General features: G+C 66.2%; 102 protein-coding genes and 1 tRNA gene (2 of these 103 cut by a window edge). 53 read left to right on the plus strand and 50 right to left on the minus strand.

What is annotated here, in order from left to right; all coding sequences use genetic code 11:
* Positions 1-371: the 3' portion of a PAS domain-containing sensor histidine kinase gene (locus RHOSA_RS24040; RefSeq protein WP_027287921.1), read on the plus strand. 1612 nt of this gene lie to the left of the window's left edge; 371 of the gene's 1983 nt are visible here — the last part of the coding sequence; its start codon lies beyond the left edge, outside the window; its stop codon occupies positions 369-371.
* Here RHOSA_RS24040 and RHOSA_RS20740 read toward each other — a convergent pair.
* Positions 368-1954: a gamma-glutamyltransferase gene (locus RHOSA_RS20740; protein WP_037255762.1), complete on the minus strand. Its 1587-nt coding sequence runs from the start codon at positions 1952-1954 to the stop codon at positions 368-370. The two genes, RHOSA_RS24040 and RHOSA_RS20740, sit on opposite strands and share 4 nt — an antisense overlap.
* A gap of 119 nt (positions 1955-2073) precedes the next feature.
* On the opposite strand from RHOSA_RS20740, the gene RHOSA_RS20745 reads away from it, so the two are divergent.
* The 5 genes from RHOSA_RS20745 (at position 2074) to can (ending at position 6929) form a co-directional block, all read left to right on the plus strand.
* On the plus strand, positions 2074-3237 hold the full coding sequence (locus RHOSA_RS20745) for an MFS transporter (RefSeq protein ID WP_037255764.1): 1164 nt from the start codon (positions 2074-2076) through the stop codon (positions 3235-3237).
* A gap of 142 nt (positions 3238-3379) precedes the next feature.
* The gene (locus RHOSA_RS0105735) at positions 3380-3691 is read left to right on the plus strand and encodes a hypothetical protein (protein WP_027287922.1); all 312 of its coding nucleotides are present in this window, start codon (positions 3380-3382) and stop codon (positions 3689-3691) included.
* A gap of 175 nt (positions 3692-3866) precedes the next feature.
* Positions 3867-5087 carry an amidase gene (locus tag RHOSA_RS20750; protein ID WP_051431846.1) on the plus strand — a complete coding sequence of 407 codons (1221 nt, stop codon included), beginning with the start codon at positions 3867-3869 and terminating at the stop codon, positions 5085-5087.
* 149 nt (positions 5088-5236) lie between these two features.
* Positions 5237-6088, plus strand: a complete 852-nt coding sequence (gene speE, locus RHOSA_RS0105745; RefSeq protein WP_027287923.1) for a polyamine aminopropyltransferase — start codon at positions 5237-5239, stop codon at positions 6086-6088.
* 208 nt (positions 6089-6296) lie between these two features.
* On the plus strand, positions 6297-6929 hold the full coding sequence (gene can, locus RHOSA_RS0105750; protein ID WP_037255766.1) for a carbonate dehydratase: 633 nt from the start codon (positions 6297-6299) through the stop codon (positions 6927-6929).
* 61 nt (positions 6930-6990) lie between these two features.
* On the opposite strand, the gene RHOSA_RS0105755 is transcribed toward can, so the two are convergent.
* Complete coding sequence (locus tag RHOSA_RS0105755) at positions 6991-7929, minus strand: homoserine O-succinyltransferase (protein WP_027287925.1); 939 nt, start codon at positions 7927-7929, stop codon at positions 6991-6993.
* Between the two features lie 333 nt (positions 7930-8262).
* Between RHOSA_RS0105755 and RHOSA_RS24045 the strand changes: the two genes are divergently transcribed.
* The 6 genes from RHOSA_RS24045 to RHOSA_RS0105790 all read left to right on the plus strand — a co-directional run bounded on the left by RHOSA_RS24045 (position 8263) and on the right by RHOSA_RS0105790 (position 14775).
* Positions 8263-8703 carry a DUF4168 domain-containing protein gene (locus RHOSA_RS24045; protein ID WP_051431847.1) on the plus strand — a complete coding sequence of 147 codons (441 nt, stop codon included), beginning with the start codon at positions 8263-8265 and terminating at the stop codon, positions 8701-8703.
* Positions 8704-8891: 188 nt separating this feature from the next.
* Positions 8892-9137, plus strand: coding sequence for an ATP-dependent Clp protease adaptor ClpS (locus tag RHOSA_RS0105770; RefSeq protein ID WP_200372007.1), 246 nt, complete (start codon positions 8892-8894; stop codon positions 9135-9137).
* A gap of 224 nt (positions 9138-9361) precedes the next feature.
* Positions 9362-10894 carry a protein adenylyltransferase SelO gene (locus RHOSA_RS20760; RefSeq protein ID WP_081728510.1) on the plus strand — a complete coding sequence of 511 codons (1533 nt, stop codon included), beginning with the start codon at positions 9362-9364 and terminating at the stop codon, positions 10892-10894.
* Between the two features lie 359 nt (positions 10895-11253).
* Positions 11254-12477 carry a multidrug effflux MFS transporter gene (locus RHOSA_RS0105780; protein WP_027287927.1) on the plus strand — a complete coding sequence of 408 codons (1224 nt, stop codon included), beginning with the start codon at positions 11254-11256 and terminating at the stop codon, positions 12475-12477.
* Positions 12478-12566: 89 nt separating this feature from the next.
* A complete protein-coding gene (locus tag RHOSA_RS20765) occupies positions 12567-14387 on the plus strand; it encodes a monovalent cation:proton antiporter-2 (CPA2) family protein (protein ID WP_081728511.1) in 1821 nt (606 codons plus the stop codon).
* 160 nt (positions 14388-14547) lie between these two features.
* Positions 14548-14775, plus strand: a complete 228-nt coding sequence (locus RHOSA_RS0105790; RefSeq protein WP_027287928.1) for a hypothetical protein — start codon at positions 14548-14550, stop codon at positions 14773-14775.
* Between the two features lie 75 nt (positions 14776-14850).
* Here RHOSA_RS0105790 and RHOSA_RS20770 read toward each other — a convergent pair whose 3' ends face one another.
* Together RHOSA_RS20770 and RHOSA_RS0105800 are read right to left on the minus strand one after the other, a co-directional pair.
* Positions 14851-15855 (minus strand): glucosaminidase domain-containing protein, encoded by a 1005-nt coding sequence (locus RHOSA_RS20770; protein ID WP_051431848.1) that lies wholly within the window; start codon positions 15853-15855, stop codon positions 14851-14853.
* A gap of 52 nt (positions 15856-15907) precedes the next feature.
* Positions 15908-16669 (minus strand): MlaC/ttg2D family ABC transporter substrate-binding protein, encoded by a 762-nt coding sequence (locus RHOSA_RS0105800; protein ID WP_027287929.1) that lies wholly within the window; start codon positions 16667-16669, stop codon positions 15908-15910.
* A gap of 359 nt (positions 16670-17028) precedes the next feature.
* Here RHOSA_RS0105800 and RHOSA_RS20775 point away from each other — a divergent pair, with 359 nt between their 5' ends.
* The 5 genes from RHOSA_RS20775 to RHOSA_RS0105825 all read left to right on the plus strand — a co-directional run bounded on the left by RHOSA_RS20775 (position 17029) and on the right by RHOSA_RS0105825 (position 22893).
* Positions 17029-17751 carry a type 1 glutamine amidotransferase domain-containing protein gene (locus tag RHOSA_RS20775; RefSeq protein ID WP_037255770.1) on the plus strand — a complete coding sequence of 241 codons (723 nt, stop codon included), beginning with the start codon at positions 17029-17031 and terminating at the stop codon, positions 17749-17751.
* A gap of 264 nt (positions 17752-18015) precedes the next feature.
* Positions 18016-19470 (plus strand): Re/Si-specific NAD(P)(+) transhydrogenase subunit alpha, encoded by a 1455-nt coding sequence (locus RHOSA_RS20780; protein ID WP_081728513.1) that lies wholly within the window; start codon positions 18016-18018, stop codon positions 19468-19470.
* A gap of 3 nt (positions 19471-19473) precedes the next feature.
* Positions 19474-19908 (plus strand): NAD(P) transhydrogenase subunit alpha part 2, encoded by a 435-nt coding sequence (locus RHOSA_RS0105815; protein ID WP_037255772.1) that lies wholly within the window; start codon positions 19474-19476, stop codon positions 19906-19908.
* 18 nt (positions 19909-19926) lie between these two features.
* The gene (locus tag RHOSA_RS0105820) at positions 19927-21321 is read left to right on the plus strand and encodes an NAD(P)(+) transhydrogenase (Re/Si-specific) subunit beta (protein WP_027287931.1); all 1395 of its coding nucleotides are present in this window, start codon (positions 19927-19929) and stop codon (positions 21319-21321) included.
* A 264-nt stretch (positions 21322-21585) separates the two neighbouring features.
* Positions 21586-22893: an adenylate/guanylate cyclase domain-containing protein gene (locus tag RHOSA_RS0105825; protein ID WP_051431849.1), complete on the plus strand. Its 1308-nt coding sequence runs from the start codon at positions 21586-21588 to the stop codon at positions 22891-22893.
* Positions 22894-23006: 113 nt separating this feature from the next.
* Here RHOSA_RS0105825 and rpsU read toward each other — a convergent pair whose 3' ends face one another.
* Complete coding sequence (rpsU, locus tag RHOSA_RS0105830) at positions 23007-23210, minus strand: 30S ribosomal protein S21 (RefSeq protein ID WP_027287933.1); 204 nt, start codon at positions 23208-23210, stop codon at positions 23007-23009.
* A gap of 344 nt (positions 23211-23554) precedes the next feature.
* On the opposite strand from rpsU, the gene RHOSA_RS20785 reads away from it, so the two are divergent.
* The gene (locus tag RHOSA_RS20785; protein ID WP_037255774.1) at positions 23555-24136 is read left to right on the plus strand and encodes a peptide deformylase; all 582 of its coding nucleotides are present in this window, start codon (positions 23555-23557) and stop codon (positions 24134-24136) included.
* 34 nt (positions 24137-24170) lie between these two features.
* Positions 24171-24833, plus strand: coding sequence for a COQ9 family protein (locus RHOSA_RS20790; RefSeq protein ID WP_051431850.1), 663 nt, complete (start codon positions 24171-24173; stop codon positions 24831-24833).
* A 56-nt stretch (positions 24834-24889) separates the two neighbouring features.
* Here the strand turns inward: RHOSA_RS20790 and RHOSA_RS0105845 are convergent, their stop codons facing one another.
* Both RHOSA_RS0105845 and RHOSA_RS0105850 read right to left on the minus strand, forming a co-directional pair.
* On the minus strand, positions 24890-25696 hold the full coding sequence (locus RHOSA_RS0105845; protein ID WP_051431851.1) for a DsbA family protein: 807 nt from the start codon (positions 25694-25696) through the stop codon (positions 24890-24892).
* Positions 25697-25794: 98 nt separating this feature from the next.
* Positions 25795-27216, minus strand: coding sequence for a M48 family metalloprotease (locus RHOSA_RS0105850; protein ID WP_051431852.1), 1422 nt, complete (start codon positions 27214-27216; stop codon positions 25795-25797).
* Between the two features lie 35 nt (positions 27217-27251).
* On the opposite strand from RHOSA_RS0105850, the gene RHOSA_RS0105855 reads away from it, so the two are divergent.
* The 4 genes from RHOSA_RS0105855 (at position 27252) to RHOSA_RS20795 (ending at position 31752) form a co-directional block, all read left to right on the plus strand.
* Positions 27252-28913: a gamma-glutamyltransferase gene (locus RHOSA_RS0105855; protein WP_027287936.1), complete on the plus strand. Its 1662-nt coding sequence runs from the start codon at positions 27252-27254 to the stop codon at positions 28911-28913.
* A 57-nt stretch (positions 28914-28970) separates the two neighbouring features.
* Positions 28971-30122, plus strand: coding sequence for a pyridoxal phosphate-dependent aminotransferase (locus tag RHOSA_RS0105860; RefSeq protein ID WP_027287937.1), 1152 nt, complete (start codon positions 28971-28973; stop codon positions 30120-30122).
* 76 nt (positions 30123-30198) lie between these two features.
* Complete coding sequence (gene mntR, locus RHOSA_RS0105865; protein ID WP_027287938.1) at positions 30199-30669, plus strand: manganese-binding transcriptional regulator MntR; 471 nt, start codon at positions 30199-30201, stop codon at positions 30667-30669.
* A 189-nt stretch (positions 30670-30858) separates the two neighbouring features.
* Complete coding sequence (locus RHOSA_RS20795; protein ID WP_169816601.1) at positions 30859-31752, plus strand: OmpA family protein; 894 nt, start codon at positions 30859-30861, stop codon at positions 31750-31752.
* Between the two features lie 86 nt (positions 31753-31838).
* Here the strand turns inward: RHOSA_RS20795 and RHOSA_RS0105875 are convergent, their stop codons facing one another.
* The 3 genes from RHOSA_RS0105875 to uvrB all read right to left on the minus strand — a co-directional run bounded on the left by RHOSA_RS0105875 (position 31839) and on the right by uvrB (position 35491).
* Complete coding sequence (locus tag RHOSA_RS0105875) at positions 31839-32447, minus strand: hypothetical protein (protein WP_027287939.1); 609 nt, start codon at positions 32445-32447, stop codon at positions 31839-31841.
* Between the two features lie 171 nt (positions 32448-32618).
* On the minus strand, positions 32619-33056 hold the full coding sequence (locus tag RHOSA_RS24050; protein ID WP_169816602.1) for a PAS domain-containing protein: 438 nt from the start codon (positions 33054-33056) through the stop codon (positions 32619-32621).
* Between the two features lie 260 nt (positions 33057-33316).
* A complete protein-coding gene (uvrB, locus tag RHOSA_RS20805; RefSeq protein ID WP_156092880.1) occupies positions 33317-35491 on the minus strand; it encodes an excinuclease ABC subunit UvrB in 2175 nt (724 codons plus the stop codon).
* Between the two features lie 223 nt (positions 35492-35714).
* Here uvrB and RHOSA_RS0105890 point away from each other — a divergent pair, with 223 nt between their 5' ends.
* Positions 35715-36923, plus strand: coding sequence for a pyridoxal phosphate-dependent aminotransferase (locus RHOSA_RS0105890; RefSeq protein ID WP_037255777.1), 1209 nt, complete (start codon positions 35715-35717; stop codon positions 36921-36923).
* A 150-nt stretch (positions 36924-37073) separates the two neighbouring features.
* Here RHOSA_RS0105890 and RHOSA_RS0105895 read toward each other — a convergent pair whose 3' ends face one another.
* Together RHOSA_RS0105895 and RHOSA_RS0105900 are read right to left on the minus strand one after the other, a co-directional pair.
* Complete coding sequence (locus RHOSA_RS0105895; protein WP_051431856.1) at positions 37074-37844, minus strand: DUF4336 domain-containing protein; 771 nt, start codon at positions 37842-37844, stop codon at positions 37074-37076.
* 170 nt (positions 37845-38014) lie between these two features.
* A complete protein-coding gene (locus tag RHOSA_RS0105900; protein WP_027287943.1) occupies positions 38015-39079 on the minus strand; it encodes a cobalamin-independent methionine synthase II family protein in 1065 nt (354 codons plus the stop codon).
* A gap of 161 nt (positions 39080-39240) precedes the next feature.
* Between RHOSA_RS0105900 and RHOSA_RS0105905 the strand changes: the two genes are divergently transcribed.
* Both RHOSA_RS0105905 and RHOSA_RS0105910 read left to right on the plus strand, forming a co-directional pair.
* The gene (locus RHOSA_RS0105905) at positions 39241-39681 is read left to right on the plus strand and encodes an acyl-CoA thioesterase (protein WP_037255790.1); all 441 of its coding nucleotides are present in this window, start codon (positions 39241-39243) and stop codon (positions 39679-39681) included.
* 43 nt (positions 39682-39724) lie between these two features.
* Positions 39725-40363, plus strand: a complete 639-nt coding sequence (locus RHOSA_RS0105910; protein WP_027287945.1) for a cation efflux transmembrane domain-containing protein — start codon at positions 39725-39727, stop codon at positions 40361-40363.
* A 118-nt stretch (positions 40364-40481) separates the two neighbouring features.
* Here RHOSA_RS0105910 and RHOSA_RS0105915 read toward each other — a convergent pair whose 3' ends face one another.
* Positions 40482-42020: a peroxidase family protein gene (locus RHOSA_RS0105915; protein ID WP_027287946.1), complete on the minus strand. Its 1539-nt coding sequence runs from the start codon at positions 42018-42020 to the stop codon at positions 40482-40484.
* 455 nt (positions 42021-42475) lie between these two features.
* Positions 42476-42934: an Hsp20 family protein gene (locus RHOSA_RS0105920; RefSeq protein ID WP_027287947.1), complete on the minus strand. Its 459-nt coding sequence runs from the start codon at positions 42932-42934 to the stop codon at positions 42476-42478.
* Between the two features lie 300 nt (positions 42935-43234).
* Here RHOSA_RS0105920 and RHOSA_RS0105925 point away from each other — a divergent pair, with 300 nt between their 5' ends.
* Complete coding sequence (locus tag RHOSA_RS0105925; RefSeq protein ID WP_169816603.1) at positions 43235-43729, plus strand: DUF1465 family protein; 495 nt, start codon at positions 43235-43237, stop codon at positions 43727-43729.
* A gap of 172 nt (positions 43730-43901) precedes the next feature.
* On the opposite strand, the gene rpmE is transcribed toward RHOSA_RS0105925, so the two are convergent.
* On the minus strand, positions 43902-44141 hold the full coding sequence (rpmE, locus tag RHOSA_RS0105930; protein ID WP_027287949.1) for a 50S ribosomal protein L31: 240 nt from the start codon (positions 44139-44141) through the stop codon (positions 43902-43904).
* Positions 44142-44360: 219 nt separating this feature from the next.
* Here rpmE and RHOSA_RS20810 point away from each other — a divergent pair, with 219 nt between their 5' ends.
* Positions 44361-46199: an ABC transporter transmembrane domain-containing protein gene (locus RHOSA_RS20810; protein WP_156092573.1), complete on the plus strand. Its 1839-nt coding sequence runs from the start codon at positions 44361-44363 to the stop codon at positions 46197-46199.
* 67 nt (positions 46200-46266) lie between these two features.
* Here the strand turns inward: RHOSA_RS20810 and RHOSA_RS20815 are convergent, their stop codons facing one another.
* Entirely contained in the window at positions 46267-47130 is an 864-nt protein-coding gene (locus RHOSA_RS20815) for an MBL fold metallo-hydrolase (RefSeq protein WP_081728520.1), read from the minus strand.
* Positions 47131-47444: 314 nt separating this feature from the next.
* Between RHOSA_RS20815 and RHOSA_RS0105945 the strand changes: the two genes are divergently transcribed.
* The gene (locus tag RHOSA_RS0105945; RefSeq protein ID WP_027287950.1) at positions 47445-47690 is read left to right on the plus strand and encodes a hypothetical protein; all 246 of its coding nucleotides are present in this window, start codon (positions 47445-47447) and stop codon (positions 47688-47690) included.
* Positions 47691-47748: 58 nt separating this feature from the next.
* Here the strand turns inward: RHOSA_RS0105945 and mgtE are convergent, their stop codons facing one another.
* Both mgtE and RHOSA_RS0105955 read right to left on the minus strand, forming a co-directional pair.
* The gene (gene mgtE / locus RHOSA_RS0105950) at positions 47749-49152 is read right to left on the minus strand and encodes a magnesium transporter (protein WP_027287951.1); all 1404 of its coding nucleotides are present in this window, start codon (positions 49150-49152) and stop codon (positions 47749-47751) included.
* Positions 49153-49233: 81 nt separating this feature from the next.
* Complete coding sequence (locus RHOSA_RS0105955; RefSeq protein WP_081728913.1) at positions 49234-51642, minus strand: NADP-dependent malic enzyme; 2409 nt, start codon at positions 51640-51642, stop codon at positions 49234-49236.
* Positions 51643-51857: 215 nt separating this feature from the next.
* On the opposite strand from RHOSA_RS0105955, the gene lipB reads away from it, so the two are divergent.
* Entirely contained in the window at positions 51858-52553 is a 696-nt protein-coding gene (gene lipB, locus RHOSA_RS0105960; protein WP_081728521.1) for a lipoyl(octanoyl) transferase LipB, read from the plus strand.
* Positions 52554-52577: 24 nt separating this feature from the next.
* Here the strand turns inward: lipB and RHOSA_RS0105965 are convergent, their stop codons facing one another.
* The 5 genes from RHOSA_RS0105965 to RHOSA_RS25045 all read right to left on the minus strand — a co-directional run bounded on the left by RHOSA_RS0105965 (position 52578) and on the right by RHOSA_RS25045 (position 56152).
* Positions 52578-52853, minus strand: a complete 276-nt coding sequence (locus RHOSA_RS0105965) for an acylphosphatase (protein ID WP_027287954.1) — start codon at positions 52851-52853, stop codon at positions 52578-52580.
* 46 nt (positions 52854-52899) lie between these two features.
* On the minus strand, positions 52900-53403 hold the full coding sequence (locus RHOSA_RS20820; protein WP_027287955.1) for a hypothetical protein: 504 nt from the start codon (positions 53401-53403) through the stop codon (positions 52900-52902).
* Positions 53404-53523: 120 nt separating this feature from the next.
* Positions 53524-54543, minus strand: a complete 1020-nt coding sequence (locus RHOSA_RS0105975; RefSeq protein ID WP_027287956.1) for a cobalamin B12-binding domain-containing protein — start codon at positions 54541-54543, stop codon at positions 53524-53526.
* 390 nt (positions 54544-54933) lie between these two features.
* Positions 54934-55785: a DUF3108 domain-containing protein gene (locus RHOSA_RS0105980; protein ID WP_027287957.1), complete on the minus strand. Its 852-nt coding sequence runs from the start codon at positions 55783-55785 to the stop codon at positions 54934-54936.
* 205 nt (positions 55786-55990) lie between these two features.
* Positions 55991-56152: a hypothetical protein gene (locus RHOSA_RS25045; RefSeq protein WP_156092577.1), complete on the minus strand. Its 162-nt coding sequence runs from the start codon at positions 56150-56152 to the stop codon at positions 55991-55993.
* 163 nt (positions 56153-56315) lie between these two features.
* Between RHOSA_RS25045 and RHOSA_RS0105990 the strand changes: the two genes are divergently transcribed.
* Positions 56316-56390: transfer RNA gene (locus tag RHOSA_RS0105990), tRNA-Val, on the plus strand.
* A 187-nt stretch (positions 56391-56577) separates the two neighbouring features.
* Here the strand turns inward: RHOSA_RS0105990 and RHOSA_RS0105995 are convergent.
* Positions 56578-57483 carry a LysR family transcriptional regulator gene (locus RHOSA_RS0105995; protein WP_037255794.1) on the minus strand — a complete coding sequence of 302 codons (906 nt, stop codon included), beginning with the start codon at positions 57481-57483 and terminating at the stop codon, positions 56578-56580.
* 97 nt (positions 57484-57580) lie between these two features.
* Between RHOSA_RS0105995 and RHOSA_RS0106000 the strand changes: the two genes are divergently transcribed.
* Positions 57581-58411 carry an SDR family oxidoreductase gene (locus RHOSA_RS0106000; protein ID WP_027287959.1) on the plus strand — a complete coding sequence of 277 codons (831 nt, stop codon included), beginning with the start codon at positions 57581-57583 and terminating at the stop codon, positions 58409-58411.
* Positions 58412-58568: 157 nt separating this feature from the next.
* Here RHOSA_RS0106000 and RHOSA_RS0106005 read toward each other — a convergent pair whose 3' ends face one another.
* Entirely contained in the window at positions 58569-59363 is a 795-nt protein-coding gene (locus tag RHOSA_RS0106005) for an SDR family NAD(P)-dependent oxidoreductase (RefSeq protein ID WP_027287960.1), read from the minus strand.
* A gap of 490 nt (positions 59364-59853) precedes the next feature.
* Positions 59854-60642 (minus strand): SOS response-associated peptidase, encoded by a 789-nt coding sequence (locus RHOSA_RS20825; RefSeq protein ID WP_081728524.1) that lies wholly within the window; start codon positions 60640-60642, stop codon positions 59854-59856.
* A gap of 172 nt (positions 60643-60814) precedes the next feature.
* Here RHOSA_RS20825 and RHOSA_RS0106015 point away from each other — a divergent pair, with 172 nt between their 5' ends.
* Together RHOSA_RS0106015 and cysQ are read left to right on the plus strand one after the other, a co-directional pair.
* Positions 60815-63160, plus strand: a complete 2346-nt coding sequence (locus RHOSA_RS0106015; RefSeq protein WP_027287961.1) for a xanthine dehydrogenase family protein molybdopterin-binding subunit — start codon at positions 60815-60817, stop codon at positions 63158-63160.
* Positions 63161-63191: 31 nt separating this feature from the next.
* Positions 63192-63998, plus strand: coding sequence for a 3'(2'),5'-bisphosphate nucleotidase CysQ (cysQ, locus tag RHOSA_RS0106020; protein WP_051431859.1), 807 nt, complete (start codon positions 63192-63194; stop codon positions 63996-63998).
* 118 nt (positions 63999-64116) lie between these two features.
* Here the strand turns inward: cysQ and RHOSA_RS0106025 are convergent, their stop codons facing one another.
* Positions 64117-65106, minus strand: coding sequence for a TRAP transporter substrate-binding protein (locus tag RHOSA_RS0106025; RefSeq protein WP_027287963.1), 990 nt, complete (start codon positions 65104-65106; stop codon positions 64117-64119).
* 245 nt (positions 65107-65351) lie between these two features.
* Here RHOSA_RS0106025 and RHOSA_RS0106030 point away from each other — a divergent pair, with 245 nt between their 5' ends.
* Positions 65352-66038, plus strand: a complete 687-nt coding sequence (locus tag RHOSA_RS0106030) for an MBL fold metallo-hydrolase (RefSeq protein WP_027287964.1) — start codon at positions 65352-65354, stop codon at positions 66036-66038.
* On the opposite strand, the gene RHOSA_RS0106035 is transcribed toward RHOSA_RS0106030, so the two are convergent.
* Complete coding sequence (locus RHOSA_RS0106035) at positions 66035-67258, minus strand: glycosyltransferase family 4 protein (RefSeq protein ID WP_215904991.1); 1224 nt, start codon at positions 67256-67258, stop codon at positions 66035-66037. The two genes, RHOSA_RS0106030 and RHOSA_RS0106035, sit on opposite strands and share 4 nt — an antisense overlap.
* A gap of 152 nt (positions 67259-67410) precedes the next feature.
* Here RHOSA_RS0106035 and RHOSA_RS0106040 point away from each other — a divergent pair, with 152 nt between their 5' ends.
* Entirely contained in the window at positions 67411-68178 is a 768-nt protein-coding gene (locus tag RHOSA_RS0106040) for an alpha/beta hydrolase (protein ID WP_027287966.1), read from the plus strand.
* A 12-nt stretch (positions 68179-68190) separates the two neighbouring features.
* On the opposite strand, the gene RHOSA_RS0106045 is transcribed toward RHOSA_RS0106040, so the two are convergent.
* From RHOSA_RS0106045 to RHOSA_RS0106065, 5 genes are all read right to left on the minus strand, one after another.
* Positions 68191-68985: a ferredoxin--NADP reductase gene (locus tag RHOSA_RS0106045; protein ID WP_051431861.1), complete on the minus strand. Its 795-nt coding sequence runs from the start codon at positions 68983-68985 to the stop codon at positions 68191-68193.
* A gap of 200 nt (positions 68986-69185) precedes the next feature.
* The gene (locus RHOSA_RS0106050) at positions 69186-70409 is read right to left on the minus strand and encodes a branched-chain amino acid ABC transporter permease (RefSeq protein WP_051431862.1); all 1224 of its coding nucleotides are present in this window, start codon (positions 70407-70409) and stop codon (positions 69186-69188) included.
* Between the two features lie 3 nt (positions 70410-70412).
* On the minus strand, positions 70413-71471 hold the full coding sequence (locus RHOSA_RS0106055) for a branched-chain amino acid ABC transporter permease (RefSeq protein ID WP_051431863.1): 1059 nt from the start codon (positions 71469-71471) through the stop codon (positions 70413-70415).
* A 7-nt stretch (positions 71472-71478) separates the two neighbouring features.
* Positions 71479-72189 (minus strand): ABC transporter ATP-binding protein, encoded by a 711-nt coding sequence (locus tag RHOSA_RS0106060; protein WP_200372078.1) that lies wholly within the window; start codon positions 72187-72189, stop codon positions 71479-71481.
* Entirely contained in the window at positions 72170-72991 is an 822-nt protein-coding gene (locus tag RHOSA_RS0106065) for an ABC transporter ATP-binding protein (protein ID WP_437123663.1), read from the minus strand. Before RHOSA_RS0106065 ends, RHOSA_RS0106060 begins: the two co-directional genes overlap by 20 nt.
* Positions 72992-73265: 274 nt before the next feature.
* Between RHOSA_RS0106065 and RHOSA_RS0106070 the strand changes: the two genes are divergently transcribed.
* From RHOSA_RS0106070 to RHOSA_RS0106095, 6 genes are all read left to right on the plus strand, one after another.
* A complete protein-coding gene (locus RHOSA_RS0106070; protein WP_200372077.1) occupies positions 73266-73850 on the plus strand; it encodes a GNAT family N-acetyltransferase in 585 nt (194 codons plus the stop codon).
* Positions 73851-74023: 173 nt separating this feature from the next.
* Entirely contained in the window at positions 74024-75154 is a 1131-nt protein-coding gene (locus tag RHOSA_RS0106075) for an ABC transporter permease (protein ID WP_027287973.1), read from the plus strand.
* A gap of 7 nt (positions 75155-75161) precedes the next feature.
* Positions 75162-76001 (plus strand): ABC transporter ATP-binding protein, encoded by an 840-nt coding sequence (locus RHOSA_RS20830; protein WP_081728525.1) that lies wholly within the window; start codon positions 75162-75164, stop codon positions 75999-76001.
* Between the two features lie 39 nt (positions 76002-76040).
* Positions 76041-77081, plus strand: coding sequence for an MlaD family protein (locus RHOSA_RS24055; RefSeq protein WP_051431864.1), 1041 nt, complete (start codon positions 76041-76043; stop codon positions 77079-77081).
* Positions 77081-77689 (plus strand): PqiC family protein, encoded by a 609-nt coding sequence (locus RHOSA_RS0106090; RefSeq protein ID WP_027287974.1) that lies wholly within the window; start codon positions 77081-77083, stop codon positions 77687-77689. Before RHOSA_RS24055 ends, RHOSA_RS0106090 begins: the two co-directional genes overlap by 1 nt.
* A 170-nt stretch (positions 77690-77859) precedes the next feature.
* The gene (locus RHOSA_RS0106095; protein ID WP_027287975.1) at positions 77860-78774 is read left to right on the plus strand and encodes a hypothetical protein; all 915 of its coding nucleotides are present in this window, start codon (positions 77860-77862) and stop codon (positions 78772-78774) included.
* Positions 78775-78813: 39 nt separating this feature from the next.
* Here the strand turns inward: RHOSA_RS0106095 and RHOSA_RS0106100 are convergent, their stop codons facing one another.
* Positions 78814-81156 carry a xanthine dehydrogenase family protein molybdopterin-binding subunit gene (locus RHOSA_RS0106100; protein WP_027287976.1) on the minus strand — a complete coding sequence of 781 codons (2343 nt, stop codon included), beginning with the start codon at positions 81154-81156 and terminating at the stop codon, positions 78814-78816.
* A gap of 259 nt (positions 81157-81415) precedes the next feature.
* Here RHOSA_RS0106100 and RHOSA_RS20840 point away from each other — a divergent pair, with 259 nt between their 5' ends.
* Positions 81416-81955 (plus strand): Hsp20 family protein, encoded by a 540-nt coding sequence (locus RHOSA_RS20840; protein ID WP_081728526.1) that lies wholly within the window; start codon positions 81416-81418, stop codon positions 81953-81955.
* A gap of 128 nt (positions 81956-82083) precedes the next feature.
* Complete coding sequence (locus RHOSA_RS0106110) at positions 82084-82299, plus strand: DUF1150 family protein (protein WP_027287977.1); 216 nt, start codon at positions 82084-82086, stop codon at positions 82297-82299.
* Between the two features lie 150 nt (positions 82300-82449).
* Here RHOSA_RS0106110 and ptsN read toward each other — a convergent pair whose 3' ends face one another.
* From ptsN to RHOSA_RS0106145, 7 genes are all read right to left on the minus strand, one after another.
* Positions 82450-82914 (minus strand): PTS IIA-like nitrogen regulatory protein PtsN, encoded by a 465-nt coding sequence (gene ptsN, locus RHOSA_RS0106115; protein ID WP_027287978.1) that lies wholly within the window; start codon positions 82912-82914, stop codon positions 82450-82452.
* A gap of 54 nt (positions 82915-82968) precedes the next feature.
* Positions 82969-83634, minus strand: a complete 666-nt coding sequence (hpf, locus tag RHOSA_RS0106120; RefSeq protein ID WP_027287979.1) for a ribosome hibernation-promoting factor, HPF/YfiA family — start codon at positions 83632-83634, stop codon at positions 82969-82971.
* A 248-nt stretch (positions 83635-83882) separates the two neighbouring features.
* A complete protein-coding gene (gene rpoN, locus RHOSA_RS0106125; RefSeq protein WP_027287980.1) occupies positions 83883-85334 on the minus strand; it encodes an RNA polymerase factor sigma-54 in 1452 nt (483 codons plus the stop codon).
* 147 nt (positions 85335-85481) lie between these two features.
* Positions 85482-86378 carry an LPS export ABC transporter ATP-binding protein gene (lptB, locus tag RHOSA_RS20845; RefSeq protein ID WP_081728527.1) on the minus strand — a complete coding sequence of 299 codons (897 nt, stop codon included), beginning with the start codon at positions 86376-86378 and terminating at the stop codon, positions 85482-85484.
* Positions 86375-87394 carry an LptA/OstA family protein gene (locus RHOSA_RS20850; protein ID WP_051431865.1) on the minus strand — a complete coding sequence of 340 codons (1020 nt, stop codon included), beginning with the start codon at positions 87392-87394 and terminating at the stop codon, positions 86375-86377. Before RHOSA_RS20850 ends, lptB begins: the two co-directional genes overlap by 4 nt.
* A complete protein-coding gene (lptC, locus tag RHOSA_RS20855) occupies positions 87391-88053 on the minus strand; it encodes an LPS export ABC transporter periplasmic protein LptC (RefSeq protein WP_051431866.1) in 663 nt (220 codons plus the stop codon). The genes RHOSA_RS20850 and lptC overlap by 4 nt, the downstream gene beginning before the upstream one ends.
* Before the next feature lie 233 nt (positions 88054-88286).
* Positions 88287-88916: a ribonuclease D gene (locus RHOSA_RS0106145; RefSeq protein ID WP_207140332.1), complete on the minus strand. Its 630-nt coding sequence runs from the start codon at positions 88914-88916 to the stop codon at positions 88287-88289.
* A gap of 219 nt (positions 88917-89135) precedes the next feature.
* Here RHOSA_RS0106145 and RHOSA_RS0106150 point away from each other — a divergent pair, with 219 nt between their 5' ends.
* Positions 89136-90098 (plus strand): complex I NDUFA9 subunit family protein, encoded by a 963-nt coding sequence (locus RHOSA_RS0106150; protein WP_027287982.1) that lies wholly within the window; start codon positions 89136-89138, stop codon positions 90096-90098.
* 79 nt (positions 90099-90177) lie between these two features.
* On the opposite strand, the gene RHOSA_RS0106155 is transcribed toward RHOSA_RS0106150, so the two are convergent.
* A complete protein-coding gene (locus tag RHOSA_RS0106155; protein ID WP_027287983.1) occupies positions 90178-90993 on the minus strand; it encodes an undecaprenyl-diphosphate phosphatase in 816 nt (271 codons plus the stop codon).
* Positions 90994-91429: 436 nt separating this feature from the next.
* Here RHOSA_RS0106155 and RHOSA_RS0106160 point away from each other — a divergent pair, with 436 nt between their 5' ends.
* The 4 genes from RHOSA_RS0106160 (at position 91430) to RHOSA_RS0106175 (ending at position 99949) form a co-directional block, all read left to right on the plus strand.
* Positions 91430-92896, plus strand: a complete 1467-nt coding sequence (locus RHOSA_RS0106160; RefSeq protein ID WP_027287984.1) for an NAD(P)-dependent oxidoreductase — start codon at positions 91430-91432, stop codon at positions 92894-92896.
* Between the two features lie 11 nt (positions 92897-92907).
* A complete protein-coding gene (locus tag RHOSA_RS20860; RefSeq protein ID WP_051431867.1) occupies positions 92908-93561 on the plus strand; it encodes a glutathione S-transferase family protein in 654 nt (217 codons plus the stop codon).
* A 52-nt stretch (positions 93562-93613) separates the two neighbouring features.
* Entirely contained in the window at positions 93614-98170 is a 4557-nt protein-coding gene (gltB, locus tag RHOSA_RS0106170) for a glutamate synthase large subunit (RefSeq protein ID WP_027287985.1), read from the plus strand.
* 306 nt (positions 98171-98476) lie between these two features.
* Positions 98477-99949 (plus strand): catalase, encoded by a 1473-nt coding sequence (locus RHOSA_RS0106175; protein WP_027287986.1) that lies wholly within the window; start codon positions 98477-98479, stop codon positions 99947-99949.
* Positions 99950-100192: 243 nt separating this feature from the next.
* On the opposite strand, the gene ftsH is transcribed toward RHOSA_RS0106175, so the two are convergent.
* Entirely contained in the window at positions 100193-102124 is a 1932-nt protein-coding gene (ftsH, locus tag RHOSA_RS0106180; protein ID WP_027287987.1) for an ATP-dependent zinc metalloprotease FtsH, read from the minus strand.
* A 445-nt stretch (positions 102125-102569) separates the two neighbouring features.
* Here ftsH and RHOSA_RS0106185 point away from each other — a divergent pair, with 445 nt between their 5' ends.
* On the plus strand, positions 102570-103385 hold the full coding sequence (locus RHOSA_RS0106185) for an SDR family NAD(P)-dependent oxidoreductase (protein ID WP_051431868.1): 816 nt from the start codon (positions 102570-102572) through the stop codon (positions 103383-103385).
* A 19-nt stretch (positions 103386-103404) separates the two neighbouring features.
* On the opposite strand, the gene RHOSA_RS0106190 is transcribed toward RHOSA_RS0106185, so the two are convergent.
* The 5 genes from RHOSA_RS0106190 to RHOSA_RS0106210 are packed head-to-tail and all read right to left on the minus strand — an operon-like array spanning position 103405 to position 108149.
* On the minus strand, positions 103405-104028 hold the full coding sequence (locus RHOSA_RS0106190; RefSeq protein ID WP_027287989.1) for an ATP-binding cassette domain-containing protein: 624 nt from the start codon (positions 104026-104028) through the stop codon (positions 103405-103407).
* Positions 104022-104747: an ATP-binding cassette domain-containing protein gene (locus RHOSA_RS0106195; RefSeq protein WP_027287990.1), complete on the minus strand. Its 726-nt coding sequence runs from the start codon at positions 104745-104747 to the stop codon at positions 104022-104024. Before RHOSA_RS0106195 ends, RHOSA_RS0106190 begins: the two co-directional genes overlap by 7 nt.
* Positions 104744-105595 (minus strand): ABC transporter permease, encoded by an 852-nt coding sequence (locus tag RHOSA_RS20865; RefSeq protein ID WP_051431869.1) that lies wholly within the window; start codon positions 105593-105595, stop codon positions 104744-104746. Before RHOSA_RS20865 ends, RHOSA_RS0106195 begins: the two co-directional genes overlap by 4 nt.
* Positions 105592-106575, minus strand: a complete 984-nt coding sequence (locus RHOSA_RS0106205) for an ABC transporter permease (RefSeq protein ID WP_037255797.1) — start codon at positions 106573-106575, stop codon at positions 105592-105594. The genes RHOSA_RS20865 and RHOSA_RS0106205 overlap by 4 nt, the downstream gene beginning before the upstream one ends.
* Positions 106572-108149, minus strand: coding sequence for an ABC transporter substrate-binding protein (locus tag RHOSA_RS0106210; RefSeq protein ID WP_037255798.1), 1578 nt, complete (start codon positions 108147-108149; stop codon positions 106572-106574). Before RHOSA_RS0106210 ends, RHOSA_RS0106205 begins: the two co-directional genes overlap by 4 nt.
* 119 nt (positions 108150-108268) lie before the next feature.
* On the opposite strand from RHOSA_RS0106210, the gene nikR reads away from it, so the two are divergent.
* A complete protein-coding gene (gene nikR / locus RHOSA_RS0106215) occupies positions 108269-108736 on the plus strand; it encodes a nickel-responsive transcriptional regulator NikR (RefSeq protein WP_027287993.1) in 468 nt (155 codons plus the stop codon).
* Positions 108737-109253: 517 nt separating this feature from the next.
* Here nikR and RHOSA_RS20870 read toward each other — a convergent pair.
* Positions 109254-110342 carry an AbrB family transcriptional regulator gene (locus RHOSA_RS20870; protein WP_051431870.1) on the minus strand — a complete coding sequence of 363 codons (1089 nt, stop codon included), beginning with the start codon at positions 110340-110342 and terminating at the stop codon, positions 109254-109256.
* 6 nt (positions 110343-110348) lie between these two features.
* Positions 110349-111524: an acetylornithine deacetylase gene (gene argE / locus RHOSA_RS0106225; RefSeq protein ID WP_027287994.1), complete on the minus strand. Its 1176-nt coding sequence runs from the start codon at positions 111522-111524 to the stop codon at positions 110349-110351.
* Positions 111525-111741: 217 nt separating this feature from the next.
* On the opposite strand from argE, the gene RHOSA_RS25705 reads away from it, so the two are divergent.
* Both RHOSA_RS25705 and RHOSA_RS20875 read left to right on the plus strand, forming a co-directional pair.
* On the plus strand, positions 111742-112521 hold the full coding sequence (locus RHOSA_RS25705; RefSeq protein ID WP_027287995.1) for a glycoside hydrolase family 19 protein: 780 nt from the start codon (positions 111742-111744) through the stop codon (positions 112519-112521).
* Between the two features lie 156 nt (positions 112522-112677).
* Positions 112678-112819: the beginning of a metallophosphoesterase family protein gene (locus RHOSA_RS20875; protein ID WP_051431871.1), read on the plus strand. The gene runs 1127 nt beyond the window's last position; the window shows 142 of its 1269 coding nt (coding positions 1-142); its start codon is at positions 112678-112680; the stop codon falls past the right edge of the window.

Here is a 112819-nt window from a genome sequence, read left to right on the forward strand (position 1 = left end):
TCAGTCCAGCCGGAGGGCGGGTCGTGATCGCCCACAAGTTATGTGTCGACGGCAGCCTACAGATCGTGGTGAGCGACGAGGGGCCCGGGATTCCACCGGAATACGTCAACGAGGTTACCGAGCCGTTTGTCCAGGTCGATACCCGGTTGGAGCGTAAGTACGACGGGCTGGGGCTTGGTCTGCACTTGGTACAGTCGTTCATGCGGCTGCATGACGGTCGGTTGGATATCGATAGCGCGGCTGGCGTGGGGACCAGAGTGACGGCGGTGCTGCCACCCGAACGGGTCATGGAGATGGAAGACCTTAACTGCGCGTTGGATCCAGACGTTGCGGTCGGGACGGACGCGGCGTTGGTCTCGAAATCGGCCTAACTGCCACGCTGCGCAGACATCGCCAGCACGTCTGTCACCCCACCGCGTCGGGGGTCACCCGCAGCCGTAACCGTGCCGTCGCCGGCGCGGTCAACCGCATGCACCCCGCCGAAGAACATATTCCGTTCCGGCCAACGATTGACCCGCTCGCCTTCCATCGCGGCGGCGGTCATGGCCGCTTCCGTGAACCCTGGCTCCAGACTGACCAGTCCGCGTTCGACGTGTAGGCGCGGTGCGTCCACGGCCTCGGCCACGCTCATGTCGTGATCGACCAGGTTGCTTGCGACCTGAAGGAGCGCGGTGCGAATGCGGTTCGAGCCGCCGGAGCCGAACGCGATCCAGCGCCCATTTGCCAGTTCCAAGACACTCGGGGCCATCATCGAGGCGATCCGCGTGTCCGGCGGCCAGGCGTCGAAGCCGTCGGGGTGCAGGTCCTCTTCGCCCAGCATGTTGTTCAGGTGGATGCCGGTGCCAGGCCACGTGTGGCCGCAGCCCTCGCCGTTCGACAGGGTCACGGCGGCCAGATTGCCGTCAGCGTCGGCGATCGAGATGTGCGTGGTGCCGCGTGTGCATTGCGGCCGCTTCGCCATCGCGGTGCGGTAGCGGTCCAGCAGCTCGGGCGCAAACAGCGCGCGTTCGGGCGTTTCGGCGCCGCCCAGCCGCCCGGCTTCCGCCCGCGCTTCGGAGGTCAGGCGCATCGCACGGGCGAGGGTGCGCAACAGGTCGGCACTTCCGGCCGGTTCGGCCGGCCCCGCCGCCTGTAAAAGATCGAGCGCGAAGGCGACCAGCATGCCACCGCTGGATGGTGCCGGATTGGTCAGGAGCCGCGCGTCCCGGTAGGTGCACGCCAGCGGCTCTCGGCGGGCGACTTGGTAGGTCGCGAGATCTTCCGCGCTGAGATGACCGCCGTACGCCTTGCACTGCGCGGCGAGTGCGTGGGCCAGTGGTCCTTCATGGAACGGCCGGTCGCCTTCCGCGCCCAACTGCTCGAGCGTGTCGGCAAGGGCGGGTTGGACCAGTCGGTCGCCGGACGCGCGTGGCGTGCCGTCAGGTGTCTGGAAGACCTGCGCCAGCGCCGGCGTGGTGCGCAGGATCGGAGCCAGGATGCGCCCGGCATAGGCGTCGAAATCGCGCAGCGGCACGCCCGCCCGCGCCAGTTGCGCAGCTGGCGCCATCAGTGCGCTCAGCGGCCGGCTGGCCAGATCCGCGTGCACCGCCGCGATACCGCGGATCGTACCAGGCACCGCCGCCGCCCCCAGACCGATGTGGAACCCCTGCGTTGTCGGGCCGAAGTCGACCTCGACCGCGCGGAAGTCGGTCTGGCTGCCCCGATGCGCGCGGCCCGGTGTCTGGGCGAAGAAGTCGTACAGGACCGCAGGCCCATCCGCCGGATGGGCGAGCAGGAAGCCGCCGCCGCCCAGCGAGCCGAGCAGCGGCTCCGCCACACTTGCCGCGGCGATCGCTGCGAGTGCCGCGTCGAACGCGTTGCCGCCGTCCGCCAGCACGTCGCGCGCCGCTTGCGCCGTCGCCGGATGTCCGGCCGCGACCGCTGCCCGGCCGGTGCTGTCCTGCGCGTGCGTCATAGTGCTGGGGTCTAGCACTGCGTGTGCTGGCGGGCTAGTGGGGTGGTGCTCCCAGATCGTCCGGAGTAAGGGAGGGGATGGATGCTCCGTCTTCTACCGCCCAAAAAGGATCTTCTCGTATGACTACCGCCCAACTTACCGCACATCAGCGCGCGCTCGGCCTCGGGGCAGTGGTCGCGGCCAGTGTCGGCGTGGGTGGGACGATCGGGATGCTGATGCCCTTGGCGAACCTGACGCTGGAGCGTTGGGAGCTGTCAGCGACCCTGATCGGGCTGAACAGCTCGGTGCAGGCGCTGGCGATGCTGGTTGTCGGGCCGTTTCTGGCGGGCTGGGTCCGTCGGCTGGGCGCGGTACCGGCGTTGATCCTGGGCACCGCGCTCGGCGTGGCGGCGATCCTGGCATTGCCGTTGTTCCCGGCGCTCGGGCCCTGGTTCGTGCTGCGTTTCCTGATCGGCACGGGGATGGCGTTACCTTGGTTGGTGGCGGAAACCTGGGTCAACGCGATCGCGCGGGAAAGCAGCCGGGCGCGGGTGATTGCGGTCTATTCGATCGCGCTGTTTGCCGGGCTGGCGTTGGGGCCGCAGCTGCTACAGGCGATCGGACGTGAGGGTGTGCTGCCGTTTGTAGTCTGTGCGGGTTTGCTTGGACTGTCGGCCCTGCCAATGGTGGCCGCGCGCGGCCTGCTGCCGGACCTGGAGGTTCCGCCAGGCCTGCGCATCCACCAGGTGCTGGCGCGTGCGCCCACGGTTGCCGGCGCGGCCCTGATCGCGGGCGTGAGCGAGAGCGCGTGCTACATGCTGTTGCCGGTCTACGGCGTGCGTGCCGGCGTCGGGGAGACAGTAGCGCTGACATGGCTGACCGTGCTGATCCTAGGCGCGGTCGCCTGGCAGTTTCCGATGGGCTGGCTGGCCGACCGGATGGATCGCCAGCGCCTGTTGGGTCTGGCCGGGATCGCGGGGGCGCTGGTCCCGCTGGCGCTGCTGACCTTCGGGTCCGGTAGCTGGGTGGTCTGGCCGCTGTTGTTCGTCTACGGCGGGATTGCGCTTGGCTACTATACGGTCGGTTTGGCGCATTTGGGCGCGCGCTTCGGCCCGGGCGAACTGGCGGTGGCCAACGCCGGCTTCATGGTGCTGTACGAAACCGGCACGACCGTCGGTCCCGCGCTCGCCGGAACGGGAATGGAGTTGTGGGCGCCGCACGGCTATCTGGTGGTGTTGAGCGCGTTCGGCGCCGCTTTCGCCGTGCTGGTTGGTTGGCGCCGGCGCCCCATGCGCAGAGGGTAAAGCAAGCTCGCAAAAACGGGTGGCCAGCTTTTGGAAGCATGTTCCGACAGGCTCGGGCGCGCCCTCAAGCGGTCACATTGCGCATGTGTCATGGATGCTGCAAAAGACCGTCTAGACGACGTTTGTCAGGAGACCTGCCGTCATGGCCATCCGCGCTCTCACCCTCGCCGCGGCGCTTACGCTTGTTGCCGGCGCAGCCACCGTCGCCGCCCAGGAAGACGACCAGCAGAATAGCCCGGGCGAGATGGCGCGCGAGGGCGTCGAGCAGTTGATGAACGCGATCGAGACGTTCGTGCACTCCCTGCCGATGTATGGCGCGCCGCGGATCGACGACGAGGGCAATATCATTATTCCGCGCATCGACAACGACGAGGCCCCCCAGCGCAAGCCCGAACGCAAGCCGGAGCGACGCGACCGGTCACCTGGTGGCGAGGGCGACGTGACGGAGATTTAGCTGGGCGCAGATCTGCCGGGCAGCTTCAACCGGCGCGGTTCGGCGGAGTGGAGACGCCGTATCCACCGCGTGGCCTTGAGGGCGCGCGGTCTGCTGCTATGTTCCGCGCCACGTCAGATGTTCCGTCCCAGACGGCCCGTTAAGGCCCCGCCAAGATAAAGGACATTCGCGCGACATGGACGATCCGCTCGGCGTCTACGTGCCCGGCGGCCGGCTCGACCGGCAGGACAACGAGATCGGCGCGCTTGCCGGTCTGACCTTCGCGGTCAAGGATCTGTTCGACCTCGAAGGCGTTGCCAAGACTTGCGGCAGCCCGGCTTACGCTGCCCGGTTCACTGAGCCGGCCACGGCCAATGCGCCGGCCGTGGCAACGCTGCTGACCGCAGGCGCGCGTCTGACCGGGCGCACGGTGATGGACGAGCTCGCCTACAGCCTGACGGGCGCGAACCCACACCAGGGTACGCCCACGAATGTGGATGCCCCCGGGCGCGCGCCGGGCGGCTCCTCCAGCGGTTCGGCTGCCGCGGTGGCTGGCGGGCTGTGTGATTTCGCGCTTGGCACCGATACCGGCGGCTCCGTCCGCGTGCCGGCCAGCTACTGCGGTATCCCCGGTCTGCGGCCCAGCCACGGCGCGGTTCCTTCGGCGGGCGCGATGGCGCTCGCGCCCAGCTTCGACACGGTCGGCTGGTTTGCCCGCGACACCGAGGTTCTGGAGGCCGTGGGCGAGCATCTGCTGCCGCTCGACAGCGATGGCGCGGAGATCGGTCGGCTGACGATCGCCGAGGATGCCTGGGATCTGGCCGAACCCGAGACCGCGCGGGCGCTCGCGTCCTGGCAGGATCGGCTGCGGCAGCGTCTGACTGGCGGCGAGGCGATGCGGCTGGCTGGTGACAGCGGCGGCCTTGAGACCTGGCAGCAGGCGTTCCGCATCGTTCAGGCGCGTGAGGCATGCGACCAGCATGGTGCCTGGATCGCGGAAAGTGCGACCGCGCTTGGCTCTGAGTTGGCGCAGCGCTGGGATTGGGCGCGTAGCGTGAGCGATGCCGATGCAAAGGCCGCGTGGGAGACCGTGCGGAGCGCAGCGGCGCGCGTTCAGGCGCTTACCGAGGGCGGCGGCGTCATCGCGCTGCCGAGCGCCCCTGGCGTGGCACCGCCGGTCACGGCCGACGAGGAGGCTTGGTCCGACCACCGCACGCGCGTCCTGACCCTTTCCTGCATCGCGAGCCTGAGTGGCTGCCCGCAGGTCTCGCTTCCGGTCACCAAGCTAGGTGGTCTGCCGCTTGGCCTCGGTTTGATCGGGCCCAGGGGCGGTGATCGCGCCCTGCTCGCCTTCGCCAGCCGGCTGCTGCCTGCCAATCAGGAACGCGATCCGGGGGCGGTGTTCGACGAGGCGTAAGGGCGGATTCACCGTCGCGTTCCGCAGGTCGTCCAGGCCGTTGCCATCGCCAGAACCTTGACCCCCAATGAGGCGTGATCTACGCCGATCCTTGGCCCGGCGCCGCCCGATACATCCCAGTTGCGCCTTTTAACGGGAGCCTGCTTGCCATGCGCACCTTCCGGGAGACTCTACACACCGGTTATGAGCAGACGCTGCACCTCGAGGGCGACCCGCTGGTCGACCGGGAGAGCGCGTTCCAGCACCTACAGGTGTTCGACAGCGTGGCCAACGGCCGCGTTCTGGTGCTCGACGGTATCCTGCAGCTGACCGATCGCGACGAAAGCGCATACTCGGAGATGCTGGTCCATCCGCCGCTGATCGAGCACGGCAACGTTAAGCGCGTGCTGATTGTAGGCGGTGGTGACGGAGCGGTCGCGGAAGAGGTGCTGAAGCACCCGGAGGTCGCGCAGGTCGATCTGGTCGATATCGATGCCGAGGTGGTCGACGTCTCCAAGGAGTTCTTCGCCCACGTCAATAAGGGGGCGTTCGACGACCCGCGCCTGACCTTCTACCCCGAGGACGCCTTCGAGTTCCTGGGGCGTACGGAGCCCGGCACCTACGACTTGGCGATCGCTGATCGGCCCGATCCCGTCGGCCCGGCGCAGAGCCTGTTCGCCAACGACTTCTACGCCCGCCTGCAGCGCGCGCTCGCCAAGCGGGGCATCGGCGTATTCCAGACCGGGTGCCCGTTCTACCAGGCCGACGAGCTTGCCGAGACGCACAAACTGCTCAAGGGCGTGTTCGACGAGGCCGGCGTCTACCTCACGGTCGTGCCGACCTATACCGGCGGCTTCATGGCGCTCACCTGGGGATCGAACGGCCTTCAGCTCGGCACCGCCGACGCGGGCGCGGTGCGCCAGACGATCGCTGCTAGCGGTGTCGAGACCGACTATTACAACGCCGACATCCACGCGGCTGCGTTCGCCCTGCCTGAGTGGATGCGGCGGCTGGTGAGGTAAGGCAGTGCAGACCTCCATTGGGACCTGTGTTCCCAGGAGGGTGCCTTTCTGTGCCGCGCGATCCGCGGATAATAGTCGCACGCGGAGTCGCAACGACCTGGACGGCAACCGGAATATGTTGCAAGTCGAAGGGCTGTAACCGCAGCCGTCCCCGCCGCATTGCGGGGGCATCGTGCGCGCGATCGACCACCACGGAAGGAGTTGGGCTATGTCGCTCAAGGACCTGCTCGACAACAACGCCCGCTGGGCTGCCCAGATTGATGCGGAGGATCCGCAGTATTTCCGCATGCTCAGCCAGCAGCAGAGTCCTGAGTATCTCTGGATCGGCTGCTCGGACAGCCGCGTGCCGGCGAACCAGATCGTCGATTTGCATCCTGGCGAACTGTTCGTCCACCGCAACGTCGCCAACCTGGTGGTCGCGTCCGACCTCAACATGCTGGCGGTTCTGCAGTTTGCGGTGGAGACCCTGCGCGTGCGCCACGTGATCGTAACCGGGCATTACGGCTGCGGCGGCGTGCGGGCGGCGCTGCGTCGGGTGGAGCTTGGCCTGATCGACAACTGGTTGGAGCCGTTGCGGCGTCTTGGCGCCCAGCACGCCGAAGAGCTCGCATCGCTTGGCGACGAGGCGGCGCAGACCGACCGCCTGTGCGAGATCAACGTGGTACAGCAAGCGACCAACGTGGCGCAGACGCCGATCATCCAGGGCGCGTGGCGGCGCGGGCAGAAGGTTTCCGTGCACGGCTGGATCTACGGGCTCGCGGATGGGCGGTTGCGCGACCTGGGCTGCACGTTGCGCGGGCCCGATGATCTGGACCCGGCGACCCGTTTGCGCGTCGAGTAGCCTCGGGTCCTGACGGCGTTCTCCGCCAGCCTCCCCGCGCAGGGGGAGGCTGGCCCCGCGCTCATTCCGTGGCGAGGGCCGGGACGAAAGCCAGTTCTTGCAGGTCGAACGGCGTGTCCTCGTACAGCTTGTACATCCAGTTGCTGAAGAACAGGTAGGCGAACGGCCGCCAGGAATTGATCGGCGGCTGGTTGGGATCGTCGTTCGGGAAATAGTTCTTGGGCACGCCGGTCGCGCGTCCGGCGTTGCGGTCGCGGTGGTATTCCATGCCCAGGGTCTCGGTATCGTATTCCAGATGGTTGAGCATGTAGACGTCGCGGCCTTGCCGGTCGGCGACCAGGCACACGCCGGACTCCTCGGAATCGGCCAGGATATCCAGGTCCGGACTGGCCAGGATATCCTCCCGCGCGACGTCGGCATAGCGCGAGACGGGGCACCAGAAGCGGTCGGGAAAGCCGCGCAGCAACAGCTCCCGGTTGGCCAATACCTGTTGCGGGAACACACCGAACAGCTTTTCGGGGAACACCCGCTTGTCGATGCCGTGCTGTAGGTACAGGCCAGCCTGGGCAGCCCAGCAAAGGTGCAGGCGCCGGAAGACATTGCTGCTGGACCATTCCAGGATTTCCCGCAGCTCGCTCCAATAGTCGACGTTCTCGAACGGCAACTGCTCGACGGGGGAACCGGTGATCACGAGCGCGTCGAAATACTGGTCCGCGACGTCCTTGTGGACGTTGTAGAACTGCTTCAGGTGTTCGGGTTTGGTGTGTTTCGGGGCGTAGCTGGCGGTCGTCAGCAGGGTCAACTCCACCTGCAGCGGCGTGTGGCTCAGCAGCCGCGCCAGTTGGACCTCCGTGCTGATCTTCGACGGCATGAGGTTGAGCAGGAGGACGCGCATGGGTCGGATGTCCTGGCGCAGGGCCAGGTTGGTCCGGATCAGTTCGATCCCTTCGTCTTCCAGGATCCGCTCGGCTGGCGAGTTGTCCGGGATCTTGATCGGCACAGCCGTACACCTCCTGTTTTGCGCGATGCGGGCCTGCGGACGCATGCGTGCCACCGCATACCTCGTGTCAGCGGGGCAGTTTACCGCACGCATCCCGGCATCCCAACCCAGGTGACGCGAGGTCCGGAGATGTTGGTCGGCCTGTGACAGCCCGGGGCCCGCATAGGGATGAAACGGGATTTTCACACACGGGCGGTTGCGAACGCGTGTTTGGACCCAATGTCCGAAGGCAGTCCAGAACGGGCACACCCGCTCGGGCGGTTCACGTCGGCCAACGCCGTGCGGCGCCGGATCGCCCCAACCTCGATCGATTGAGACGCAAGGAGAGTCCGCATGAACCGCCGTACCTCGTTTGGCACCGCCGTGATCGCGCTGGCGACCGCCGCCGGCCTTGCCGTCGCTGGCCTGTCCGTGCCGGCAAGCGCCCAGAACGCCGACAACCAGCAATCCGAGCCGTCGTCGGAACAACAGCAGGCCCCGAGCTATTCCGAGGCCAAGCTGGAGTCCTTCGCCGCCGCTGCGGTCGAGGTGTCCTCGGTGATGCAGGAGTATCGCCCACAGCTACGCGAGGCGCAGCAGAACGAGGATCGCGAGCAGTTCGAGAAGCTGCGTATGCAGGCCAAGAACGCGATGGACGAAAAGATTGCGGCCACCGACGGCATCACCACGGGTGAGTATCAGGAGATTGCCAAGGCCGCGCAGCAGGACAAGCAACTGCGCCAGAAGGTTCTGGGCCTGATGCAGGCCCAGCAGAAGCAGGAGCAGGGTCAGTAAGAGGCCTGCTCGTTTGGAGATCCCCTCGGCGGGTCGCAAATCGGCCCGCCAGGGGATGTTCATGGCGCGGGCGATGGGGCCGGAAAGCGGTTTGTCCGCGCATGCGGTGGGCGATGTGGGCATGCAGCATGAATGAAGACATCGTTACCCCGAAAACTGATGCCAGTAGCAAGACGGCGCGTCCGCGCATGTATAAGGTGCTGTTGCACAACGACGACTACACCCCGCGGGAGTTTGTCGTTGCGGTGCTCTACAGTGTTTTCGGGATGCACGAGTCGAAGGCCTACAGCGTCATGATGACGGCGCACCAGCAGGGGACCGCCCTGGTCGCTGTCTATGCCAAGGATATCGCCGAGACCAAGGCGCAGGAAGCTTGCGATATGGCGCGTCAGGAAGGGCATCCGCTGATGCTCTCGACCGAGCCGGATACCTAGGCCTCGTTGCGCTTGGAGTTGGTGGGCCACCTCTTCACAGGCGTGCAGCCCCAATCTTTGTCGATGGCGTTTGATGGTCGGTGGCTTGTTCAAACGCAGCCGCCCGACGTCCCTGTTACATGACGATGATCTCAAGGGGACGCCGGGTTTGTTTTCGGATCGTTTAGCCTACCTTTCTGCTCAGGTATTCGTCCAAGCGACATCGATAGAGAGGCTTTGACGCCATGGCGCTCAGCGATGCGCAGTCCGCAGAGACTGCTGCGACCCCGCAGCCGACGGCAGAAGATCCCTTTGGCTTCGAGACCAGTTACGCCCGCCTGCCGGAGCGTTTCTACGCCCGTGTGCAGCCGGCCCAGGTACGCGATCCGAAGTTCCTGCGTCTGAACACGCCGTTGGCCCGGGAGCTGGGGCTTGATCCATCGAAGCTGGAAACCGATGCGGGGCTACAGGTCTTCGCGGGCAACCGCGTGCCGGCCAGTGCCGATCCGATCGCGCAGGCTTACGCCGGGCACCAGTTCGGTAATTGGGTGCCGCAGTTGGGCGACGGCCGCGCGGTGTTGCTGGGCGAGGTGACCGACCGCATCGGAACCAAACGCGACGTTCAGCTGAAGGGCGCCGGCAAGACGCCGTTCTCGCGGATGGGGGACGGGCGCGCGGCGCTGTTCCCTGTGGTGGCGGAGTATCTGGGCAGTGAAGCGATGGCGGCACTCGGCGTGCCGACCACGCGCGCGCTGGCCATGGTCACCACCGGCGAGCGGGTGCTCCGCGAGGACGTCCGTCCGGGGGGCGTAATCACGCGCGTCGCGACCAGCCACGTCCGTGTTGGCACGTTCGAGTACTTCGCGCGCCAGGGCGACCAGGAGGGCGTCAAGCTGCTGGCCGACTACGTGCTCGACCGCCATTACCCGGACCTTAAGCAGGCGGAAAACCCCTATGCCGCGCTGCTGCAGGAGGTCACCCGGCGGACCGGCGACCTGATCGCGCAGTGGATGCTGGTCGGGTTTATCCACGGCGTGATGAACACCGACAACGTCTCGATCGTGGGCGAGACGATCGACTACGGGCCGTTCGCCTGGATGGACAGCTATCATCCGGCGGCCTGCTTTTCGGCTGTCGACATGGGCGGACGCTACGCCTTCAACCAGCAGCCGCAGATGGCGCACTGGAACCTGTGCCGCTTTGCCGAGACGCTGCTGCCGCTCCTGGCCGATGACCCGGAGCAGGGGAAGCAGGCGGCCTACGACGCACTGGCAGCGTTCGAGCCTGCGTTCGACGCCCGCTTCAACGCCGGCCTGCGCGCCAAGATCGGCCTAGCAGAGGAGCTAGACGGCGACGTCGATCTCGCACTCGATCTGCTGCAGCGGATGGGCGAGCAGAACGCCGACTTCACGCTCACCTTTCGCAGGTTGTCGGAAGCCAACGGCGCGGACGACGGCAAGGACGGGCCTCTCCGGGCGTTGTTCCGCGATTCCGCGGCGTTTGACGCCTGGGCGGCGCAGTGGCGCACCCGTCTGGCCCAGGAGGCGCGGTCCGACGCTGAACGGCAGAACGCGATGCGGGCGGTCAATCCGGCATTCGTGCTCCGCAAGCACCATGTCTACCGTGCTTACGATGGGGTCCTGGCGGGCGACCACAACACGCTGGACGCATTGCTGAGCGTGTTGGCCGATCCGTTCGGCGATCACCCTGAGCACGCCGATCTCGCCCAACCGCCGCAACAGCATGAGGTGGTCCGCAACACCTTCTGCGGCACCTGAGGCTGGTTGCTGTTCGTCGTGACACAGCCGTGTGGCGGATGAACCCGCGTTAACTGGAAAATGCGGGCAGGGTGAGGTAAGCCTGTACCAACCTGCCCAACGTTGCGGGCCGCACGGGCCTATCTGAAGACGCCAACCTCGCTTTTTCTTGCCCGACGTAACAGTGCGGGGTTCCGCAATCTCGCCCGGCAGGGTCTAACAACGCACACGTACACCCGTACGTCTATCGTCAAAGCGCAAATACACCCTCCTACTGGCTGGATGCAGGGTTGCGCGAGGCGATTTGGGCGCGGGCGCGGTTTGTGCGAAAAGCTCCCGGTAAGCGCGTTCGCGCCGCCAAACGGAAACCAGACGTCTTCATGACCCAGGCTAAAGAGACGCCGCCACCGGCCGAAAGCCGGATCGGATTTCCCGAGTTTGTCATGCTGATCGCCGGCATGATGGCAATGACTGCGCTGTCACTGGACATGATGCTGCCAGCGTTGCCTGGGATCGCAGGCGCGTTCCAGCTGTCCGACCCGAACGCGGCGCAACTCGTCATCATCATCTATCTGTTCGGGTTTTCAGCGGGCCATCTGTACGCCGGTCCGCTGTCCGATCGGCTGGGCCGCAAGCCGGTGCTGATGGGCGGGCTCGTGGTGTATGCCGTGGGCAGCCTGATGGCGGCGGCGGCGCCATCTTTCGAGGTTCTGCTGGTCGGCCGGGTGATCCAGGGGCTCGGGGCTGCGGCCCCGCGGGTCGTCGCCATCGCGGTGGTGCGCGACCGCTACGCCGGGCGGGGCATGTCGCGGGTCATGTCGTTCGTCATGATGGTGTTCATCATCGTGCCGGTGTTGGCGCCCACGCTCGGGAGCGGGATGATGCTGCTGGGGCCGTGGCGCTGGATCTTCGCCTTTCTGGTGACGTTCGGCGCCGCGCTTTCGCTGTGGGCGGCCCTGCGCCTGGAAGAAACCTGCCCACCCGGCCCGCCGGTTCGCCTGCTGACAGCCGTGCGCACGATGGCGACCACGCGCCAGAGCGTGGGCTACACGCTGGCGCTTGGCTTCATGTTCGGCAGCTTGATGACCTACGTCTCGACGGCCGAGCAGGTGTTCACGCAGGTCTATGGCATGGGCCAGGAATTCACGCTGTTGTTCGGCGCGATCGCCTTGGCGATCGTCGCGGCCTCCTTCTCGAACTCGCGGATCGTCGAACGGCTTGGCATGCGCCGCGTGTCGCACGCGGCGCTGGTCGGGTTCCTGGTGCTTTGCGGCTTGATGGCCGCGTTTGGCTATCCCGCGCACCCGCCGCTCTTCATCTACGCCCTGTTTTGCTTCGGCACCTTCTTCTGCTTCGGCCACATCGCGCCCAACTTCAACGCGCTCGCCATGGATCCGTTGGGCCGGCTTGCTGGCGTGGGCTCCTCGCTGATCGGTTTCTGGATGATGGCCGCGGGCGGCGGGTTTGCCGGACTGGTCGGGCAGCAGTTCGACGGCACGATTCGGCCGATCACCTTGGGGTTCACTGTGCTCACGCTGTGCGCGCTTGCGACCGTGCTGATCACCGAGCGCGGCCGGCTGTTCCAGGTCGGCGAGGGCGGCTAGAGCACGCGTTCCGGTGGTTTAACCGTTCGCTCGTGTTACAAGGGACGCGCTAGCTCCACCCCTCACGCGCGAACCCGCAAGCGAGCCCGATGCCTGAACATGGCCATCTGAACGACGTCCTGATCATCCTGCTGGCGGCGATCCTGTGCGTTGCCCTGTTTCAGCGCCTGCGTATCACGCCGGTGTTGGGCTATTTGACCGCGGGCATCCTGATCGGTCCCTACGCCGCCGGCCTGATCCACGATCCCGAGGGCACCGAACTTCTGGCTGAGTTCGGTGTCATCTTCCTGTTGTTCACGATCGGCCTCGATCTACCGCTGCGCCGGCTGGTCGAGATGCGTCACCTGATCTTTGGACTTGGGCTGGCGCAGGTCGGCGTGACCTCGGTCGCGATCGCGGCGATCGCGATGACCGTCGGGTTGAGTGCGGAAACCGCGCTGATTCTAGGTGGCGCGTTGGCGTTGTCGTCGACCGCGACGGTGTTGCAGCTGCTGATTGAACGGCGTGAACTGGCTGACCGGCACGGCCGCCTGTCGGTCGCCGTGCTGCTGTTCCAGGATCTGGCCGTGGTGCCATTGTTGGCGCTGCTGCCGATCCTGGCAGGGGGATCGACCAACATCGTCAGCGCGCTGGCGCTGGCCGCCGTCAAGGCGGCGGTGGCGATCGGCGCGATCCTGCTGATCGGCCGGCTGTTTTTGCGGCCGGTCTACCGAGTGATCGCGGAGACCCGGAACCCGGAGATCTTTGCCGCCACCAACCTGTTGATCGTACTGGCCACCGGCTATGCAACAGCACAGGCCGGCATGTCGATGGCGCTTGGCGCGTTCCTGGCGGGCCTGCTGCTGGCCGATACCGAGTACCGCCATCAGATCGAAGCGGACATACAGCCGTTCCGCGGCCTGTTTCTGGGGCTGTTCTTCATCACGGTCGGGATGTCGATCGATCTGGGCCAGATCATCGAGAACCTGCTGCCACTACTGGGGTTGGCGGCCGCGCTGCTGACCGGCAAAGCAGCGATCCTCTACGTCCTGTTGCGGGCCTTTAAGCAAGGTCACCGGATGGCCGCGCGGGTTGCGCTCTTGCTGGCGCAGGGTGGGGAGTTTGCCTTCGTCATCTTGGGGCTTGCGCTGCAGCTGAACGTCGTCGGCGATTCGGTCGGGCAGGCGTTGCTGGCGGTGGTCGCGATCTCCATGGCGACGACCCCGGTATTCGCCTGGGTCGGTCGGCGTTGGTTCGGTGCTGACGACCGCCCTGTCGGCACCGCCGAGCAACTGGAGGAAGCGACCGGCGACCTGGATCACCATGTGCTGGTTGCCGGGTTCGGCCGGGTCGGCTGGACGGTCTGCAAGCTCCTGGAGCGCAACGATGTGCCCTTCGTCGCGCTCGACTTCGATATGGAACGGGTGCGTCGCGGGCGGAACGAGAACATGCCGGTTTATTTCGGCGACGCCAGCCGGCTGGAAGTACTGCGCGCCGCCGGTCTGGAGCGCGCGCGGGCGGCTGTGATCACGCTGGACCAGCCGGGCCTGGCGGAGCGCGCGGTGGGCGCCCTGCGTGGCCACGATGCGGCGTTCACGATCGTCTCCCGTGCCCGTGATGGCCAGCACCGCAAGCGCCTTGAGCTGGCTGGAGCCAGCGCCGTGGTCTCGGAAGCGGTGGAGGCCAGCCTGCAGCTGGGGGCGACCGTGCTGCGCCTTTCGGGCACCGATGAAGGGCGCGTGGAGGAAAGCTTGAACGCCTTCCGCCGGAACGATTATGCGCTGCTCGACGAACTTCTGGAGGCGCGTGAGCATGCGATCGGTCAGGAGGGGAAGAAGCCGGACACCGGCAGCTGGTTCGCCCGTCACGTCGTTCCGCATCGGCGCCGGCGCAGCGACCGTGGCGCGGATGGAAAATCAAACGACCGGTGAGTTGGTGACGACCGCCACCGCCAGTAGTCGAGTATCGATCGGGTAATATCGTGGTATTAGGCGTACTTCGGAAGAGATTGAGGTAATTTCATCCATTGTTAAGCCCTCGCGGCCAGTGTCGACGCACGACCACAACCATGCATGACTGGGCTTGACCTCCATGTACGACCCGACCGATCCGAAGCGCTCGGCCACCCAGCAAAACTGCCGCGCCTTGCTGACGATCAGCGAGGATTTCCACACCCTCGTTCAAGCGAGCTGCCCGCGCTGCATGACCGGTACGGGGCCATGTGCGGTCGATACGATCCGCGCGACCATCGCGGCTGAGGATGTCGCGCCGCCGACCTGGGAAGAAGCCGCGGAACCGCCGGTGCTGACGCGGCACTGAGCCACCTGCGTCAAGCCGCTTGGCGGTGAGCCCGGCGTCGCACGAGAGGCTGTTGTCTCTTGCGGGCGTTTCGCCTTAGTCGTCGGTGAACGAACTGGCGTCTACCAGTTGGTTGACACGGGGCTGCAGACGCGCTTGCGCAAACGCCTCAAGATTGTTCCCCCGGATGATCAGGCGGATATCCTCGACGTAGGCTTGGCCGCGGGCTGAATAGTCGGCGAGCCCGGTTGCCATCTCGACCGCCTTGGGGGCGGTACCGCGTGCCCGCGCCCGCGCGCGGACAGCCCGAAGATTGGCGTAGGCCGCATGCGTGTTGAGGTTCAGCAGGTAGGACTCGACCGCCTGCGTCACCGTTTTGAACGTCCGAACACGGAAATCCGGATTCTCAAGCCCACGCGGCACCATACCGGGATCGTCGGGGTCGGTGGTGTGCTGACCGAAGAGCGCGTTGCCTTGCTGGGCGAATCGGCTGGTTCCCCAGCCCGTCTCGATCGCTGCCTGGGCGAGTACAAGGGCTGGCGGCACGATGTCCACCCGGCGTTGCAGCGTCTCTAAATCATCCCGGTCGACCCGATACTTATCCGCCAGCGTGCGCAGTTTGGCGCGCATTTCCACTGGCAGTTCGTCGCGCGGAATGTCGAGCGCAATGATCGCTTCGACGAAGTCGCGTTCGGCCCGGATGGCTTGATTCGCCTGCAGCACGGCCGGGAGCATCGTCTTGATGAACAGGCGCTTACGCGTGCTCGTGCGCGCAACCTGCTGGAGGCGTGCTGGCAGGTTGCTCACCTCCGCCTGCGGCACTAGCTGCGCGCCCTGGCGAACTTGGTCCAGATTCACGTTCTGGAGGTGCGCTTGCGGTGGCCGGACCTTTCCAGCGTCCGTTTCGAGCAGCTCTTGCCGCCTCTCGGAAGCGGAGTGCTGCGCCTTCATCCCCTCGGACGTCCGTTGCGGCGCGCGGGCTGGTGCGTCGTCGGCCTGAACGGGCCTGGCCGTGACCGCGGCGGACCCAGTGGCCGCCAAAAGCACAGCCGCAACCAGGACAGCCTTGACGGCTGCCGGCGGGCGGGTCGGAAATGCCATGCAATCAGCTGCTTTCGTTCGGTTTCTGATACCCCAAACTTCGCCAGCTGACCTAGGGGTCCGGCGTGCTTAGTGCAAGCTTGCTATCCTGATCACCCCCGACCAGCATCAGGATTGCCTGATTTTCGTCGGGCAGCGCGGTTCCGTGCTTGGTGTGCGTTCGGATTTCCTGGATCAGGGCGTCGAATCCCTGCTGGCGAAGCGTGTCACCGAACTCCGAGCGGTAGTTGACCGCAAGCGAGGCGCCTGCCGTCTGCAGATCGACGATGCGCCAGTGGCCCGTCTCCATCCGGTGGACGCGCCAGACCCAGCGCGTTTCCTTGCCGTGGCGACGGTCGACGTGGGTCGAGACAGCCGCTGTGTCGGGGGTAACCTTGCGGGAAGCGGTCACCGACATTTTGGCGATCGCGTTGCGGGAAAGCAGCCGGCTGTAAGTGCCGACGACATAATCGGCGAACGTGTGCTGGAACATCCGGCGTTGATCGCCGTTCAGGCCCGCGGCGTAGCGTCCCAGAACGAAGCTCGCGATCGTGTTGAAGTCGATCTCATCACGCAGCGTGTTCGCAAGTGCGTGTTCGCGTGCCGACGTGTCCTTGGTGCCGTCGTTCAGAACGCCGACGAGGCGATCGTTCAGGCGCGTGATTGCGCGTTCCGCTTCGGGGGCACGCGGTTGTGTGCTTGCGTCCGTCGCCATCGCGGTTTGCGGCGCGGCCACCGCCATCAGGAACGCTCCAAGCAGCGCCAAACGCGCCAGACGGCTGCGCTGGCGGCCGGTATCGGTCGCGTGCGCGATGCTTGCGGCACTGTGAATCATGGCGTCTGCAGTCACGATAACTTCCCCTTTTCGCAAGACGATCCCTGAGGCCAAACCGCATGAGGCGCTTAGCATCTGGGCGTTCGCGACGGCCTGTACGGCGGACCCGCTCAGCCAATCGACGCCTTATTCCTGTCAAAATGCGCGTGACGTTGGTGTGCCAATCTCACGTTTCCCTGCGCACAGCTGTGACCGGGTTGGTGCTGACAAGGTCGCCCTTGAAACAACCTCTCGGGGGGCGACGTTAATCGGTGGGGCCACATATCGATGAGCGAAACCGGCGAACCAGAAGCGGTCCGGCTGCGTAAATAGTGTGACGCGGATCGACGGCATGACGGATATTAAGGGGAGACGGCGCGATGGCACAGCAGGACCCGCGGATTGCAATCGTGCTGACCTCGCACGATACGTTGGGCGATACGGGTAAGGCGACCGGCTTCCATTACGAGGAGCTGGCCGCGCCTTATTGGGTGTTCGTGGATGCTGGCTACACGGTGGATATCGCCTCGATTCAGGGCGGTGAGCCGCCGCACGACCCAAGTTCACTGCCTGACACGCCAGCGGAGCAGCCGGGCAGTGTCGCGCGGTTCCGTGACGACGGCGAGGCATGCGCGAAGCTGCGCCAGACGATGCGTGTCGGGGATCTCGATCCGGCGGCTTATGCCGGGATTTTCCTGGCTGGCGGTCACGGCGCGATGTGGGACTTCCCGGACAACGCCGATCTGGGACGCCTGCTCAGCTCGGCCCATGCCCAAGGGCGCATTCTGGGGGCGGTCTGTCACGGTCCGGCCGGTCTGATCGCCGCCAAGCGCAGTGACGGCAGCCCGCTGATCAAGGGCGTGCGCCTGAACGCCTTCACCGATGCCGAGGAGCAGCAGGTCGGGTTGAGCACCGTCGTTCCGTTCCTGTTGGAGAGTCGGCTGAAGGAGCTTGGTGCGCGGTTCGAGAAGTCCTCGCCGTTCCGTGGTTGCGCCGTCCACGACCAGGGGTTCGTCACTGGCCAAAACCCACGTTCCAGCCGCGCGGTGGCGGAACGCCTGTTAACTGTGATCGCCGAGGCGGGGACGGAGACCGCCGCTTGATCCGGATCATCGACGCCATCCCGGGCGGTGGACATTCGTGCCGCCGTACCAGACCCGGCGTGCCGCATTTGCCGCGGCTGGGTTGAAAATCGGCCCTGGACAGGTGCGGGTAGGATGCGGCACGTACTGGCGCGTACGTGTCCACCCTTCCCGTACTGTAGCTAGGTCGCCTCTTCACAAACCGCGTGCGGCTTGCAATCTTGTCGCGCGGTCCGCGGCGGGGTTTGTCCGCCGCGGCGAACTTTTGGGGGGTCTCAAGACGATATGAAGATCGCCATTCCGAAGGAGCGTCGTCACGGCGAAGCCCGTGTCGCAGCCTCGCCGGATACGGTGAAGAAACTGCTAGGCCTGCCGGCCGATAAGGTCGAGGTCGCGGTTGAAACCGGCGCCGGCGACGGCGCATCGATCCCGGACGATCAGTTCAAGAATGCCGGCGCCACGATCGCCAAGGACTACGCGTCCTGCGTCAAGGACGCGGATGTGGTGTTCAAGGTGCGCCGGCCGATCATCAAGGGCGAGCAGGGCAATACCGATGAGCTGGCGCCGCTGAAGAAGGGCGCGCTTTTGATCGGTAACCTCGATCCCACGCAGTCGCCGGAGGCGGTTCGCGCCTACGCCGATGCCGGTGTCGAGGCGTTCGCCATGGAGTTCATGCCGCGGATCTCGCGTGCGCAGGCGATGGACACCCTGTCCAGCCAGGCGAACCTCGCGGGCTATCGCGCGGTGATCGACGCCTCGGCGCAGTTCAAGCGCGGCTTCCCGATGATGATGACCGCTGCGGGCACCGTGCCGCCGGCCAAGGTGCTGGTGATGGGCGCGGGTGTCGCCGGCTTGCAGGCGATCGCCACGGCGCGGCGTCTGGGCGGTGTAGTCTCCGCCACCGACGTCCGGCCGGCCGCCAAGGAGCAGGTGGAAAGCCTGGGGGCCTCCTTCGTCGCGGTCGAGGACGAGGAGTTCAAGGAGGCCGAGGCCGCCGGCGGCTACGCCAAGGAGATGAGCGACGCCTACAAGAAGAAGCAGGCGGAGCTGATCGCCGACACCATCAAGAAGATGGACGTGGTGATCACCACCGCGCTCATCCCCGGCCGGGAAGCGCCCAAGCTGGTCACCGCCGACATGGTGAAATCCATGAAGCCAGGCTCGATCATCGTCGATCTGGCGGTCGAGCAGGGCGGCAACTGCGCGCTGTCCGAGTTCGACCAGGTGGTCGAGAAAAACGGCGTCACGATCGTCGGTTACGCCAACTGGCCGAGCCGCTTGGCCGTCTCCGCGTCCAGCCTGTACGCCCGCAACCTGTTCAACTTCCTGCAGCTGATGGTGGACAAGGAGTCCAAGCAGCTGAAGGTGAACATGGACGACCAACTGGTTTCGGGCACGCGCCTGACCCAGGACGGTGAGGTCATCCACGAGCGGGTGAAGGATTCCGTTCCGGCAAAGGGCAAGGGTGGCCCATCCGGCAAGGACGGCGGCGGCTCCGGTAAGGCGGCGTCCAGCGATGCTGGTAAGGCCTCCGCTACCAAAGCTTCTGGGACCAAAGCTTCCGGAACCAAGACGTCTGCCAGCAAGAGCGGCACGACCAAATCGTCCGGCGGTAAGACCTCCGGGGGCAGCAAGGCCTCCGGTGGCAAGGCGAGTGGCGGCAACAAGACTGGCGGCAGCACGTCGGGCGGGTCGTCCGCGAACAGCTCCGGCAGCGGCGCCCAGGGGAAGGAGAGCTAAGTCATGGCAGACTCCGCACAGGAGATGCAGTCGACGGCTGAGCGCCTGCGCGAACTGGCTGATCAGCTGTCGGCGAAAGCGAGCGAGCTCGCCGCGCAGGCTGGCGATCTGCCAGCGCGTGCCGGCGAGGCCGCGCACCAGGCCAGCGAGGCTAGCGGCGGCCACAATTTCATGTTCGGCCTGACCGTGTTCGTGCTGGCGATTTTCGTCGGCTACCACGTGGTCTGGCGCGTCACGCCGGCGCTGCACTCGCCGCTGATGGCGGTGACCAACGCCGTTTCGTCGGTGATCATCGTCGGCGCGCTGTTGGCTGCCGGCCCGGAGGGGTTCGATATCTCCAAGGGCTTTGGCCTGGCCGCGGTGGTGCTGGCCTCGGTGAACATTTTCGGCGGGTTCATCGTGACGCAGCGCATGCTGTCCATGTTTAAGAAGAAATAGCCGGGGGGCCGTTCTTAGATGTCTCAGGATTTGACGACGTTCGTCTACCTGGTCGCCTCGGTCTGCTTCATCATGGCACTGAGGGGACTGTCGCACCCGAAGACCAGTCTTCAGGGCAACAGGTTCGGCATGGTCGGCATGACGCTGGCCGTGCTGGCAACGCTGGCGACCCCGGGGGTCGAGACCTACTTCGGGATCATCGTCGCAATTGCGATCGGTGGCGCGGCGGGTGCGTTCATCGCGCGCACGATCGACATGACCGCCTTGCCGCAGCTGGTGGCCGCCTTCCACTCCCTGGTCGGTCTTGCCGCCGTGCTGGTCGCGGGCTCGGCGTTCTATGCCCCGGAGGCCTATGGCATCGGCACGCCGGGCGACATCAAGACCGCCAGCCTGATCGAAATGGCGATCGGTGCCGGTATCGGTGCGGTTACCTTTACGGGCTCGATTCTGGCGTTTGGTAAGCTGCAGGGCCTGATCACCGGCAAGCCGGTGGTGTTCGCCGGCCAGCATCTGTTCAATGCCGTGCTCGGCGTGGCCATCGTGCTGCTGGTGGTGCTGTTCGCGGCAAGTCAGCCGGTCTGGGTCTTCTGGGCGATCGTGCTGATCTCGCTGGCGCTCGGCGTGCTGCTGATCATCCCGATCGGCGGCGCCGACATGCCGGTGATCGTCTCCATGCTGAACAGCTACTCCGGCTGGGCGGCGGCCGGCGTGGGCTTCACGCTCGGCAACAACCTGCTGATCGTCACCGGTGCGCTGGTCGGCTCCTCCGGCGCCATCCTCTCGTACATCATGTGCAAGGGGATGAACCGCTCCTTCTTCAACGTCATCCTGGGCGGTTTCGGCGGTGAGGCCGGCGCCGGATCGGCGGACACGGGCGATAAGTCGGTCAATTCCGGCAGCGCGGAGGATGCCTCCTTCATCCTCGCCAACGCGGGCTCGGTAATCATCGTCCCGGGCTATGGCTTGGCCGTCGGGCAGGCGCAGCAGGCGGTGCGCGAGATGGCCGATATGCTCAAGGGCATGGGTGTCAACGTGCGCTACGCCATCCACCCGGTCGCCGGGCGGATGCCGGGGCACATGAACGTCCTCCTCGCCGAGGCGAACGTGCCCTATGACGAGGTGCTGGAGATGGAGGAGATCAACCGCGACTTCCAGCAGACCGACGTCGCGTTCGTGATCGGCGCCAACGACATCACCAACCCCGCCGCCGAGGACGATCCGCAGTCGCCGATCTACGGCATGCCGGTGCTCAAGGTGGACGAGGCGAAAACGGTACTGTTCATCAAGCGCTCCCTGTCGCCGGGCTATGCGGGCATCGACAACCCGCTGTTCTACCGGGACAACACGATGATGCTGTTCGGCGATGCCAAGCAGATGACCGAGGGCATCGTGAAGGCGCTGGAAGACCAGTAAAGCCGACTCTGCCGCCGACTGCTCGGCAGTGGTGGCATTAGGGCTATGCAGCGGGCGGCGGTCCCATGGGGTCGCCGCCCGTTTTTTGCGCGCTACATACCGTTGTCAGAACGGTGTCCACGGGGATCCCCCAGTCTTTTGCAAGCGTTGGGCGTTCACGGCGTGTGTCGGCTTGTCTCGCATGCACGCCACCGCCTGCCTTGCAGAAGGAGGGGAAGTCGCTGCGCCACCTTGCTAACTCGAGCGAAGGATCCGATCCCTTCCATGGATAAGACACGAGAAGCCTCGCGGTTGGTTGCGCCGCCCACGACCGGGCCGCTGCACTGTTGCCCCCGCCCCAATGACGAGGCGTCGGAGGTGCCGGGCCTGCTGCGTTGGCTGGCTGAGAGTGCCGAAACCGGTACATCGGAGGAACACATCCTGGCCGGCGCGTGCGAACGGCTGTGCGCGGCCGGTGTGCCGGTCGACCGGGCGTTCGCAGGGATTGAGTTGATCCACCCGCTGCTCGAGGGCCAGCTTTATCTTTGGAACAGCCACGACCACTCGGTGTCCCGCCGTGACCTCGACCGCTTCGACGACGAGCGGAGTGAATGGGAAGTCAGCCCGCTTTATCAATTGCATAACACGGGAACGACGGAACTGCGCCGGCGGGTTGGTGTCACCTATGTGCCGGGCGAATTCCCGCTCGTGGACAAGATGGTTGCCGACGGCATCCAGGACTACGTCGCCTTCATGCTGCGTCGTCAAGGCTCGCACGTTGTGGGTGAGCACGACATGACGTTCCTGACCTTCGCCACCCGCGCACCGGAGGGGTTCAGCGAACACGCCCTGGACCGGTTGCGCGCCAGCGTCTCCGCGATTTCCGGGGCGATGCGGCTGGCGACCGGGCCGCGTATGATCTATGCGCTGATGGAGACCTACCTCGGTCAGAACGCGGGAAGGCGCGTGCTGCGCGGCGGGATCGCCCGTGGCGAGGCGGAGGAAATCCGGGCGGTGATCTGGCTGTCCGATCTGCACGGCTTCACCAAAATTGCCGACGAGGTCGACCCGGACGCGGTCGTGCCCCTGTTGAACGCCTATGCCGAAGCGCAGGTCGCCGCGGTCGAACGCTACGGCGGTGAAGTGCTGAAGTTCATGGGCGACGGCGTGTTGGCGATTTTCCCGATTGATGGATCGGGGAGCGGCTTTGGCGATTGCGAGAAGGCCTGTGGCGCAGCGCTCGACGCCGCGGAGGACACGTTTGTGACGATCAGCGAGTTGAATCGCAGCCGTAGCGCGCGCGGCGACGTCACGACGACCCTTTATCTTGGTCTGCACGTCGGGCAGGTGTACTACGGCAACATCGGCAGCCCGGAGCGGCTGGACTTCACCGTCGTCGGTCCGGCGGTGAACGAAGCCAGCCGGATCGCCGACATGGCCAAGGCCGTGGACAAGGACGCCGTGGTATCCAGCGCCTTCGTCGAGGCGGCTCCGGGAACTCGGCACCGGCTGGTCTCGCTTGGCCGCCACGCGCTGCGTGGCGTGTACCGGCCGCAGGAGCTGTTTACGCTGGATCCGGAGACCGAGAGATAGCGTGCACAGAAAACGGTTAAACACAATTAGCCGCCGGCGCGTTCTCGCGGCCGGCGGCTAATTGTATCGGGCGGATGTCGGCACCGGATTGTCGGTGCCGATCCAAGACGGCTTTAGAAGCCCTCGCGCTCGCGGCGCTTGCGCTGCAGCTTGCGCCAACGGCGCACGGCTTCCGCCTGCTCGCGGGCCTTCTTCTCCGACGGCTTTTCGTAGTGCCGGCGAAGCTTCATCTCACGGAAAACGCCCTCGCGCTGCATCTTCTTCTTCAGCGCGCGCAGGGCCTGATCGACGTTGTTGTCGCGGACGTGTACCTGCACGGTTACGCTCACACTCCTTTCGCGGTTCCGACCGTTGTGGCCGCCCGAGCCAACCCCGAGACCGCATCGGAGCGGGCGGCATGTCATGTGTCGACATGGCCCTGAACGGTGCAAATGCCAAGATGCGGCCTGCCGGGTTCACACCCGGGCCGCGCGGCATAGTCCTCCAGGCCGTCGAGTGGCGACGGTCTATCACAGTGCTACAGGGATGTGAAGGCCGGTTGCGGCCCCGATGGGCGAGCTGCGGCGTTTTTATCGAGCGACCGAAACCCTTGTGGCTTGGGCCCGCGCAGGCCATCGTCTTGACCCGTTCACCCCGTTAGCAAGCGCGGAGTCTGAACTCGATGGCCGTTCTGGAAATCGCCCGTATGGGCCAGCCGGTGCTGCGCCGGCCCGCCGATCCGGTGTCGCTCCCGCTTGATGCGGCGATGCGGCAGTTCCTGGACGATATGGCGGAGACGATGGTCGCCGCGCGCGGCACCGGCCTGGCGGCCCCGCAGGTGTTCCAGTCAGTGCGTGCGATCGTCTTCAAGGTCGACGCCGAGCGCCAGCGTCACTCCGTTGCCCAGTTGGACGATCTGCCGGAACCGGCGACGGCGGGGGAGGGCGTGGCCCTGACCTATCTGCTGAACCCGGAACTCGAGCCGATTGGCGAAGCGGTCGACGAAGGCTACGAGGCCTGCCTGTCGATTCCCGGTCTGATCGGGCGCGTGCCGCGCTGGCGGCACATCCGCTACCGCGGGCTGGATCCGGAAGGCGGCCGGGTCGAGCGGGTGGCCAGCGGCTTCCACGCTCGTCTGGTGCAGCACGAGGTGGACCATCTGGACGGCATCCTCTACCCGGAGCGCATGCGCGATCTCGCCACCTTGGCCTTCGCCGACGAAATCGCCACTTCTCGAGAAACGGTCGATGCCGACGATGGCTGAACGTGCGCGCCGAAGCGACAACAGGAGACCCAAGATGCGCGATCTGGACGAGCTGCGCCGCGAGATCATGCAGCGCACCCTGGAGAACGTTCCGTTCGATGGCTGGTCCTGGGCGTCGATCAACGCCGCCGCGGACGAACTCGGCATCGACCGGCGCGAGGCGGAGAGCGCCTTCCCTGGCGGCCCGGCCGAGGTGATCGAACTGCACAGCATGGAAGCTGACTATGCCATGCTGGCGGCGTTCGAAGAGCAGGCGCACGAGGGGATGCGGGTGCGCGAGCAGGTGGCGCGCGCGATCTGGATTCGTCTGGAGCAGAACGAGCCGCACCGCGAGGCGGTCCGCAGGGCGCTGTCCTTTCTTGCCCTGCCGCAGCATCACACGCTCGCCCTGCGGCTGCTGTACCGCACCTGCGACGCGGTCTGGACGGCGGCCGGCGACGGCAGTGCGGACTATAACTTCTATACCAAGCGCGGTCTGCTGTCGGGCGTCTATTCCTCGACGCTGCTCTATTGGCTTGAGGATTCCAGCGAGGACTACACCGCGACCAAGGCCTTCCTCGACCGTCGGATCGACGAGACGGTGCAGATCGGCGGTCGGTTGGGCCGGGCGATCAGGAAACTGGAGCAGGTGCCCAAAGCCCTGCGCTACATCTTTCCCAGCCGCGGCGGCGAGGACTTACGGATGCGGGGGAACTAGCGAACGGTAACGCCGGCAACGGCGCGCGCGTCTGATGCAACCGCTGCCCCGCGTCCTCAGCCCTCTTGCCGGGCGCGGGCAATCATCTGTTCGAGCTGCTCGCGGCTGATCGCGCCGGGGGCCACCTCGGTGCCGACGATAAAGGCCGGCGTCCCCTGGATCTGCAAGGCCTGGCCCAACTGGCGGGTTCGCTGGATGGTTTGGGTCACCTGGTCGGATTGCATGTCCGTCTTCAGCTGCTCGACATCCAGGTCCATCATGTCGGCCAGCCGCATCACGCTGTCCTCGTTGACTGTCTGCACGTCGGTCATCAGCGCGTTGTGGAACGCAGCGTACTCCCCCTGCATCGCCGCGGCAATTGCAGCGCGGGCGGCGAACACGCTTTCCGGGCCCAGGATCGGGAATTCCTTGTAGACCAGCCGCACGTTGCCGTCGGCCTCGGCGACCTCGTGCGCCATGCCGGCGACGCGCCGGCAGTAGCCGCAGTTGTAGTCGAAGAACTCGATGATGGTGACATCGCCGTCGGGGTTGCCCAGCACCGGAAGGGGGCCGGGATCGCGCAGCGCCTCGGCGTGCTGGCGGACGCCTTGGCGGCGGGCATCCTGAGCCTGCTGCTCCCGGCGCTGACGCAGGATCTGGATCGCCTGCATGATGATTTCGGGGTTTTCCAGGATGTAGTCGCGCACCCGTCGATCGATCGCGTCCTGTTCCCCGGCGGAGAAGGGGGAGGCCGCTTCCGGCGTCGACTGCTGGGCCGGCGTACTCTGCTGGGCAAACGCCGAGCCGCTTGCCAGCGGCAGCACGAGCAGGGTGAGCGCGAATGCCCCGACCAGCGGTCGGAAAATGCGGGTGCGAGCGGTCATCTACAGGCAGTCTCCGGAGAAGTTCGGGCCGTGTTCCGCAACATGAGATGCGGACAGACGGTTGGACGGGACGGCGGATGCAGGCGCGATGCGGACGGTCAGCCGTCCCGCCGTTCCTGCCGGTTTTTGGCGGTACGCTCGATGTCCTGGGCGCGTAGCCAGCCGGGCGAATGCTTTTCTAGGTTTTGCTGAGCCCGCTGCGCTTGCCCGATCGCCTGGCTCAGGTCGCCGCGGTTGATCGCGTATTCCGCCAGCCCGAGCGCGGCCTCGCCCTTGTCGCCCAGGCGGCCGTGGGCGATCCCGACCAAACGCCAGGCGAAGGCGTTGCGCGGCTCCGCGTCGACCACACGCCGGGCGTTGGCAAGCGCTTTCTGGGTCAGGTCCTTGCTGTTGGTCTGTAGCTGCGCCTCGGCCAGGCCCATGCGGATCAGTGGCTGTTCCGACGCCAGGTCGACCGCCTTCTGGTAAGCGGGCAGTGCTTCCTGGATGCGGCCGTTCTCGAACAGCATCTGCCCCTTCAACTCGTAGAAGTATGGATCGTCCGGCTTCTGATCGATCAGCCCGTTGACCAACTCGAGCGCCTTGGACAACTCGGGCTTGCGGTAATAGGCGATCGCGCGGGCATAGCGGGCCGGGATCGCGTCGCTGTCCGCGGGATACTCATTCAGCGTTTTGGCGGTGGGTTGCAGGAAGCCGTCCAGCTTGGCCTGCATGCGCACGTGCAGGCGCTCCAGCTCCTCGGGCGCTTCCGCACGCAGACCTTCCTCGTCTTCCAGGCGGTCGGCCGCGGCGGCGAGCGCACTGACGCGCTGGCTGGTCAGCGGGTGGGTGCGCATCCAGGGTTCCTGGCTATCGCTCAACAGAACATCCTGGTCCTCCAGGATGCGCATGAACTCCACCAGACCGCGCGGAGAATACCCGGCGCGCTGCATGAAGGTGATCGCCGCCTGGTCGGCCGAGCCCTCCTGCGTGCGCGTGTAGGCGAGCAGGTCTGCCATCGACAGGCTCTGGCCGAGTGACATGATCGCCGTGCCGGCCGCCCCGCTGCCGGTCGCCGCCGCCGCACCGAGACCCAGCAGCATGCTGGTGATCATCTGTGTCGTCGTGTCTTCCAACTCGCGCCGGCGGCTGGCCAGGTGACCCGCGGTGATATGGCCCGCTTCGTGGGCGATCACGCCCATCACCTGCGTCGGATCGTCGGCCCGACGAAGCAGGCCGGTATGCAGGTACATGTTCATCCCGCCAGCGACGAACGCGTTCAGCGTTTCGTCCGCGATCAGGTAGACGTCGATCCGCTCCGGATTCAGGCCAGCGGCCTGGAAGATCGGTGTGGCGTAGCGCCGGACCGTTTCCTCGATCTCGGCATCGCGGATGAAACTGGGACGGTCGCTTTGCGCGGCCGCTGGGACTGGCGCAAGCCCCACGGTGATCGCGAGCCACAAGGCGACAGGCAGGCAGAAGAAGGCTTTGAGCTTGCGCACGGCGGTGTCCTTGTGCTTCACGGACGCAAGGGTATCCATTGCATCCTGGCCTTTCAATTGACAGAGGACCCGGCGTGACCTTGTTTCCACCCGCCGGTGCGTCGTTCCGGTACGACCGGACGACCTGCCGATTCCTTCCCCGTCTGATCCACCTGTCGCGCGTCGCTGCGCTGCTTGGCCCCGCCTTGCTGGCCAGCGCCTGTAGTACGGGCTCGGGCGATACCGAGGAGAGCCGCCTGATCTCCGGCTATGCCGGGATGGCCGCGGCAGACGAGCCGCGTGCCGCCACGGTCGGGCGCGAGATTCTGGCCAACAACGGCACCGCGGCGGACGCGGCGGTGGGCATGGCGTTCACGATGACCGTCACGCTGCCGTCCCGCGTCGGGCTCGGAGGCGGCGGGGTGTGTGTTGTCAGTGACCGCGCCCAGCAGCAGGTGGAAGCCATCTCCTTTCTGCCGCGCCGCGCGGCCGAAGGTGGGTCCGTGCCGGGGCTGGCACGCGGTCTGGCCTTGCTGCACGCGCGCTATGGCGTGCGTGACTGGCGGCAGGTCGTTTCGCCGGCGGAGCGGCTGGCCCGGTTTGGCAATCTGACCAGTCGTGCGCTGCGACGCGACCTCGAATCCGGGGCGCAGCGCCTGAACGGGGAAGCGCGCAGCCGCTATCTAGGGGAGGACGGTCGGCTGCCGCAGGTCGGCGAGCGCATCCGTCAGCCCGCGCTCTCGGCCGTACTGTCGGGTATTCGTCAGCAGGGGGCCGGCTACCTTTACACCGGTCAGTTCGCCGGGCGACTTGCGAATGCCGCCGCGAATGCGGGCCAGCCGTTCTCGAAATCCGCGCTTAACGGCTACAAGGCGCGGGCCGAACCGACGTTGACCGTGCCGTACGGCGATCACCAACTGCACCTGCCGCCGCCGCCGGCGATGGGCGGCTTGCTGGCGGGACAGACCTGGGGCCTGTTGCGCCAGGATGACGGCGGGTCGCCGGCGCTGTCGGGCGAGACGGCGCATCTGCTGGCGGAAGCGTGGAAGCGTAGCCTGTCGCGCACGGGCGGCTGGCTCGCCAAAGCCCCTGCGGAACGCCCCGCGCCGCAGAGCCTGCTGTCGGAGGCATCGCTCGGCCAGGCGTTCAGCAGCATCGATCCCGGAGCCGCGACCCCTGCCGAGCGCCTGACGCCCACGCCGCCGCGCTTGTCTGGTGACACGCCGACAGCCGGGGTTACGGCCGTTGACCGATTCGGCAACATGGCCGCCTGCGGTTTCACCATGAACGGCCTGTTCGGCAGCGGGGCGGATGCGATCGGCACCGGCGTACTGCTCGCCAATCCGTCGGCCGAGACGGCGGCGGGAGCGGATCTGCTGCCGGCGGTGATCGCCAACCAGTACACAGGGCGCAACTATTTCGCGGTGTCAGGCGCAGGTGGGGCGGCCGGTGTGCTGAGCGCGGCCGAACTGGTCCGCAAGCTGGAGAGTGCTGGACGCGCGCAACCCGATCTGAACAGCGATCTCGGGCTGCCGCGCCTGTACCATCCAGGACGTCCCGACACGCTCCGTGTCGAACCGACGCTTTCGACGGACGTGACCCAACGGTTGAGCACGATGGGTCACGCCCTCGTGAAACGCCCTGGTTTGGGCCGCCTGACCGCCATCTACTGTCAGGGCGGGGCGGACAGTACGGGCCAGGGTTGCCAGGCTGCTGTCGACCCGCGCGGCAATGGGCTGGCGGTCCGGGCGCAGTGAGCCCCTGGAAGTGCCGGTCTGGACGTTCCTGGAGAGCAACCGGAGTTTAGGTCAGCCATGAGCCTCAAGGTCGCCCAGCGCGGCAAAGTCGACCCCTTCATCGTGATGGATGTGCTGCGGGCCGCCAACGCGCGGGCCCAGGAAGGTGGCGACGTCCTGCACCTGGAGGTCGGCCAGCCCGGCCACGGCACCCCGCAAGCCGCTCGGGAAGCGGCCAAGCAGGCGATCGAGCAGGAACAGCTCGGCTACACCGACGCGCTTGGCCTGCCGGCGCTGCGCCAACGGATCGCGGCGAGCTACAAGACGCTGCACGGCGTCGATCTCGATCCTGAGCGGGTGATGATCACCAGTGGCTCGTCGGCCGGTTTTGTGATCGCCTTCCTCACCGCCTTCGACCCGGGCGACCGCGTGGCGCTTGCCGCGCCCGGCTATCCCGCCTACCGCAACATCCTGACTGCTCTCGGCCTGGAAACCGTCTGGCTGCAGACGGACATGGCAAGCCGCTTCCAGCCAACGCCGGAGTTGCTCGACCAGGTGGATGGGCCGTTGGATGGCCTGATTCTGGCCAGTCCGTCCAATCCGGCGGGCACGATGGTGGACGAACCCGGCATGCGCGCACTGGTGGAGGCTTGCCATGCGCGCGGCATCCGCTTGATTTCGGACGAAATTTACCACCGGATCGAATTCCAGGGCCGGGGCGTTTCCGCGCTGGAGCTCACCGATGACGCGATCGTGGTGAACTCCTTCTCCAAGTACTATGCCATGACCGGCTGGCGCGTTGGCTGGCTGGTCCTGCCGCCGGACATGGTGCGCACGGCGGAGTGTTTGGGGCAGAACCTGTTCATTTCCGCCTCCGCCCCCTCGCAGTATGCGGCCCTGGGCGCGCTCGATGCCGGGGACGAACTGGAAACGGTGGTGCAGTCCTACCGCCGCAATCGCGATGTCCTGCTGAGCGAATTGCCAAAGGCCGGTATCGAGCGTTTCGCGCCCGCGGACGGGGCTTTTTATATCTACGCCGACGTCGGTCATCTGACCGAGGACAGCCAAGCGTTCTGCAAGCGTATGCTGCACGAAACCGGGGTCGCCGCGACGCCCGGGGTCGATTTCGACCCCTTCCGGGGGCAGCGTTTCGTGCGGTTTTCCTTTGCCGGGCGCGAGGACGAGGTTGCGGAGGCGGCGCAGCGGCTGCGGCGTTGGTTGGCGGCGTAGCCTCTGACCTTTCAGACTAACCGGTCGAGGCGCAGTGCTTTTGCCAAGGCTGCGGCAATCAGCTATGACGCGGGCAATGGCACGGGCACGCGGTACACCCAAACTTTCCCACCTTGCGACCGACAGCGGCGAACTGCTGGGCGCGGATGCGCAGGCGCGTCAGCACGCCAGTGTCCGCAAGGCACACGAGACCGAGCTGATCGAGGACTACGTCGAGTTGGTTGCCGACCTGATCGACGCCAAGGGAGAGGCGCGTGCGGTCGAAATCGCCCAGCGGATGGGCGTACGCCAGGCGACCGTGGCCAAGATGGTGCGGCGTCTGCAGGATCGGGGACTGGTTGAAACGGAGCCCTATCGCGCGATCTTCCTGACCCGGGAGGGGCGGGAAGTGGCCGAGACCAGTCGCGAGCGTCATGCCGTTGTCCTGCAGTTCCTGCGAACCCTGGGTGTGAGTGAGGAGACAGCGCTTTCGGATGCTGAAGGGATCGAACACCACGTCAGCGAGGAAACGCTTGATGCGATGCGCGCGCGGCTACGTAAGGAATAATCCTCGCGTCGCATGGGTTCCTTATCTGCACCACAGTGTGCCACCGGTCATACACAGGTCATAAACCGCGCATACAGCCGTCCTTGCAGATGGCTGTTTCAAATGCTTGTCTTGAACACATAAAGGGTCAACTCTGCTTCGGGTGATCACGCGAAGTGGATGAGTCCCACGCAACAAGGGGGTGTCGATATGGCACAAAGCTTAATTCGGGCGGCTGCAATCGGCGTTTGCGCGTTGGCGCTTGCGTCGTGCGCAGGCACCGAGTTGGAGGATACCCGCAATCTGAACGTCCAGGGCGGCGCCTTCAATTCTGCACTGTACGAGGGCTACGTCGATCGGTCGCAGTTCGAGTACGACTATGGCGACTACAATTCCTCGGATCTGTACGCCCAGCGGGCGCAACGGGTCGCTGCGGGTCAGACGGTCCAGCCGTTGACGCTCGATGGCGATGGCAATGAAGCCGTCGAGGGTGTCGATAAGATGGACACCAAGTTGCCTGCGATCCGTCAGGCACGGGCTGACCTGCTCGATGCGCTGAACAATGGCGCACGCCAAGATACGCCCGAGGCGGCAGCGGAAGCGCAAGTTGCGTTCGATTGCTGGGTAGAGGAGACCCAGCCGGACCAGATCGCCAAATGCCGTCAGCGTTTCGAACAGGCGTTCCAGACCGTACAGAACGCGGCCGAGCCAGCCGAGATGGACCAGGCAAGCGAGACCGCTCCGGCCGCCCCAGAGGAGGTCGATAGCACGGAACCCGAGAGCTTCACGGTGTACTTCGCGTTCGACAGCGCCCAGCTGAGCGAGGAAGCGCGTGAGGTGATCGGTCAGGTCGCCGAGGCGGCCGAGGATCGCCCGAATGCGGAAATCTCCGCCACCGGCTACACCGATACCGTCGGTCCGGAGGATTACAACCAGGACCTGTCCTTCCGCCGTGCGCAGGCGGTGCAGGAGGCCCTGACCGGCCGCGATATCGCTGAGGACCGGATCGGTACTGCGGCGCGTGGTGAGAACCAGTTGGCGGTCGAGACCGCCGACGGCGTGGCCGAGCCGCGCAACCGTCGCGTCGAAATCTCGCTGTTCTAAGCCTACAGCAGCGATATCGAACAAAGGCGTGTGGCGCCCCGTGTGGACAACGCGGGTGCGTCACACGCCTTTTTCGTGACAGTCCATTATTTCATGAACAGGGAGTAGGTCAGGCTGCGGCCGGCCGAAACCTCGACGATATGGGTATAGGTTTCTGCGCCGTGGTGGGCGGCAACCTTGTACCAGCCCGCCGAGAGGCCAAGCGCCGGTACCGGCTCCTGTGTCTCCACAAGCGGGGGAGCTGCCTTCTTGCCCCGGCGGTAGGGGTGCACGGTCCAGGAGACGTCATGTCGGACCGGGCTGGCGCCGGGACATCGTAACAGTTCGAGTTCGAGCCCGCCGAGGTTGAGGTTGAGGGTCGTCGACATCGATTCGCCGACGCCCACCTCGATATCCGTGATCGACCGTGCGTGGCGGTAGCGGGCGACCACGCGGTATTCGTCGGGCTCCAGATGCAGTTTCGTCGGGGCGCCGGTGAACTCGGCCACCTTGCGGATGGCCCGTTTGCCGTTGCGTGACCAGACGTGCAGGTCGACTCCGTCCGTGATCGCCGGTCCGTTCTCCCGGGCGACAACATTGAATTCGACGAGCGTGTCCGCAGCCGCCGTACCGGCAGCTGGCAGCGCCAGCAGACCTGCGAGGACGAGCCGGGAGGCCCATCCGCGGTGTTGGCTATCGGGGACCCGTGGCCGCATGCTGAGCTCCAGCCTGTTCCGTTGCGGAAATCGATTCCCCCGGAAGCGCGGGGCCACCGGGGCGGTCTGTATATCACGCATCGACCGGTTGGGCGGAACCCTTATCGACCGGTATTTTCGGGTCGATGCAGAACATATCCCTATCGCGATCACCCCCAGGCCAGTATCGGCCTAAAAGTAGCGCAGTATTGGGCAAGCGGGCAGCAGGTCCGGAATCTCCTGGTCCAGCTTGATCTCCAAATGGGCGGAGAGGACCTGGGTGAGATTGCCGTCGTCGATCAGCGGCAGGTCGAGCCCGATCACCTTGATGAACGCGCGCTGATGCTGGTCGAGCACGCCGCAGGCAATCCCGATGAAGGGATCGCGGTCCATCTCCTGGAAATAGGCAAGCTCAATGGCCTGCAGCGCCTCTGGATCGTTGGAAGCGGAGCCAAGGGTCTTATGCGTGTAGTCCACGCCCCACCATTCCGTGAGTTTCGTGCCCCACAGGGTGAAGCGCAGGTTAAACGGTTCCCGCTCGATCCGGGCAATGAAGATCCGGCCCAGCCAGCTTTTGAAGTCCACCGCGTCGAAGTCGTTCCGGCCGGGTAGGCGACCGTTCTCTGGCACCCGCGCTTGCCACAGACGCACCAAATCCGCGAAGGGGCCGAATCGTTCAGGCGCTGCATAGCGGTCACACTTTGCGTAGTGCCAGGTGTTTTCGGCTTGGAGAACACGCGGTCGGATGTCGACCTCCAGCTTTGAGAGGCGTGGCACGGACGGCGATTGACAAACCACCTTTATGATAGCCTTTGGGGAGTGAGGGGGGAACGGCGCATACATACCAATATTTGAAAATTGCGTGTGTACGCAGGCCGTTTTTTGCCAGACTAGCGCTTCGCGCGCTTGCCGCTGGGCTTGCCGGAGCGCTGCTTGGACGCGGCGCGGCCGCTGCCCTTGTTGCCGCGCTGCTTTTTCGATTTCGACGCCGCGTCGGCTTCGGCGATCTTGCTGGCGAAGTCGCCGGCGCCGCCCTGTTGGGCGCCGTCGGTGGGCACGCCCAGATCCGCCTGCTCCAGCTTCTTGATCTCGTCGCGCAGGCGGGCGGCCTCCTCGAACTCCAGGTTCGCGGCCGCCTCCTTCATGCGGTTCTCGAGATCGGCGATCGATTCCTTGAGGTTGTGGCCGGCGCCCGGCGTCTCGCCATCGCGGCCCTGGCCGGTATCGACCTCGACGTGGTCGCCCTTCTCGTAGACCGACTGCATCACGTCGGAGATCTGCTTGCGGATCGTCTCCGGGGTGATGCCGTGCTCCTCGTTGTAGGCCATCTGCTTTTCGCGCCGGCGCTCGGTCTCGCTGAGTGCCTGGTTGAGCGCCTTGGTGCGCTGGTCGGCGTAGAGGATGACCTTGCCGTCGACGTTGCGCGCCGCACGCCCGATCGTCTGGATCAGCGCGGTGGCGGAGCGCAGGTAGCCCTCCTTGTCGGCATCCAGGATGCACACGCGCGCACATTCGGGAATGTCCAGCCCCTCGCGCAGCAGGTTGATGCCCACCAGCACGTCGAAGTGGCCGAGACGCAGGTCGCGGATGATCTCGATACGCTCCAGCGTGTCCACGTCGGAGTGGATGTAGCGCACCTTGAGGCCCGCTTCGTGCAGGTATTCGGTCAGGTCCTCCGCCATCCGCTTGGTGAGCGTGGTGACCAGCGCGCGGTAGCCCTGGTTCTGGACCTCCTGCACCTCGGCGATCAGGTCGTCGACCTGGCCGTCGGTCGGGCGGATCTCGCAGACGGGATCGATCAGGCCGGTCGGGCGGATGATCTGCTCGGTGAAGGTGCCGCCGGTCTGGCGCAGTTCCCACTGCCCCGGGGTGGCCGAGACGTAGGTGGTCTGCGGGCGCATGGCGTCCCACTCCTCGAATTTGAGCGGGCGGTTGTCCATACAGGACGGCAGGCGGAAGCCATAATCCGCCAGCGTCTTCTTGCGCACCGTGTCACCGCGGTACATGCCGTTGAGCTGCGGCACCGTCACGTGGCTTTCGTCCACGATCAGCATGGCGTCGTCCGGCAGGTACTCGAACAGGGTTGGCGGCGGCTCCCCCGGATTGCGGCCGGTCAGGTAGCGCGAGTAGTTCTCGATGCCGGGGCAGGAGCCGGTCGCCTCCATCATCTCCAAATCGAAGGTGGTGCGCTGCTCCAGCCGCTCGGCTTCCAGCGGCATGTTGTGCTGCTTGAAGTACTCCAGGCGCTGCGTCAGCTCTTCCTTGATTTGCTTGATCGCCTGGCGGAGCGTCGGCCGGGGGGTGACGTAGTGGCTGTTGGCGTACAGCTTGATCCGCTCAAGCGTGTCGGTCTTGCTGCCGGTGAGCGGATCGAACTCGTGGATCGCGTCGACCTCGTCGCCGAACAGCGACACGCGCCAGGCCCGGTCCTCGTAGTGCGCCGGGAAGATCTCGATGGTGTCGCCGCGCACCCGGAAGGTGCCGCGCTCGAAGTTGATGTCGTTGCGCTTGTACTGCAGCTCGGTGAGCGACTGCAGGAACTCGTTGCGGTCCAGCCGGTCGCCCTGGTGCACCGTGACCGTCATCCGCGAATAGGTTTCCGGTGCGCCCATGCCGTAAATGCAGGACACCGACGCCACGATCACCACGTCGTCGCGTTCGAACAGCGCCCGGGTGGCGGCGTGGCGCATCCGGTCGATCTGCTCGTTGATCGAGGATTCCTTCTCGACGTAGGTGTCGGTGCGCGGGACGTAGGCTTCCGGCTGGTAATAGTCGTAGTAGGAGACGAAGTACTCCACCGCGTTGTTCGGGAAGAAGCTCTTCATCTCCGCGTACAGCTGCGCGGCCAGCGTCTTGTTCGGCGCCAGGATCAGGGTCGGGCGCTGCACCTGCTGGATGGTGTGCGCCATCGTGAAGGTCTTGCCGGAGCCGGTGACGCCGAGCAGCACCTGGTCCTTCTCCTGGGCCTCCAGGCCCTGGACGATCTCCCGGATCGCCCCCGGCTGGTCGCCGGCCGGCTGGTAGTCCGACTGCAGGTCGAAGGGAATCGACTCCGGCTTGGTCATGCGCTGACGCGCGACCTCGGCCGGATCCTGGGAAACGAGCGCGGTGTCCTGTGGCATGCTCCCAATGTAGGGCGCGAGGGGTGGGGGCGGCTAGGGGGAGGTCGCGTGATTGCCAAGACATGGAGGGGCACTTCGCCCACACCCCGCCTGGACACCCCCCGGGCCCTCGGCTAGCGTGCGCGGCTGGAAACTCACTTTGCCAACATGCGAGATAGCTCCCGCCATGTCCTCCTTCCTCGCCAGCCGGCTGGACCGGATCAAGCCGTCGCCGACCATCGCGGTCTCCACCAAGGCGCGCGAACTGCGCGCGGCCGGTAAGGACGTGATTGGCCTGGGTGCGGGCGAACCCGACTTCGACACCCCGGATCACATCAAGGAAGCCGCCAAGGCGGCGATGGACCGGGGTGACACCAAGTACACCGCGGTTGACGGCACGCCGGAGCTGAAGCAGGCGATCTGCCAGAAGTTCGAGCGCGACAACGGCCTGTCCTACAAGCCGGAGAACATCTCGGTTGCCACCGGCGGCAAGCAGGTGCTGTTCAACGCCCTGTTCGCCACCATCGAGGAGGGCGACGAGGTGGTGATCCCCGCGCCCTTCTGGGTCTCCTACCCGGACATGGTGCTCTTGTGCGGCGGCGAGCCGGTGGCGGTGCCGTGCAGCCAGGACGCCGGCTTCAAGTTGCGCGCGGAGGATCTGGACAACGCGATCACCAAGAACACCAAGTGGGTGATCCTGAACAGCCCCTCCAACCCGTCGGGCGCCGCCTATTCGAAGGACGAGATGCAGGCGATCACCGACGTGCTGAAGAAGCACGAGCACGTCTGGGTGCTGACTGACGACATGTACGAGAAGCTGGTCTACGACGGTTTCGAGTTCTGCACGCCCGCCCAGATCGAGCCGACGTTGTTCGACCGCACCCTGACCATGAACGGCGTCTCCAAGGCTTATGCCATGACCGGCTGGCGGATCGGTTACGCCGGTGGGCCGACGCAGTTGATCAAGGCGATGGCGAAGATTCAGTCGCAGTCGACCTCCTCGCCGTCGTCGATCAGCCAGGCCGCCGCGGTCGAGGCGCTGAACGGCCCGCAGGACTTCATCGCCTCGAACAACGAGGTGTTCCGCCAGCGCCGCGACCTGGTGGTGGAGAAGCTGAACCAGTGCCCGGGCCTGACCTGCTCCAAGCCGGAGGGGGCGTTCTACGTCTATCCCTCCTGCGCCGGCGTGATCGGGTTGAAGACGCCGCAGGGCAACCGCCTGCAGTCGGACGGCGACTTCGTCACCTACCTGCTGGAGGAAGCCAACGTCGCCTGCGTCCAGGGCGAGGCGTTCGGCCTGTCGCCCTATTTCCGGATCTCCTACGCCACTTCCACCGAGGCGCTGGAGGAAGCCTGCAAGCGCATCCGGCAGGCGTGTGAACAACTGAGCGAGTAGGGGGGGGCCGGCTGCCCGTCGCTCTATTCCATGCAACGGTCCGTCGGGGCAACGGTCGTCGGGACGGCTTCGCCGCGGCGCCTGCGATTTTCCAGCAGGCGTCGCGGATGCCCTTATGCGTGCCGATACGCGGCCTGCGCGAACGCGCGTTTACGCTGTCTTCACGTTGGTCCAGGCGAGGGCTCGTTGCAGTGTCGCCGTGCCATCGCGCGTGTAGCAGCGGCCGTGTGACAGAACGATCCGCTCGGGTTGCCAATTCAGCATGGTTGCAGCGGCGTCGCGGACGGCAGCACGGTGTGGCAGGAACGTCAGGCGCAGGTCGCGCGGTGTGCTGCCGGTCGGCGCCATCACACCGCCAAGTCGCATCAGTAGAGCCAACCAGCGCCGATGCAGACGTTCCGGTTCGAAGTTTTCGATCAGATCGGTCACGATCAGCGTGCGGCTCGGCTGGTGGAAGAAGTCCGCTTCGGTCATGAAGCTTCCAGGCACGAGCACCTGATCAATCGTTCCGGCCCACTGTGTCGGCGCGGCGTCGCCCAGGATCGCGTCGATCCGGAAGCCGCCTGCTTCGGCTTTGGTCTCAACCCCTGGTGCGACGTGCGTAGAGGCGTCGGGGTAGGCACGCTGCCAGTTGGCGAGATAGAGCCAGTGCAGCTTGTTCGGCGCCACCAGCCAGGTCACGGGGCCGAGCGTGTCCAGTTCAGTTCGCAGTCCATCCGTCAGGGCGCAGGGAGAATGCACCCACAGCCGTCCGTCTGGCAGTCGGATCACCGTTGCACGGGTTGAGAACGGCAAGCTGCCGACGATGTATTTCATCTGGACGACGGGCCCGTCCACGACCCAAATATCCTCGGCAAACGCTTTCAGCGTGCCAAGCGGCGGATAGGGATCGATCGTTTCTACATCGTCGGTTTGTGGCATGGCAGGCGTTACCATGGTTGTGGGCTGTGGCAGTTTAATATGACATGCCCCGCATGTCCGCCCCTCGCTTTGCGCGTGCCATGTTATCGCGGGGGTGGTGTTCTGCCTGAACGTGCGCAGGTCTGGAACCACGCATGTGTGTTACCTGCGCTCCCAGCAGCTGCTTGGGATTACACCGCCCGCGCCCCGGCCACCAAGGCGCGTAGCTTGTCGCGCGCCAGCGTGCGCGGCATCAGCGCAAGGCCGCAGTCGGGCGCAGCCATCAGGCGGTGCGGGTCGATGTGCCCCAACGCCTGGCGCAGGCGGCTGGTGATGTCGTCCGGGTTTTCGACGCGGCTGCGCGCGACATCGACGCAGCCCAGGATCACGGTGGTGCGCGTGAATCGCTCCAGCAGGCTCAAGTCGGCCGGGCGGTGCGCATCCTCCAGACTGACCGCGTCCACGGGGGCTTGGTCCAGCGGCTCGGCGATCTGCGCGTAGGCGTGGGGGTCGGCCTTGGGGTAATCCTCCTGGTCCAGTTCCGCCGGGTAGCCGCAGCAGACGTGGACGCAGCTGTGCGTCTCCGACGGCAGCTTGTGCAGGGTGCGCGCCAGGTTATCGACGCCGAAGGCGGCCGCCTTGTCCGGATGGCGGGCGAACAGCGGCTCGTCGACCTGGATCCAGGGACAGCCGGCTGCCGCCAAATCCCGGATCTCCTGGTTCAGCGCGTCGCCCAGGGCAGCGCACAGCGCGCGCTCGTCGGGGTAATGTTCGTTGGCGATCGTGCCGGCGATCGTAAGCGGGCCGGGCACCGTGATCTTGACCGGTTTGGCGGTCGCCTGCTGCGCGCTACGCCAATCGTGACGCAGAAAGCGATTGCCCGCCCGAATCTCCCCGCGCACCACGGGAACGTAGGCAGTCCAGCCGCCCTGGCGCAGCTCGCGGGCTTCCAGGTTCTCGAAGTCGATCCCGTGCAGGTGACGCAGGTGGTAGAAGACGTAATGCTCCCGCCGGACCTCGCCGTCGGTCGGGACGTCGATGCCGATCTCCGCTTGCTCGGCGACGATCTCCTGCGTCGCGCGGTCGAGCAGCCGTTGCTCCGCCGCCGCGTCGACCCTTCCGCGCTCGCGCACGGAGCGCGTTGGATCGCTCGGATGCCGGCCCTGCTCCGCTTCCGGCTTGGCTTCGTGCCAGCCACGCAGGGGCACGTCGTCGGGCTTGGGATAGGCGCCGATCGTGGTGGTGGGCACAGGCATGACGCCTCCTTGGCACGGTCTTGCGCACATGCTCTGCCACAGTCCTGCGCCTGGCGGCAACGCCGCGTGCCGGAGAGGGCGGCGGGGCAGACGAATTGACAGCGCCGCTGCCGCCTGCTTTGCAGATTTGCGTGTCAGCCACCTGAAGGATCGTGAAGGCCGTGAGCGACGACCAGCCGACGACGCGGGCCGACTACCCGCATTTCCTAACCATCCCGACCCGCTGGATGGACAACGATATCTACGGCCACGTGAACAACGTGGTCTACTACTCCTACTTCGACACGGTGATTAACCGCTATCTGATCCAGGAAGGCGGGCTCGATCCCTGGAACGGCGAGGTCATCGGGGTGTGCGCGGAGAGCAGCTGCCGCTACCGCGCGGCCTTCGCTTTCCCCGAAGATATCGAGGCGGGGCTGCGTGTCGCGCGCCTGGGCGGTCGCTCGGTCACCTATGAGATCGGCTTGTTCAAGGCCGGTCGGGAAGAGGCCGGCGCGGAAGGACGGTTCGTTCACGTATTCGTTCCGCGCGGCGACATGACCACGGCGGTGGCGATCCCGGAACAAATCCGCGCGGCTTTGGCGAAGCTGCAGGCCGGATAGGCCCATGGTTGGCCCTCGTACGGACAGGCGTTACCTTTCGGCTATGACGGGATGTTCCTGCGGGTCCGATGTCACGTTCGATGGACTGAGCACGCGCTACAAACGGGTGCTCTGGCTCGTCATCGCCCTTAACGCCGGCATGTTCGGGGTCGAGATGGCCGCCGGCCTGGCCGGGCAGTCGATGGCGCTCAAGGCGGACGCGCTCGACTTCCTGGGCGATACCGCGACCTACGCGTTGAGCCTGGCAGTGATTGGCGGGGCGGCGACCACCCGGGCGCGCGTTGCCCTGTTCAAGGGGGTGTCGCTGGGTGTCCTTGGGCTCGTCGTGCTGACAGCCACGCTCTACCGCGTGATCGTGCTGGGCCAGCCGGATGCCTTCGTCATGACCGGGATCGGGGTGCTTGCCTGTACGGTCAACGTGATCGCGGCGCTGCTTCTGCTGCGCTACCGCGACGGTGATGCCAACGTCCGCTCGGTCTGGCTGTGCAGCCGCAACGATGCGATCGGCAACACCGCGGTCGTTCTGGCCGGTTTGGGTGTCTTCGCCAGCGGCACGCCGTGGCCGGACTTGGCCGTCGCCGGCGTGATGGCCGGCCTGTTCTTCAGCTCCGCTACTGGCATTGTACGTCAGGCGCTGGGGGAGCTACGTGACGGCCGCACGGTCCGGGCGCCGGCGGCGTAGTTGCCTTGGATTGGCGTCAACCATAGGTAAAACCGGCCGGGGGTGGCCCCGACCGGTTGGAGTCTTTGGCGCGGCGCGCGGCTGGCGTTCGGCGTGTCGTGGGCCGAACATCATGTAATTATGTCGGACCGCCTGCGAACTCGATGAGGTCGGCCAGCGTCGCGATCCGGCGTTTGTCGCGACGCGGTGTCCACACTTCGATTCCCCCGAGCGTGGCCGCGCGATGATCTCTGGCGTGGAGATAGCTGTTCGGGTCGCCTTTGATCAGGCCCGCGATGACCTCGGCCACCAGGCGGCTGCCGACAGCGCCAAGGCTGTTGCCATCCTTCTGGATGGCGGCTTCCTGCAGCACGTAGTACCAGAGGGGCGTCCGATCCAGGAACCCGCCGTCGGTTAGAGCCTCGGCAATCTTCTGGTCGGTCGCCGTCAGCTCCTTGGCGGAGAGGGGCTGTATGCCAAGCGCTTCGGCGACCGCTTGGCCGGTGGGTACGCGCAGGTGATAGCCGCGCAGCAGATTGCTCCGCGCGAGATGGCTGAGATTGGCTCCCTTACGGTCACTGCCGAGCGCACTCTCCAGGTCGAACAGGCCGCGGGCCAGCCTTGGGTCGATTTTGCGCGCCGATTGATGCCGGCCGTACAGGTCGGGGACGAAATTGCTCCATTCGATGACGAAGTCTGGTTTCAGGCGGTAGTCGTTGCCGGCCGGCTCCAGGGGATCGAACTTGCCTTTCTGACGTTTGCGCGCGGGGCCAAGGAGATCTGAGATTTTCAGTTCATGCCGTCCGTTCAGTCGATAGAACGGGCGGATCATGGAGTGCGCAAAGCGGAAGCCGGCGACCGAAAACTCGATCGGCATGTACAGCGGCAGCGCATTGAGCCCCGGCCCGAAGAAGCGTGGGCCGTTGCGGACCACATCCTCGACGATCGCCTCATCGCAAACCGCGGGCAGATATTCATTAATGACGATGTATTGATAGCACCAGCGGACGATCTGGCGGGCGCGGGCGTAAGCGAACGCCGGGTCGCGGTCGGCGTTGTTGGCCTTCAGACCCTCGACGACCTTGTTATGGAACAGCAGCATCATCGCATGCAGTTGACTGACGATGATGTTTTCATCGTTTCGCGCATCGGCAATGCGCGCGTCCCGGCCCTGGCGGCGCAGGTCGATATAAGAGTGTTCATGCTGCAGGCGCAGCTTGAGGTGCTGGTCGTAGAGTTCGCTGGCGGTGGTCTGTACACCGGGGATCAGTGGCGGGCCATCGCCGTAGACGCTGTCCAGGTCGAATTGCGGGCGCCGTCCGTTGACGAGCTGCGGCTCGTCGCCGATCACCGCCTCCATCGGGAGGGGGAGTAGCCCTTTATTCGACTCGATCATGTTGATCAGCGTGCCTTCGCGGTCCGTATTGGCCGTCAGGTCGTGATCGATGAACTGGCCGAAGTAGGTCATTACGGCCGGGATGTCTGAATCGAATTCGGGGCGCGGCGTGCCTTGCTCGCCGGGGTCGCCCATTTGGTCGCCGAGATATTGAAGGCGCCGGACCGTCTCTTCCCCTTGGCCGCTATATGGCAGGAGACGACTGTCGTCACGCGCCATATATTCGAACATATAGCCAAATGGGGTGCGAAATTGAATCTCGGCGTCGAATGACTCAGTCATTCCATGCGACATCGATTTGAACATGAGCAAACCCCCGGTTCATACTGATATTTTCTATTTTTAGTTATTCAGACGTACACGCTGTGTCCGGCACTCATCAGTGCAAGCGACTTGATGATTTTATGGCCCTCAGGTGCTCCGGGTCGACTGGCTCTTTTTTGTAGAAAGAAATCAAGTTCAAGCGAAATTGCGCTCTGAATCTACGCAAGAATTCTTGGCAACTGCTTCCGGCCCGGAACTGGCGAAGGGAGCGGCCACCTGCACCAAACCGGCCCCCGTTTCTGATTGCCGGGCATGTTGCGACAGCCCGATGCGCACCATCCCCGCATGGCTGTTGCAGGATGTCAGGGAGCAGAGTGGGGAGGTGCGTTGATCGTGATGGGCTCGGTCACACAAAAGCCGGCCGGGGGCGATACCCCCGGCCGGTTCGTACAGGTTAGCAGCGCCAGCGCGTCTTACGCGGCCTGGCTCTCGATCACCTTCGATTGCGCGGGCGCGCCACGCTCGATTTCGATGGTGCGCGGCTTCTTCGCCTCAGGCACCTCGCGGACCAGCTCGACGTGGAGCAGGCCGTTCTCCAGGCGCGCCCCGGTCACCTTGATGTGCTCGGCGAGCGCGAAGCGACGCTCGAAAGCACGCCGGGCGATGCCGCGATGCAGGAAGGTGGCCTCGCCTTCGTTTTCCTTGGCCTTGCCGGAGACGACGAGCGTGGTGTCCTTCGTGGTCACCTCCAGTTCGTCTTCGCTGAAGCCGGCGACGGCCATGGTGATCCGATAGGCGTCCTCACCCAGCTTTTCGATGTTGTAGGGCGGATAGCCGGTTTCCTCGCCGCGGGCGAGGCCGTCCATCATTTGCGCCATCCGGTCGAAACCGACGGCGGAGCGGAGCAGGGGGCTGAAATCGTAAGTACGCATGGCAACCATATCCTCAACTGACAAGCGATACGGAATCCGCGGCTGACCACCTGTCGAGTCGGCCCGCCGCGGCGGACAATGCGCCGAGCCTGCGCGGAATGCCTGGTCCGGGCCCACCAAGGGCGCCCGGACGTTACGGCGTCCGCCCGTGTCACGGCTCGGAGCAAGCTATAACTGGGAAGCCGCGGGTCCGGTTCAAGAGGTCCCCGGTGCACCGGAGAGCGAATTTTGGGTCGGCCCCGCGCCAACGGCTTGTTAAGCTTAGGGGCCGCAAACTGCGTTACACGCGGGGAGACGCGTGTGCGTGCCATCCGTCATTCCCATCCACGAGCAGCGGAACCGCAATCGGTGCCTGGCAGCGGGACGACCCCCGGAAGCGCCGCCAACAAGATCGTCGACACGGGCGTGCTGATCGTGCGCACCTACGACGAGGCGCTGGAGCTCACCCGTGCGGTGCGCGACTACATCGCCCACCAGGCTCCGGTGGACAGGGCGGCGCTCGATCACGACACCCAATTGGTCGCAAGCTGTGAGGAAATGCGGGCGACCGCGCGCATGACCCAGGTGATGGCCTGGCTGATGCTGCAACGCGCGGTCCAGGATGGCGAGGTCGACCGTGCGGAGACGTTGAAGCCCGGTAATCGCCTGAGCGGTCAGGAGACCTGTCTGGCCGAGCCGGCGATCGACCCGGCTTATTTGCCCGAACGCCTGAACGAGCTGCTTACGCGCTCGCGCAGCCTCTACGAACGCATCCAGCGCCTGGACATGATGCTGGAGCCAGCCGGCCGGGCGTGAGGGGAGGCACCGCCTCTAGCTTCCCTCTCAAGCGGCGGGAAGGTGAGCTACGGCAGCGTGCCGTCAATCGCGGCCTCACACAAACACGCAAAAAGGGCACCCGAATTGACCTTCGGATGCCCTCGTTCGCGTACCCATGAGAGCAGAGGGCGCGATGGATGCGCCCGATCGCTTAGCCGCGCTTCTTGCCGGACAGATTGCCCAGGTTGCCGAAGCGCTCGCTGAACTTCTGCATCTGGCCGCCCTGGGTCGCCACACGGTGGACGCCGGTCCAGGCGGAGTGCGTCTTCGGATCGATCTCGAGGCGCAGCGAGTCCCCCTCCTTGCCGTAGGTGGAGCGCGTCTTGAACTCGCTGCCGTCGGTCATCACGACCGTGATCTCATGGTAGTCGGGGTGGATGTCTTTTTTCATCTCTCAGCTGCTCCTGGTCGCGCGGTCGCGGCGGTTATAGGCAACGCTGCGCGACGACGCAAGGGCAGGGGCGTGCGCGTCCAGGACGCGGCCCCACTGGTTGCCCAGTCGCGACGGGTAAGATACCTCTGTCGGCACTGTAGCGGGCACCCGCGCGCGTCGGGCACGCGGTGTACGGCCGAGACCCAAGCCCGGCAAGGCACGATCAAAATGGCGAGCATGCGCGAAAAGTCGACGGTCGAGCAGGACAACAACCGACGGCCCGACCGGCCGCGCAGCAAAAACGTGCGGGTCTTGTCCGAACTGTGGACCTACCTGCGGCCCTACAAGGGGTATCTCGTCCTTTCGCTGCTGTCGTTGGTCGCCGCGGCCGGCACCACGCTGGCGTTGGGCCGTGGGCTGCAATTGCTGATCGACCAGGGCTTCGCCGAGGAGGACGCGGCACTGCTGGATCAGGCGGTCCTGGTGCTGTTCGCCGTCGTCGCGATTCTGGCCGGCGCCGCCTTCGCGCGCTTCTACCTCGTTACCTGGCTGGGCGAGCGGGTGGTTGCCGATGTCCGGCGCGACGTGTTCCGGCATGTGATCGGCCTGTCGCCCGGTTTCTTCGAGACCACGCGTACGGGCGAGGTGCTTTCCCGCCTGACCACCGACACCACGCTGCTGCAGGTGGTCGTGGGCACCAGCGTCCCGATCGCGCTGCGCAACATCATGACCCTGGTGGGCGGGGTAGCGCTCCTGTTCGCGACCTCGCCGAAGCTGACGGGACTCGTGTTTCTGGTTGTGCCGCTGGTGCTGATCCCGGTGATCGTCTACGGCCGGCAGGTGCGCAAACTCTCGCGTGCCAGTCAGGACCGGGTGGCGGACGTCGGAGTCTATATCGACGAAAGCCTGTCCAACATTCGCACGGTGCAGGCGTTCAACCACGAACCGATCGATCGCGCGCGTTTCCAGGAGCGCGTGGAAAATGCCTTCGACACCGCGATCAAGCGCACGATCGCGCGCGCCTCCCTGACCGCCATGGTGATCCTGCTGGTGTTCGGCGCGATCGCGGTGGTGCTCTGGGTCGGTGGGCATGCGGTCTTGGACGGCACGATCACCGCCGGGCAGCTATCGGCCTTCGTATTCTATTCCGTGGTGGTCGCCGGTTCGGTCGGTGGACTGTCGGACGTAGTCGGCGACTTGCAGCGCGCGGCCGGGGCAACGGAACGTCTATTGGATCTGCTGTCGACCGAGACGGAGATCGAGGCGCCGGCCAATCCCGCGACACTGCCGAGTCCGGTGCAGGGTCGTGTCGGCTTCGAGGAGGTGGTGTTTCACTACCCGTCCCGCCCCGACATGGCCGCCCTGGAGCACTTTGATCTCCAGGTCGCCGACGGCGAGAAGGTGGCGCTGGTCGGTCCCTCCGGCGCGGGCAAGACGACGGTGTTTCAGTTGCTGCTGCGCTTCTACGACCCGAGCCAGGGGCGCGTGATGCTCGACGGCGTCGATCTCAAAAACGCCGATCCATCGGAACTGCGCCGCCACACCGGCCTGGTCCCGCAGGAACCGGTGATCTTCTCCGCCGATGCGATGGAGAACATTCGCTACGGTCGGCCCGAAGCCCGCGACGACGAAGTGATTGCCGCGGCGGAAGCCGCCAACGCCCGTGCCTTCATCGAAGAACTGCCCGAGGGCTTTAAGTCCTTTCTGGGTGAGCGCGGCGTCCGCCTGTCAGGCGGGCAGCGCCAGCGCATCGCGATCGCCCGGGCGATCCTGAAAAACCCGGAGGTGCTGCTGCTGGACGAGGCAACGAGTTCGCTCGATGCCGAGAGTGAGAAGGTGGTGCAGGAGGCCCTCGACCATCTGATGCAGGGACGGACCACGCTGATCATCGCGCACCGGCTCGCGACCGTGCTGAAAGCGGACCGGCTGGTCGTGATGGACAAGGGCCGGATCGTGGAGACCGGTACCCACCAGGAACTGCTGGAGAAAAACGGTCTGTACGCCCGGTTGGCCGCGCTGCAGTTCAACCAGGCACAGTCGCTCGGCGCCGAGGCCCGTCCCGACGCGGCGGAGTAGCGTCGGCGCCGGTTGTTGAACGGGCGTTAGGGTATCTTTGTGCGTGCAAACGGGCGCGGGCTTGTTATCAATATCCGTAGGGCACCAGGACGGTTGGCTGGCGGGGCAGGTTGGCCAGCGAGACGCGGATCACCGGGTCCTGTGCGCGTCGGATCTCGAATGCGTCGGACATACCGGCCAGGAAACGCGATAATGAGCCCGCACCGAAGAAATGCATCGGGATCACCAGGCTTGCGCGCAGATCCTTCAACGTTGCGATCATGTTCGGGAGGTCGAGCGTCCAGCTGCCGTCCACCGGCGCCATGACAACATCCAGCCGCCCGATCAGCGCGAGGTCGGCGTCCGACAAGCGGTGATGGAGATGACCCAGATGGCCGATGCACAGGTCCGCGACCTCGAAGATGAAGATCGAATTGCCGTGTTTGTCGACCGCCGCGGAGCTCCAGCTTCGGATGTCGGTCGAGACGTTGCGCACACGCAGGTCGCCGACCTCCAGGTCATGCTGGGCCGCCCCGCCCTCCGGGTTCCAGCCGCGCAACACATGCGCGATCCGGGGATCCGGGCTGTTGGTATAGTGCGTGGTGTGCGCCCGGTTCATCGTGACCAGGTTGGGGAGGCGGCCGGTACCGTGATTGCCGGTATAGTCGGTCGCCACCACCACACCGCCCGGTGTGGTGATTCGGAAGGTGGCGTGGCCGACAAACTCGATCCCGACCTGTGGCGCCTCAGCGACTTCCTGCGCCTGAGCGGGGCGCCAACTGGCCTGACGAAGCGGTGACGGGACGGTCGGGGGCTTCTCCACGAAGGCGAAGCACTGACTGGCGGCGGCTGGCGATGGCGCTACCGTGAGGCCGCACAGGACGATCAGTGCGAGCGCGGTGCGCGTCCCCCAGCCGAAACGGCGTAGACCGACACGTGTGTGCGCAAACATCGACACCTCCCAGCTCCGAGAAGCGGACAGAGCGCGGCTGGTCGGACGCGCCAAGCTGTCCGGTAGTTTGACATCGCCCGGGCTGGTTTGGGAGTCGGAATACATGCATTAGGTGCACGCCCAGGGTGTAAACCAACCGAACGCAGTGCGACGCTGTGTCCGATGCGCCGGCGCGCACGGCTGCCGCTAAATTACCATAACCGAGTGTGCAAAGCCGCGTGGGTCCGTCCTGGTCGCGGCTTTCAGGGTTTCACCACTCAAAGTTTCGACTTATAATTCCTGGCCCGACGGGCTTGGGCCGATGGAGTCTAGAAATGAGCGACCAGATGTACAGGCCGCCCGGTCGGATGGGCTGCGAGACCCTACAGGTGCGGGTGAGCGTGGATTTTCAGCCGCTCATATTTCAGGCGTGTCCCCGCTGCACCGGTCACGGGTCCGAATGCCTGATCGATCTGCTGACGGCCATTGCCGACGATTCGTCCGGATTTGAGGCATCCACCGATCGCGGTCTCGATCATCCGCATGTCGTGCAGGGCGGCTATCGCTTCGCCCGACATTGACCCGCCGGCGATGACTGGCGGCGACGCACCGTCGTTGGCCCACCCGGCTGTTCCCCGCTTACAGGATGAACAGTGCCGCCAAGCCGAGGAAAGCGAAGAAACCAACGACGTCGGTAATCGTGGTTAGGAACACCGCGGAGGCGACGGCCGGGTCGATCTTCAGCTTTTCCAGTCCCAACGGCACCAGCGTGCCCGACAGCCCGGCGATCAGCATGTTGACGATCATCGCCAGGCCGATGATCACGCCGATATCCGCCCGACCGAACCAGAGCCAGGCAACGGCGCCCGTCATCACCGCGAATACCACGCCGTTGAACGCGCCGACCGCGCATTCCTTGCCGATAAAGCGTACGGCGTTGGTGGCCGAGAGGTCCTTCATCGCCAGCGCACGGACCGCGACGGTGAGCGTCTGCATGCCGGCATTACCGCCCATCGAGGCTACGATCGGCATCAACACCGCAAGCGCGACGGCCTGGCTCAGCGTGGCTTCGAACAGACCGATCACCAGCGAGGCTAGAACGGCGGTGCCCAGGTTCACGGTGAGCCAGGTGGCCCGCGATTTGGCGGTGGCGAGCACACGGCCGTAGAGGTCGCTTTCGCCCAGACCCGCCAGCTTCATCAGGTCGTCCTCGGCCTCCTCGTCGATCACGTGGACGATGTCGTCCACCGTGATCATGCCGATCACCCGGCCGGAATCGTCGACCACCGGGGTGGAGACCAGCCCGTACTGCCGGAACAGGTAGGCGACCTCCTCCTGATCCATGGTGAAGGGGATCGGCCGAACGTCGGTCTCCATCACCTCGGAGATCTTGGCCGCCCGCTTTGCCCGCAGCACGCGCGACAGCGGGACGTAGCCCTGGCATTTGTGCTTCGGGTCGACCACGAACAGGTCGTAGAAGTCGTCCGGCATGTCCTGGGCTGAGCGCATGAAGTCGATCGTCTGGCCGACCGTCCAGCCCGCCGGCACCACGACCACCTCGCGCTGCATCAGACGCCCGGCGGAGGCTTCCGGGAACGCCAGGCCCTCTTCCAGGACCAGCCGGTAGCCGGCGGGCAGCTGGGTCAGGATGCGTTGCTGGAAGTCGTCGTCCAGGTCCTCGAAGATCTCGACCGCGTCGTCGGATTCCAACTCCGACAGGGCGGCGGCGAGGCCTTTGGGTCCGATGTGTTCGATCACGTCCTGGCGCACTGCGGGCACCAGGTAGGACAGCACTTCCGGGTCCAGGGCGCCGCCGAGGGTGTCCAGCAGGATCACCCGCTCGTCCGTGGTCAGTTCCTCGATCAGGTCGGCGAGGTCGGCGGCGTGCAGGGATTGGGCGATCTCTTCCAACTGCGTGATGTCGCCCGCCTCGATCGCCGTGTGCGCCCGCTCGATCTGGGCGTCGCTCAGGCCATAGTCATCCACGCTGGCGGGCGCCGCATCCGGCTGAACGGTTTCCTGATCGGGCGGGGAGGTCGACATGGAGGTTCCTGGCGGGTCCTAAGGAAGCAGGTTCGTGGGCGGTCGCGTCTTGACGCTTTTGTGGGTGGGGGAGGTGCGGGCTCAGGGCTGCGTGGCGGGCGCCGATCGACTGGCGGCTTGGCGTTGGGCGTCCAACACGGCGACGGCGGTCATATTGACCACGCCCCGCGAGGTCACCGACGGGGTCAAGATATGCGCCGGCCGGGCGCTGCCCAGCAGCATGGGCCCCACCGGCAAGCCTTCGCCCAGGATCTTCAACGCGTTCATGGTGATATTGCCGGCATCCAGGGTCGGCATGACCAAGAGATTGGCGCTCCCCTTCAGCTTGGAGTTCGGGAAGATCCGCTGGCGGATATCCTCGTTGAGCGCGGCGTCGGCGTGCATCTCGCCCTCAACCTCGAGTTCCGGATGGTCGCGCTGCAGCATTTCCACGGCCGCCCGCACCTTGCGGGCGCTGGGGCTGTCGGCGTTGCCGAAGTTCGAATGGCTCAAGAGCGCGATCTTCGGTTCGATCCCGAAGGCGCGCACGCCTTCGGCGGCCATGGTCGTCATCTCGACGATCTCCTCGGCGCTGGGATCATCGGTGACGTAGGTGTCGGTGATGAAATAGCTGCCCTGCGGCAGGATCAACAGCGACATCGCCGAATGGTCGTGTACGCCCGGGCGCTGGCCGATCACGTCGCGAATGTGGGCGAGGTGCCATTTATAGACCCCCTCGACCCCGCACAGCATCGCGTCGGCATCGCCCAGATAAACCGCCAGCGCGGCGATCACGGTCGGGTTGGTGCGCACGATCGTGCGCGCAGCGGCCGGCTGCACGCCCTTGCGCTCCATCAGTTGATGATAGGTCTGCCAGTAGGTGTTGTAGCGCGGGTCCGACTGCGGATTGATGACATCAACGTGTTGCCCGGCGACGAAGCGCAGGCCCAGGCGCTCGACGCGGGTGTGGATCACATCGGGGCGGCCGATCAGGATCGGCTGCGCCAGCCCTTCGTCGAGCGCGACCTGGGTGGCCCGCAGCACCCGCTCGTCCTCGCCGTCGGCGTAGATCACCCGCTTCGGCCGCCGGCGCGCGCGTTCGAACACCGGCTTCATGACCAGGCCCGAGCGGAAGACGAACTCGGAGAGGTGCTGCTTGTAAGCGTCGAAGTCCTGAATCGGGCGGGCCGCGACGCCGCTGTCCATTGCCGCCCGCGCCACCGCCGGCGCCAGCTCCAGCATCAGCCGCGGGTCGAATGGGCGTGGGATCAGGTAGTCCGGGCCGAAGCCGCTGGCATCCCCACCATAGGCCTTCTGGACCACTTCCGACGGCTCCGCCATGGCGAGATCGGCCAGCGCCTTCACGCAGGCGGTCTTCATCGCCTCGTTGATGGTGCTGGCACCGACGTCGAGGGCGCCGCGGAAGATGAAGGGGAAGCACAGGACGTTGTTGACCTGGTTCGGGTAGTCGCTGCGCCCGGTGGCGATGATCGCGTCCGGCGCCACCTCGCGGGCGTCCTCCGGCATGATTTCCGGCGTCGGGTTGGCCAAGGCCATGATGATCGGCGGATCGGTCATGGTCTGAACCATGTCCTGGCTCAGCACGCCAGGTGCGGAGAGGCCAAGGAAGATGTCCGCGCCCTGAATCACTTCGGCGAGCGTGCGCGCGTCCGTCTCCTGGGCGTAGGCCGCCTTCCAGTGGTCCATCTCCACCTCGCGGCCCTGATAGACCACACCGTGAATATCGGTGACCCAGATGTTCTCGCGCTTCAGTCCCAGGGTTTGCAGCAGGTCCAAACAGGCAAGCGCGGCCGCGCCAGCGCCGGAACAGACCAGCTTGACCTCCTCGAACTTCTGCTCGCGCAAGCGCAGGGCGTTGTAGATCGCGGCGGCAACGATGATCGCGGTGCCATGCTGGTCGTCGTGGAATACCGGGATGTCCATGCGCGCCCTGAGCGCTGCCTCGACCTCGAAGCATTCTGGGGCCTTGATATCCTCAAGGTTGATGCCGCCGAAGGTCGGCTCCAGCGCGGCGATCGCCTCGATCAGTTTTTCGGGGTCGTCCTGCTTCAACTCAATGTCGAAGACGTCGATGCCGGCGAACTTCTTGAACAGAACGCCCTTGCCTTCCATTACCGGCTTGGAGGCGAGCGGGCCGATGTTGCCCAGCCCCAGGACGGCCGAACCGTTGGTCACCACGCCCACCAGGTTGCCCCGTGTGGTCAGGCCCGCGGCCTCCTTCGGATCGGCGACGATGGCATCGCACGCCGCCGCGACACCGGGGGAATACGCGAGCGCCAGGTCGCGCTGGTTGCCCAGCGGCTTGGTCGGGGCGACCTCGATCTTGCCGGGGGTCGGCTCGCGGTGGTAATGCAGCGCCGCTTGGCCAAGGTCGCCGTGCTTGTTCGGGCTTGTCTGCTGGGGCAGTTGCGCCGAACGTTCACGTGGGCCGCGTTCTGCAGCGTCGCGCGACTGGCGGTCGTCCGAAGGACTGCGGGGGGGCTGGGCCATCGGCGTGATCTCCCTTTCGCGGATCGACCCGTGCGAAGCGCCGGCGTTAAGCTTCGCGGCGCCGGCGGAGGCGGTCATGAAAACGCCCGCGCGGCGCGCTTCGACCGCACGGGCTGGAAAGATGCGGCCGCTCAGGCGGCGCTGACGGCCGCCGGCACTGACGGCCAAGAAGCCGAAAAATCGCGCGCTGTCACGACCTTGCGGGAGATAGCAGATTGCCCCCACGCGAGCAAGCCGAAGCCCCCGGGACGTCCGCCTATGAGACGTCCGCTCAACCTGCAGCGCCGCAGCCCCAATGGGCGGTGAGCGACCGCTTGGTTGCCTATCCCGACGCTATGCAGGCGATGGAAGCGCGGGTGGCGGATATCCGCGCCGGCGGGGCGCCAGAGTTGATCTGGCTGCTGCAGCACCCGCCGCTCTACACCGCGGGGACCAGCGCGAACCCGGCCGATCTGGTGGATGCCGGCGGTTTTCCGGTCTATGAGACCGGCCGGGGCGGGCAATATACCTACCACGGTCCGGGCCAGCGCGTCGCCTACGCGATGCTGGACCTGAAGGCGCGCGACCTCGACGTGCGCCGCTTCGTCTGGTCGCTGGAGGAGTGGGTGATCCGCGCGCTCGCCCAGTTCAACGTGCGCGGCGAGCGGCGTGAGGGCCGGGTCGGTATCTGGGTTCCCTTGGACGGCGGGCGGGAGGCCAAGATCGCCGCGATCGGGGTGCGCGTGCGCCGCTGGGTGTCGTTTCACGGCATCGCGCTCAATGTCGATCCCGAACTCAGCCACTTCGATGGCATCGTCCCGTGCGGCATCCGCGACCACGGCGTGACCTCGCTCGCCGCGCTCGGCTATCCGGTCGGACTGGAAGACGTCGACGTGGCACTGCAAAGCGCCTTTACCGAGGTGTTCGGGTAGCAGGGCGTCGCCGCTTCCGGGTCGTCACACACTCGGTGCCTGGTAAAAGCCGCTGTCCACTGGCTCCTCCGTCGCCTCGACATCGACTTTGCTGACGCGAGCGGCAGGTGGACCCTCGTGACAGCGCTGGATCATCTCGTCGACCTTGGCATCGTCGCCGGCAAAAACCGCCTCGACCGTGCCGTTGTGAACGTTGCGGACCCAGCCATGCAGGCCCCGCTGGCTGGCCTCGTCGACCGTCCAGCCGCGGAACCAGACTCCCTGCACCTGGCCGTGAATGCGCACGTGCACGCGCTTCATACTGGTCATTCCCCCTTGGTCGCTCGCTTGATCGCCGTTTGGGTGGCTACCGTCCGTTGGTTTCGGAGGCATCGTCTGCGCCCAGATTGTTCCAGGTCTCAGGGGCCCATTCGGTTTCTTCCGCTTCCGCCGAGCGGATGTCGTCGGGCGCGCCAGGATAGAGCGCGGCCATGGCCGTTTGCACGGCCCGCCGGGCATCGCGCTCCCAGGCGCGGCGGTTGGTCCATTGATCTTCGATGGTGATCGCGGGCTCGCGCGGGTCTTCGTGGACCAGCGCGTTGCGGGTCAACCGCAGCCAGCCGAGATCCTGCTGTAACTCCGGGTCGGGTCGGTGGAAGCGGCCCTGGCTGTCCACGATGATGGCTGCCAGGATGATCGCCGATGCCCAGGCGCCCGCGCAGAAAGTCGCCTGCAGATCGACCATCAGCGCGCAAGCCTGCTCGGACAGCCGGCTCGCCGCCCCGCCGCGCGCACGTTCTGTCTCCAGCGCCTCGAACCAGCGCCGACGCTCCTCCCAGGTTGCCAAATCCGGGTATTCGAGCTGTTCCATCGCACCTCGGACTGTGGCTTCCATCTTCGCCGCTGTCACGCGTTCGGTGAAGCAGCGCGCTTGGCTGGTTAAGGGGGCAGGCCGTAAGCGCCGTAAGCAGAGCCGGCAGCTGTCCGCGCGTTAGACCCGTGCGAAGTTGCCCGCCAGCAGCACGGCGTCCTCTGCGTTGCGGGCCGTGCCGTCGGCACCGATCCACTTGGCGAGGGACGGGGAGACATGGAACGGATAGCCGCCCACCAGGACTTTCACACCGGCCGTCATTGGATCGCTGCGCAGGCCGGCGATTATGTCGGGCAGTCGCCAGGCCAGGTAGGGTGTGGTGACGGACAGGGCCAGCACCTCCGGTTGGACCCGACGCACCGCCATCTGGATTGCCAACTTTGGCGTGTTGGCGCCGAGGTAGTGGGTGGCCCACCCGTTCAGTTGCAGCAGGGCGTTGACGACCTGCAGGCCGGTGTCGTGCAACTCCCCCTCGACGCAGGCGGAGACGACGGTGCCGCTATCGCCGTTGGTACGCACACAGCCGGTCAGTTCGCTCATCAGGTCCTGGCTGACGGCGGTCGCGAAGTGCTCCTGCGCGACATCGATCCGATTGATCTGCCACAATCGGCCAACTTCGACCTGCGCTGGCTCGATGACGTGTAACAGAATGTCGGCCACCGGCGTGCCGATGCGCACCTTCTCGCGGACGAGCCTTCGGGCGGCCTGGGCGTTGCCGGCGAGCAGGGCCTCGGTGTAGTCGCGGGCGCAATCGGCGTGCAGGCCAGGTTCGTTGAGGACGCCGGGCGGTTCTTCCGTTCGAGTGTCCAGGCGCTGGAGCGCGTCCTCGATCATGGTGATCGTGCTGGAATAGATCGCCGGCGAGAGGTCCTCGTCGAGCACCTCGGCGATCAGCTCCAAGGTGCGTTTCAGATTGGCGCGTTTGAGGCCCCGCGCGACCATCATCGACTTCGCCCAGGCGATGTGATCGTGAAACAGGATCGGGTCGGTCAAGGCGATTGCCTGCGACAGATGCTCCAGGACCCACGCGACATCACGCTCGACATAGTAGCGCGTGGCATCGCCGCCCATCTGCTGCAACGCCGGCATTTCCGAAAGCAGCCGGCTCGCGACTTGCTCGGCGATCTTGAGGCGGCGCATATGCAGCTGTCCGGCGACACTCCAGGTCCAACCTTGAACCAAGTGGGCCGGGTCGCCGTGAATGGCAGGCATGCCTTAACCTTTCGCCCGGGAATGTTCGACTATTTTAGATTAGGCCTGCTAAACTAAGTGTAAAGCGCGACATTTCGTATCCAACGGTTCTGACGCTGTCGTCAGCCTGTGCTGACAGCGGTCAGCCACCAATGAATGAGCGCGGGCGTACTACCATCGACAGCGATTATTTCAACCCATGTGACTGGCGGGATAGGTGGATTGCACAAAATATCGAACTCGTCCTGCTAAATGCCTTATTAGCAGGCGCAGAGGTGTGAAACTTTTCTCGCACAGGTAGGCGTCGGGCGCGGGCGGCCGATGGCGTTCTGTCTGGTACTAATCGGTGGCAGCACGTTGTAATGGGAACAGGCCGGCATCCGGAAGTTCGGTCGCGGGGCCGCGGGTGACGCCAGTCAAGTGCACGCGCAGTTCTCCAACCCGCGTGTTCGTCTGAATGCGTACGGGCAGAGGCGGCAGGTCATCGGTAATGCGTGCCAGCCAGACATCGACCGTGTCCGGATAGCGGCTTTTGGACTCGTACTTTTCCCAGAAGCCGGTAACCTTCTTCACGCTCAGGCGGCACTTGACCGCCGTGCCGCTATAGACAGCGTAGGAGCTTTCCGGCACCTGCGCGGACCCGAGCCGCTCGGCGGAGATGTCGTAGCGCCGGCGGCCGTCGAAAATCCGATGCTCCCCCGAGCAGATTTCGCCCTGACCCAGAATCAGACCGTAGATCGCGCTGATCGGATCGCGGGTGCCCGCGCGCGCCGAAACCGGAACGACCGCGCGATCGTCCGCGGTCGGTGCGGGCTCGGCGTTGACTTCTGGCGGGGCGTTCGGAGACGGGTAGGTCATACGTACCCAGCGCTTGCCGTTATCGCCCCAGAGATTGGCGGTGGCAAAGCGCTCGGGCGTCAACGCGCCACGCACCCGCGTGCCTTCGGACCGGCCCTCGAGGACGAATGGCCAGAGACTGCCGATCCATCCGGATGTTCGAGCCTGCAGGCGGATATCATAGCCGCCCGTATCGAGCGCGATCCGCGTGTCGAACGAGAGCGCGTTCAACCCGCCGACGTACAGCTTGTAGGCCAGCCCGACCGGCGGCTGAACCGTGGTGGGAGTCGGATCGCTTCGGGCCGGGCCGAGCGTGCCTAAAAACACCGTGCCCACGAGCGCGATGCGGGTCAACGCTGCCCTTCGACGTCCTCTGCCTACAAGCCACAGCCCATGCACCATCGTCGCCTCCCACGTCGCGGGATCGCATTTGCCCAGAACGGCGGTCGACCAGAACGGCTGTGCAGGTCCACGGCCTGCATGCCCGTTCGGCCTGACCCTTTAAGTTACGGCCCTTCGGGAAGGAGAAAAGGTGTGCGCCGCGACAATCGTCAGCGCGTTATCTTGCACCACGCAGGTTCCGGCTGAAGCGCATTTCGAAGGTGAAGCGCGAGGCGGGAAAGATGGTGCGGCTGACGGCGAACAGGTCGTTGGCCCCGTCCCAGAAACGCCGGTGCAGGATCAGCGCCGGACGCGTGATACGGTTCGTGAGGAGAGGCAACGCGCCAAACTGCTCCTAAGCCCTGATCCAAGGGTAACAGCCGGAGGCGGGCGGCCTGTACTAGGCGGCCCCGTTGGCCTCAGATTTTGGCTTGACCCGCGCACTGCGGTGACTATGTTGCGTAGCTGCAAACCGCTGACAGACGGCGATTTTTCGCGGTCATGGGCGCGTAGCTCAGCGGGAGAGCGCCTCGTTCACACCGAGGAGGTCCCTGGTTCAATCCCAGGCGCGCCCACCATTCGAAGTTTGCACAATCCAAAGATACGGCAGGCCGGGTGTGCAACGGTCTGCTGACATGCTGTTCTCCTGCAGGATCGACGACGGTTTCGGTCGATATCGGTTCGCCGCGACGGCGCGTGGAGTTGATCCCTGTTGCGAGGTTGAACGCCACGTTCGGTACCTCTGACGCGTTGATCGGCGGCGCTTTACGACCGACGCCCTGAGCGTCGTTCCTTGAGCACGTCGATCAGGGCGCGCAGCGCAGCCGGCACGTGACGGTGGCCGGGGTAGTACAGCATTAAGCCCGAGAATGGTGGGCACCAGTCTTCAAGCACGGCTACCAGGCGGTTCGTGGCCAGGAGATCGCCCGCGGCGGTTTCAGGCACATAGGCTATGCCCAAACCGCGTGCTGCCGCGTCGATCATCAGGCCATTGTCATTGAGTGTCAGGGGGCCTGGCGGATCGACAGCGATTTCCTGCCCATGCTTCTCGAAGTCCCATCGATAGCGCTTGCCGCTCGGCAGGCGTTGACGGATGCAGCGATGCTGAAGCAGGTCATCGGGGACCAACGGTTTGCCGAAACGGCTTATATAGTCCGGGGATGCGACGGCGAGGAAACGGAGGTCGTCGCTGATCCGCACCGCGATCATGTCCTGAGGCACGGCTTCGGCGAGCCGGATGCCCGCATCGAACCCTTGCGCCACGATGTCGACAAGGCGTCCTTCGCTGACCAAATCGAGTTCGACGTCCGGATATTTCTCTAGATATGCCGGTATGGCTTGGCGCAGCAGCAGCTGGGCCGCGCCCTTGTCCGCATTGATGCGAAGCATGCCACTGGGCGCCCCGCGATCATCCGCGAGCGTGTCGAGCGCCGAGTCCAGATTTCTGATAACCGGGCCAACTCGATTGAGCAGTCGCGCTCCGGCATCAGTCGGCGAAACACTGCGGGTGGTCCGATTAAGCAGTCGTACCCCCATCTGCTCTTCCAGTTTCCTAATGCGATGACTGAGCGCGGAGCGCGAAACCCCGAGCAAGTCCGCAGCGCGCCGGAAATTGCGCTCGGCCGCCACGACCGCGAAGGCTTCCAGGTCTGCCAGGGATGGCCTTGTCATTGGTGAATTCCTTTCACCTATTCATGCAATAATAGCGACCTTATTGCACGAATTATGTCGCCCTAAATCATGATCGTTCTCATGAAAGGAGTGCCATATGAGCAAGACGTGGTTGATTACCGGTGCATCCTCAGGCCTGGGACGAGAGATGGCGTGCCGGTTGCTGGCGCGAGGAGATCGTGTCGTGGCGACCGTGCGGCGTGAGGAGGCCCTGGCTGATCTCGAGCAGCAGTACGACGGGACTCTCACTGTTCTGAAGTTGGATGTTACCGATTTCGCGCGTACCCGAAGCGTAATGGACGATGCGTTCGCCCAAGCGGGCCGGATCGATGTCGTCGTCAGCAATGCTGCCTATGGGCTGTTCGGCGCGGCGGAAGAACTCACCGACGAACAGATCGAGCATCAGATCGCCGCCAACCTGACCGGGTCGATACAGCTTATCCGTGCCGCGCTGCCCCATCTGCGACGCCAGGGCGGTGGGCGTGTGGTTCAGGTTTCATCGGAAGGCGGACAGATGGCCTATCCCAATTTCAGCCTGTACCACGCTACCAAATGGGGCATTGAGGGCTTTGTCGAATCCGTGGCTCAGGAAGTTGCCCCCTTTGGGATCGACTTCATCATTGCCGAACCAGGTCCGACGGCGACCAACTTCGGGGCCAGCCTGGTGCGTCCAGCCGCGATGGCGGTGTACGATGATACGCCCGCCGGAGAGGTGCGGCGCGCCGTCGACAACGGCAGCTTCGACATCAGGGGCGATGCGACACGGACGGTCGATGCCATCATCGCGGCCGCTGACAGTGAGACGCCAGCCCTACGTCTCACTCTCGGCAGCACCGCCTACGAGTCCATGTCGAAGGCCCTGGGCAATCGTCTCGCCTCCCTGCAGGCGCAGCGCGGTATTGCCCTTTCCGCTGACAGGGACGAATAACCTCCCGCGCGGCATCTCCAATGTGCTTCTGGCCACTGCGTCACATAATCGGTGTAACGGCACCGAGGTGACGACTGCGGAGGTGGAGGACGGCATGACGCGCGGATGGCTGATAACCGCATCCGCGCGTCCCGTCCGTATTCCTGGATCTTAGTGCCTACAGACTGTCGACGATGCCGCCCTCGACCCGCAGGGCCGCGCCGCTGGTGGCCGAGGCCTGTGGCGAGCAGGCATAGACGATCATGTTGGCGACTTCATCGACATCGGCCGGGCGCTGGATGATCGAGGTCGGGCGTTGGGCCATGACGAAATCGCGGCCCACCTCCTCGATCGACTTGCCGGTTTCCTCGACCTGGTCGGCCAGCATCGCCGTGACGCCGTCCGAAAGCGTCGGGCCCGGAAGCACGGAATTCACGGTGACGCCCGTGCCCGCCATGCGCTTGGCCAGTCCGCGCGCGATCGCGGTGCAGGCGGTCTTGGTCATACCGTAGTGCACCATGTCCGCCGGGATGTTGAACGCCGATTCCGAGGACAGGAACACGACCCGGCCCCATCCGTTCGCCTGCATCCCCGGCAGGTAGCTCCGCGACAGGCGCACGCCGGACATGACGTTGACCTCGTAGTACTTCATCCAGACCTCGTCGGGCGTCTCGAAGAAGTCCTGCGGGCCGAAAATGCCGACATTGTTGACCAGGATGTCGCAAGTTGGGTGGGCCGCGACCAGCGCCGCGCAGCCTTCGGCACTGCCGAGATCGCCGGCGAAGCCGGTGACCTCCGCGTTCCCGGTAGCAGCTGCTTGCACCTCGGCCACGGCTGCGTCTACGTCGGCCTGCTTGCGGCCGTTAACGACGACCGAAGCGCCGCTTGTGGCCAGCCCCTTGGCTGCCGCCAGACCGATCCCCTTGGTCGATCCGGTGACGATGGCTTTCTTGCCTGTTAGGTCGATTTGCATGCTGTTCTCCTTTGCCGCTTTGCCGCGCGGCCTATTCAGGTGATCTATCTCGTGTTTTGCGTGTTCTGTCTGGGACTCCCCTGATTCCCAGATAATCGGCGTTTTCGGCTGGCAAAAGAGGCGGAAAATGAACCCTTTTCATGTGCCTGGGGTTCATGGGCTTTTGAGGTATCGGCGCATCTTCATGGAAATATTGGGCGCGGCAGCCTGCTGTCCGGGCGTGCGGCTGGTTGCGGCTAAGCGCGATCGTCCTGGTCCGCAGGTACGACTTTCGCGTCGCCATTCACGCGGACGGCTTACCTATATGGCGCCTTTGCCGCGTCATCTCAGCTGGTGGATAGTTGAGGTCTGGAAGCGGTTCCCCCCCGACCCGCCTTCCGATTGCCGGCCGGCAGTCTATCCCCCCGACCTAGGCTGCCGGCACGCCCCGTCCCCGCCATTGCTGGGGACGGGGCGTTTTATGTCGGGGGAAGACTTCCAAAAAACGCCTCTAGAACAGGCTCGGCTGATCGCTGTCGCCGCTCTGCTTGTCGCCCGATCCATGGTCGCCGCGAGCCGCGTTCCGAGATAGGCGGTCGTCGGTCTCCAGCGGTTCCAGGAGCGCGGGATCGTCGTTTTTGACCGCGTTGACCCGGGTGGAGATCGGATAGGCGGTCAGGTCCTCACCGGGGTCGGAGCGCAGCAGCGTCTTCGCGGTCTCCAGATTGCTCTCCGGGGCCAGCCAGGCGTCGAACGCTTCCGGTGCGAGGATCACCGGCATGCGCGGATGGATGGGCTTGAGCGCATCGTTCGCTTCGGTGGTCAGGATCGTGCAGGTTTCGAGCACGCTCTGAGTCTGTGGATCGGTCCAGCGCTCCCACAGGCCGGCGAAGCCGAACGGGCGGCGGTCCTGGAACTCGATCCGGTAGGGCTGCTTGCGCTGGCCCTTTTCCGCCGCAGCCTGCCATTCGTAGAAGCCGTCGGCGACCACCAGGCAGCGCCGGCGGCGGAAGGCGGCGCGGAACGCCGGCTTGTCGGACGCGCTGTCCGCCCGGGCGTTGATCATCTTGACCCCGATCGACGGATCGTCGGCCCAGAAGGGCACCAGCCCCCAGCGCAGCTGCACCAGGTGCCGGCCGCCGTCGGCTTCCGGGCCTTCCTGGTCGCCGCCCACCCGCACAACCGGCACGTCCTGCGTCGGCGCTACGTTGTAGCGCGCCGGCAGGTTGGGCAGCTCCGGCACCTGGAAAATGCGCTGGATCGTGTCCGGCGGGCTGGTGATCGAATAGCGGCCGCACATCCCGCTTGCCTTTCGCTCGGTTTGCCGGCCGCACCCTAGCACGCCCACGCCGGTCAGCCAGCGCCAGCGTTTGGTGTACCGATGGGCTTGGCTTCAGCTTCCGTGTGCCCCACCTATCGAGGGCCTGCCTCAGCGCACAAGCCCGCACACGCCAGAGATGGAGCCGTCGATCATGGGTCAGTTCGGAGTGGGCCAAGCCGTTCGCCGTGTCGAGGACGCCCGGCTTTTGACCGGGCAGGGCCGCTACACCGACGACATCCAGCTGGATGGCCAGCTCTACATGGCGTTGGTGCGCAGTCCGCACGCGCATGCCGAGATCAAGAGCATCGACGCCGCCGAGGCGCGTGCGGCCGAGGGCGTGCACGCCGTCTTCACGATCGCGGATCTGGACGCCGCCGGCATCCAGGATATCCCCTGCATCGCGCCGATCCCCGGGGTGGATGGCAAGCCGCCGCGCATGCCGGGCCATCCGGTCCTGGCCCGCGGGCGGGTGCGCCACGTTGGCGATCCGGTTGCCGCGGTGGTGGCGGAGACGGCGCAGCAGGCGAAGGATGCGGCCGAGTTGGTCGACGTTGACTACGACACCTTGGATCACGTGGTCGACGCGCAGGCCGCCGTGCAGCCGGGCGCGCCCACCTTGCACGAGATCGCGCCCGACAACGTCGCGCTGGAATGGGGCCTGGGTGACGACGCCGCGGTGGCGCAGGCGTTCGAGCAGGCCGCGCACGTCACCCGGGTCGAGATGGTGAACAACCGCGTGGTCGCGAACTCGATGGAGCCGCGCGGGGCGATCGGCAACTACGATCCGAAAGCCGATCGTTTCGAACTCTACACCTCATCCCAGAGTTCGCACGGCCTGCGCAGTCAGATCGCCGAACAGGTGCTGAACGTGGACCCGGAACGCTTGCGCGTGGTCACTCCGGATGTCGGCGGGGGCTTTGGCACCAAAATCTTCTTGTACAGCGAGCAAGTGCTGGTGCTGCACGTTGCCCAGGCGCTGGGCCGGCCGGTCAAGTGGATTGGCGAACGGCGCGAATCCTTCCAGTCGGACGCACAGGGGCGCGACCACACCGCGACGATGGAACTCGCGCTCGACGCCGAGCACCGGATGACGGCGATCCGCCTGACCACGCTCGCCAACGTCGGCGGGTATCTGTCGAACGCCGCGACCTACGTGCCGACGCAATCGATGGGCAAGATGCTGTGCGGCCTGTACCGCATCCCGGCGATGTCGGCGAACGTGAAGTGCGTCTTCACCAACACCGTGCCGGTGGACGCCTACCGTGGTGCCGGCCGACCGGAAGCGGCCTACTTCGTCGAGCGTACGGTCGACGCGGCCGCGCGTGAGCTGGGCCTGGACCCGGCCGAGCTGCGCCGGAAGAACTTCATCCAGCCGGAGGAGATGCCCTGGACCACGCCCGCCGGCGCGACCTACGACAGTGGCGAGTTCGCGCGGCTGCTGGACCGGGCGCTGGAAAAGGCAGCTTACGCGCAGCTGGCCGAGCGCAAGCAGGCGGCCGCACGACGCGGCAAGTTGCTGGGCCTGGGGCTGTCGACCTACGTCGAGGCGTGCGGCTCGGTCGGCAGCGAGGATGCGCAACTGCGGATCGATCCGGACGGCGGCGCCAGCCTGATCGTTGGCACCCAGACCAACGGGCAGGGGCACCACACCGCCTATGCCCAGTTGCTGGCTGACAAGCTGGGACTGGACCCCGAGCAGGTTCGTTTCCACCAGGGCGATACCGATATCGCCAAGACCGGTGGCGGGACCATGGGCTCGCGCTCGCTCCTGGTCGGCGGTGGGGCCACCGATCAAGCGGCGGATCAGGTGATCGAGCGGGCGAAGAAGATCGCCGGCTATACGCTGGAGGTTTCGCCCGACGACCTGGAGTTCGAGGCCGGCACCTTCACGATCGCCGGCACCGACCGGCAGACCACGCTGGCCGAGGTGGCGCGCGCGGCCCAGGAGCGCGACGATCTGCCTTCGGACCTGAAGGGACCGTTGCAGGAAACCGGGCACTACGACGCGCCGGAGGCGGAGACTTTCCCCAACGGCGTGCATGTCTGCGAAGTCGAGATCGACCGCGAGACCGCGGAGCTGGAGATCACCCGCTATATCGTGGTCGACGATTTCGGCATGGTGCTGAACCCGATGCTGGTCTCGGGCCAGATCCACGGCGGGATCGCCCAAGGAATCGGTCAGGCGCTCTTGGAGCAGACGGTGTACGAGGCCGATTCCGGTCAGCTTGTCACGGCGACCTATCAGGACTACACGATGCCGCGGGCGGACGATCTGCCCGACATCGAGATCGAATTCATCAGCGTGCCCTGCAAAACCAATCCATTCGGCATCAAGGGCGCGGGCGAGGCCGGGGCGATCGGCGCCCCACCGGCGGTGATCAACGCCCTGGTCGATGCGCTGGAGCCATACGGCATCCTGCACGTCGATATGCCCGCGACGACGGAGCGGATCTGGCAGGTGCTGCAAACCAACACGCCCCAGGCCGCGGCGGAATAGCCGCGTACGAGAGATCGGGAAGGCGACGACGATGACCCTGGACAGCGGGAACGGCGGGGAGACGCTGGACGAGCTTCTGGTGGCGCTGCGCGGCATCGCCGAGCGCGCCGGCCAGGCGACCCTGATGTTCTACAAGCAAGACGGCCTGGAAGTAACGTCGAAGGACGACGACAGTCCCCTGACCCAGGCGGATTTGGCCGCTGACCGCGTGATCCGCGAGGCCTTGCAGGAGCAGGTGCCGGACATCCCGATCGTCTCCGAAGAAGGGGTCGACCAGGGCGACGTGCCAGAGGCCGGCGCGCGTTTCTGGCTGGTCGATCCACTCGACGGCACCAAGGAATTCATCTCCGGCAACGGCGAGTTCACGATCAACATCGCGTTGATCGAACACGGTCAGCCGGTGGCCGGGGTGGTGCATGCGCCCGCGCTCGGCATGACCTGGGCCGGGGCGATCCAGAACGATGGCACCGCCAAGGCGACCTTCGCCGAGGTGAATGCCTCGGGCAAGGCGATCGGCTGCCGGCAGATCCCGCCGGCCGGGGCCACCGTGGTGGCCAGCCGCCGGCATGGCGATCCGGAGGAGATGAAGCGTTTTCTGGGCGGCTACACGATCGCCGAACAACGCGACGCCGGCAGTTCGATCAAGTTCTGTCTGGTCGCGAGCGGTCAGGCCGACCTGTATCCGCGTTTCGGCCGCACGATGGAGTGGGACACCGCCGCCGGCCATGCGGTTCTCGCCGCCGCTGGCGGGCGGGTGACCGATGCGGCAGGCAACCCGCTCACCTACGGCAAGCCCGATTACGAAAACCCGCCCTTTATCGCCTACGGGCTAGGATAGCGGCGTCCGGCTTGCGGTTCCGGCACACAGGCGGCCGGCACACACGGGATAGACAAGAAAACGGCCCCGCACCGAAAAGGCGCGGGGCCGCACGGGACCAAAGAACAGGTCGCTTGCGCTAGTTCGTCTCGCGATAGGCGTCCAGGATTTGGGCACCGTCTTCGCCGGCTTCTTCCTGCCATTCCTTGGCCATGGTCTGACCGATCTTCTGGAAGCCCTGGGTTAGGGCCTCCGCCGGCTCGCGGTGGACGGCCATGCCGTTCGCCTCAAGCTTGTCCATCTGGGCGGTCGTCTCTTTCTTGGACATCTCCCAGCCGCGGTCCATCGCCTTGTCGGCGGCGTCGAGAACGGCCTGGCGGGTCTCTTCGTCCAGGCTTTGGAAGACCCGCGCGTTCACCACCACGATGTTTTTCGGCAGCCACGCTTGCAGGTGGTAGAAGTGGTTGGTGAAATCCCAGGCCTTGGTGTTCACGCCGGTCGAGGGCGAGGTCATCATCGCGTCGACCCGGCCGGTGGCGAAGGCCTGCGCGACGTCCGGCACCTCGACCTGGGTCGGCACCATGTCGGCCAGCTGCGCCAGGCGCTCGGTCGCGCTGTTGTAGGCGCGGAAGGAGATGCCCTTCAGGTCGGACATGTCCTCGATCTTCTTCTTGGTATAAAGCCCCTGCGGCGGCCACGGGACGGTAAACAGTACCTTCAGGTTCTGCTCGGCCAGCTTGTCCGCGATGATCGGCTTGGAGGCGTTCCAAAGCTGTTGGGCCTGCGTGTAGTCGGTGGCCAGGAAGGGGACCGAATCGACCTGGAAGACCGCGTCCTCGTTCGCCAGCCGGCTCAGCAGGAACTCGCCGGCCTGGACCTGTCGGCTGCGCACCGCATTCTTGATCTCCGGATGCTTGAACAGCGCGCCGGCCGGGTGGACCGTAATGGTGAGCGCGCCATCCGTCATCTCGTCCACGTCGTTGGCGAACTCTTGGATGTTCTGGGTGTGGAAGTTCCCGGCCGGATAGGGCGTGGGCATGTTCCACTCGGCGGCGGCGGCGCCCTGGGCACCGACCGACAGACCGGCGGCGGCCACCGCCGCCAGGCTCAAAGTGCGGATACGACTCATCGTGTCGCGCCTCCCTGTTGTATTGCGTTGTGCGGCCTGCGCGTGAGGTCGTCAGGCTTTTTTGGCAAGGCTGGTGCATTCGGGGCCCGGGCCGCCGTGGCGTGGCCCGGGCGGCGCCCCGTTGCTTTTGGCACGTGCCTGCGCGAGCGTGGGATGCCCGCCCCGGCGCGTCGCGGCAACCCTAACGCAGTTGCCCGTCCGCGTCGCCACCCCAGTTTCCCGCGGCTTTCGAGGGTAAGATGGCCATGCAGGTGCGCTATGACATCCTGGTTCAGGGCAACAGCCTGGCGCTGGCCGATGGCTTTCTGGGGCTGTCCAGCGTGGTGTTGCTGCACACGCAAGCTGGCCCGGTGCTGTTCGACACCGGTCACCATGCGACCAAACGCCGGCTGTTGACCGGGCTGGCGCGCCATGGGCTGAAGTCGGAAGACGTGGCCGCCGTGATTCTGTCGCACCTGCACTTCGACCATGCCAACAACCTGGAACTCTTCCCCCATGCCCAGGTGTACGTCTCCGCGGCCGAGTGCGCGTACGCCCGTGACCCGCACCCCGACGATCTGTACGTCCCTGGGCATCTGCTGGGCCAGTTGGAGGCGATGGAGACCCACCTGCTGGAAGCTGAGGGGGAGATCGTGCCCGGCGTGCGCTGGTTGGCGTCTCCGGGGCATACGCCCGGTCTGATCGCGCTTGTGCTCGACGATACGCCGCAGGGGCGGGTCGTGCTGGCAAGCGACGCGATCAAGACGGCGAAGGAGGCGCTGGAACGGTGCTGCGATCTTGCGTTCGACCCGGCGGCACGGGGCAGCGCGTCGATCGCCCGGCTGCTCGACCTAGCGCCGGATCGCCTCGTGCCCGGCCACTTTCCGGAGATGCGGCGCACCGCCGAGGGGTGGACCTGGGACGCCGCAGAGGTGCCGCTGCTGATTCGCTAGCCGGCCGTGTGCAGGCTGTCTTCGGGGGTGAGAGGCGCGTCGCGCCAGCCAAGCAGTTCCTCGTAGACCGCCAGCGTGTCGGCGCACATCCGGGTCTTGGAGAACTGCTGGGCCTGCTCGCGTGCGGCCGCCGCCATGGCCGCGCGCTGCTCGGCGTCGAGCGCGAGGGCGCGGGCCACGCCTTCGGCCAGGGCCGCGTCGTCGCCCGGCGGCACCAGGAAGGCGGTCTCGCCGTCGATGACCTGTTCCGGTACGCCGCCGTGGGCGCTGGCGACCAGCGGGCGGCCCATCGCCTGGGCCTCCGCGGCGATCCGGCCGAACGCTTCGGGATCGGTGGAGGCGGATACGACGACATCGGCCAGCATGTAGCAGGCCGGCATGTCCGTACAGTCGTCTCGGATGAACACGCGGGACTCCAGGCCACGTTCGCGCACCCGCTGGGTCAGGGCGTCGCGGTAGCCGGTGCGCCCCTGGTCGGAGCCGACCAGCAGGCAGATGAAGTCGCGGTCGGTGATCCGTGCCAGGGCGTCGATCAGCACCAGCTGCCCCTTCCAGCGGGTCAGGCGGCCTGGCAGCATCACCACCGGCACGCCGTCCGGCAGCTGCCAGTCGTGCGCCAGACGGATCATGCGTTCCGCGGCCACGCCCTCGGCGGCGAAGTGGCGCAGATCGATGCCGCGCGGAACGACGCGGATACGTGAGTCGGGCACGGCGTAATGGCGCTTCACATGCTCGGCGATGAAGTGGCTGATCGCGATCACCCGCTCGCCCTTCGCCATCACCGCGTTATAGCGGCGCTTGAGCCAGCCCTTGAAGTTGTACGTGCCGTGAAAGGTCGTCAGGAAGCGGACGCCCGTACGCTTGGCGGCGATATACGCGCTCCAGGCCGGTGCGCGCGAGCGGGCATGCACGATGTCGACCTGCTCGCGCCGGATGACCTCTTCCAGCCGGGCGGCGTTACGCAAGATCTTGAGCGGGTTCTTGGTGTCCAGCGGCAGGGCGATGTGCCTGCCGCCGCCGCGTTCGATGGCATAGGTCTTGAGCCCGCCGGCGCTTGCCACCAGGGCGCGCCAGCCGGCTTGAGCCGTTGCGACGGCGACGTCGACCGTACCCTGCTCGACACCGCCGGTTTCGAGCGCTGGCAGTACCTGTAGGACGGTCGGCGGTCTGTGCGCGTTGGCATCTTCCGCGTCCATCGGGGGATTGCTAGGCTGCGTCACGGCGTCGGGTCGGCTCCTTATTCGCGCGGCCCCGGCGGTCGTGGTGAAGGGCCGGGGTCACGTGCGCCGTGATAGCCCATCCGGCGTACATGTCGAAACGCTTTCTGGCGCCACCAAGCCAGTCTACCCGCGCTTGCCGGGAGAGGAGACGCATGAGCGATACCGACGGCTCCGCGCCGCAATACCTGAACCGCGCCGACGGCGCCCGCATCGCCTACCATCACACGCCCGGCGAGACCCCGGGACTGATGTTCCTTGGCGGCTTCGCCTCGGATATGGACGGGTCCAAGGCGTTGGCGCTGGAAGCCTACGCGCAGGCGCGTGGCCGCGCGTTTCTGCGGTTCGACTACCAGGGGCACGGGCAATCGTCCGGTCGATTCGCCGACGGCACGATCGGGCAATGGCGCGACGATGCGCTGAGCGCGCTCGACCAGCTGACCGATGGACCGCAGGTGCTGGTCGGCTCGTCGATGGGCGGCTGGATCATGCTGCTGGCGGCGCTGGCGCGGCCGGAAAGGATCGCCGGGCTGGTCGGCATCGCTGCCGCGCCGGATTTCACCGACGAGCTGCTGTGGTCGCGTCTGACCACGCAGCAGAAGCAGGAGATCGAGGACAAGGGGGTATGGAACATGCCCTCCGACTACGGCGACCCCGTGCCGATCACCCATCAGCTGATCGGTGAGGGCCGGCGGCATAAGCTGCTGGACGGGCCGATCGCGATCACCTGTCCGGTGCGTCTGCTGCAGGGGACCGCCGACGACGAGGTTCCCGCGGATTGGGCGCTCAAATTGCAGAACCGTCTGACCAGCGACGACGTCGAGGCGACGCTGGTCAAGGACGCGGACCACCGGATGTCCACGGACCGCGATTTACAGCGCCTGCGGGATACGCTGGACCGGCTGTTCCGCGATCTGGGCTAAGCTCGCGGATCGCTAGCCGACGAACGCCTTCTCGATGGCGTAGCCGCCGGCCTCGCCACGGTCGCCAGCGTCGAAGCCGCGGGACGTCAACTCGTTGACCAGCGCGTCCAGCATCTCCGGACCGCCGCAGACCATGGCCCGGTCTTTCTCCGGATCCATCGCGTCCAGGCCGAGCTCGCCCCACAGGCTGCCGTCGTCCATGTGCGTCGTGATCCGGCCGGTGCGGTAATAGTCCTCGCGCGTCACGGTCGGGTAGTAGAGCAGCTGCTGGGCGGCTTCCTCGCCGATCAGCGGGTGCTCGTGGATGCCCTCGCGCAGGTAGTGATCGAACACCAGCTCCGCTTGCAGACGGCAGGTGTGGTTGAGGATGATCCGCTCGTAGCGGTTATAGATCTCCGGCTCCTGGATCAGGCTCATGAACGGCGCGATGCCGGTGCCGGTGGAGAAGAGGTAGAGATTGCGCCCTGGGGCCACGGCGTCGAGCGTGAGCGTGCCCGTCGGCTTCTTGCCGACCAGCATCTCCTGACCGACCTCGATGTACTGCAGCCGGGAGGTGAACGCGCCGTCCTGCACCTTGATCGACAGGAAGCTAAGTTCCTCGTCGTAGCTGGCGTTGGTCATCGAATAGGCGCGCTGGATGATCTCCTGCCCGGTGTCCAGGCCGATCATCGTAAATTCGCCGGCCTCAAAGCGGAAGGTTCCCGGACGCGTGGTGCGCAGCGTGAACAGCCGGTCGGTGTAGTGCTGTACGTCGGTCACCTCGACCGCAAACAGCTTCTCGCGGATCTTGTCGCGTGCGGTGCTCATGCTCGTCCATTCTCCCTTCCGCCAGAGGCGGCCTGTGTGCCCCGTTCGACGCCGTGCGCAGAGCGTCACGCACGTCGCCCCGGCCACGGCCTCACCCGCTAAAGGTAGCCGGGGACCACGGCACGAACCAAGGCAATCCGTGCGGCCCAGCTATGCCGCGCCGCGATATCCCCGTCAAGTCCAGCGTGAAATAACAGTATCTACACCTGAGAATGTTGTTTTCTTTTCGGGTTGCTGATTTTTCCCAGAAAACGGCTGACCACCTTGTCTTCCGGGATCAGACCCTGCGGACGGAATAGCACGATTCCCGCGAGCAGAATGGCGACCAGCATCCACCGCAGGTAGCTGCTGCGGTCGGGCAGGGTGGGATGAATCGCCGCAAGCGTCGGTTCCAGCAGTCCGGTCAGGAAAGAGGTGCCCGACCAGACCCCCCAAATGATGAAGGCGCCCAGGATCGCGCCCTTGTTGTTGCCGCTGCCGCCCAGCATCAGCATCACCCAAATGATGAAGGTGGAGAACAGCGGCTTGAAGTGGCTGTAGTCGATCGTGACGGTGTAGTGGGCGTAGAGGGCCCCGCCCAGGCCCATTACCACCGCACCGACGACGAACGACTGGATGCGCAAGGCGGTCAGGTTCTTGCCGTTCATCGCCGCGGACGCCTCTTCGTCGCGCACGGCCCGCAGCGTACGCCCCCAGGGCGAGCGCAGGGCGGTCTCCAGCAGGATGTAGATCGCCGCCAAGCACAGCGTGATCAGCACCAGGTAGAAGAAGGTGTAGTCGCGCGGCTCCAGCGGCCCGAACAGCCAGCCAAGCCAGCCGGGGGCGCAGGACGGTTCCTGCACCAGGCAGTCCAGCGGCCGGGGGATGCCGCGCAGCGGCTGCGGGCCGTTGGCGAGCCAGCGTTCGTTCTGGAAGATCAGGCGGATGATCTCCGCGATCCCGATGGTGGAAATTGCCAGGAAGTCCATGCGCAGGCGCAGCACCGGGATCGCGATCAGGAACGCCACGATGCCCGACACCACGCCGCCGGCCAGCACGCCGATCAGGAACGGCGCTTCCAGCCCGAAGGCCTGCTGGGTGTAGTTCGCCATCACGCCGGTCGGCTCGGCGGTGGTGAACAGCGCCGTGGTGAACGCCCCGATCGCGAAGAAGCCCGCGATGCCGAAGTTAAGGTGGCCGTTGAAGCCCCACTGCGTGTTCAGCCCCAAAGCCAGGATGGCGTAGATGCTGGCCATGATGGTGAAGCTGACCAGGTAGCTGAGCCCGCCGGTCGGCATCAGCGCGACCACCGCGATGCCGGCGGCGACGCCCGCGACGAGCGCCGCGGGCAGGCGCAGCACGCCGCGCAGCGGGATCAGTTTGAGCCCCAGCAGGACCAGGGGGACGGCGACGAAGATGCCTTTGGCAAGCGTTGCGGCGTCCATGGTTTAGCTCCTCTCGCCGAACAGGCCTTGCGGGCGGATCAGCAGCGTCAGCACCAGCAGGAAGAAGGCGACGCCGGGCCCGTAGGCCGGGTTGATCGCCGCGCTGGAGACCTGCTGCGCCACGCCGATGATGACCGCGCCGGCGAGGGCGCCGCGCGGATTGCCGATCGAGCCCATGATCACGGCCGCGAACATCGGCAGCAGCAACCAGAAGCCCATCTCCGGGCGCAACTGCGAGGCGAGGCCGTACATCACGCCGCCGGCCGAGGCGAGCGCGCCCGAGAGCATCCAGGTGTAGGCGATCACCTTTTCGGTGTTGATCCCGCGGACCTGCGCCAGCTCGGGGTTGTTGGCGGTGGCGCGCATCGCCTTGCCCATCTTGGTCTTCTCCAGGAGCAGGTAGACCAGCGTCACCAGCACGAAGGCGAGCACCAGGATGAAGATCTGGTCCGCCTGCACCCTGAGCCCGAGCGGCAGGTCGAGCGCGGGGTTCGCCCGACCCTCGTAATAGAACCGGAAGTCCGAGCCCCAGATCAGGTAAATCACCGAGCGCAGGAAGAACGCCATGGCGAGCGAGGCCATGGCGAACAGCACCAGCGAACTGCCCTGGCGGCGCAGCCGGCGGTACATCACCCGGTCGACGCCGATCGCGACCAGGCCGACCAGCGGCATGGCGATCGCCAGGCCCGCCACCAGCTCCCAGCCGAAGGAGAACGGGCCGATCGGCTCGCTCTTCGGCAGGTAGGCGACGGTGGAGAAGGCGATGTAGGCGCCCAATGTGGTCAAGGCGCCGTGCGAGAAGTTGGGGAACTTCAGCACGCCGTAGACCAGCGTCAGCCCGATGCCGCCCAGGCCGATCACGCCGCCCAGCATGATCCCCCAGACGAACAGGGACAAAATGCGTGCCGGTTCGGCGTCCTGGGCCAGCCCGCCCAGGATTAGGGCGACGAAGAAGATCGCGATTACCGCCGCCAGCGCGGTGCGCGTTTGCAGCGCGGCTTTTAGCCGTTCGCCCGGGCGCGGGCCGAGCGTGGCCCGGGCGCCTTCGCTCGCTTGGGTCATCGGGGTTCTAGCCTCCCAGGTACAGGCGGGCGACGTCGGGGTCGTTCAGCAGTTCCTCGCCCGTGCCCTCGACGCGATTCTCGCCGCTCGCCATGACGTAGCCGCGGTGGGCCATCTGCAGCGACTGTTTGGCGTTCTGCTCGACCATCATCACCGCGATGTTGAACGTCTGATTGATGTGCACGATCCGCTCGAAGATGTGGTCGACCATCTTGGGCGCGAGCCCGGCGGACGGCTCGTCGAGCAGGATCAGCTTGGGGTCGAGCATCAGCGCACTGCCCATCGCGACCATCTGCCGCTCGCCGCCGGACATCTTCCCGGCCTTCTGACGGCGGCGCTCGTAGAGCCGCGGGAACAACTCGAAGATCTGTTCCTTGCGCTGCCCGACCTCGCTGTCGGCGCGCACGAACGCCCCCATGTCCAGGTTCTCGTCCACCGTCAGTTCGGTGAACACGTTGGCGACCTGCGGCACGTAGCACATGCCCGTTTCGACGATCTGGTACGGCTCGTGGCGCGAGATATCGACACCGTCGAATTCGATCGTCCCGGACCAGGGATGCAGCAGGCCAAACACCGCCTTCATGACGGTCGATTTGCCGGCCCCGTTGGGCCCGATGATCGAGACGACTTCGCCTCGCTGGACTTCGATCGAGACATCGGTGAGCACCTGCATGTCGCCGTAGCCGCAGGTGACCCGATCAACCTTCAGCAGCGGCATACTGACCACCCAAATAAGCTTCCAGGACCCGCGGGTCGTTGCGCACCTCTTCCGGGGCTCCTTGCATCAGCTTGGTGCCCTCGCTCATGACGATGACCGGGTCGCAGACGTTCATCACCAGGTCCATGTCGTGCTCGATCAACAGGAAGGTGATGCCGCGCTCGCGCTGCAGGTACTGGATGTTGTCGGTCAGACGCTGCATCAGCGTCCGGTTCACGCCGGCGCCCGGCTCGTCCAGCAGCACCAGCTCGGGCTCGGCCATCAGGATGCGACCCAGCTCGAGCAGCTTCTTCTGCCCGCCGGACAGCCGACCGGCCAGTTCGCCGCGCAGGTGGGCGAGGTCGATGAACTCCAGCACCTCGTCCGCCTTGGCGCGGATGCGCTCTTCCTCCGCGCGCACGGCGCCGGGCCGGAACCAGACGTTCCAGAATCGCTCCCCGATCTGATTGCCGGGCACCAGCATGAGGTTTTCCAGTACCGTCATGCTCATGTGTTCGCGCGGGATCTGGAAGGTCCGGCACAGCTTGTGCTCGAAGATCCGGTGCGAGGGCAGGCCGGTGATGTCGTGACCGCGGAAGGTGACGCGGCCGCTGTCCGGCGTGATTGCGCCGGTGATCAGGTTGAACAGCGAAGTCTTGCCGGCCCCGTTTGGCCCGATCAGGCCGGTGATCGTGCCGCGTTTGACCTGCAGGCTGGCGTGGTCGACCGCGCGGAGACCGTCGAAGCTCTTGGTCAGATCCTGTACGTCCAGCAGAACCTCGCCCGCTCCGGTCCCCGCGCCTTGGGCTGACGTGTCAGACACCTTGTGCGCTCCCTGTTCGAGCACGCACGGGCTGGCAGGGGTTTTGTCCAGGAAACGGCCGTTGTCCTGCGGTGAAGCCGCTCCCGCACCCGTGCGTTGCGTCGTTTGCCTGGTTTTTTTGCCCGTTTTCGATGGGCTTTGGTGCTTGGTCTGGGCGTGGCGCCCGTGGGTGGGATGGCTGTATTTATGCCAGCCGATACCCGGTTAACGAAACCGGGGCCGAATTGTTTGGTGCAGCGGGGCGTGCTGGCCGGCTATCCGGGTAAACGCAGCATTGCAGATCGGGCTGATCCAGGGCATCACCTTGCGTATGACCCAAGCCTATCGCCTCCCCGAGGAGTTCGAGACCACGCGCTACCGCTTGCGCCGGGCTGTGCCAGGCGATGCGCCTGCGATCTTCGCAAGCTATGCCACCGACCGTGCGGTGACGCGGTATCTTAGCTGGCGCCCGCATACACAGGTCCGTGAGACGGAGGAATTTCTGGCGGCCGTTGCGGCAGAATGGGAGGTTGGACAGGGCTTTCCCTTGGTCGTCTTTCCGCGTTCCGAGCCCACGGATCTGATCGGCATGTTTCACCCCCATGTTGATGGGACCACGGTGACTTACGGCTACGTTCTGGCCGCACGTGCGTGGGGGCATGGATGTGCCAGCGAAGTGATGACCTGGCTGGTCGAGCATGCCCTGATACACCCGGCGATCCACCGGGCGGAGGCCTTCTGCGATGTCGACAATCGGGCTTCCGCCCGGGTCATGGAAAAGGCGGGGATGGCGCGCGAAGGCTTGCTGCGCCGTCTGTTCCTTCATCCCAACGTCTCCCCCGCACCCCGAGATTGTTTCATCTATGCCAAGGTGCGCTAGGGACGGAGCCGAAATGCTGCCGTTGCTGTGATTATGGCCGTGTTTCCCCGCTGATGGGCCCTGTGCATAGGACTCAGAATGTCGCCACGTGCCATGCGATGCTTTAGGCTTCTGCACAGCGCCGGGAGCTTTCAGACCTGCCCGGCATCCACGGTCCGGGTCGCCCGAGAGGTATGACGCAGGCGTTTCAGTACGATATCGAGCGGCAGGATGCTGGTACCCTGCGCCTTGAGTTGCGCGGACCCTGGCGGGTCGATGCCGGGTTGCCCGACGCCCGCACGGCCGAGCAGGCTCTGGAAAGCGCGCAGGTGCGCCGGCTGGAGATCGCGGATGCAGGCCTGGAGGCGTGGGACAGTGCGTTGATCACCTTCCTACTGCGCCTGCACGAGGCCGGGCGCAAGCAGGAGGTGGAAATCGACCTGAGCGGTCTGCCGGACGGCGCCCGGCGGTTGCTGTCGCTGTCCCAGGCGGTCCCCGCGCACACCGATGGCCCGTCGGCCAAGGCGCGCGAGCCGCTGCTCACCCGGCTCGGCCACGCCGGCGTGCAACAAGCCAAGGCGGCCGGCGAGACTTTGAATTTCGTTGGCGAAGCGACGCTGTCGTTCATGCGCCTGTTGCGCGGCAAGTCGGCATTCCGACGCAGTGACTTTTTCCTGCTGATCCAGCAAACCGGCGCGGAAGCGCTGCCGATCGTCTCGATCATCTCGTTGTTGGTCGGGCTGATTCTGGCGTTCGTCGGGGCGGTACAGCTGCGCTGGTTCGGTGCGGAGATCTATGTTGCCGATCTGGTCGGCATCGCCATGACTCGCGAGATGGCGCCGATCATGACCGGGATCGTCTTGGCCGGTCGAACCGGCGCGTCGTTCGCGGCCAATATCGGGACGATGCAGGGCAACGAGGAGATCGACGCCCTGTCGACGCTCGGTATCGCGCCGATGGACTTCCTGGTGCTGCCACGCCTGCTGGCGATGCTGTTGATGATGCCGCTGCTGGTGCTCTACGCCGATTTCGTCGGCATCTTCGGCGGCTGGGTCGTCGGGGTCGGCATGCTGGACCTGACCAGTGCGGCCTACGTGTCGGAGACGCTGGCGAAGGTGACCGCCGACCACTTCCTGATCGGACTGACCAAGAGCCTGTTCTTTGGCCTGATCGTGGCCACGGCCGGTTGCATGCGCGGGCTGCAGGCCGGCCGCAGCGCCGCGGCCGTGGGCAACGCGGCGACCAGTGCCGTGGTCACCGGCATCGTCTACATCATCGTGGTCGATGCCGTGTTCGCCGTGATCTGCAACATCGTGGGGATCTAGTCCGACCATGACGCCCGATGCCGCCCGTCGTCCGGAGGCCGCAGATGCCGGCCAGGCCGCCCGCCCATCGGCGTGCATCGGCGTGCGCGACCTGACGATGGCGTTCGGCGGTTTCGTCGTGCAGCGTGATCTGACCTTCGATGTCGCGCGCGAGGAAATCCTGGTGATCATGGGCGGCAGCGGCTGCGGTAAGTCGACCCTGCTGCGCCACATGATCGGTCTGCTGCCGCCGGCCGAAGGCGATATTCTCTACGACGGCGTCAGCTTTTGGGCCGAGGGCGACCCTGCCACTCGGCGTCGGATCAGCCAGCGTTTCGGCGTTCTATTCCAATCGGGGGCCCTGTTTTCCTCGATGACGCTGGCGGAGAATGTGGCGCTGCCGTTGCAGCAGTATTCCGTGCTCAAGCCCGCGGAGATTTCCGAGATCGTGCGCTTCAAGCTCGCCCTGGTCGGGCTTGCCGGTTTCGAGGAGTACCTGCCGGCGGAGATCTCGGGGGGCATGCGCAAGCGTGCCGGCCTGGCGCGCGCGATCGCCATGGACCCGGATCTGCTGTTCCTGGACGAGCCGTCGGCCGGCCTGGACCCGCCGACCGCGCGCCGGCTGGATGAACTGATCCTGGAATTGCGCGACAGCATGCGCGCGACCGTGGTGGTGGTGACCCACGAACTGGACAGTATCTTCACGATCGCCGACGACAGCGTTTTTCTGGACGCGGAAAGCCGCACCATGATTGCCCAGGGAGCGCCACGGGACTTGGTTCACAATGCCGAAAGCGCCAAGGTGCGAAACTTCCTAAGGCGCGGCGAGACGCGTCCCGGCGCCGACGCCACCGACGCGCCCAGCTGAGGCTGCGGCAGACGAGCACGAAAGAGCAACCCGATCACCATGCGCTACCGGCCCAATCCCAAACTTATCGGTGCCTTTGTTCTGGGCGCGATCTTCCTGGCTGTGATCGCGGTCGCGGTGCTGGGCGGCAATCGCCTGTTTCAGACCACCCGCACGGCCGTCGCCTATTTCGATCAGTCGGTGGCCGGTCTGTCGACCGGCGCGCCCGTCACCTTCCGCGGCGTGCGGGTGGGGCAGGTCAGGGATATCAATCTGCGCGTGGAAACCGACGAGCTGAGCGCGCGCATCCCGGTGATCATGGAATTCCAGCTCGACCGGATCGAATGGGCCGGGGATGAGGGCTTTACCCAGGCGCAACTGGACCGTCTGATCGAACGTGGGCTGCGCGCCAAGCTGGTCTCGCAGTCGTTTGTGACCGGTCAGCTGGCGGTCGAGCTTGGCTTCGCGCCGGATACCCCGGTGCGCATGGTGGGGGTGCACGAGGACATTCCGGAAATTCCGACGGCGCCCGGCAGCTTGCAGCAGCTCAAGAGCTCGCTGGAGAACCTGCCGCTGCGGGATATTCTGAGCCGAACGATGTCGACTGTGGATCGGCTGGACCAATTGCTGAGACAACCAGCGGTGCAGAAGTTTGCGCCGGAAGCGTTGGCGACGCTCCAGGAATATCGTGGGTTGGCGCAGGATCTGCGCGGAAAGGTCGGGCCGCTGGTCGACAAGGTGGGCGATAGCGCCACGAGCGCGAACGAAACGCTGGATCGCGCAAGCACCGCGATCCAGCGAATCGATCGGGAGTTGACCCAGACGTTGCAGTCGGTACGTCAGGTGACCCAAACGCTCAACCAGCGGGTCGGTCCGCTCGCCGACAAGCTGGGACAGACGAGCGACGCGGCCACCGGCGCGATGCGGCAGGCGGAGGAGACCATGGCCAGCGCCAACAGCATGATCGAGCCGGGGTCCGCCGCTCAGCGTGACCTGCGCCGGGCGCTGGACGAGTTTGCCCGGGCGGCGCGTGCGGTCCGCGAACTGGCCGAGCAACTGGAGCGCAACCCCAACGCACTGATCACCGGGAAGGGGCGCTGATGATGATCAGAGCCGCGCGGACTCTTGCCTTCGCCCTCGTGACCGGCCTGTCGCTGAGCGCGTGCGGGCTGCCTCAGGAGTCCGCACCAACCTATTACTACGTGCTGGATCCGATCGATCCGGCGGCCGAGCGGCAAGCCGGCGGCGCCGTGCGTCTGGCGCTCGATACGGTCGAGATCCCCAGCTATCTGGATCGGCAGTCGCTGGTTACCCGTGGCCCCAACAATCGGTTGGAGGTGTCCAGCTTCCACCAGTGGGGGGAGCCGCTGAATGCCAATGTGACCCGCGTGCTCGGTGAGAACCTGCGTCTGCTGCTGGACCAGACGGACGTCGTTCGGCTGCCGAACCGCAACGGCGGGTTCAACGCCGAACTTCAGGTCGACATCGTCCGCTTTGAACGTGAGGCGGACGGCCCGGTTACCCTGGCTGCGCGCTGGATGATTCTGGATGGTCAGCGGCACAAGACGCTTGCTAGTCAACGGGCGGTCGTCATGGAGCCGGTCGAGAGCAGCCGTCCTGCGGCAACCGTGGCGGCGATGGATCGCGCGCTGGCCACGCTGTCCCGACGAATCGCCGAACATCTGCGCGAGGCCGGCGTCGCCACCTGATCTGTGACCTTACGGCGACAAGGTCTAAAATAAGAGATTAAAGTTAATCTCCAACCTTGTGCTTTTCCTGAATCTTAACCACTGGCATGACATACCTGTGGAGGTAGCGGTCGCCGACTCGATTCGGCGGCCCCAACGCCCCACAGGCTCATGGGCAGAGGATGCCAGTCGTGGTTGGAGTTTACGGCAATGCGCAAACGGGGGCTGTCGCCGCGCGGCGGACGGGTCTTGGCTTTCTGGTGGCGCTCACGCTGGCCCTCCTTGCCGTGCCCGCCTCGGCGGATGACCTGTTTGCCGTTGGCAACGAGCGCCTGAACGTACGGATGCATCCCGATGTGGTCCGCCCGAACGAGATCGGCGTGGACGGAATTTCCGAGGTGGGGCTGGAGAGTATGTTGCGGGCGCGCGCGGTGACCGCGGGCCCCGATCTGTCGGTGGAGATCGGACACCGCAGTGCCGCCACGCCGGATGACGATGCGTTCGACCTGCAACAGCAGTTGGGTGTGCACGGTCGTTTGGTCGATGTGATCTCCCTGCCGGCTTACGGGATCGGGGCGGATCTGGGGCTTGGATATAGTGTCGCCGATCCGGCGGCGCTTTCCACGGGGACGATGGAAACCACGCTGACGCTGCGCTCATCCCCCTTCGACCGGCTGTCGACGCAAACCGATGTGACCTGGCATGGCCGCCGCCCAGAGGATGACGAACGGTGGCACTACGGCGGCAGCGGGCGGTTGGGCCTGAACTACGCGTTGCCCGGTTTCGGGACGCTTGGTGCGTTCGAACGCCTCGAAATCGCCGACCTGCGCGGCCAAGAGTACGCCTACGAGACGGGCGTGAGCCTCGACTTCGGAGCGCATACCTTCAGCCTCAGCCAGCGCCTGGAGTATGTCGACCAGCGCCTCGTGGGGCCGCCTGCGGCCGCCGCCGAATATGGCTGGCAGGTCGGGTCGATCGATATGGCACTCAGCGCCGACTACACGGCCGCCACCGACAGCGCGCCGGCAGCCGGCTTTGCCGGCCTCGCGGTCACCTTCGGCCTCGCGGGCCCTGGCCCGAGTGTGCTGTTGGACATGCTGCGGTAGCGGAGGCTTGGGGACCCCGGCGGCGGCGATCTTCTCAAGCTACGCCGCCGCGTTGGCCGTGCGTGCGGCTTGCAACGTTTCGAAGATGCGTTGCGGGGTCGCCGGCATGTCGATGTGGGTGACGCCGTAAGGGGCGAGCGCATCGACCAGGGCGTTGATCACCGCCGGTGGGGCGCCGATCGCCCCGGCTTCGCCCGCGCCCTTGATGCCCATCGGGTTGGTTGTGCAGGGGATGTCCTCGACGAAGCTGACGTCGAAGGTCGGCAGGTCATCCGCCCGGGGCATGGTGTAATCCTGGAAGCTGGCGGTGATCAGCTGACCCGAGTCCGGATCGTAGGCGGTGTTTTCCAGTAGCGCCTGACCGATTCCCTGCGCCGTGCCGCCATGCACCTGACCGCGTAGCATCAATGGGTTCACGATCTTGCCGGCGTCGTCGACGATCGTGTAGGCGACGATCTCGACCGCGCAGGTCTGCTCGTCGATCTCGATCTCGCAGACGTGGCAGCCGTTGGGGTAGGTGAGCGGCGGGGCCTGGTAGCGGGCGCTTTCTTCCACGCCGCCCATAAGGTCTTCCGGGAGATCCGCGCGCTCGGCGGCTTCCGCGACCGCTTGCAGGCTGACCTGGCGGTCGGTGCCGGCAATCGTGAAGGTGCCGGCGTCGAACTCCACGTCGCCGGGGGCGCATTCCATCATCCAGGCGGCGAGTTGCTTGGCCTTTTCGATCGCCTTGTCGGTTGCCGCCTGGGTCGCGCCACCGCCCATCAACAGCGAACGGGAGCCGCCGGTGCCCCGGCCGAACGCCAGCTCCGAGGTATCGCCCTGGCGCACCCGGATCTGCTCCGGCGTCAGGCCCAGGCGGTCGGCGATCAACTGAGCGTAGGCGGTCGCGTGGCCCTGGCCGTTGGTCTGGGTGCCGACCCACAGTGTCACGCCGCCGTCGCTGTCCAGCCGCAGCTTGGCTTCCTCCTCGCCGATGCCGGCACAACACTCGATATAGCTGGCATGTCCCAGGCCGCGCAGCTTGCCACGCCGGCGCGCTTCCGCCTTGCGCGCGTCGATGTTGGCGGCAGCGGCCCGCTCCAGCGCGGTCTGTTGGATGCGCGCGAAGTCGCCGCTGTCGTAGGTCATGCCGGTGGGAGTCGTGTGCGGCAGTTCCTCCGGCTTGATGAAGTTGCGGGCGCGCAGGTCCGCCGGGGACAGCCCCAGTTCGCGCGCGGCCGCGTCCATCGTGCGTTCCAGCAGGTAGGCCGCCTCCGGCCGTCCGGCGCCGCGGTAGGCGTCGACCGGCACGGTGTTGGTGAAGACCGCCCGCGTGCGGCCGAACAGGGCGGGGATGTTGTAGACGCCGGGGTACATGCGTGCGCCCGCGCTGGTCGCCACGTAGGGGCCGAAGTTGGACAGGTAGGCGCCCAGGTTGGCGATCGTATCGATCCGCACGCCAAGGATTTTCGCATGCGCGTCGAACGCGATCCGGACTTCGGTCACGTGATCGCGGCCGTGTACGTCGGACAGGAAGCTTTCGGTGCGCTCACCGGACCAGCGCACCGGCCGGCCGAGTTCCTTCGCCGCATGCAGGGCGACCACCTGCTCGCCGTACAGGAAGATCTTCATGCCGAAACCGCCGCCGACGTCCGGGGTGGTCACGCGCACGCGCGCCGGATCGACCTTCAGGATGTGTTCGGCCAGCTGGTTGCGCAGGCCATGCACGCCCTGACTGCCGGTGGTGAGGATGTAGGTGCCGGTCTCGGCATCGTATTCGCCCAGCGCCGCCCGTGGCTCCAGCGAGGCGACAACGACGCGGTTGTTGACCAGTTTCAGCCGGGTCACGTGATGCGCCTTGCCGAGCACATCGTTCGCCGCGCCCTCGTCGCCGATGCCGAAGTCCAGGCACAGGTTGTTCGGTGCCTGCTCCCAGATCTGCGGCGCGCCGCTGGCCAGCGTCTCTTCCAGGCCGATCACGTGGTCGAGTTCGCTGTAGGCCACCTCGACCAGCTCGGCGGCATCTGCGGCCTGCTGGGCGGTCTCCGCGACCACCACCGCGACCGGGTCGCCGACATGGCGTACCCGACCGCGCGCCAGCACGGGATGGCCCGGCATCACGGGCGGGTTGCCGTCGCGCCCCTGGACCGGGGTCATGCAGGGGATGTCCGCGATCCCGGCGGCATCGAGATCGCTGATCGTGTAGACGGCGTGCACGCCTTCGGCCTGTCGCGCGGCCTCGGTCTCGATCGAGTCGATCTCGGCGTGGGCGTGCGGGCTGCGTACCACGGCCATCTGCAAGGCGTTCGGGCGTTGCAGATCGTCCGTGTAGCTTCCGTGCCCGGTCAGCAGGCGCTGATCCTCGACGCGCGTGATCCCCTGGCCGACGCCGAATTGACCCATGATGCCATCGCTCCTTGCTGGCCGTGTCATAGCTGGTGTGCGGCATCCTAGCCGAGCACATCGGCCTGCACGAGGGGGGCTGGGATGTGCATCCTGGATGGCAGGCGTGCTTGAACCACCACCGGCCTCCCCCCAAATTGAACGATGCGCGGACGCCGCTTCGATGGGTCCGCGCGTCGCCGGTTGCCGACCTGGTCGGAGCCGTAGGTGACGGACGCAATAGAGATGCCTTGCTCCCCGGCGAGGAGGCCAGGACCCGATGTCGCGCGTATCCGTATTCAATTCCCCGCTGCTGCTGGGGTTCGACCACTTCGAGCGGGCGCTGGACCGTGTGTCCAAGACCGCCAGCGATGGGTATCCCCCGTACAACGTGGAACAGATCGGCGAAGACCATCTGCGGATCACGCTGGCGGTGGCTGGCTTCCGTCCGGAGGACCTGGAAGTGCGTGTCGAGGACACGCAGTTGACCATCCAAGGTCGGCAGAACGAGGACGAGAGCGAGCGGGTCTATCTGCATCGCGGCATCGCCTCGCGCCAGTTCAAACGGTCGTTCGTGCTCTCGGAAGGGATCGAAGTTCAGGGCGCCGCTCTGGACAACGGCCTTTTGCACATCGATCTCACCCGCGTGCGCCCTGAACCGCAAGTGCGCACGGTCGAGATCAAGACCGGTCAGCAGTCGCGCGAGGATCTCTCGCCGACGCATGTCAAGCGTGGCCAGGACAATGGCGCCGGCACCGCGCAGGACGCGGGGGCCGGTCGCGGCAACCAGCCGGGCAAGGCGCGGCAACCACTGGAGTAATCCGTTATCCGTTGACTAATCAGTTGCATGGCAAGCTGAGTTCTACCCCCTTCAATCACCCCCGCGCGAACGCCACATATGAACAAGTGGGAAACGCGAGATAGCTGCCTTCGAAAGGAGCGACCCTGATGCATAAGCACACGCACCAGGAGCAGGTGAGTCAGCAGGACCTGGCATCTTGGGGCCTGAACGACTTGGCGTATGTTAAGCCGGCCGTCCACGAGGGCCAGGACGTGTATGCCATCCACGCTGCGGACGGCACGCAGATGGCCTTGGTCAGCGACCGCGATGTCGCTTTTGCCGCGGCGCGTCAGCATGACCTGGAACCCGTCAGCGTCCATTAGCAGACGCATGCGAGGTCGAGGCACGTCGTGCGCCGGCGCAGTCGGTACAAGTCAGTGAATAGCTGGACAGAACGAAACGCCCCGGCGGGCATCAGTCCGCCGGGGCGTTTCGTGTATGGGGAAACCGTAGTGTCAGCTGGGGCTCGCGGCTTACGCCGCCCGGCTGGCCGCGGATTCCGTCAGGATGGCGTAGATCGCATCCGCGCTGTCGCTGCCGCGGAGCTTTTCGCAGACGTTGCGGTCGCGTAGCAGCCGGGAAATCCGGGCGAGCGCCTTCAAATGATCGGCGCCGGCGCTTTCCGGCGCCAGCAGCACGCAGATCAGGTCCACGGGCTGCTCGTCGATCGCTTCGAACTCGATCGGCGTTTCCAGCCGCGCGAACATGGCCTGCAGGTCGGACAGTTCCGACAGCTTGCCGTGCGGGATCGCGATGCCGTTGCCGACGCCCGTCGTGCCCAGCCGCTCGCGTTCCACCAGGACATCGAAAATGCGCCGCTCCGGCACGCCGATCAGATCGGACGCGCGCCGGGAGAGTTCCTGCAGGGCCTGCTTCTTGCTGGTCACCCGAAGATTGGGGACCACCGCATGCGGCCGTATGAGATCCGTGATTTCCATCCTCGGATCACCCTGGAAGACGGCAATGAATGAAAGGGCGGCAGGACCCGCGTATCACCCGCGGTTGTCCCGGACGTCCGGTGCGGCGGTCGCGTCGTCGGCGACGGTGTTGCCTTCCGGATCGACCCAGCCGACGTTTCCGTCAGCCCGACGGTAGATCATGTTCAACCCGCCATGCGCCGCATTGCGGAACATCATGGCCGGCACGTCGGCCAGGTCCAGGCGCATCACGGCCTCGCTCACCGACAGACTCGGGATATCGTAACTCATCTCGGCGACGACCGCCGGCTGCGTATCCGCGCCGTTGACGGCCGTATCCGCGCCAGTGGCGCCGAGCGCGGCGTCGTCCGCGTCGGCGGTCTCGTCAGCGCTCGCCAGCACGTAATGCCGGCCTTCGACCACCTCCAGGGGCGTCTGGGCGTGCTTCTTCTCGTCACGCAGCCGGCGCTTGTAGCGGCGCAGGCGCTTGGCGATCCGGTCCGCAGCCGCGTCGAAGGCAGCGTAGATGCGATCCGCCTCCGCTTCCGCAGCGAGGTGGAGGCCACGTCCCACGTGCACGTTCACCTGCGCATGGTACAGGTGATTGTTCTGCGACATCGTCACGCGTGCATCGATGGCGTCACCGAAGTATTTTCCGAAGATGGTCGTCAGGCTTTCCTCGATATGGCTGCGCAGCGCGTCGCCGATGTCGAGATGCCTGCCGTTTACCGACAGCTGCATGACTGTGTTTCCCGGATACGTCCGTCTCTTGGCGCGGACCGTCCCCCACGGGCCGTGTGGCCAGAGGCCGCGAACCTATGGAGGGGCGGAAGTGGTGTCAACTCGCGTGCGGACCCCCGCTTACGATCAGGCTACGCCGTCCATGGCCGGGTTCAAGAGCATTCTCCCAGGGTGCCCGTACGCCGCCGTCTAAGCATCAACGCGCGAGCGGGTCTCCGGTTCTGCACGCGATGACAGAAACCTTCGTGTCAGGCGATCGCTGCCTTTTCCCGCCGGCGCTGGGTGGAGGAGGGGATACGCAGGGCGTCACGGTATTTGGCGACCGTACGCCGGGCGATGTCCACTCCTTCCGCGCGCAGGATGGCGACGATCCGGTCATCCGACAGCACCGAGTCCGGCGTTTCCTGGTCTATCAGCGTCTTGATTCGCTGGCGCACGGCCTCTGCCGAATGGCTCCCGCCGTCAGCACCCTGGATCGTGGCGGTAAAGAAATACTTGAGTTCGTAGGTGCCGCGCGGGGTGGCCATGTACTTGTTGGCCGTGACCCGGCTGACGGTCGATTCGTGCATCTCGATCGTTTCGGCGATCTCGCGCAGGGTGAGCGGGCGCAGGTGCTCGACGCCGTGATGAAAGAACGCTTCCTGGTGGGTCACGATCGATTCGGCTACCTTGAGGATCGTATTGGCGCGCTGCTCCAGCGCGCGTACCAGCCAGTTCGCCGATTGCAGGCGCTCGCTCAGGAAACTGCGCGCGGCCTTGTCACGTTCGGCCGCTGCGCCGACTTGGCGCGCATAGCGTTGGTTGACCAGCACACGCGGCAGGGTTTCCGGATTCAGTTCCAGATGCCAGCCGCCCGTGCGCCCGGGGCGCATCAGGATATCCGGGACCAACGGCTGCACCGGTTGTCCCTCGAATGCCAGCGCCGGGCGCGGATCGAGGGCGCGCAGTTCCGCCAGCATGTCGGTGAGGTCCTCGGTATCGACCCCACATAGCCGCTTCAGGCGTGTCCAGTCGCGCTGCCCGGCCAGTTCCAGGTTGGCGACCAGGGTCTGCATCGCGGGGTCCAGGCGGTTGCGCTCGCGCAGCTGAATCGCCAGGCACTCCGCGAGGTCCCGGGCAAACACGCCTGCCGGGTCGAACCCCTGAAGCTGCGTCAGCACGGCCTCGATCCGTGCCGGCGCCACGCCCAGCAGATCGGCCAGTTCGTCCACCGGCGAAGCGAGATAGCCGGCCGGATCCAGGCTGTCGACCAGGGCTTCCGCGATCGCGCGGTCGCTCGGGTCGGACAGGCTGAGGTGCACCTGTTCCAGCAGATGGTCGCGCAGCGTGAGGGTGGTCGCCGTACGCTGGTCGATACTGGACAGCGCGTCCTCGTCCGCGCCGCTGCCCCCGCCACTGCCGGGGCCGCTGGTCCAGTCGGCTCCCATCTCCTCGGAAAAGCTGTCGGGGGCGGCGTCCCAATCGCGTTCGCCGCTGCGGTCGTCCAGGTCGTCCTCATCGCCGCGCCGGGGATCTGCAGCCTCGGTTTGCGGGCGGTCACGCTCATCGCGTTCGAGCAGCGGATTTTGCTCCAGCTCCTGCTCGATATAACTCGTCAGTTCCAGGTTGTTCAGTTGCAGCAGCTTGATCGCCTGCTGCAGCTGCGGCGTCATCACCAGGGATTGGCTGGTGCGGAGCTCTAACCGCTGGGAGAGCGCCATTGTGGGAAACCGTCTTTCGTTCCTACCAAGGCCGGAATGCCGCCGTGTGTTAATGTTAACAAACTTAGCACCGGAACGTTGCCGACGATTTAAGACGATCGTAGCCGCGCCGCCAAGGTTGGCGCGACAAACATACGGTGTAACGCCTTAGAGCGAAAAGCTCTCGCCCAGGTAGACGCGGCGCACTTCTTCGTGGGCGACGATCTCTGCTGGCGCACCTTCCATCAGGACCGCGCCCTCGTGAATGATGTAGGCGCGATCGACGATTTCCAGCGTTTCCCGGACGTTGTGGTCGGTGATCAGGACGCCGATCCCGCGGTGCTTGAGGTGGCCGACAAGGTCGCGGATGTCGCCCACAGCGATCGGGTCGATGCCGGCGAGCGGCTCGTCGAGCAGAATGAACGAGGGGTTGGAGGCGAGCGCGCGGGCGATCTCGACGCGTCGGCGTTCGCCGCCCGACAATGCCGGGGCCGGTGTGCGGCGCAGGTGGGAGATGCCGAACTCGCCCAGCAACTCTTCCAGCCGGGTCTGCCGGCGCTTACGGTTCGGCTCCACCGCCTCCAGGACGGCGTAGATGTTCTGTTCCACCGTCAGCCCGCGGAAGATCGAGGCTTCCTGCGGCAGATAGCCCACGCCCAGGCGCGCGCGCCGGTACATGGGCAGATCCGTGACGTCGGCGCCGTCCAGCGTGACCCAGCCGTAGTCCGGGCCGATCAGGCCGGTGATCATATAGAAGCAGGTGGTCTTGCCCGCGCCGTTCGGGCCCAGCAGGCCGACCGCCTCGCCGCGCTGGACCGACAGCGTGACCGAGCGAACCACCGGGCGTTTCTTGAACGCCTTGCCCAGGTTGATCGCCGCCAGGCCGCCGTAACGCGCGATCGTGCGCGGGTCGTTGCGCCCGAGTTCCTGTTCCTGCTGTGCCTGGGTGGTGGGGCTCTGAGGTTCGCCGGTGCGTTGCGGCGCCTGGCGGTCGCCGCGCAGGGGCGTGACGTTGCCCTGACCAGGCGCTTTGCCGTCGCCGCGCGGACGTCCATCGTCGGTCATTGGCTGGTCCCCTCGCTGCCCGCTGCGTCGTCGTCGCGTGCGTCTTCGGAGCTCTCGCGCGCTTCGGATTCGGCGGTGCTCGACGGATTGACGTCCTCAGCGGAATCCGGTTGCAGCAGCGCCCGGACGCGGCTGCCCGATCCCGCTTCAGGGGGCGCGCCGCGCAGCCGGCTGACCCCGGTGCGCAGGTTGACCTGTCCCCAGCCGCCGTTCAACTGGTTCTCGCCCCGGGTGATCTGGACGTTACCGGTCAGGGTGGCGATCTCGGTGCGCACGTTGTAGACGCCCCGGTCGCCCCGGGCGAACTCGGTCGGGGTGGAGATGCGCACGTTTTCGAACGCCTCGATCCGCTCGATCTCCTGCTCGCGGACGTTCCCGTTGTCGGCGGCATCCGTGCCGCCGCCGGCTTGCCCGCTGAAGCGGGCTGCCAGCACTTCCGCGCGAATCACCCGGTCGCCGCGCTCGGCCTTGGCATCCCCCCGGGCGACGGCAAGGTTGCGGGCCTGCCAGTACTCCAGGGAGTCCGCGGCCGTGATGGTCTCTTCAGGGGTCTTGAAACGCAGGTCGTCGCCGGTCAGCACCACGACCTGCTGGTCTAGGTCGTAAACCGCCTTGTCGCCGCGGCTGGTGGAGCGATCATCGACGATTCGCACCGAACCCACAGCTTCGACGCGATAGATCTGGGTGCTGCCGGTCGAGAGGCCGGTACCGCCGGAATCGCCGGTATCTGAGGCATTGTTGTCGCCGCCCTTGGCGTCCCGGTAATGCGCGATCAGGCGGTCACCGTATACCGTGACGCCGCCGCGGCTGGCGGTCGCGTTGCCGCGGGCGATATAGACTTGCTCTTCGCGCCGCCATTCGATGCCGTCGTCCGCATTGATCTCCAGCGGACCCTGGCCACTGCCGCCGGCCAATCCCTGTGCGGCGGCCGGTGTGGCGGCGCAAGCGGTCAACAGCGCCAGCACGGCGGCGAGGGCGCGGAGACTGGCGAATGGATGGCGGGCGGGGCGGATCACTGAGCTCCTTCCAGGGCGCTTTCCCGGATCGTCAGATGGCTCTTGCCGGTAAAGACGATGCGGGCGCCCTTGTCCAGGATACGGAAGCCCTGCGCGTCGATCTGGCCTTCCGGTCCCTGGCCGTGGACTTGCGTGTCGGACTGCGCCGTGCCGGCCTGCAGGTCGACGTTGGCGATTTCTGTCTCGAACTGGAAGCCGCGGTCGTGGAACAGGCGAACGGTCTCGCGCAGGTCCAGGCGTTCGTTCTTGCGATCATAAAGGCCGTGCTGTGCCGTGACGGTGACCCAGCTGCCGTCTTTCAGCGTCATATCGGCCTGGGGGGCCTGGAGGTCGACCTCGTCCGCGCCGCTGGACTCCTGAACGGCGCGGTCGGCGATCACGGTGAACGGTCGGTCTTCGGCGTCCCGGCTGCGGTAGCGCGGGTTCACCATGGTCAGGTTCTCGACCTCTTCGGAGGCTAACTCCGAAACCGAGAGTCGGAAGTTGCGTTCATCGGGCACCAGTTGGGGCCAGACGATCAGCACCAGGATAATCGCGGCCGCCAGGGCTGGTAGGGCGACCTTCATCGTGCCGACCAGCAGGCTATGCCGGTCGCGCAGCGACAGCCGGGGCGGCCGGCTCGCTTTGTCGGGTCCGGTGTGATCGCGCAGCGCGGCCATGGAGGGTCCGTCAGCGTCCTGTCCACGGACGGCGGGCGTCGCGGCATTCACCGCGCTTCAGGGGGCCGGCCGTCTCTTCCGTTATTCCAGCATGAAGCAGGGGCGGAGGTGCGCCCTGTTAGATGCAGTTTTGCATATGGTTGCCCTGCGCACGGAAACAATAGCAGACGTGCGCAAAGTCGGCGACAGGCCATCCGCGGGCGCTCGTGGGGCGGGGCAGGCAGCTCCCGCGCTTAGGAGTGCGCGAAGATGTCGACCTCTGACCAGCCAAGCAGGTCCAGACGCGCGCGCACCGGCAGGAAGTCGAAAATCTGCTGCGCCAGCTCCAGCCGGTTCTCGCGCGCAAGCAGACGGTCCAGAATCTCCTTCAACTGATGCAGGTAGAGTACGTCGGAGGCCGCGTAGCTCATCTGCTCCGGGGTCAGCTCGGCCGCGCCCCAGTCGCTGGACTGCTGCTGCTTCGACAGGTCGATGCCGAGCAGTTCCTTGCACAGCTCTTTCAGGCCGTGCCGGTCGGTGTAGGTGCGCACCAGCTTGCTGGCGGTCTTGGTGCAGTAGACCGGCCCGGTCGGCTCGCCGAAGTGGGCCTCGAACATCGCCAGGTCGAAGCGGGCGTAGTGGAAGATCTTGGTGACGTGCGGATCGCGTAGCAGCGCGCGCAGGTTGGGCGCGCTGTAGTCGCGGTCGGCGAACTGCACGAGGTGAACATTGCCGTCTCCAGCGGACAGCTGCACCAGGCACAGCCGGTCGCGCACCAGGTTCAGACCCATCGTCTCGCTGTCGACGGCGACCGTGTTCCCGAGATCGACGTCGGCGGGCAGATCGTTTTGGTGCAGCTGGATCGCCACGGTGGTATGCCCCATTTATCTTGGTATGACATCGGCCGCGGCCCGGCGCGCCGCGTGCCTGCGCACAAGTGCCGAGCGGCGAGGGTGCGCGGACCATAGCCGCGCATATCCGGGTGTCAACGGGCCCGCCAGGGATGCTATACCCCCGCCCGCACCGCCCGCCCGGCTGCGTGCCCGGTGAGCGACCCAGACGTCATCGAACCCGAAGAACGACCAGGAAGCGGAAAGACGACAATGGCGAAGGTTGCGACGGTTTTCGGCGGCTCCGGCTTCGTTGGGCGCTACATCGTCAAACGCCTGGCGAAGGAAGGCTGGGTCGTGCGCGTGGCGGTGCGCGACACCGAGAAGGCGCACTTCCTGCAGCCCTACGGCAATGTCGGGCAGATCGTGCGCATGCGCGTGCCGATCCAGGATGAAGAGGCGGTCCGCGAGGCCGTCGCTGGTGCGGATGCGGTGTTCAACGCGATCGGTTTGTTGTTCGAGCCGGGCGGCGCCCAGACGTTCGACGAGGTGCACGTCAATGGCCCCGAGCGGATCGCGCGGCTGTGCGCGGAAACCGGCGTTAAACGCCTGATCCATGTCTCCGCGATCGGCGCGGACAAGGAGTCCGACTCGGTCTACGCCCGCACCAAGGCGCTGGGCGAGGAGGCGACCCATAAGCACTTCCCGCAGGTTTCGATCCTGCGGCCGTCGATTGTGATCGGACCGGAAGACGGTTTCCTGAACTTCTTCGCCCAGATGGCCCGAATCTCACCGGCGCTGCCGCTGATCGGGGGCGGCAAGACGCGGTTCCAGCCGGTCTACGTCGGCGACGTCGCGGATGCGGCGATGGTCTGCGTCCACGAGAGCAAGACCAAGGGCAAGACCTACGAACTGGGCGGCCCCCAGATCTATACCTTCAAGCAGCTGATGGAGATTCTGCTGAAGGAGATCCGGCGCAAGCGTCTCTTGTTGCCGATCCCCTTCGGCGTCGCGCAGGTCCAGGCCGGGATCGCCGAACTGCTGCCCAAGCCGCTATTGACCCGCGATCAGGTGACGCTGCTGAAACAGGACAACGTGGTGCAGAAGGGCGCGCTGTCGTTCAAAACGCTCGGCCTGGAGCCGCAGGCGATCGAGGCGATCCTGCCGACCTATCTGATCCGTTATCGCCCTGGCGGCCGCTTCGCCAAGCATCACCTGCCAAGCGACGCGCGGTAGAAGGTTCGACCTTCAGGGTGGATTCGCCGCGTTCGCGGCAGTCCACCGCGCCGGCGGTCGATAGTGCGTGGGGCTGCCGCTACAGCACGCCTGTATAGATAAGTGTGAGCAGCAGGCCGCCGAGCGCGATCCGGTAGACGACGAACGGCGTGAAGCTGGCGACCGCCAGCCAGCGCATCAGCAGTGCGATCGCGATCCAGGCGGCGACGAACGCCATCGCCGCGGCGATCAGCGCGTCCAGGCCGAGGGCCAGGTTGCCGCTTTCGTAGACATCGAGGCCGGCCAGCGTCCCCGCCCCCGCGATCGCCGGGATCGCCAGCAACATGGAAAAGCGTGCGGCCTCGCGCCGGTCATAGCCGAGCAGCCGGCCCGCGGTCATGGTGATGCCGGACCGGCTGGTGCCGGGCACCAGCGCCAGGACCTGCATCATCCCGATGATCAGCGCGTCCGCCCAGCGCATTTCGGGGATACGCTTCATCTGGGCGCCCGCCTTGTCCGCGACATAAAGCAGCAGCCCGAAGCCGAGCGTGGTCCAGGCGATCACCTGCGCGCTGCGCAGCAGGTCGTCGACCACATCCTTGAGCAGAAAGCCGGCGACAATCACCGGCAGGGTCGCCAAGACGACGAAGATCGCCAGTCGCGTGCCCGCCGTGGGCCGGCCGGCGAGCCCGGCGAAAACCCCTGTCAGCATGTCCCAGATGTCGCGCCAGAAATAACCGCAGACGGCGGCGAGCGTGCCGACGTGCACGGCGATGTCCACGATCAACTGGTCATGTTCCGGGACATTGGACTCCAGCGCTTCCCAGGTCAGGACCAGATGGCCGGAGGAAGAGATCGGCAGGAATTCGGTGATGCCCTGAACCAGCGACAGGACGAACAGGTGAAGGAGCGGCAATTCGGCAGACCTCGTCAGTGCGACGGGACGGGCAGAGCGATGAGGCGCGCAGGCGCGTGCGCAGGCTTTATACGGCGTTGCGTCTGCGAACGCCATGGCACATAGATAGTTCCGGTATGTTTACGATTGTTCCAATGGGGTAATGCCGACCAAGATGATATGCGGTTCCGGGTGCAGCCTTTCATGCCTGATATGGCAGTATTGCTGACCTATATCTATTGTTTGGTCTGGCCTCGCTCGGATATGCGCGCTATAAGGGGCGCTGACATCCCGGCGCCCGTGTGCTGCCGGGGCGCGTCGCTTCGAACACCGAATTCCGTGCGGTCCGGTTGCGGCCCAAGCGCCTGGCTGATGCGCGGGCGCGCCGGCTGGACACGACGGAGGGGGCGCCCGCCGAGACGGGCTGCAGCCGCTTTTCAGGAGGCTTGAGAACAATATGCCGCGACAGACGCTCAAGTTCGTGAACGTCGCCAAGCAGATGCCGGAGAAGCGGGACGGTGAGACCCGGCGGCGCGACTTCGACGAGATATATGAGAGCTTCAAGCCGGAAGAGGCGCAGACCCAGGCCGGGCGCTGTTCGCAGTGCGGCGTGCCGTACTGTCAGGTGCACTGCCCGCTGCACAACAACATTCCCGACTGGCTGATGCTCACCTCCGAGGGTCGGCTGCAGGAGGCCTACGAGGTCTCCAGCGCCACCAACAACATGCCCGAGGTGTGCGGCCGGATCTGCCCGCAGGACCGGCTGTGCGAGGGCAACTGCGTGATCGAGCAGGCCGGCCATGGCACCGTCACGATCGGCGCGGTGGAAACCTACATCACCGAGACCGCCTGGGATCAGGGCTGGGTCGAGCCGGTCAAGCCGATCCGCGAGCGCAGCGAGACGGTCGGCATCATCGGCGCGGGCCCCGGCGGGCTGGCGGCGGCCGAGCAGCTGCGCCGCAAGGGCTATCAGGTGCACGTCTACGACCGTTACGACCGGATCGGCGGTCTGATGATCTACGGCATCCCGAACTTCAAGCTGGAGAAGTACGTCATCGAGCGCCGCGCCCGGCTGCTCTACGACAGCGGTGTGCACTTCCATCTCAACTTCGAGATCGGCCGTGACATGACCCTGCCGCAATTGCGCCAGCACCACGACGCCGTGCTGATCGCCACCGGCGTCTACAAGGCGCGCGACGTGCAGGTTCCTGGCGTCGGCCTGAACGGCGTGGTGCGCGCGCTCGACTTCCTGACCGCGTCCAACCGCAAGGGCCTGGGCGACGCGGTGCCGGAGTTCGACAGCGGCACGCTCAATGCCGAAGGTAAGAACGTCGTCGTGGTCGGCGGCGGCGACACCGCGATGGACTGCGTGCGCACCGCGATGCGCCAGGGCGCCAAGAGCGTGAAGTGCCTCTATCGGCGCAACCGCCAGAACATGCCGGGCTCGCAGCGCGAGGTCGCCAACGCCGAGGAGGAGGGCGTGGAGTTTGTCTGGCTCGCCGCGCCCAAGGCCTTCCTGGGCGATGACCACGTCACCAAGGTGCGCGCCCAGCGCGTCCATCTGGGCATCCCGGACGCCAGCGGCCGCCAGGCCCCGCAGATCGTCGAGGGTAGCGACTACGACCTGGACGCCGACATGGTGATCAAGGCGCTCGGTTTCGACGCCGAGGACCTGCCGACCCTGTTCGCGTGCGAAGAGCTGGAGACCACGCGCTGGGGCACGGTCAAGGTCGACTTCCGCAACCTGATGACCAGCCTGGACGGCGTGTTCGCCGCTGGCGACATCGCGCGCGGCGCCAGCCTGGTGGTCTGGGCGATCCGCGACGGCCGCGACGCCGCCGAGCAGATCGACGGCTACATCAAGCGCCAGGCCAGTGGCACCACCGCCGGGGCCCGTCCGGCCGAGGCGGTGGCGGCGGAGTAGGGCGGGGCGCGATGTATCGCCTGTTCGCCGATCCGACCTCGGGCAACTGCTACAAGGTTGCGCTGATCCTGCATCTGACCGGGCAGGAGGCGCAGATCGTGCGCACCTCCGTCATCGAGGGGCACACGCAGGACCCGCGCTTCCGGGCGTTGAACCCGGACGGGCGGGTGCCGTTCCTGCAGTTTCCCGACGGCCGCGCGATGGGGGAATCCAACGCGCTGCTGCTCTCGCTCGCCCGCGGGACGGCATACCGGCCGGCCGACCCGGTTGAGGAGGACGCGCTGCTCGCGTGGCTGTTCTTCGAGCAGTACAGCTTCGAGCCCAACATCGCCACGGCGCGTGTCTGGCGGCACTTCACCGGCGTGCCCGAAGGGCATGCGGAGGTGCTGGCGGCAAAGATGGCGAACGGCGCGCATGCACTGAAGGTGCTTGACCAGGCGCTGGAGACGCGGGCGTTTCTGGCTGGCCAGCACTTCACGGTCGCCGACATCGCGCTCTATGCCTACGCGCATCTAGCCGGTGAGGGTGGGTTCGACCTGAACGACTATCCAGCCGTACGCGCCTGGCTGGCGCGGGTCTCCGACCAGCCGGGCTTTCTGGACATGCCGGCGCTGTTCGCCAATGCGCCGACGGTCGATTTCGACGACGCCCTCGCGGCGGCATAACCCGCGCCCGCTGCGGCGGGCCGCGTGATCAGCGATGAAGAGGAACGATGCCATGACCAGCGTTTGGGGCCAGGGCCAGGACGCCATCCGCGCGTGGGAGGAGAACGCCCGCACGCTGAGCGAGAGCGGTCTCTACGATCCGTCGGAGGAGCACGACGCCTGCGGCGTCGGCCTGATCGCCTCGGTCGACGGCAGCGCGCGGCGGGACGTCGTACAGGCCGGGATCGACGCCCTGAAGGCGGTCTGGCACCGCGGCGCGATCGACGCCGACGGCAAGACCGGTGATGGCGCGGGCATCCACGTCGAGATTCCGCAGGACTTCTTCCACGAGCACATCGCCGCCGCCGGCCATAAGCCGGGCCCGGAGCGCGTCGCCGTGGGCATGATGTTCCTGCCGCGTACCGACCTGGACGCCCAGGAGCGTTGCCGCGTCATCGTCGAGCGCGAGATCCTGAAGTACGGCTATACGATTTACGGCTGGCGTCAGGTCCCGGTGAACACCGAGGTGATCGGCGAGAAGGCCAACGCGACCCGGCCGGAGATCGAGCAGATCATGATCTCCAACGCGCGCGGGCGGTCGGCCAGCGACTTCGACCTGGACCTCTACGTCATCCGCCGGCGGATCGAAAAGGCGGTCGCGGAGGAGTCGATCAAGGACTTCTACTGCTGTTCCCTGTCGTGCCGCTCGATCATCTACAAGGGCATGTTCCTGGCCGAGCAGCTGACCTCTTTCTACCCCGACCTGGAGGATCAGCGCTTCGTCTCGTCCTTCGCGATCTTCCACCAGCGCTACTCGACCAACACCTTCCCGACCTGGCCGCTGGCCCAGCCGTTCCGCGTGCTGGCCCACAACGGCGAGATCAACACGCTGCGCGGCAACGTGAACTGGATGAAGGCGCACGAGTGCCGCCTGGACCATCCGCGTTTCGGGGAGCGGATCGAGGACGTGAAGCCGGTGGTGCAGGCGGGTTCGAGCGATTCGGCCGCGCTTGACGCCACCTTCGAGCTTCTGGTGCGGGCCGGCCGTTCGGTGCCGATGGCGAAGACGTTGCTGATCCCGGAATCCTTCTCCGCCGACCGGTCGATGCCGGAAGAGCTGAAGGACCTCTACCGCTACTGCAACTCGGTGATGGAGCCGTGGGACGGCCCGGCGGCGATCTGCGCCTTCGGCGGCCGCTGGGTGCTGGGCGGCATGGACCGCAATGGCCTGCGTCCGCTGCGCTACACCGTCACCGACGACGGTCTGCTGTTCGTTGGCTCCGAGACCGGCATGGTTCGCCTGAACGAGCAGAACATCATCGAGAAGGGCAAGATCGGCCCCGGGCAGATGATCGCCGTCGATCTCGAGGAGGGACAGCTCTACCACGACGGTGAGCTCAAGCACATGCTGGCCACCCAGCAGCCGTTCGGCGAGTGGGTGCAGCAGATCACCAAGATCGACGACATCGTACGTCCGGATCACGGCGAGCACGCGGAATACGACAAGCCGGGCCTGCGCCGTCGTCAGCTCGCCTTCGGGCAGACGATGGAGGACATGGAAATGGTCCTCCACCCGATGGTCGAGGACTCCAAGGAGGGCCTCGGCTCGATGGGCGACGACACGCCGCTCGCCGTGCTGTCCGACCGCTATCGGCCGCTGCACCACTTCTTCCGGCAGAACTTCAGCCAGGTCACCAACCCGCCGATCGACTCCCTGCGGGAGAAGATGGTGATGACGCTGAAGACCCGCCTGGGCAATCTCGGCAACATCCTGGACGAGGACGCCAGCCAGTGCCGGCTGCTGCAGTTGGACAGCCCCGTCCTGACCAACGCCGAATTCGAGTCCATGCGCGCCTACATGGGCGATACGGTGGCGGAGATCGACTGCACGTTCGACCCCGCCGGCGGCGAGGCGGCGATGCACGCGGCCCTGCTGCGCGTCCAGCAGGAGGCCGAGGATGCGGTGCGCGGCGGCTGCGAGCACGTCGTGCTGTCGGACAAGGCGCTCGGTGCCGACAAGGCGCCGTTGCCGATGATCCTCGCGACCGGCGGCGTGCACACCTACTTGATGCGTCAGAAGCTGCGTACCTTCACCTCGCTCAATGTGCGCTCGGGCGAGTGCCTGGACGTGCACTACTTCGCCGTGCTGATCGGCGTCGGCGCGACCACGGTGAACGCCTATCTGGCCCAGGAGTCGATCGCCGACCGGCACGCCCGTGGCCTGTTCGGCGACTGGAGCCTCGAGACCTGCCTGCAGCACTTCAAGAAGGCGGTCGACGAGGGGCTGCTCAAGATCATGTCCAAGATGGGCATCTCGGTGCTGGCCTCCTATCGCGGCGCCTACAACTTCGAGGCGGTCGGCCTGTCGCGCACGCTGGTCGACGAGTTCTTCCCCGGCATGCCGTCGCGGATTTCCGGCATCGGCCTGTCGGGCCTGCAGCAGAAGGTGCTGGAGCTGCACGAACGCGCCTGGGCGGAGGACTTCATCGCCCTGCCGGTGGGTGGCTTCTACAAATACCGCCGGCGCGGCGAGCGGCACTCCTGGGACGGCCAGTTGATCCACGTGATGCAGTCGGCCGTGGCCAGCGACAGCTACTCGACCTTCAAGAAGTTCTCCGAGGGCGTGCGCAACCTGCCGCCGACTACGCTGCGCGATCTGCTCGACTTCAACACCAAGGACATCAGCCCGGTGTCGGTCGAGGAGGTCGAATCGATCACCGCGATCCGCAAGCGCTTCGTCACCCCGGGCATGTCGCTGGGCGCGATGAGCCCGGAGGCGCACAAGACGCTGAACATCGCGATGAACTCGATCGGCGCCAAGTCCGACAGCGGCGAGGGCGGCGAGGATCCGGCGCACTTCAAGCCGGACGAGAAGGGCAATAACCCGAACTCCGCGATCAAGCAGGTTGCCTCGGGCCGCTTCGGTGTGACGGCGGAATACCTGAACAACTGCCGGGAGATCGAGATCAAGGTCGCCCAGGGCGCCAAGCCCGGCGAGGGCGGCCAGCTGCCCGGCTTCAAGGTGACCGACATCATCGCCAAGCTGCGCCACGCCACGCCGGGCGTGCCGCTGATCAGCCCGCCGCCGCACCACGACATCTACTCGATCGAGGATCTGGCGCAGCTGATCTACGATCTAAAGCAGATCAACCCGGATGCGGAGGTCTGCGTCAAGCTGGTCGCGCGCTCGGGCATCGGCACGATCGCCGCGGGCGTGGCCAAGGCGAAGGCGGACGTCATCCTGATCGCCGGCCACAACGGCGGCACGGGCGCGAGCCCGCTGACCTCGATCAAGTACGCCGGCATCCCCTGGGAGCTGGGACTGTCGGAGGTGCACCAGGTACTCACGCTCAACCGCCTGCGTCACCGGGTGAAGCTGCGCACCGACGGCGGCCTGAAGACCGGCCGGGACATCGTCACCGCGGCGATCCTGGGCGCGGAGGAGTTCGGCGTGGGCACCGCCTCGCTGGTGTCGGTCGGCTGCATCATGGTCCGGCAGTGCCACTCCAACACCTGCCCGGTCGGCGTGTGTACGCAGGATGAGAAGCTGCGTGAGAAGTTCACCGGCACGCCGCAGAAGGTGGTGAACCTCTTCTCCTTCATGGCGGAGGAGGTGCGCGAGGTGCTGGCGTCGCTGGGCGCGCGCACGCTGAACGAGGTGATCGGCCGGACCGAGCTCCTGCATCAGGTGAACCGAGGCGCGCCGAACCTGGACGACCTCGACCTGAACCCGCTGCTGGCGCGCCCCGATCCGGGCGAGTACGCCACCTACTGCACCCGCCAGGGCCGTAACGAGGTGAACGATACCCTGGACGCCCAGATGGTGGAGGACGCCCGCACGCTGTTCACCGATGGCGAGAAGATGCAGCTGCAGTACACCATCCGGAACACCCAGCGGGCGATCGGCACGCGCCTGTCCTCGCACATCGTGCGCAAGTTCGGCATGAACGGGTTGCGTCCTGGCCACGCCACCGTGCGCCTGCGCGGCTCCGCCGGTCAGTCGCTGGGCGCGTTCGCCGTCCGGGGGCTGAAGCTGGAGGTGTTCGGCGACGCCAACGACTACGTCGGCAAGGGCCTGTCGGGCGGGACCATCGTCGTCCGGCCGACCACCGCGAGCCCGCTGGAAAGCCAGAAGAACTCGATTATCGGCAACACGGTGCTGTACGGCGCCACCAGCGGCCGGTTGTTCGCCGCTGGGCAGGCCGGGGAGCGCTTCTGCGTGCGCAACTCGGACGCCGTCGCCGTGGTCGAGGGCTGCGGGGCCAACGGCTGCGAGTACATGACCGGCGGCACCGCAGTGATCCTGGGCAACGTCGGCCCGAATTTCGGTGCCGGCATGACTGGCGGCATGGCCTACATCTACGATCCCGACGGCGATTTCGAACGCCGGGTCAATCCGGACCAGGTGATCTGGCAGCGCATCCAGACCGATTACTGGGAAGGCGTGGTCCGTGACCTGATCGCCGAGCACGTCCGCGAGACCCAGTCCCGCTTCGCCGAGCGGTTGCTGATCGACTGGCAGAGCGAGCGGGAGCACTTCTGGCAGGTGGTGCCCAAGGAGATCATCCCGCACCTGGAACAGCCGCTCACCCACGAAGGCCGCGAAGCCCGCGCGGAGCCCGCGGAGTAGGGCACGGCGCGTGGCTATAGGATTGACGGAGGCCGGCCGGTGCCCTGTGGCGCCGGCCGGCCTTTTTTTTGACCAGGGCGCTGGTCTGTTCCGGATGGCGTGGTTGAAGGCGGTATCTGAGGGAACGTTGCTGTAGCGCTAACCTACTGAATCAAAGAAGAAAAAGCGGTCCCTGCGAAGTCGGAGGTTGGCCACGCGCTCAACGGGAAAGGCGGGTCGGTCCGGGGCGCTAACCCGGTTGAACACCCTTTGGCTGGGGACGACATGATCGCTCGGAGGCGGAAGAGATGAAGGGAGAAGTCCGCGATGAGCGACGATACCCGCAAACGCACGACGACCGATGCTGGCGTCCCTGTCTCCAGCGATGAACATGCGCTGACGGTCGGACCGAACGGGCCGATCGTGCTGCACGATCACTATCTGATCGAGCAGATGGCCAACTTTAACCGGGAACGGATTCCCGAACGCCAGCCGCACGCCAAGGGCGGTGGCGCGTTCGGCCGGTTCGAGGTGACGCAGGACGTGTCCGCCTACACCAAGGCCGACTTCCTGCAGCCCGGCAAGAAGACCGACGTTCTGATCCGCTTCTCGACGGTCGCGGGCGAGCGCGGCAGCCCGGACACCTGGCGTGACCCGCGCGGGTTCGCGGTGAAGTTCTACACCGAGGAAGGCAACTTCGACATGGTGGGGAACAACACCCCCGTGTTCTTCCTCCGCGACCCGATGAAGTTCCAGCATTTCATTCGCTCGCAGAAGCGTCGCGCGGACACCGACATGCGCGACCATGACATGCAGTGGGACTTCTGGACCCAGTCGCCGGAGTCCGCGCACCAGGTGACCTGGCTGTTCGGCGATCGGGGAATCCCGGCGTCCTGGCGCCATATGAACGGCTATTCCAGCCACACCTATATGTGGGCCAACGCCGACGGGAAGAAGTTCTGGGTCAAGTACCACTTCAAGACGGATCAGGGCATCAAGAACCTGACCCAGGACGAGGCGGACCGGCTCGCTGGCCAGGATCACGACTATCATAAGCGCGATCTCTACAACGCGATCGACCAGGGCAACCATCCGAGCTGGACGCTGTACGTCCAGATCATGCCGTTCGAGGATGCGGAGACCTATCGCATCAATCCGTTCGACCTGACCAAGGTCTGGCCGCACCAGGACTACCCGCTGATCGAGGTTGGCAAGCTGACGCTCGACCGGAACCCGAGCGACTACCACACCGAGATCGAGCAGGCGGCGTTCGAGCCGAACAACCAGGTCCCGGGCACCGGCTTCAGCCCGGACAAGATGCTGCTCGCCCGGGTGTTCTCCTATGCCGATGCCCATCGGTCGCGGATCGGCGTGAACTACAAGCAGATCCCGGTGAACGCGCCCAAATGCCCGGTGCACAGCTACAGCAAGGACGGGGCGATGCGCGTGCAGAAGGTGTCCGATCCCGTCTACGCGCCGAACACCAAGGGCGGTCCGCAGGCTGATCCCGAGGCCTACCCGGAGGCGGCGACCTGGTACACGGACGGCGAATTCGTCCGGAACGCCTACACGCTCCGGCAGGACGATGACGACTTCGGTCAGGCCCGCGCCCTGGTCCGCGAGGTGATGGATGAGGCCGCCCGCGAACGGCTGGTCAGCAACGTCGTCGGGCATCTGCTGGGCGGCGTGTCCGAGCCGGTGCTGCAGCGCGCGTTCGACTATTGGCGCAACGTCGATCCCGAGATCGGCGAGCGCATCGAACGTGGCGTGCGCGAGGCGTCGAAGGCGGCCGCTGAATAGGTCGCCCACCGCCTGTTCGCGCCCCCGCGGCTGGCTGCCAGCCTATCCTCGGCGTTGCCGGCTCCTCGACAGGGGCTGGTAACGCCGAATTTCGTTTGCCCTGTCTCTCCCGACTGTTGGATCGCCGGACGGTCAGGGGGTCGTTATTCCGCCGACGCGGCCAGCTATCCTGCACGTAACAAGGCCCGGACCGCGTCGGCGGCCCGGGCCTTGTGATGGATGCGACGATGGGGTGGTGGAGGATCAGGTCGGCTGCGGGGTCGGGTCCCAGCCGCCGCGATCGTCGCCGCGCGTGCCCTGGCCGGCGTTGGGAACGCTGGCGGCAGGTTTGCTGCTGGCGCCGCCGCTGCCACCGCCGCCGCGGGAGATATCCTGGCCCTGCATGATCGCCTGCGCCTCCTCGGCGGAGATGGTCTCGTACTCCAGCAGGCCGCGGGTGAGGCGATGCAGATCGTCGATGTGCTCGGTGAGGACGGTGCGTGCGCGTTTCTCGGCCTCGTCGATGACCCGGCGCACCTCCTCGTCGATCAGCCGGGCGGTGTGTTCGCTGACCTGGCCCTCGCGGGAGATGCCGTCGCCCAGGAAAACCTCCTGGTCGCTGCCGCCGGCGTAGTTCAGCGGGCCCAGGCGCTCGCTCATGCCCCACTCGGTGATCATCCGCTGGGCCAGCTCGGTGGCCTGCTTGATGTCGTTGCCCGCGCCGGTGGTGATGTCCTCGGTGCCGTAGATCAGCTCCTCGGCCAGCCGGCCGCCGAACATCATCGCCAGCCGGCCTTCGATCTCCATCTTCTGGTAGCCGTAGCGGTCCTTCTCCGGCAGCGCCATGGTGACGCCCATCGCCTGGCCGCGCGGGATGATGGTGATCTTGTGCAGCGGGTCGTTGCCCGGCACGAACAGCGAGACGATCGCATGGCCGGCCTCGTGATAGGCGGTCAGCTCCTTCTCCGCCTCGTCCATCACCATGGAGCGCTTCTCCGCGCCCATCAGGATCTTGTCGCGGGCCTTCTCGAAGTCGTCCATCGTGACCATGCGCTTGTTGGCGCGCGCGGCGATCAGGGACGCCTCATTGACCAGGTTGGCGAGGTCCGCGCCGGAGAAGCCCGGCGTGGCGCGGGCGACCTTGCGCACCTCCACGTCGGGCGCACAGGGCACCTGGCGGGTGTGCACCTGCAGGATCTGCTCGCGGCCCATCACGTCCGGGTTGGGGACAGTGATCTGCCGGTCAAACCGGCCCGGGCGCAGCAGCGCCGGGTCGAGCACGTCCGGGCGGTTGGTGGCGGCCACCATGATCACGCCCTCGTTCTTCTCGAACCCGTCCATTTCCGCCAGCAGCTGGTTCAGGGTCTGCTCGCGCTCGTCGTTGCCGCCGCCGAGGCCGGCGCCGCGCTTGCGCCCGAGCGCGTCCAGCTCGTCGATGAAGACGATGCAGGGCGCATTCTTCTTGGCCTGCTGGAACATGTCGCGCACGCGGCTGGCGCCCACGCCGACGAACATCTCGATGAAGTTGGAGCCGGAGATGGTGAAGAACGGCACGTTCGCCTCGCCGGCGATCGCGCGGGCGAGCAGCGTCTTACCGGTGCCCGGAGGGCCCACGAGCAGCATGCCCTTGGGAATCTCGCCGCCCAGCTTCTGGAACTTACCGGGATCGCGCAGGTAATCGACGATCTCTTCCAGCTCCTGCTTGGCCTCGTCGATACCGGCGACGTCATCGAACTTCGCCTTCCGGCTATCCTCGGTCAGCATCTTGGCCTGGGACTTGCCGAACTGCATCGCCCCGCCGGCACCGCCGCCGCGGGCGCGGCTCATGAAGTAGATCACGACACCGATCAGCAGCAGCATCGGGAACCAGGACAGCAGCACGGACCAGATGGTGCGGCCGTCTTCCACCGGCTTGACCTGGATGCGCACCCCGTTGTCGCGGAGCTGCTGCGTCGGGGTCGCGCCTTCGGGGGCGAAGGTGTTGAACTTCTGCCCGCCGGACAGGGTGCCGGTGATGTTGCCGCCCTGCATCGTGACGGAGCGGACTTCCCCCGATTCAACCCGGTCGATGAAACTGCTGTAGCTCAGGTCCTGGCCGACGTCGTTGCTGCCCTCGCTCTGCGCGAAGACGAGGAACATCGCGACCACGAGACCCAGGACAATGAAGGGGAGGAACTTGCGAAGGCGTTCGTTCATGAAGAGATTCGCCTGTTGCGTTCGGGTGGTCCCGCGCGGCAGGCGCGCGCGCCGCGACCTCATGCTGCGTCGATTGGGCGGCGCGCGCCAGGCGCAGGTTTCTACTGTGTTAAGAACGTCTACAGGGCAAGTGGGGGTCCACGCTAGGGCGTCAAGGTGATGTCACTCGGCGCTCGCACAGCGTGCAGGCTTCAGACAGGGCCGCTGACGCCCTGTCCGACGCCTCCGCGCGTGTCACGGTGCTGCGTCACGGGCGCGCAGGTACCCGGCTGGTTGGGAACGCCGCCGCCAAAGCTGTGGAAGCCGCACGGTTTGCTAGATCAGATGATGGTTTTGCCCCTTTGAACGCGCCCGTGCTGCGCGGTTCGGTGGTTTCCTCTCGATCTGCTTGAACCTGCGGGGCGAACGTGCTTGAGGGGGCAGCCGGTTGAAGGGGAGGGATGCCATGGCGCAAAGCGCAACCGACGGACGTTTGGCCGATCGAACGGTGCTGGTCACGGGCGCGGGGTCGAGCGGGCCCGGCTGGGGCGTGGGCAAGGCGATCGCGGCGGCCTGCGCGCGCGCCGGGGCCCGGGTCGCCTGCCTGGACGTCAAGCTGGACAACGCCCGGGAGACCGCCGGAATCCTCGAGGAGGAAGGCGGCACCACGCTTGCCCTGCAGGCGGACGTCACCGACAGCGCCCAGGTCGAGGCCGCCGTGCGCCAGGTGCTGGACGCCTGGGAGCGGCTCGACGTGCTGGTCAACAACGTCGGCATCCTGGAGCTGGGCGGCCCGGTCGAGGCGAGCGAGGAGTCCTGGGACCGGGTGATGGACGTCAACCTCAAGTCCATGTTCCTGACCTGCAAGCATGCGATCCCCGCGATGCAGGCCCAGGGCCGGGGCGCGATCGTCAACGTCGCCTCGATCGCCGCGACTCACTGGACCGGGATTCCCTATATCTCCTATGCCTCCAGCAAGGCGGGCGCGGTGCAGTTCACCCGCCAGGTGGCCCTGCAGCATGCCAGGGAAGGGATTCGCGCCAACGCCATCCTGCCCGGTCTGCTGGACACGCCGATGGTCCGAGCGCCGTTGAAGGACCACTATGCCGACGGTGACGTCGAGGCGATGATCGCCAAGCGCGATGCGATGTGCCCGACCGGCAAGATGGGCGACGCGTGGGACATCGCCCATGCGACCGTGTTCCTGGCGAGCGACGAGGCCAAGTACATCACCGGCACCGACCTTGTGGTCGACGGCGGCATCACCGCGAAGTTCGCGTAAACCGGCTCGATGACTTGGCTCAGGCCTCCGCGGCCAAGCGCCCGTCTTCGAGGGTTGCGGCGTGGTCGCAGTATTGGTCTCGCAAGCCCCGGCTATGGCTGATGAGCAGAAGCCCGATCGCGCGCTTTCGTGCCAGTGCGCTCAGCCGGTCGAGAAGCCCCTTCTGTTCGAGCGCGTCCAGTTGTGCCGTGACCTCGTCGCAGATCAGGACCCGAAGGCCCGGATGGAACAGTCGGGCAAGGGAGACGCGCGCGAGCTCTCCGCCCGAGAGTTCGCAGGGGTGGCGGTTCAGCCATGCGGAGGAAATGCCAAGGGCCGTGACCGCCTCTTCGTCCGGCGTGCCGCCGTTGGCCAGGATGCGTTTCACCTTCCAGCGCGGATCGACGGCCAGCTCCGCATTCTGCGGGGCGTACTGCACCGGGGCGGGACGGCCAGATGCCACGGGTCTCAGCGGTGCGTCGTCGAGACACACGCTTCCGGCCTTTGGGCGGAGGCGGCCAGCAAGCAAGCGGCCCAGTGTGCTCTTGCCGCTGCCCGAGGTGCCGCCAAGCCCAAGGATCTCGCCCGGCGTGAGCGACAGACTGATCCCGTCGACGACGTGGGTTTCGTCATAGCCAAAGCGCAGGTTGCAGGCGGTCAGCATGCCCCCTCCGGGATTTGCGCCTCCCAGAGCGCGCGCGAGAAGGGATGCTGGAGCGCGGCACCGCCTCCGGCAAAGGCCGAGGCGCACGTGGTCTCGACGGCTCGGCCCTGACTGAGCACCAGCACCCGGTCTGCAATACGGGCGAGGCGCGGTAGGTCGTGGCTCACCACCACGAGGCCATGGCCCGCTTGCGCGAAACCGGACAGCATCGCCATGACGTGATCCGCAGCTTCTGGGTGGAGACCGACAGTCGGTTCGTCCACCACGAGCCAGTCGGCGCCGCTTGCGAGCGCAGTGGCCAGAAGCGCGCGCCGTGCCATGCCGCCAGAGAGTTCGTGCGGATAGCGCCCGACAAGGGTTTTGGACAGGCCGACGCGGGTAAGCAGGGCACCGGGATCGCAACGTTGCCGAAGAAGGCGCTGGATCTGGCGTCCGAGCGGTGCCAGCGGATCCAGAGCGTCGAGCCGCTGGGGGGCGAGGGCGATGTCGCGCGGTCCCGGAGGGCTGCCATCAATCGCGATCCAACCCTCTGTTCGCGCCCCGGCGGGAAGGACGCCGGCCAATGCCGCCGCGATCAGGCTCTTGCCAGCCCCCGAGCTGCCGGCGATGCCGAGGATCTCCCCGCGCGCGAGGGAAAAATTCAGGTCTTCGAGTGCCTGGAAAGGCGGGCGGCCAGGTGGGGCGAAGGTGAGCCCGAAATGCGCGACGCCCAGGGTCATGTACCACCTCCTGGTGGAGCTGCGGCGGTACGCAGGGCCTCGCCGAAGCGCTCGAAGGCAAGCGCCACGAGCACGAGACCCAGCCCCGGCGCAGCGGCGACCCACCAGCGCCCGGCGATGATCTCGCGTAGCGAGTCCGAAAGCATGACACCGACCGAGGGCAGGTGCGGTTCGATTCCCAGGCCGATGAAGCTCAATCCCGCCTCATGCAGAATCGCGTGGGGGAAGATCAGTACGAAACCCGCCACGATCTGCGGCAGTAGATGCGGTGCCAGGTGATGCCGTGCGACCCAACTGCGGGAGCGCCCCAGCGCCCGCGAGGTCGCGACGTAGTCGGAGGCGGCGACGGTCTGCGCCTCGTGCCGGAGCAGACGCGCAAGCCGCGGCCAATGGGTGAAGGCCACGGCGAAGACGACCCCCGTGGTGCCGCCGCCCAGGGCGAAGGCCACCATGATCAGCAGCACGAAATGCGGCAGGCCGAGCACCAGTTCGGTCAGCAGACCGACGAGGTGATCCGCCCACCGTCCCAGGACCGCGACGAGGGCGAGACCGAGGGCGATGGCGGTCGAGACGATCGCGGCCAGCAGCCCGACCTGCACACTCATCGCCAAGGCGGCGAGTGTGCGTGCGGCCACGTCGCGCCCCAGGCTGTCGGTCCCAAAGGGATGCGCAGGGGTGGGAGCCTGGCCCACCGCGCGTGCGTCGACCCCGAGCCAGGAGGCGGGCAACACGGCCGCACCGGCGAGGATCAGTAGCACCAGCCCGGCAGCCCAGGCGCCGCGCCATGCTGGATGGCGGGTGGGCCGCGTCCCGCCGGGCCCGCGCGAGAGAATCTCAAGCGCCGTCATGCCGACGCCTGCCGCAGCCTTGGGTCGGCGAGATGCGCCGCGATGTCCGCGAGGAGATTGCCGCAAAAGACGAAAAGCAGCGTCGCCAGCCCGATCCCCATGAGCAACGACGCATCGGCCCCCGTGGCGGCCTGCACGGTCGCCTGTCCGAGGCCAGGCCAGGCGAACACCGTCTCCGCCAGCACCGAACCGCCGAAGAGTTCGCCAGCGCCCGCCAGATGCAGCGTCAGCGCTGGACCGACGGCATGCCGCAGCCCGGCCCCGAAGGCGATACGCCACCACGACAGACCGTGCGCGCGCAGGTGGAGCGCGGCGGGGCCGTCGAGAAAGGCCACCAGTCGCTGGCGGGTGTGCAGGATGAGCGGCGCTGTCCCAACGACCGAGAGCGTGGCGACGGGCAGGACGAGGTGTCTGAGGCTGTCAAGCCAGCCGGTTTCCTCTGCCGTCAGGCCGGGCGGCGCTGCGCAGCAGGCGGGTAGCCAGCCCAGCCCCACGGCGAACAGCGCGATCAGCAGGATCGCGATCCAGAAACCCGGGCTGGCCGTGAGCACCACCGCCGCCGTCCGGATGGTCCTGTCCGCGATCCCGCCCCGCGCCGCCGCGGCGGCGATGCCAAGCCCCGTGCCGAGGATGAAGGAGACGGCGAAGGCGCTGCCGATCAGCGCGAGCGAAGTCGGGAAGCGGCGGGCGATCACCTCCGCGACGGGCGCGTCAAAGGTGAGGGAGCGGCCCAGGTCGCCGTGCAAAACGCCACCCAGCCAAGTTGCGAAGCGCGCGGGTGCCGGGCGGTCGAGGCCCCAGGTCGCGGCGATCGCCTGCCGCTGCTCGGGCCCGATGAGCGAGGTACGGTCGCCCACATAGGCCTGCACCGGATCGATGGGCGCCAGCGAGATCAGCGTGAACAACCCGACCGCCGCCAGTGGCAACAGCCAGGCAAGACGCACCAGCCGCCCCAGTAGAAGCTGGCGCAGCCAGATCATTCGCCGCAGGTCCAGCGCCAGTCGGGCAGGTCGTGGGTGATTGGGAAGCCGTGGCCGTGCGGATGGATCTGCCGCTTGCCGGTGTCGAGGCACTCGGAGACCCAATAGGAGTGTTCGAGGTTCACCATCCAGGCCCAGGCGGCGTCACCCTTCGCACTGAAGCCGGTCTCGCCGTCCCACGCAGCCGCTTGCCACTCGGGCAGCGAGGCCTCCAGGCTGGGCGCGCGTTCGGCCGCCTCAAGGTGGGCGTTGACGGTGGCGTTGTCGTAGAACCCGGGGTTGAAGTAGCCCATTCCGGCGAAATCCCCGTGGTAGATGTGAGAGATCTCAGAGGGGTCATGCGCCCCCCAGCCCAGCACCACGACCTGCGAGTGCATCATCGTTCGGATCTCCTCCCAGCTCCGGCCCGTGGGACGGGCCGCGATGCCGATGCCACGCAACTGCTGCGCCGCGCCGAGCGCCAGCGCCTGTCGGGTGCTGTCGCCTGCCGGGTAGACGATGGAGAAGGTGGCGTCGCGGCCATCCTTCTCGCGCGTGCCGTCGTTGTCCGTGTCCTGCCAGCCCGCTGCTTTCAGGGTCGCGCGGGCGGCCTGGGGATCGTTGCCGGGGATTGCGCCCTCTGGGTTGCCCCAAGGCAGCCCGTCAGCCGGGCCGGTGGCGGGGCGGCCGTGGCCGTTGAGCGCAAGGGCGACCAGAGCCTCGCGGTCGAGCGCCTGGTTCACCGCCACGCGGATCGCCCGGTCGGCGGTTACGTCGTTGCCGATGGGCACGCCGCTTTCGGTGGTCTTGCCCGTGTCTGGCACCATGGGGAACATGAGACCGCGGTTGTCCACGGTCTCGACGTGCAGCGCCTCCATGCCGTTGGGCGGCGCGTCCGCCTGCGACGAGGGCACGGCCACGAGATCGGCCTCTCCCGTGCGCGCGAGCGATAGTGCGGCCTCCTCGGAGCCGAAGATGAAGGTCACGCGCTCGAACGGCACGTCACCGCCGTGCCAATATGGGTTCGGCTCGACGATCAGGTGCTCGCCCTCGCGCCATTCGACCATGCGGAACGGCCCGGAGCCGATGGGCTTGCGGGCATAGTTCGGGCCGTAGGCATCGGCCGGCACGATGCCAAGCGTGGCGAGTTCGTTGGTAAAAGAGATGCGCGGCTCGGAGAGTTCGAGCTCTACCTGGTGTGGGCCCGTAACCCGGGCGGCTTCGAAACCGGTCAGGTCGACCAGCCCTCCCGCGTCTCGGGCCGTGTTGAAGGTGAAGGCCACGTCCTCCGGCGTCACGGGTGTTCCGTCGGAAAAGCGGGCGTCGTCCCGCAGGGTGATGGTCCAGAGCGTGCGGTCCTCCGACAGCGACCATTCGGTGGCGAGGTCACCCTTGAGCGCAAGTTCCGCATTGCGGCGTAACAGGGTCGACTGGAAGAGCGGGTTGCCGTAGCTGCCCCAGCCGGTGATAGGGTCGAAGCCAGTTTCGGGTTCGCCTCCCACTGCCAGCACGAGCGGTCGCGCCTGTGCAGTGACCGCTCCGAGCAGGGCCAGGAGGGCGGCTGCGAGCAGGGTGGACTTAAAAAATCTACGCATCTCGACTCCGGTATGCAAAATGACTTGCATATTCATACGCTGCTTGTCGGAGAGGTAAAGGGCTTGCGTCTGGCGGGCCGGACGGAAACCGTCTGCTGGAACAGCAAGAGGGAAAGGCTATGGCGCGGATCACGGTGTCTATCGAAGACGAGCTGTTGGCAGAGCTCGACAGCTACATGACGCGCTCGGAGGCGACCAATCGCTCCGAGGCGATGCGAGACCTGATCCGCCGCGCGTTGACGCGGGACGCGCCAGAGGAGGCCGAGTGTATCGGGGTGGTGAGCTACACCCTGGAGCTCTCGACCCGCGACCTGGGCCGTCGCGTCCCCCAGAGCCGCCATGCCCGGCACGACCAGACCGTGGCGGCGCTATCGGTGCCGGTGGACCACGATGCCGCGGTCGAGGTGACGGTGATGCGCGGCGCGGTCGGGGCCGTGGAGGACTTCGCCAACGGCCTCTTCTCCGAACGCGGCGTCAAACACGGGCGGCTGGCGCTGATTCCCGTCGAGGCCCGCGAAGACGTCCATTCCCACGGCCGTGGTGAGCCGCATGTCCACAGTCACTACAAGGTTCGCGACGGCTTTTGACCCCCTCACTGTGAGTGAGCCGTCACCTGCGGGTCTCTCGCAGCTACTGTTTTTCCGGATGGATCAGAGACTGATCTGGCGGCTGTAAGGCTGGGTCACGATCCCCGCCACGGATCCCTCTCTACGTGGAGACAAGGAGTGCGCGTACGAAAAGCCCCGCCGGAGCGGGGATCCGGCGGGGCTCAACGCAATCAGGGTAGGCGCCGCAGCGGCCGGTCCATCGGCGGGGGCTTCCGCGCGGGGTGGCGCGGGCGCGAGGGGGCCTAGGGGACCGGCCGCTGCGGGTACCTCCGGGCGCGTCGGATCCGCTGCGACACGATCCGACGCCCGGCCTGAGGCTGCCCTGGCGGGGCGACAGCCTCATAGGTGATCAATCTACAGAAAGCGGCGCGGTTGTGCTGTGACAGAGACAGGGCAAAAAGCTGTCGGCCTGACACGGCCGTGCGTGCGGTCACGCGAGTCTCTAGCCATGAGGCTTGGGGCCATGCGGCTTGATCAGGTCCAGGCCGGTTTGGCGCTACGGCGTCTTGTCACCTAGCCGGCTACGTCCCAGTCGGAAGGCCAGTGGAGCGAACACCACGACCAGGAAAATCCGCACGATGTGGTGGGTGGCGACCAGCGCGGCTTCCAGCCCCAGGGCCAGGGCGACCAGGCTCATCTCAGCGAGCCCTCCTGGCGAGTAGGCGAGGGTGAGTTCCAGGATCGGCAAACCGGTGATCAGATGGCCGACCCAGGCCGATGCCACGGCGCTGCCCAGCAGGACCACCGTGCCGCCGGCCGCCCACATCAGCGTCCGCGCGATCGCCGTTATCGGCGTACCGGCGAAGCGGCAGCCCAGCGAGCTGCCGACCACGATCTGTGCGGCTGCGATCACGGCTTGCGGCGGGCCCGCCTCGATGACCCCGCCGAGGTGGATGGCTGCGCTCAACAGCATCGGTCCGACCACCGCCGGGGCCGGGATGCGCAATAGCTGGGCACCCGCCCAGCCAAGCACGCCCGAGGCGGTCAGTAGGGCTACTTCCATGCCGCCGAGATCGGCGAGGTCCGGACCGGCGGCGGGTCGGCTGGCGGGGTCGTAGCCCATGAACAGCTGGAAGGCGAACGGCAGCACCAGCACCACGAGCAGCAGGCGTCCGGCGTGGGTGAGTGAGATCAGCCGGGAGTCGCCGCCCATGGCTTCGCCGACGAAGATCATCACCGACAGCCCGCCCGGCATCGCCGAGAAATAGCTGGTCACCCGGTCGTAGCCGGCCATGCGGCGGAAGAACCAAGCCCCGAGCATGCCTGAGACCACCGTATAGACCGACAGGATCAGCAGGCTTACCGCCCAGCCCGGTAACTGGCTGGCGATCGCCGGGGTGAAGCTGCTGCCCAGCATCACGCCGAGCACGACCACAAACCCCTCGCGCAGCCGGTGCCACAGCGCGACGGGTAACCCGGCTACCGCCGCCAGGGTGGTCGCCAGCATGGCCCCGATCATCCAGGGCAAAGGCAGACCCACGAGGTACGCCAGCCAGCCGCCGCCGGTGCCGATTGTCAGCGCCAGCAGTGCGCGCGGCCAGACTGGCGAATGCGCAGCATCTTCTGCCTGGTCGGGTGTCGCCATGCGGGCCTATGCGCTTAGTCGATCCAAGAGCCCGGCCAGGAAACGTTCGCATGCGGCCAGCTGGTCCAGGCCCACGAACTCGTCCGGCTTGTGCGCCTGGGCGATATAGCCGGGGCCGCAGACCACCGCTGGAATGCCGGCGTCCTTGAACCGTCCGGCCTCGGTGCCGAAGGCGACCTTGCCGGTGGCGTTTTTCCCCGCCAAAGCCTTCGCCAGGACGACGACATCGTCGCCGGGATCGGTATCCAGGGCCGGGAAGTGCGAGAGCCGGTGGAAACTGAAGCCGGTCTCGGCCTGTACCGACTGCATCGCCGGTTCGAGTTCCTGGCGGGCGTAATCGATCGCTTCTTGCAGGATCGCGTGCGGATCGTCGTTGGGCAGGTTGCGGATCTCGAAATGTAGCTTAGCCGCATCCGGGACGATGTTGAGCGCAGTGCCCCCCTCGAGGACGCCGACGTGAACGGTCGTGTGCGGGATGTCATAGGCGGAATCGAAGGGCCCTTCGGTGGCCTTGCGTTCCGCGATCTCGCCCAGCTTCGCTGTCAGCCGCGCGGCGGCGAGGGCGGCGTTGACGCCCTCGGGCGCGTAGGCCGAATGGCAGGCGAAGCCGCGGACCTCCGCGCACGTCGACAGCTTGCCCTTGTGCGCGTTGATCACCTCCATGCCCGTCGGTTCGCCGATGATCGCCGCGCGCGGGCGCACCTCTCGGTTCATCAGCGGCGCCAGCAGCTTCTGCACGCCCAGGCACCCGACCTCCTCGTCGTAGGAGAAGCAGAGGTGCACCGGCTCATTGAGTTGGGCCTTGGCGAAGGCGGGCGCATAGGCCAGCACCGCGGCGACGAATCCCTTCATGTCCGCCGTGCCGCGGCCGTACAGCTTGCCGTCGGCCTCGTACAGCGCGAACGGGTCGCTGCTCCAGGGCTGACCGTCCACCGGTACGACGTCGGTGTGGCCCGAGAGCGCGATACCGCCACGGTCCTGCGGGCCGATGGTGGCGTAGAGGTTGGCTTTGCGCCCCGTGTCGTCGTGGGTCAGCTCGCTTTCGATCCCCAGGTCGGCCAGCGCCGACTGCACGTAGTCGATCAGGTCCAGATTGGAGTTCCGGCTGACGGTGTCGAAGGCGATCAAGTCGCGCAAAATACGCCGGGTTTCGGCACTGGGCTGCGCTTCAGTGGACGACATTGTGGGCAAGTCTCCTTGAGCGACGCGCGCTGCCAGTGCATGCCGGGCAGGCGCGCGGGCGGACGTGTTTGCTGGTCGTCTGTAGCCGCTGTACGCGTCGATGGCCAGGGATAGGGTGGTTCTCCTGGATGCCGGATGGCCCTGATCGCCAAATGTTCTTGAATTGTTCGTTCTTTTGGTGTACTCGACAGACCTGTGCGCGTTCGGAGGTCAGTCCATGCCCATCGCTCAGCCCATCGGACCCGAGCAGGCCAACGATCGCGGCGACGTGCGCATCCTGCAGCGTCTGCTGAACGCCCAACCGGACCCGCCCGGGCTGCTGGAAGACGGGCTGTACGGATCCAACACCTGGTCCGCCCTGGTCGCCACTCGGCCCGACCACGACGCGGAGGCCCCTGTCGTACCGGACGGCCCGGATGTGGTCCGTCTGCTTGAGCGTTTGCCGGCAGGGGTCGGGGGCGCGCGGCTCGGCTGCGTGCTGGCGGAAGCGCAGAGCGAGCGGATCGTGCGTTTCCAGCCATCCCTCGTGGCGGCCATGCAGGAGGTGGGGATCGATACCCAGCTGCGCCGGGCGCACTTCCTGGCCCAGATCGCGCACGAAAGTGGGGGGCTGCGCTGGCTGGAGGAACTGGCCAGCGGGAAGGCGTACGAGGGACGGGCGGATCTTGGCAATGACCAGCCGGGTGACGGCCAGCGCTTCAAGGGCCGTGGCCTGATCCAGTTAACCGGCCGGGCGAACTACACGGCTTTCGAACGGGCGATCGGGCGCGATCTGACCTCGAGCACGGACGCCGCCGCACAGGTGGCCGCGGACCCGGATCTGTGCGTGCGTGCGGCGACCTGGTTCTGGCAGGAAAACGGGCTCAACACACTCGCCGACGCCGACGATCTCGAGGCCGTCACCCGCCGGATCAACGGCGGTCTCAACGGCCTCGACGACCGCGCCAAGTACCTCGCCCGCGCCAAGGCGGTGTTCCCGGTTCCGGTTGCCGCGTAAGCCCGGGGGTGAGCTGGGGGCGGCAGGGGGCACAAGAATTGTGCCGGCAACGCGCCGCAGCGCTGCTCAGGCGTCCTCGCCACCCTTTGCCGAATCGCCGGTGCTAGCGCATCCTCGCCGCCGCCCCCTTCCCGTAAGGCGTTCGCCGAATCGTTCATGCCCGACTTCCGTTTCGTTCACGCTGGCGACCTGCACCTGGACACGCCGTTCGACGGGTTGAGCCGTCTGGGCGGCGATCTGCCGGCCAGGCTGCGCGACGCCTCGCTCACCGCGTTCGATAACCTGGTCGCGGAGACGC

The organism is Rhodovibrio salinarum DSM 9154, assembly GCF_000515255.1.
GTDB classification, from domain to species: Bacteria; Pseudomonadota; Alphaproteobacteria; order Kiloniellales; family Rhodovibrionaceae; genus Rhodovibrio; species Rhodovibrio salinarum.

Bases quoted from the DNA above. Each gene is read 5' to 3' on its own strand.
- RHOSA_RS20740 (WP_037255762.1), bottom strand. From the start codon at position 1,954: ATGACGCACGCGCAGGACAGCACCGGCCGGGCAGCGGTCGCGGCCGGA.
- RHOSA_RS20745 (WP_037255764.1), top strand. From the start codon at position 2,074: ATGACTACCGCCCAACTTACCGCACATCAGCGCGCGCTCGGCCTCGGG.
- RHOSA_RS0105735 (WP_027287922.1), top strand. From the start codon at position 3,380: ATGGCCATCCGCGCTCTCACCCTCGCCGCGGCGCTTACGCTTGTTGCC.
- RHOSA_RS20750 (WP_051431846.1), top strand. From the start codon at position 3,867: ATGGACGATCCGCTCGGCGTCTACGTGCCCGGCGGCCGGCTCGACCGG.
- speE (WP_027287923.1), top strand. From the start codon at position 5,237: ATGCGCACCTTCCGGGAGACTCTACACACCGGTTATGAGCAGACGCTG.
- can (WP_037255766.1), top strand. From the start codon at position 6,297: ATGTCGCTCAAGGACCTGCTCGACAACAACGCCCGCTGGGCTGCCCAG.
- RHOSA_RS24045 (WP_051431847.1), top strand. From the start codon at position 8,263: ATGAACCGCCGTACCTCGTTTGGCACCGCCGTGATCGCGCTGGCGACC.
- RHOSA_RS0105770 (WP_200372007.1), top strand. From the start codon at position 8,892: ATGTATAAGGTGCTGTTGCACAACGACGACTACACCCCGCGGGAGTTT.
- RHOSA_RS20760 (WP_081728510.1), top strand. From the start codon at position 9,362: ATGGCGCTCAGCGATGCGCAGTCCGCAGAGACTGCTGCGACCCCGCAG.
- RHOSA_RS0105780 (WP_027287927.1), top strand. From the start codon at position 11,254: ATGACCCAGGCTAAAGAGACGCCGCCACCGGCCGAAAGCCGGATCGGA.
- RHOSA_RS20765 (WP_081728511.1), top strand. From the start codon at position 12,567: ATGCCTGAACATGGCCATCTGAACGACGTCCTGATCATCCTGCTGGCG.
- RHOSA_RS0105790 (WP_027287928.1), top strand. From the start codon at position 14,548: ATGTACGACCCGACCGATCCGAAGCGCTCGGCCACCCAGCAAAACTGC.
- RHOSA_RS20770 (WP_051431848.1), bottom strand. From the start codon at position 15,855: ATGGCATTTCCGACCCGCCCGCCGGCAGCCGTCAAGGCTGTCCTGGTT.
- RHOSA_RS0105800 (WP_027287929.1), bottom strand. From the start codon at position 16,669: ATGATTCACAGTGCCGCAAGCATCGCGCACGCGACCGATACCGGCCGC.
- RHOSA_RS20775 (WP_037255770.1), top strand. From the start codon at position 17,029: ATGGCACAGCAGGACCCGCGGATTGCAATCGTGCTGACCTCGCACGAT.
- RHOSA_RS20780 (WP_081728513.1), top strand. From the start codon at position 18,016: ATGAAGATCGCCATTCCGAAGGAGCGTCGTCACGGCGAAGCCCGTGTC.
- RHOSA_RS0105815 (WP_037255772.1), top strand. From the start codon at position 19,474: ATGGCAGACTCCGCACAGGAGATGCAGTCGACGGCTGAGCGCCTGCGC.
- RHOSA_RS0105820 (WP_027287931.1), top strand. From the start codon at position 19,927: ATGTCTCAGGATTTGACGACGTTCGTCTACCTGGTCGCCTCGGTCTGC.
- RHOSA_RS0105825 (WP_051431849.1), top strand. From the start codon at position 21,586: ATGGATAAGACACGAGAAGCCTCGCGGTTGGTTGCGCCGCCCACGACC.
- RHOSA_RS20785 (WP_037255774.1), top strand. From the start codon at position 23,555: ATGGCCGTTCTGGAAATCGCCCGTATGGGCCAGCCGGTGCTGCGCCGG.
- RHOSA_RS20790 (WP_051431850.1), top strand. From the start codon at position 24,171: ATGCGCGATCTGGACGAGCTGCGCCGCGAGATCATGCAGCGCACCCTG.
- RHOSA_RS0105845 (WP_051431851.1), bottom strand. From the start codon at position 25,696: ATGACCGCTCGCACCCGCATTTTCCGACCGCTGGTCGGGGCATTCGCG.
- RHOSA_RS0105850 (WP_051431852.1), bottom strand. From the start codon at position 27,216: ATGGATACCCTTGCGTCCGTGAAGCACAAGGACACCGCCGTGCGCAAG.
- RHOSA_RS0105860 (WP_027287937.1), top strand. From the start codon at position 28,971: ATGAGCCTCAAGGTCGCCCAGCGCGGCAAAGTCGACCCCTTCATCGTG.
- mntR (WP_027287938.1), top strand. From the start codon at position 30,199: ATGGCACGGGCACGCGGTACACCCAAACTTTCCCACCTTGCGACCGAC.
- RHOSA_RS20795 (WP_169816601.1), top strand. From the start codon at position 30,859: ATGGCACAAAGCTTAATTCGGGCGGCTGCAATCGGCGTTTGCGCGTTG.
- RHOSA_RS0105875 (WP_027287939.1), bottom strand. From the start codon at position 32,447: ATGCGGCCACGGGTCCCCGATAGCCAACACCGCGGATGGGCCTCCCGG.
- uvrB (WP_156092880.1), bottom strand. From the start codon at position 35,491: ATGACCAAGCCGGAGTCGATTCCCTTCGACCTGCAGTCGGACTACCAG.
- RHOSA_RS0105890 (WP_037255777.1), top strand. From the start codon at position 35,715: ATGTCCTCCTTCCTCGCCAGCCGGCTGGACCGGATCAAGCCGTCGCCG.
- RHOSA_RS0105895 (WP_051431856.1), bottom strand. From the start codon at position 37,844: ATGCCACAAACCGACGATGTAGAAACGATCGATCCCTATCCGCCGCTT.
- RHOSA_RS0105900 (WP_027287943.1), bottom strand. From the start codon at position 39,079: ATGCCTGTGCCCACCACCACGATCGGCGCCTATCCCAAGCCCGACGAC.
- RHOSA_RS0105910 (WP_027287945.1), top strand. From the start codon at position 39,725: ATGACGGGATGTTCCTGCGGGTCCGATGTCACGTTCGATGGACTGAGC.
- RHOSA_RS0105915 (WP_027287946.1), bottom strand. From the start codon at position 42,020: ATGACTGAGTCATTCGACGCCGAGATTCAATTTCGCACCCCATTTGGC.
- RHOSA_RS0105920 (WP_027287947.1), bottom strand. From the start codon at position 42,934: ATGCGTACTTACGATTTCAGCCCCCTGCTCCGCTCCGCCGTCGGTTTC.
- rpmE (WP_027287949.1), bottom strand. From the start codon at position 44,141: ATGAAAAAAGACATCCACCCCGACTACCATGAGATCACGGTCGTGATG.
- RHOSA_RS20810 (WP_156092573.1), top strand. From the start codon at position 44,361: ATGCGCGAAAAGTCGACGGTCGAGCAGGACAACAACCGACGGCCCGAC.
- RHOSA_RS20815 (WP_081728520.1), bottom strand. From the start codon at position 47,130: ATGTTTGCGCACACACGTGTCGGTCTACGCCGTTTCGGCTGGGGGACG.
- RHOSA_RS0105945 (WP_027287950.1), top strand. From the start codon at position 47,445: ATGAGCGACCAGATGTACAGGCCGCCCGGTCGGATGGGCTGCGAGACC.
- mgtE (WP_027287951.1), bottom strand. From the start codon at position 49,152: ATGTCGACCTCCCCGCCCGATCAGGAAACCGTTCAGCCGGATGCGGCG.
- RHOSA_RS0105955 (WP_081728913.1), bottom strand. From the start codon at position 51,642: ATGGCCCAGCCCCCCCGCAGTCCTTCGGACGACCGCCAGTCGCGCGAC.
- RHOSA_RS0105965 (WP_027287954.1), bottom strand. From the start codon at position 52,853: ATGAAGCGCGTGCACGTGCGCATTCACGGCCAGGTGCAGGGAGTCTGG.
- RHOSA_RS20820 (WP_027287955.1), bottom strand. From the start codon at position 53,403: ATGGAACAGCTCGAATACCCGGATTTGGCAACCTGGGAGGAGCGTCGG.
- RHOSA_RS0105975 (WP_027287956.1), bottom strand. From the start codon at position 54,543: ATGCGCCGCCTCAAGATCGCCGAGCAAGTCGCGAGCCGGCTGCTTTCG.
- RHOSA_RS0105995 (WP_037255794.1), bottom strand. From the start codon at position 57,483: ATGACAAGGCCATCCCTGGCAGACCTGGAAGCCTTCGCGGTCGTGGCG.
- RHOSA_RS0106000 (WP_027287959.1), top strand. From the start codon at position 57,581: ATGAGCAAGACGTGGTTGATTACCGGTGCATCCTCAGGCCTGGGACGA.
- RHOSA_RS0106005 (WP_027287960.1), bottom strand. From the start codon at position 59,363: ATGCAAATCGACCTAACAGGCAAGAAAGCCATCGTCACCGGATCGACC.
- RHOSA_RS20825 (WP_081728524.1), bottom strand. From the start codon at position 60,642: ATGTGCGGCCGCTATTCGATCACCAGCCCGCCGGACACGATCCAGCGC.
- RHOSA_RS0106015 (WP_027287961.1), top strand. From the start codon at position 60,815: ATGGGTCAGTTCGGAGTGGGCCAAGCCGTTCGCCGTGTCGAGGACGCC.
- cysQ (WP_051431859.1), top strand. From the start codon at position 63,192: ATGACCCTGGACAGCGGGAACGGCGGGGAGACGCTGGACGAGCTTCTG.
- RHOSA_RS0106025 (WP_027287963.1), bottom strand. From the start codon at position 65,106: ATGAGTCGTATCCGCACTTTGAGCCTGGCGGCGGTGGCCGCCGCCGGT.
- RHOSA_RS0106030 (WP_027287964.1), top strand. From the start codon at position 65,352: ATGCAGGTGCGCTATGACATCCTGGTTCAGGGCAACAGCCTGGCGCTG.
- RHOSA_RS0106040 (WP_027287966.1), top strand. From the start codon at position 67,411: ATGAGCGATACCGACGGCTCCGCGCCGCAATACCTGAACCGCGCCGAC.
- RHOSA_RS0106045 (WP_051431861.1), bottom strand. From the start codon at position 68,985: ATGAGCACCGCACGCGACAAGATCCGCGAGAAGCTGTTTGCGGTCGAG.
- RHOSA_RS0106050 (WP_051431862.1), bottom strand. From the start codon at position 70,409: ATGGACGCCGCAACGCTTGCCAAAGGCATCTTCGTCGCCGTCCCCCTG.
- RHOSA_RS0106055 (WP_051431863.1), bottom strand. From the start codon at position 71,471: ATGACCCAAGCGAGCGAAGGCGCCCGGGCCACGCTCGGCCCGCGCCCG.
- RHOSA_RS0106060 (WP_200372078.1), bottom strand. From the start codon at position 72,189: ATGCCGCTGCTGAAGGTTGATCGGGTCACCTGCGGCTACGGCGACATG.
- RHOSA_RS0106075 (WP_027287973.1), top strand. From the start codon at position 74,024: ATGACGCAGGCGTTTCAGTACGATATCGAGCGGCAGGATGCTGGTACC.
- RHOSA_RS20830 (WP_081728525.1), top strand. From the start codon at position 75,162: ATGACGCCCGATGCCGCCCGTCGTCCGGAGGCCGCAGATGCCGGCCAG.
- RHOSA_RS24055 (WP_051431864.1), top strand. From the start codon at position 76,041: ATGCGCTACCGGCCCAATCCCAAACTTATCGGTGCCTTTGTTCTGGGC.
- RHOSA_RS0106090 (WP_027287974.1), top strand. From the start codon at position 77,081: ATGATGATCAGAGCCGCGCGGACTCTTGCCTTCGCCCTCGTGACCGGC.
- RHOSA_RS0106100 (WP_027287976.1), bottom strand. From the start codon at position 81,156: ATGGGTCAATTCGGCGTCGGCCAGGGGATCACGCGCGTCGAGGATCAG.
- RHOSA_RS20840 (WP_081728526.1), top strand. From the start codon at position 81,416: ATGTCGCGCGTATCCGTATTCAATTCCCCGCTGCTGCTGGGGTTCGAC.
- RHOSA_RS0106110 (WP_027287977.1), top strand. From the start codon at position 82,084: ATGCATAAGCACACGCACCAGGAGCAGGTGAGTCAGCAGGACCTGGCA.
- ptsN (WP_027287978.1), bottom strand. From the start codon at position 82,914: ATGGAAATCACGGATCTCATACGGCCGCATGCGGTGGTCCCCAATCTT.
- hpf (WP_027287979.1), bottom strand. From the start codon at position 83,634: ATGCAGCTGTCGGTAAACGGCAGGCATCTCGACATCGGCGACGCGCTG.
- rpoN (WP_027287980.1), bottom strand. From the start codon at position 85,334: ATGGCGCTCTCCCAGCGGTTAGAGCTCCGCACCAGCCAATCCCTGGTG.
- lptB (WP_081728527.1), bottom strand. From the start codon at position 86,378: ATGACCGACGATGGACGTCCGCGCGGCGACGGCAAAGCGCCTGGTCAG.
- lptC (WP_051431866.1), bottom strand. From the start codon at position 88,053: ATGGCCGCGCTGCGCGATCACACCGGACCCGACAAAGCGAGCCGGCCG.
- RHOSA_RS0106145 (WP_207140332.1), bottom strand. From the start codon at position 88,916: ATGGGGCATACCACCGTGGCGATCCAGCTGCACCAAAACGATCTGCCC.
- RHOSA_RS0106150 (WP_027287982.1), top strand. From the start codon at position 89,136: ATGGCGAAGGTTGCGACGGTTTTCGGCGGCTCCGGCTTCGTTGGGCGC.
- RHOSA_RS0106160 (WP_027287984.1), top strand. From the start codon at position 91,430: ATGCCGCGACAGACGCTCAAGTTCGTGAACGTCGCCAAGCAGATGCCG.
- RHOSA_RS20860 (WP_051431867.1), top strand. From the start codon at position 92,908: ATGTATCGCCTGTTCGCCGATCCGACCTCGGGCAACTGCTACAAGGTT.
- gltB (WP_027287985.1), top strand. From the start codon at position 93,614: ATGACCAGCGTTTGGGGCCAGGGCCAGGACGCCATCCGCGCGTGGGAG.
- RHOSA_RS0106175 (WP_027287986.1), top strand. From the start codon at position 98,477: ATGAGCGACGATACCCGCAAACGCACGACGACCGATGCTGGCGTCCCT.
- ftsH (WP_027287987.1), bottom strand. From the start codon at position 102,124: ATGAACGAACGCCTTCGCAAGTTCCTCCCCTTCATTGTCCTGGGTCTC.
- RHOSA_RS0106185 (WP_051431868.1), top strand. From the start codon at position 102,570: ATGGCGCAAAGCGCAACCGACGGACGTTTGGCCGATCGAACGGTGCTG.
- RHOSA_RS0106190 (WP_027287989.1), bottom strand. From the start codon at position 104,028: ATGCTGACCGCCTGCAACCTGCGCTTTGGCTATGACGAAACCCACGTC.
- RHOSA_RS0106195 (WP_027287990.1), bottom strand. From the start codon at position 104,747: ATGACCCTGGGCGTCGCGCATTTCGGGCTCACCTTCGCCCCACCTGGC.
- RHOSA_RS20865 (WP_051431869.1), bottom strand. From the start codon at position 105,595: ATGACGGCGCTTGAGATTCTCTCGCGCGGGCCCGGCGGGACGCGGCCC.
- RHOSA_RS0106205 (WP_037255797.1), bottom strand. From the start codon at position 106,575: ATGATCTGGCTGCGCCAGCTTCTACTGGGGCGGCTGGTGCGTCTTGCC.
- RHOSA_RS0106210 (WP_037255798.1), bottom strand. From the start codon at position 108,149: ATGCGTAGATTTTTTAAGTCCACCCTGCTCGCAGCCGCCCTCCTGGCC.
- nikR (WP_027287993.1), top strand. From the start codon at position 108,269: ATGGCGCGGATCACGGTGTCTATCGAAGACGAGCTGTTGGCAGAGCTC.
- RHOSA_RS20870 (WP_051431870.1), bottom strand. From the start codon at position 110,342: ATGGCGACACCCGACCAGGCAGAAGATGCTGCGCATTCGCCAGTCTGG.
- argE (WP_027287994.1), bottom strand. From the start codon at position 111,524: ATGTCGTCCACTGAAGCGCAGCCCAGTGCCGAAACCCGGCGTATTTTG.
- RHOSA_RS25705 (WP_027287995.1), top strand. From the start codon at position 111,742: ATGCCCATCGCTCAGCCCATCGGACCCGAGCAGGCCAACGATCGCGGC.